97 protein-coding genes, 1 tRNA gene and 9 pseudogenes are annotated in these 115343 nt (G+C 42.4%); 53 read left to right on the top strand and 54 right to left on the bottom strand.

Annotated features, from left to right (window positions below; genetic code table 11):
- Positions 1–259 precede the first annotated feature (259 nt).
- Positions 260–1123, top strand: coding sequence for an alpha/beta fold hydrolase (locus tag PUQ00_RS00530; protein ID WP_300412051.1), 864 nt, complete (start codon positions 260–262; stop codon positions 1121–1123).
- A gap of 281 nt (positions 1124–1404) precedes the next feature.
- Here the strand turns inward: PUQ00_RS00530 and PUQ00_RS00525 are convergent, their stop codons facing one another.
- The 5 genes from PUQ00_RS00525 to PUQ00_RS00505 all read right to left on the bottom strand — a co-directional run bounded on the left by PUQ00_RS00525 (position 1405) and on the right by PUQ00_RS00505 (position 6811).
- Positions 1405–2997 (bottom strand): MFS transporter, encoded by a 1593-nt coding sequence (locus PUQ00_RS00525; RefSeq protein WP_300412049.1) that lies wholly within the window; start codon positions 2995–2997, stop codon positions 1405–1407.
- A gap of 19 nt (positions 2998–3016) precedes the next feature.
- Positions 3017–4333, bottom strand: a complete 1317-nt coding sequence (locus PUQ00_RS00520) for a Gfo/Idh/MocA family oxidoreductase (protein WP_300412047.1) — start codon at positions 4331–4333, stop codon at positions 3017–3019.
- 509 nt (positions 4334–4842) lie between these two features.
- Complete coding sequence (locus tag PUQ00_RS00515) at positions 4843–5544, bottom strand: DUF4142 domain-containing protein (protein ID WP_300412043.1); 702 nt, start codon at positions 5542–5544, stop codon at positions 4843–4845.
- A complete protein-coding gene (locus tag PUQ00_RS00510; RefSeq protein ID WP_300412041.1) occupies positions 5459–5698 on the bottom strand; it encodes a hypothetical protein in 240 nt (79 codons plus the stop codon). The genes PUQ00_RS00515 and PUQ00_RS00510 overlap by 86 nt, the downstream gene beginning before the upstream one ends.
- A 42-nt stretch (positions 5699–5740) precedes the next feature.
- Positions 5741–6811 carry an aldo/keto reductase gene (locus PUQ00_RS00505; protein WP_300412038.1) on the bottom strand — a complete coding sequence of 357 codons (1071 nt, stop codon included), beginning with the start codon at positions 6809–6811 and terminating at the stop codon, positions 5741–5743.
- A 131-nt stretch (positions 6812–6942) separates the two neighbouring features.
- Here PUQ00_RS00505 and PUQ00_RS00500 point away from each other — a divergent pair, with 131 nt between their 5' ends.
- Entirely contained in the window at positions 6943–7176 is a 234-nt protein-coding gene (locus PUQ00_RS00500) for a hypothetical protein (protein ID WP_300412036.1), read from the top strand.
- A 608-nt stretch (positions 7177–7784) separates the two neighbouring features.
- Here the strand turns inward: PUQ00_RS00500 and PUQ00_RS00495 are convergent.
- Positions 7785–8162, bottom strand: coding sequence for a DUF6632 domain-containing protein (locus tag PUQ00_RS00495; RefSeq protein ID WP_300412034.1), 378 nt, complete (start codon positions 8160–8162; stop codon positions 7785–7787).
- 228 nt (positions 8163–8390) lie between these two features.
- Between PUQ00_RS00495 and PUQ00_RS00490 the strand changes: the two genes are divergently transcribed.
- Positions 8391–8564, top strand: coding sequence for a hypothetical protein (locus PUQ00_RS00490; RefSeq protein WP_300412031.1), 174 nt, complete (start codon positions 8391–8393; stop codon positions 8562–8564).
- A gap of 84 nt (positions 8565–8648) precedes the next feature.
- On the opposite strand, the gene PUQ00_RS00485 is transcribed toward PUQ00_RS00490, so the two are convergent.
- A complete protein-coding gene (locus tag PUQ00_RS00485; protein WP_300412029.1) occupies positions 8649–9578 on the bottom strand; it encodes a cation diffusion facilitator family transporter in 930 nt (309 codons plus the stop codon).
- A gap of 265 nt (positions 9579–9843) precedes the next feature.
- On the opposite strand from PUQ00_RS00485, the gene PUQ00_RS00480 reads away from it, so the two are divergent.
- On the top strand, positions 9844–10599 hold the full coding sequence (locus tag PUQ00_RS00480; RefSeq protein ID WP_300412026.1) for an SDR family oxidoreductase: 756 nt from the start codon (positions 9844–9846) through the stop codon (positions 10597–10599).
- A 22-nt stretch (positions 10600–10621) separates the two neighbouring features.
- Here PUQ00_RS00480 and PUQ00_RS00475 read toward each other — a convergent pair whose 3' ends face one another.
- From PUQ00_RS00475 to PUQ00_RS32680, 7 genes and pseudogenes are all read right to left on the bottom strand, one after another.
- Positions 10622–12835 carry a xanthine dehydrogenase family protein molybdopterin-binding subunit gene (locus tag PUQ00_RS00475; RefSeq protein ID WP_300412025.1) on the bottom strand — a complete coding sequence of 738 codons (2214 nt, stop codon included), beginning with the start codon at positions 12833–12835 and terminating at the stop codon, positions 10622–10624.
- Positions 12832–13815 carry a xanthine dehydrogenase family protein subunit M gene (locus tag PUQ00_RS00470; RefSeq protein WP_300412022.1) on the bottom strand — a complete coding sequence of 328 codons (984 nt, stop codon included), beginning with the start codon at positions 13813–13815 and terminating at the stop codon, positions 12832–12834. The genes PUQ00_RS00475 and PUQ00_RS00470 overlap by 4 nt, the downstream gene beginning before the upstream one ends.
- Positions 13802–14425 carry a 2Fe-2S iron-sulfur cluster-binding protein gene (locus PUQ00_RS00465; protein ID WP_300412020.1) on the bottom strand — a complete coding sequence of 208 codons (624 nt, stop codon included), beginning with the start codon at positions 14423–14425 and terminating at the stop codon, positions 13802–13804. Before PUQ00_RS00465 ends, PUQ00_RS00470 begins: the two co-directional genes overlap by 14 nt.
- A gap of 480 nt (positions 14426–14905) precedes the next feature.
- Positions 14906–15157 (bottom strand): hypothetical protein, encoded by a 252-nt coding sequence (locus tag PUQ00_RS00460; RefSeq protein ID WP_300412018.1) that lies wholly within the window; start codon positions 15155–15157, stop codon positions 14906–14908.
- A gap of 5 nt (positions 15158–15162) precedes the next feature.
- Positions 15163–15390: a DNA-binding protein gene (locus PUQ00_RS00455; protein WP_300412016.1), complete on the bottom strand. Its 228-nt coding sequence runs from the start codon at positions 15388–15390 to the stop codon at positions 15163–15165.
- Between the two features lie 86 nt (positions 15391–15476).
- Entirely contained in the window at positions 15477–16496 is a 1020-nt protein-coding gene (locus tag PUQ00_RS00450; protein ID WP_300412014.1) for a tRNA-dihydrouridine synthase family protein, read from the bottom strand.
- 293 nt (positions 16497–16789) lie between these two features.
- Positions 16790–16966, bottom strand: a pseudogene (locus tag PUQ00_RS32680) (PIN domain nuclease); the annotation flags it as partial.
- A 145-nt stretch (positions 16967–17111) separates the two neighbouring features.
- Here PUQ00_RS32680 and PUQ00_RS00445 point away from each other — a divergent pair.
- From PUQ00_RS00445 to PUQ00_RS00435, 3 genes and pseudogenes are all read left to right on the top strand, one after another.
- Entirely contained in the window at positions 17112–17429 is a 318-nt protein-coding gene (locus tag PUQ00_RS00445) for a hypothetical protein (protein ID WP_300412012.1), read from the top strand.
- Positions 17369–17794, top strand: a pseudogene (locus PUQ00_RS00440) (Uma2 family endonuclease); the annotation flags it as partial. The gene PUQ00_RS00445 and the pseudogene PUQ00_RS00440, both read left to right, overlap by 61 nt.
- A 159-nt stretch (positions 17795–17953) precedes the next feature.
- Positions 17954–18496, top strand: a complete 543-nt coding sequence (locus PUQ00_RS00435; protein WP_300412009.1) for a hypothetical protein — start codon at positions 17954–17956, stop codon at positions 18494–18496.
- 645 nt (positions 18497–19141) lie between these two features.
- Here PUQ00_RS00435 and PUQ00_RS00430 read toward each other — a convergent pair.
- Together PUQ00_RS00430 and PUQ00_RS00425 are read right to left on the bottom strand one after the other, a co-directional pair.
- Positions 19142–20347 (bottom strand): glutathione S-transferase family protein, encoded by a 1206-nt coding sequence (locus PUQ00_RS00430; protein ID WP_300412007.1) that lies wholly within the window; start codon positions 20345–20347, stop codon positions 19142–19144.
- A gap of 216 nt (positions 20348–20563) precedes the next feature.
- Positions 20564–21391: an IS982 family transposase gene (locus PUQ00_RS00425; RefSeq protein ID WP_300412005.1), complete on the bottom strand. Its 828-nt coding sequence runs from the start codon at positions 21389–21391 to the stop codon at positions 20564–20566.
- A gap of 531 nt (positions 21392–21922) precedes the next feature.
- Here PUQ00_RS00425 and PUQ00_RS00420 point away from each other — a divergent pair.
- The 3 genes from PUQ00_RS00420 (at position 21923) to PUQ00_RS00410 (ending at position 24356) form a co-directional block, all read left to right on the top strand.
- The gene (locus tag PUQ00_RS00420; RefSeq protein ID WP_300412003.1) at positions 21923–22105 is read left to right on the top strand and encodes a hypothetical protein; all 183 of its coding nucleotides are present in this window, start codon (positions 21923–21925) and stop codon (positions 22103–22105) included.
- 408 nt (positions 22106–22513) lie between these two features.
- A complete protein-coding gene (locus PUQ00_RS00415; RefSeq protein WP_300412000.1) occupies positions 22514–24025 on the top strand; it encodes an ATP-binding protein in 1512 nt (503 codons plus the stop codon).
- Between the two features lie 67 nt (positions 24026–24092).
- Positions 24093–24356, top strand: a complete 264-nt coding sequence (locus PUQ00_RS00410) for a hypothetical protein (protein ID WP_300411997.1) — start codon at positions 24093–24095, stop codon at positions 24354–24356.
- A gap of 143 nt (positions 24357–24499) precedes the next feature.
- On the opposite strand, the gene hetF is transcribed toward PUQ00_RS00410, so the two are convergent.
- On the bottom strand, positions 24500–27025 hold the full coding sequence (hetF, locus tag PUQ00_RS00405; protein WP_300411995.1) for a cell division protein HetF: 2526 nt from the start codon (positions 27023–27025) through the stop codon (positions 24500–24502).
- A gap of 2246 nt (positions 27026–29271) precedes the next feature.
- On the opposite strand from hetF, the gene leuS reads away from it, so the two are divergent.
- From leuS to PUQ00_RS00390, 3 genes and pseudogenes are all read left to right on the top strand, one after another.
- On the top strand, positions 29272–31917 hold the full coding sequence (leuS, locus tag PUQ00_RS00400; protein ID WP_300411993.1) for a leucine--tRNA ligase: 2646 nt from the start codon (positions 29272–29274) through the stop codon (positions 31915–31917).
- A 433-nt stretch (positions 31918–32350) separates the two neighbouring features.
- Positions 32351–32620 carry a DUF433 domain-containing protein gene (locus tag PUQ00_RS00395; RefSeq protein ID WP_300412159.1) on the top strand — a complete coding sequence of 90 codons (270 nt, stop codon included), beginning with the start codon at positions 32351–32353 and terminating at the stop codon, positions 32618–32620.
- A gap of 3 nt (positions 32621–32623) precedes the next feature.
- A pseudogene (locus PUQ00_RS00390) lies at positions 32624–32965 on the top strand (DUF5615 family PIN-like protein).
- On the opposite strand, the gene PUQ00_RS32675 reads toward PUQ00_RS00390, so the two are convergent.
- A complete protein-coding gene (locus PUQ00_RS32675) occupies positions 32958–33098 on the bottom strand; it encodes a hypothetical protein (protein ID WP_366145942.1) in 141 nt (46 codons plus the stop codon). The pseudogene PUQ00_RS00390 and the gene PUQ00_RS32675 overlap by 8 nt on opposite strands.
- Before the next feature lie 1199 nt (positions 33099–34297).
- On the opposite strand from PUQ00_RS32675, the gene PUQ00_RS00380 reads away from it, so the two are divergent.
- On the top strand, positions 34298–35452 hold the full coding sequence (locus tag PUQ00_RS00380; protein WP_300411988.1) for an alanine--glyoxylate aminotransferase family protein: 1155 nt from the start codon (positions 34298–34300) through the stop codon (positions 35450–35452).
- A gap of 626 nt (positions 35453–36078) precedes the next feature.
- Here PUQ00_RS00380 and PUQ00_RS00375 read toward each other — a convergent pair.
- The 7 genes from PUQ00_RS00375 to PUQ00_RS00345 form a co-directional block, all read right to left on the bottom strand.
- Positions 36079–36276 carry a zinc ribbon domain-containing protein gene (locus PUQ00_RS00375; protein ID WP_300411985.1) on the bottom strand — a complete coding sequence of 66 codons (198 nt, stop codon included), beginning with the start codon at positions 36274–36276 and terminating at the stop codon, positions 36079–36081.
- Between the two features lie 224 nt (positions 36277–36500).
- Complete coding sequence (locus tag PUQ00_RS00370; RefSeq protein ID WP_300411982.1) at positions 36501–36728, bottom strand: DUF2949 domain-containing protein; 228 nt, start codon at positions 36726–36728, stop codon at positions 36501–36503.
- Between the two features lie 510 nt (positions 36729–37238).
- Positions 37239–37730, bottom strand: a complete 492-nt coding sequence (locus PUQ00_RS00365) for a DUF192 domain-containing protein (RefSeq protein ID WP_300411979.1) — start codon at positions 37728–37730, stop codon at positions 37239–37241.
- Positions 37731–37958: 228 nt separating this feature from the next.
- Complete coding sequence (nblR, locus tag PUQ00_RS00360) at positions 37959–38645, bottom strand: response regulator transcription factor NblR (RefSeq protein WP_300411976.1); 687 nt, start codon at positions 38643–38645, stop codon at positions 37959–37961.
- 334 nt (positions 38646–38979) lie between these two features.
- A complete protein-coding gene (locus tag PUQ00_RS00355) occupies positions 38980–39897 on the bottom strand; it encodes an NAD(+) kinase (protein ID WP_300411973.1) in 918 nt (305 codons plus the stop codon).
- An 826-nt stretch (positions 39898–40723) separates the two neighbouring features.
- Positions 40724–41722, bottom strand: a complete 999-nt coding sequence (locus PUQ00_RS00350) for an SDR family oxidoreductase (RefSeq protein WP_300411970.1) — start codon at positions 41720–41722, stop codon at positions 40724–40726.
- A gap of 211 nt (positions 41723–41933) precedes the next feature.
- Positions 41934–42038: a PetM family cytochrome b6-f complex subunit 7 gene (locus tag PUQ00_RS00345; protein ID WP_292752220.1), complete on the bottom strand. Its 105-nt coding sequence runs from the start codon at positions 42036–42038 to the stop codon at positions 41934–41936.
- Positions 42039–42244: 206 nt separating this feature from the next.
- Here PUQ00_RS00345 and pdxA point away from each other — a divergent pair, with 206 nt between their 5' ends.
- Complete coding sequence (pdxA, locus tag PUQ00_RS00340) at positions 42245–43339, top strand: 4-hydroxythreonine-4-phosphate dehydrogenase PdxA (RefSeq protein WP_300411966.1); 1095 nt, start codon at positions 42245–42247, stop codon at positions 43337–43339.
- An 82-nt stretch (positions 43340–43421) separates the two neighbouring features.
- Here pdxA and PUQ00_RS00335 read toward each other — a convergent pair whose 3' ends face one another.
- Positions 43422–43790, bottom strand: coding sequence for an aspartyl protease (locus PUQ00_RS00335; RefSeq protein WP_300411963.1), 369 nt, complete (start codon positions 43788–43790; stop codon positions 43422–43424).
- Positions 43787–44104, bottom strand: coding sequence for a hypothetical protein (locus tag PUQ00_RS00330; RefSeq protein ID WP_300411960.1), 318 nt, complete (start codon positions 44102–44104; stop codon positions 43787–43789). Before PUQ00_RS00330 ends, PUQ00_RS00335 begins: the two co-directional genes overlap by 4 nt.
- A 477-nt stretch (positions 44105–44581) precedes the next feature.
- On the opposite strand from PUQ00_RS00330, the gene PUQ00_RS00325 reads away from it, so the two are divergent.
- A complete protein-coding gene (locus tag PUQ00_RS00325; RefSeq protein ID WP_300411957.1) occupies positions 44582–44893 on the top strand; it encodes a hypothetical protein in 312 nt (103 codons plus the stop codon).
- Between the two features lie 9 nt (positions 44894–44902).
- Here PUQ00_RS00325 and PUQ00_RS00320 read toward each other — a convergent pair whose 3' ends face one another.
- Positions 44903–45889 (bottom strand): protein rep, encoded by a 987-nt coding sequence (locus PUQ00_RS00320; protein ID WP_300411955.1) that lies wholly within the window; start codon positions 45887–45889, stop codon positions 44903–44905.
- A gap of 178 nt (positions 45890–46067) precedes the next feature.
- Positions 46068–46787 (bottom strand): response regulator transcription factor, encoded by a 720-nt coding sequence (locus PUQ00_RS00315; protein ID WP_300412157.1) that lies wholly within the window; start codon positions 46785–46787, stop codon positions 46068–46070.
- A 547-nt stretch (positions 46788–47334) separates the two neighbouring features.
- Here PUQ00_RS00315 and PUQ00_RS00310 point away from each other — a divergent pair.
- The 3 genes and pseudogenes from PUQ00_RS00310 to PUQ00_RS00300 all read left to right on the top strand — a co-directional run.
- Entirely contained in the window at positions 47335–47655 is a 321-nt protein-coding gene (locus tag PUQ00_RS00310; RefSeq protein WP_300411953.1) for a hypothetical protein, read from the top strand.
- A 21-nt stretch (positions 47656–47676) separates the two neighbouring features.
- Entirely contained in the window at positions 47677–49677 is a 2001-nt protein-coding gene (locus PUQ00_RS00305) for an NACHT domain-containing NTPase (protein WP_300411950.1), read from the top strand.
- A gap of 310 nt (positions 49678–49987) precedes the next feature.
- Positions 49988–50434, top strand: a pseudogene (locus PUQ00_RS00300) (rhodanese-like domain-containing protein); the annotation flags it as partial.
- A 560-nt stretch (positions 50435–50994) separates the two neighbouring features.
- Here PUQ00_RS00300 and PUQ00_RS00295 read toward each other — a convergent pair.
- The 3 genes from PUQ00_RS00295 to PUQ00_RS00285 form a co-directional block, all read right to left on the bottom strand.
- Entirely contained in the window at positions 50995–51624 is a 630-nt protein-coding gene (locus PUQ00_RS00295; protein ID WP_300411947.1) for a ribonuclease H-like domain-containing protein, read from the bottom strand.
- A gap of 88 nt (positions 51625–51712) precedes the next feature.
- Complete coding sequence (locus PUQ00_RS00290; protein ID WP_300411944.1) at positions 51713–52261, bottom strand: CAP domain-containing protein; 549 nt, start codon at positions 52259–52261, stop codon at positions 51713–51715.
- A 794-nt stretch (positions 52262–53055) separates the two neighbouring features.
- Positions 53056–53583, bottom strand: a complete 528-nt coding sequence (locus PUQ00_RS00285) for a CAP domain-containing protein (protein WP_300411942.1) — start codon at positions 53581–53583, stop codon at positions 53056–53058.
- A 462-nt stretch (positions 53584–54045) separates the two neighbouring features.
- Here PUQ00_RS00285 and PUQ00_RS00280 point away from each other — a divergent pair, with 462 nt between their 5' ends.
- Positions 54046–54168 carry a hypothetical protein gene (locus PUQ00_RS00280; RefSeq protein ID WP_300411939.1) on the top strand — a complete coding sequence of 41 codons (123 nt, stop codon included), beginning with the start codon at positions 54046–54048 and terminating at the stop codon, positions 54166–54168.
- A 705-nt stretch (positions 54169–54873) separates the two neighbouring features.
- On the opposite strand, the pseudogene PUQ00_RS00275 reads toward PUQ00_RS00280, so the two are convergent.
- Positions 54874–55071, bottom strand: a pseudogene (locus PUQ00_RS00275) (hypothetical protein); the annotation flags it as partial.
- Between the two features lie 109 nt (positions 55072–55180).
- On the opposite strand from PUQ00_RS00275, the gene PUQ00_RS00270 reads away from it, so the two are divergent.
- From PUQ00_RS00270 to PUQ00_RS00260, 3 genes are all read left to right on the top strand, one after another.
- Positions 55181–55318 (top strand): hypothetical protein, encoded by a 138-nt coding sequence (locus tag PUQ00_RS00270; RefSeq protein WP_300411936.1) that lies wholly within the window; start codon positions 55181–55183, stop codon positions 55316–55318.
- Positions 55319–55341: 23 nt separating this feature from the next.
- On the top strand, positions 55342–55689 hold the full coding sequence (locus PUQ00_RS00265) for a translation initiation factor (RefSeq protein WP_300411933.1): 348 nt from the start codon (positions 55342–55344) through the stop codon (positions 55687–55689).
- 141 nt (positions 55690–55830) lie between these two features.
- On the top strand, positions 55831–55989 hold the full coding sequence (locus tag PUQ00_RS00260) for a YqaE/Pmp3 family membrane protein (RefSeq protein ID WP_292830075.1): 159 nt from the start codon (positions 55831–55833) through the stop codon (positions 55987–55989).
- Positions 55990–56533: 544 nt separating this feature from the next.
- Here PUQ00_RS00260 and PUQ00_RS00255 read toward each other — a convergent pair.
- The 4 genes from PUQ00_RS00255 to lpdA all read right to left on the bottom strand — a co-directional run bounded on the left by PUQ00_RS00255 (position 56534) and on the right by lpdA (position 60831).
- Positions 56534–57202, bottom strand: a complete 669-nt coding sequence (locus PUQ00_RS00255; protein ID WP_300411927.1) for a carbonic anhydrase — start codon at positions 57200–57202, stop codon at positions 56534–56536.
- A 720-nt stretch (positions 57203–57922) separates the two neighbouring features.
- On the bottom strand, positions 57923–58174 hold the full coding sequence (locus tag PUQ00_RS00250; protein WP_300412155.1) for a DUF5340 domain-containing protein: 252 nt from the start codon (positions 58172–58174) through the stop codon (positions 57923–57925).
- Between the two features lie 223 nt (positions 58175–58397).
- The gene (gene trpC, locus PUQ00_RS00245; protein ID WP_300411925.1) at positions 58398–59288 is read right to left on the bottom strand and encodes an indole-3-glycerol phosphate synthase TrpC; all 891 of its coding nucleotides are present in this window, start codon (positions 59286–59288) and stop codon (positions 58398–58400) included.
- Positions 59289–59406: 118 nt separating this feature from the next.
- Positions 59407–60831: a dihydrolipoyl dehydrogenase gene (lpdA, locus tag PUQ00_RS00240; RefSeq protein ID WP_300411923.1), complete on the bottom strand. Its 1425-nt coding sequence runs from the start codon at positions 60829–60831 to the stop codon at positions 59407–59409.
- 335 nt (positions 60832–61166) lie between these two features.
- Between lpdA and PUQ00_RS00235 the strand changes: the two genes are divergently transcribed.
- Positions 61167–62945 (top strand): SWIM zinc finger family protein, encoded by a 1779-nt coding sequence (locus PUQ00_RS00235; RefSeq protein WP_300411920.1) that lies wholly within the window; start codon positions 61167–61169, stop codon positions 62943–62945.
- Between the two features lie 153 nt (positions 62946–63098).
- On the opposite strand, the gene PUQ00_RS00230 is transcribed toward PUQ00_RS00235, so the two are convergent.
- On the bottom strand, positions 63099–63272 hold the full coding sequence (locus PUQ00_RS00230) for a hypothetical protein (RefSeq protein ID WP_300411918.1): 174 nt from the start codon (positions 63270–63272) through the stop codon (positions 63099–63101).
- Between the two features lie 125 nt (positions 63273–63397).
- Here PUQ00_RS00230 and PUQ00_RS00225 point away from each other — a divergent pair, with 125 nt between their 5' ends.
- The 6 genes from PUQ00_RS00225 (at position 63398) to PUQ00_RS00200 (ending at position 72596) form a co-directional block, all read left to right on the top strand.
- Positions 63398–65185, top strand: a complete 1788-nt coding sequence (locus tag PUQ00_RS00225) for a ShlB/FhaC/HecB family hemolysin secretion/activation protein (RefSeq protein ID WP_300411915.1) — start codon at positions 63398–63400, stop codon at positions 65183–65185.
- 637 nt (positions 65186–65822) lie between these two features.
- On the top strand, positions 65823–68459 hold the full coding sequence (locus tag PUQ00_RS00220; protein ID WP_300411912.1) for an EAL domain-containing protein: 2637 nt from the start codon (positions 65823–65825) through the stop codon (positions 68457–68459).
- 73 nt (positions 68460–68532) lie between these two features.
- On the top strand, positions 68533–69453 hold the full coding sequence (locus PUQ00_RS00215; RefSeq protein ID WP_300411909.1) for a histone deacetylase: 921 nt from the start codon (positions 68533–68535) through the stop codon (positions 69451–69453).
- 172 nt (positions 69454–69625) lie between these two features.
- Complete coding sequence (locus tag PUQ00_RS00210) at positions 69626–70345, top strand: hypothetical protein (RefSeq protein ID WP_300411906.1); 720 nt, start codon at positions 69626–69628, stop codon at positions 70343–70345.
- A 198-nt stretch (positions 70346–70543) separates the two neighbouring features.
- The gene (locus tag PUQ00_RS00205; RefSeq protein WP_300411903.1) at positions 70544–71311 is read left to right on the top strand and encodes a DUF1350 family protein; all 768 of its coding nucleotides are present in this window, start codon (positions 70544–70546) and stop codon (positions 71309–71311) included.
- 148 nt (positions 71312–71459) lie between these two features.
- Positions 71460–72596, top strand: coding sequence for a SpoIIE family protein phosphatase (locus tag PUQ00_RS00200; RefSeq protein ID WP_300411900.1), 1137 nt, complete (start codon positions 71460–71462; stop codon positions 72594–72596).
- On the opposite strand, the gene PUQ00_RS00195 is transcribed toward PUQ00_RS00200, so the two are convergent.
- The 3 genes from PUQ00_RS00195 to PUQ00_RS00185 form a co-directional block, all read right to left on the bottom strand.
- A complete protein-coding gene (locus PUQ00_RS00195) occupies positions 72597–72923 on the bottom strand; it encodes an STAS domain-containing protein (RefSeq protein ID WP_300411898.1) in 327 nt (108 codons plus the stop codon).
- A gap of 561 nt (positions 72924–73484) precedes the next feature.
- Entirely contained in the window at positions 73485–74792 is a 1308-nt protein-coding gene (locus PUQ00_RS00190) for a glutamate-5-semialdehyde dehydrogenase (protein WP_300411896.1), read from the bottom strand.
- A gap of 574 nt (positions 74793–75366) precedes the next feature.
- Entirely contained in the window at positions 75367–75744 is a 378-nt protein-coding gene (locus PUQ00_RS00185; RefSeq protein ID WP_300411893.1) for a hypothetical protein, read from the bottom strand.
- Between the two features lie 270 nt (positions 75745–76014).
- Between PUQ00_RS00185 and PUQ00_RS00180 the strand changes: the two genes are divergently transcribed.
- Positions 76015–76203, top strand: coding sequence for a hypothetical protein (locus PUQ00_RS00180; RefSeq protein ID WP_300411890.1), 189 nt, complete (start codon positions 76015–76017; stop codon positions 76201–76203).
- A gap of 901 nt (positions 76204–77104) precedes the next feature.
- Here PUQ00_RS00180 and PUQ00_RS00175 read toward each other — a convergent pair.
- The 4 genes from PUQ00_RS00175 to PUQ00_RS00160 all read right to left on the bottom strand — a co-directional run bounded on the left by PUQ00_RS00175 (position 77105) and on the right by PUQ00_RS00160 (position 79996).
- Positions 77105–77177: transfer RNA gene (locus tag PUQ00_RS00175), tRNA-Phe, on the bottom strand.
- A gap of 74 nt (positions 77178–77251) precedes the next feature.
- On the bottom strand, positions 77252–78121 hold the full coding sequence (locus PUQ00_RS00170) for a metal ABC transporter permease (protein ID WP_300411887.1): 870 nt from the start codon (positions 78119–78121) through the stop codon (positions 77252–77254).
- A gap of 12 nt (positions 78122–78133) precedes the next feature.
- A complete protein-coding gene (locus PUQ00_RS00165; protein WP_300411884.1) occupies positions 78134–78910 on the bottom strand; it encodes a metal ABC transporter ATP-binding protein in 777 nt (258 codons plus the stop codon).
- A gap of 78 nt (positions 78911–78988) precedes the next feature.
- Complete coding sequence (locus PUQ00_RS00160; RefSeq protein ID WP_300412153.1) at positions 78989–79996, bottom strand: metal ABC transporter substrate-binding protein; 1008 nt, start codon at positions 79994–79996, stop codon at positions 78989–78991.
- A gap of 321 nt (positions 79997–80317) precedes the next feature.
- On the opposite strand from PUQ00_RS00160, the gene PUQ00_RS00155 reads away from it, so the two are divergent.
- On the top strand, positions 80318–81937 hold the full coding sequence (locus PUQ00_RS00155; RefSeq protein ID WP_300411881.1) for an iron uptake porin: 1620 nt from the start codon (positions 80318–80320) through the stop codon (positions 81935–81937).
- Between the two features lie 712 nt (positions 81938–82649).
- Here the strand turns inward: PUQ00_RS00155 and PUQ00_RS00150 are convergent.
- Positions 82650–82865: a hypothetical protein gene (locus tag PUQ00_RS00150; protein WP_300411878.1), complete on the bottom strand. Its 216-nt coding sequence runs from the start codon at positions 82863–82865 to the stop codon at positions 82650–82652.
- Positions 82866–83655: 790 nt separating this feature from the next.
- Between PUQ00_RS00150 and topA the strand changes: the two genes are divergently transcribed.
- The 12 genes and pseudogenes from topA to PUQ00_RS00090 form a co-directional block, all read left to right on the top strand.
- Complete coding sequence (gene topA, locus PUQ00_RS00145; RefSeq protein ID WP_300411875.1) at positions 83656–86307, top strand: type I DNA topoisomerase; 2652 nt, start codon at positions 83656–83658, stop codon at positions 86305–86307.
- Between the two features lie 258 nt (positions 86308–86565).
- A complete protein-coding gene (locus PUQ00_RS00140) occupies positions 86566–86706 on the top strand; it encodes a hypothetical protein (protein ID WP_300411872.1) in 141 nt (46 codons plus the stop codon).
- 22 nt (positions 86707–86728) lie between these two features.
- The gene (gene aroQ, locus PUQ00_RS00135) at positions 86729–87178 is read left to right on the top strand and encodes a type II 3-dehydroquinate dehydratase (RefSeq protein ID WP_300412151.1); all 450 of its coding nucleotides are present in this window, start codon (positions 86729–86731) and stop codon (positions 87176–87178) included.
- Positions 87179–87329: 151 nt separating this feature from the next.
- Complete coding sequence (locus PUQ00_RS00130) at positions 87330–88274, top strand: ADP-ribosylglycohydrolase family protein (protein WP_300411869.1); 945 nt, start codon at positions 87330–87332, stop codon at positions 88272–88274.
- A gap of 744 nt (positions 88275–89018) precedes the next feature.
- Positions 89019–91793, top strand: a complete 2775-nt coding sequence (locus PUQ00_RS00125) for an HDIG domain-containing metalloprotein (protein ID WP_300412148.1) — start codon at positions 89019–89021, stop codon at positions 91791–91793.
- Positions 91794–91897: 104 nt separating this feature from the next.
- Positions 91898–92320 (top strand): putative toxin-antitoxin system toxin component, PIN family, encoded by a 423-nt coding sequence (locus tag PUQ00_RS00120; RefSeq protein ID WP_300411867.1) that lies wholly within the window; start codon positions 91898–91900, stop codon positions 92318–92320.
- 6 nt (positions 92321–92326) lie between these two features.
- Entirely contained in the window at positions 92327–92545 is a 219-nt protein-coding gene (locus tag PUQ00_RS00115; RefSeq protein WP_300411865.1) for a toxin-antitoxin system HicB family antitoxin, read from the top strand.
- A 117-nt stretch (positions 92546–92662) separates the two neighbouring features.
- Positions 92663–92992, top strand: a complete 330-nt coding sequence (locus PUQ00_RS00110; protein ID WP_300411862.1) for a hypothetical protein — start codon at positions 92663–92665, stop codon at positions 92990–92992.
- Between the two features lie 76 nt (positions 92993–93068).
- Complete coding sequence (locus tag PUQ00_RS00105) at positions 93069–94418, top strand: cytochrome P450 (protein ID WP_300411859.1); 1350 nt, start codon at positions 93069–93071, stop codon at positions 94416–94418.
- 134 nt (positions 94419–94552) lie between these two features.
- Positions 94553–95623 (top strand): cold shock domain-containing protein, encoded by a 1071-nt coding sequence (locus PUQ00_RS00100; RefSeq protein ID WP_300411856.1) that lies wholly within the window; start codon positions 94553–94555, stop codon positions 95621–95623.
- Between the two features lie 121 nt (positions 95624–95744).
- Positions 95745–96320: a Uma2 family endonuclease gene (locus tag PUQ00_RS00095; RefSeq protein ID WP_300411853.1), complete on the top strand. Its 576-nt coding sequence runs from the start codon at positions 95745–95747 to the stop codon at positions 96318–96320.
- Between the two features lie 97 nt (positions 96321–96417).
- Positions 96418–96675, top strand: a pseudogene (locus PUQ00_RS00090) (flagellar assembly protein H); the annotation flags it as partial.
- A gap of 71 nt (positions 96676–96746) precedes the next feature.
- On the opposite strand, the gene PUQ00_RS00085 reads toward PUQ00_RS00090, so the two are convergent.
- The 3 genes from PUQ00_RS00085 to PUQ00_RS00075 form a co-directional block, all read right to left on the bottom strand.
- Positions 96747–97982, bottom strand: a complete 1236-nt coding sequence (locus tag PUQ00_RS00085) for a DUF445 domain-containing protein (RefSeq protein ID WP_300411850.1) — start codon at positions 97980–97982, stop codon at positions 96747–96749.
- A gap of 121 nt (positions 97983–98103) precedes the next feature.
- A complete protein-coding gene (gene ubiE / locus PUQ00_RS00080) occupies positions 98104–98799 on the bottom strand; it encodes a bifunctional demethylmenaquinone methyltransferase/2-methoxy-6-polyprenyl-1,4-benzoquinol methylase UbiE (RefSeq protein ID WP_300412145.1) in 696 nt (231 codons plus the stop codon).
- Between the two features lie 83 nt (positions 98800–98882).
- On the bottom strand, positions 98883–99839 hold the full coding sequence (locus PUQ00_RS00075) for a response regulator (RefSeq protein WP_300411849.1): 957 nt from the start codon (positions 99837–99839) through the stop codon (positions 98883–98885).
- Positions 99840–100468: 629 nt separating this feature from the next.
- Here PUQ00_RS00075 and PUQ00_RS00070 point away from each other — a divergent pair.
- From PUQ00_RS00070 to PUQ00_RS00060, 3 genes are all read left to right on the top strand, one after another.
- Complete coding sequence (locus tag PUQ00_RS00070) at positions 100469–101557, top strand: RuBisCO accumulation factor 1 (RefSeq protein WP_300411848.1); 1089 nt, start codon at positions 100469–100471, stop codon at positions 101555–101557.
- 492 nt (positions 101558–102049) lie between these two features.
- On the top strand, positions 102050–102823 hold the full coding sequence (gene aqpZ, locus PUQ00_RS00065; protein ID WP_300411847.1) for an aquaporin Z: 774 nt from the start codon (positions 102050–102052) through the stop codon (positions 102821–102823).
- Positions 102824–103114: 291 nt separating this feature from the next.
- The gene (locus tag PUQ00_RS00060) at positions 103115–104152 is read left to right on the top strand and encodes a hypothetical protein (protein ID WP_300411846.1); all 1038 of its coding nucleotides are present in this window, start codon (positions 103115–103117) and stop codon (positions 104150–104152) included.
- Between the two features lie 108 nt (positions 104153–104260).
- Here the strand turns inward: PUQ00_RS00060 and PUQ00_RS00055 are convergent, their stop codons facing one another.
- The gene (locus PUQ00_RS00055; RefSeq protein WP_300411845.1) at positions 104261–104581 is read right to left on the bottom strand and encodes a hypothetical protein; all 321 of its coding nucleotides are present in this window, start codon (positions 104579–104581) and stop codon (positions 104261–104263) included.
- A gap of 129 nt (positions 104582–104710) precedes the next feature.
- Positions 104711–104938: an FAD-dependent monooxygenase gene (locus PUQ00_RS00050; protein ID WP_300411844.1), complete on the bottom strand. Its 228-nt coding sequence runs from the start codon at positions 104936–104938 to the stop codon at positions 104711–104713.
- Between the two features lie 123 nt (positions 104939–105061).
- On the opposite strand from PUQ00_RS00050, the gene PUQ00_RS00045 reads away from it, so the two are divergent.
- Both PUQ00_RS00045 and PUQ00_RS00040 read left to right on the top strand, forming a co-directional pair.
- Entirely contained in the window at positions 105062–107521 is a 2460-nt protein-coding gene (locus PUQ00_RS00045; protein WP_300411843.1) for an ATP-dependent helicase, read from the top strand.
- 510 nt (positions 107522–108031) lie between these two features.
- Positions 108032–109111, top strand: coding sequence for a serine/threonine-protein kinase (locus PUQ00_RS00040; protein WP_300411841.1), 1080 nt, complete (start codon positions 108032–108034; stop codon positions 109109–109111).
- 89 nt (positions 109112–109200) lie between these two features.
- Here the strand turns inward: PUQ00_RS00040 and PUQ00_RS00035 are convergent.
- From PUQ00_RS00035 to PUQ00_RS00025, 3 genes and pseudogenes are all read right to left on the bottom strand, one after another.
- A pseudogene (locus PUQ00_RS00035) lies at positions 109201–109380 on the bottom strand (GNAT family protein); the annotation flags it as partial.
- Positions 109381–109592: 212 nt separating this feature from the next.
- Positions 109593–110315: a DUF1345 domain-containing protein gene (locus tag PUQ00_RS00030; protein ID WP_300411839.1), complete on the bottom strand. Its 723-nt coding sequence runs from the start codon at positions 110313–110315 to the stop codon at positions 109593–109595.
- A gap of 21 nt (positions 110316–110336) precedes the next feature.
- On the bottom strand, positions 110337–110726 hold the full coding sequence (locus PUQ00_RS00025; protein ID WP_300411837.1) for a DUF1499 domain-containing protein: 390 nt from the start codon (positions 110724–110726) through the stop codon (positions 110337–110339).
- Between the two features lie 192 nt (positions 110727–110918).
- Here PUQ00_RS00025 and PUQ00_RS00020 point away from each other — a divergent pair.
- The 4 genes and pseudogenes from PUQ00_RS00020 to PUQ00_RS00005 all read left to right on the top strand — a co-directional run.
- Positions 110919–111875 (top strand): annotated as a pseudogene (locus tag PUQ00_RS00020) (alanine--glyoxylate aminotransferase family protein); the annotation flags it as partial.
- Positions 111876–112011: 136 nt separating this feature from the next.
- Positions 112012–112209, top strand: a pseudogene (locus tag PUQ00_RS00015) (alanine--glyoxylate aminotransferase family protein); the annotation flags it as partial.
- An 830-nt stretch (positions 112210–113039) separates the two neighbouring features.
- Positions 113040–113480 carry a hypothetical protein gene (locus tag PUQ00_RS00010; protein ID WP_300411831.1) on the top strand — a complete coding sequence of 147 codons (441 nt, stop codon included), beginning with the start codon at positions 113040–113042 and terminating at the stop codon, positions 113478–113480.
- A gap of 72 nt (positions 113481–113552) precedes the next feature.
- Positions 113553–115343, top strand: a 1791-nt coding sequence (locus tag PUQ00_RS00005; protein WP_300411828.1) for an NACHT domain-containing protein, incomplete at its 3' end; no start/stop codon positions are given.

Below are 115343 nucleotides of genomic sequence, written 5' to 3'. Positions count from 1 at the left end.
AAATAGCGCTGAAATCATGCCCCACAGGATAGTTGTCAACTTGAGTCATTTATCTATCATTAGAATTAGCACGGAATACTGATTTTCCGGAACTGACAGTGAATACTCTCAACCAGCCGCAAGATTACAGAATTTTATGTTATCTTTTGTGCCGCAGGAAATGAAAGACCCTGCTCCTTACCATCTATTGACAAGCATCGTTGCTTCTCGCCCAATTGCATGGGTGTCTTTGCCGTAAAGATTTAAGTTTTTTCTTCAAATGAATTCATACACTGAAACAGAATTCCTGGTTGGTGATATTCCGTACCAAATGTTCATTCAATGTTACCGGCCAAGGAAAGACCGAAATTCAGTTCCTATTGTGCTTTTACACGGCGCTTTTCATACAGGTACTTGCTTTGTCAAAACACCCGATAATCGCCAAGGTTGGGCAGTATATCTGACAGAACAAGGCTGGGAAACCTACATTGTTGACTGGCCAGGGCATGGTCGATCAGGCTGTGTCCCAGATTTTCCTACGATGCCATATGAACGGGTAATTGATGCTACTGTGGCGCTACTTCAACAAATTGGCCCGGCTATCATTCTTACTCACAGTATGTCTGGTGTCGTTGGTTGGCAGATAGCACAAACCCATCTCAAACTTGTTAAAGCTATTGTAGGCATTGCACCAGGGCCACCAGCCAATCTATTACCAGTGATCACAAAAGACTCTGATGAGGCTTTTCTGGAAGACCGTCCACGTATTCAGTCGCGTGAAGAAACTAAAAAATACTTCACTAACTCAGATAATTTTCCGCAAGAGGTATTTGAGAATTACTTTTGTAGTTTAGTCGCTGAGAGTGCGCGAATTAGCAACCAGCGCCGAAATGTTGAAGGACAAGGGCTTTATATTTACCACCCTCAGGTACTATTTGATATTCCCATCTTAGTGATTACAGGCGATCAAGACCCGCGCCATTCTCGTGAGGTAGATGCAGAAACTGCAAAATACTTCCGGGGTGATTTTATTTGGCTTCCTGAAGTTGGACTTCCTGGTCATGGTCATATGCAAATGCTTGAACACGGTAACTTAGCTATTGCTGAGGTGTTTATCAATTGGCTGCATAGCAAAGGTCTATAGCGCTTGCCGACTTGGTGAGGTACGTTTTTAAATCTGCTTAGTACAGCTTTGCGTAAAATCGTCGCGAATTGAGGGTTGAAATTTCAACGCAAAGGGGAGGCAGCGCGTTGCGGTGAATCCAGCGCTGTAGGCGGGTTTCCCGCCGTAGGCGACTGGTGAACCCGAAGGGGGGTTCCAAGAGTTGTAGCGACTGCCGTCGCGCAGAGGGAAGCGCAGAGGCACGCAGAGAATTCGCTATGAATTAATGAAATGTTGTACTTAGTTTCCTAGAGAGGTCTTTTCTAAGTTCGTGCTTCTTGGGATTGGTGAGCATAAATCATGTAAGAAATAACTGGGGGTTCATCGCCTTGATGAAAGGCAAAAACCCTTTCGCGAATCTCTCGATCTGCCACTGTAAACCGTTCATACTGACGTAAATGATCCACCCAAGACTCGACGATAAACGTCTCTAAGTAGCGATTCGGCTGACCTGTATCATGAAAGATGCCCCAGCGAATCGCCCCATCTCGTAACCGCACCACTCGCAGGGCATTAATTGCTGCAATGAATTCCTCTGCTTGCTCTGGGTCAATACAATATTCAAGTGTGACTAAAACCGGGCCTTCTTCTGGTTGCAATTCAATTACTACTAGAGGTTCCGCTCGTCGTAATGCTGGAGCTAAATCAAGTTTTCCTGAGAGCAAACGGTAACGCCGCGCTGTGAACGTTCCCAGCACTAAGCCAATGGCAGCAACAAATAAGGCACTCGGTGTTCCCCAATGTTCTGCTGCTACACCCCAAACAATACTGCCAATTGCTGAACCTCCTTGAAATACCATTTGATAAGTTCCCAGCGCCCGCGCCTGCACCCAAGCCGGAACAGCAAGCTGCACTGTGATATTCAAGCTGGATGTCATAGTTGTCCAGGCAATCCCAGCGGCCACCAAAGCCAGCAACACCAAAGGTACATTGTGAATGAATGCCAGAATTAATGTGGCGATCGCAAATACCAGAGTTCCTGCAATCACAACTCCATCAATTGTAAGATGTTGCCGCACTTGTGGCATCAAAATCGCCCCGACAATCGCCCCCAATCCAAAGCAACCGAGTAGTAAACCATACCCACCGGCTCCCTGTCGCAAATCCTGCTGTGCCACCAAAGGCAGCAACGCTAACAAAGCACTGGTGCAACTGGTTAAAACAGCCGCTCGAATTAACACGGCTTGGAGAGCGGGAGAAAAGCGGACATAGCGAATACCAGCCCGCATAGAACCTAATACTCGCTCTGCGGGCAGGGCGCTTTGGTAAAGCGGTTTGCGCTGCCAACGGTAAAGGATGAAAATCACTGCAACAAACGAGAGGGCATTAATCAAAAAGACGACTCCGGCATTTGCCGCTACCAAAATCAAGCCAGCGATCGCTGGGCCAACTGCTCGGGCAATGTTAAACCCAGCACTATTTAATGCAATGGCAGCCATGAGTTGCGATCGCGGTACTAGTTCTGGTACAATTGCTTGCCAAGCTGGGCCATTCATTGCCGCTCCTAAGTTAAGCAAAAACGTCAGCGCTAGCAGTGACCACGGTGTAATCGTACCTGCAAAAATCAATCCACTCAAGATCAGTGCAGCAACCAGCATCCAGACTTGCCAAAATAGCAGTAATCGACGGCGATCAAAAATATCTGCGGTTGCTCCGGCTGGTAGTCCTAATAGCAGCACTGGCAAAGTTGCGGCTGTTTGCATGAGTGCCACTAACAGGGGAGAGGTAGTCAGAGAAGTCATTAGCCAAGCTCCCGCCGTGTCCTCCATCCAACCTCCAATGTTGGACACAATTGAGGCAATCCAGCGATCGCGAAACAAAGAGTTACGGAGCGGACTCCAAGCAGAGGTTGTCATGACTGCGGTATGCACGTATTTACTTCAGCATTCTGGGAGCGGGGCCACGAGTGACATCCAATCCTGACACACGAGGTAGAGTGATCGTCTTGCCTGTTTGTGCGGCTTCGTAAATCAAGGTTATCAGTTTTTGGTCTTGCAAACCTTCTTCACCAGGGGTATGGGGTTGCTTATTCTGAATCACACAATCCGCCATGTGATCAATTTCTAAGGCGAACTGGTTCTTCTGGCTCATCCGCACTTCGCTGACGTTTTCTGCCATACTGTTGGTCGGCGATTTACGCGAAATCATCATCCGCAAACCGTTGTAAGCGAACGCCGGATCGAGTTGTCCCCAAGCATCAGAGCCAAAGACGCGAAACCGACGCGCTTCGTGAAAGCCGTAACTGGTGGAGCAAATCGCTAGTATCCCACTGGGAAACCGCAGCTGGAAGGTGACACTTTCTTCTACTTCTTTGAAGCGCGGATCACCAGGAGTGCTGAAAGTTTGGGCGCTAATTGCGATCGGTTCCTCTCCTGTCAAATAGCGAGTTGCATTCAAGCAATAAACTCCCACATCCGGTAAAGAGCCACCTCCAGCTAAAGCACGTTTTAATCGCCACTGGTTTAAGTCACCGCCTTGATTTTGACCGTTGTCTGCCTGAATTACCTTGATGGCTCCCAATTCTTTGCTGCGGATCATCTGAATCATGGCGCGATGGTGTGGCTCATATTGGCAGCGATAAGCAATCATCAACTTGCGATTCGCGTTCTTGCACGCGTCGATCATCTGCTGACAATCTTCCACTGTGGTTGCCATCGGCTTCTCACACAAAATATGTTTACCTGCTTTAGCACCACGCACCGTATATTCCCGGTGCATACTGTTAGGCAGTACGATATAAATCACATCAACGTCTGGATTGTTGCGGAGATTGTCGTAATTCTGATAGTTGTAAACGTTCTGCGGTTTGATGCCATACTGCTGTGCAACTTGATTAGCTTTGGCAGCATCGCCACTAACTAATGCAGTTGGCTTTGCTAGTTTAGATTCTGCAAACGCAGGCATGATTTCTTCTAGTGAAAGTCTGCCAAGTCCAACGATCGCAAACCCCAAGCGTCGCTCTGGGGGTAATGCAGTTGGCGGCCCTCCTGTCTCAACTTCGGTTGATGCCGAGATCGGCGGAAACTCAATCTGAGGCGGCAAGGGCCCACCGCGTGGCGTTGCTTGCTGAGTTGGCTCTTGGGCAGCAACCTCTTCGCCTATACTACCAATTGCGGTGGCTGAAATGGCTCCTAACCCAGCAGTAGTCAGAATATGACGACGAGAAAATCTTCTTTTAAACAATTCAGACATCCTGGTTCTTTAATGATGAAATTTTGGACTTAGTACTGCTTTGCGTAAATATGGTGGCGAATTGAGGGTTGAAATTTAAACGCATAGGGGCGGCGCGATCCGCAGGGTAGGGGCGCAGAGGCACGCAGAAAATTTGCTACTAATTAAATTTGGTAATACCCTGCAATGCCAATACATCGGCTGACAATGCCAATGCGTTTCCCTGCAATTAAAAACGCTACGCTTTTACGCAAAACTATATTTAGGCAACTCGAAGAAATAAATTATCCAATTCCTTCATACAAGGCAAATATTAAATTTTTCTCGCCAACTTCCCCAGATGCACGGCAGTACAACTTTGAGGATTTCCTCAAACTTGTACTGCCGACGCTCAATTATTCGCTAACGTTAATATCGTATTGCCTCCTCAACTTCAAGAGCGGATGGGAATATTTTTTTATCGTTGACGCAAAGCGGTGAAGCACTAGAAGGATGCAAAGAAAAGGAAGAAATACTTGACTTATATTGCTTTACGGGGTGCTAATTGGAGTTGGCGTGGTAGTTGGAGTTGGAGTTGCGGTGCTAGTTGGAGTTGGCGTGCTAGTTGAACTTCCACGATTAACAATTTCACGAACCTGTTGCAGGTGTTCTTGGAGGGTTGGTAGCGTTTGAGCCGCAAATGCTTTCAGATCTGGATCTTGTCCTTGTTGAGCTTCAGTCTCAAATAAGGAGACAGTTTTTTGATGATCTTGAACCATCTGATTCAGATATTGGCGATCAAAGTTACGACCAGAAAGTTTGGATAAGCGTTGCTTGACTTGCTGATTTTTGCTGCCGATACTAGTTGGCAACGTGACACCTTTTTGAGTGGCTAACTGTTTGAGTTGATTATTCACCGGGGTATGATCTTGAACCATATGCAGTGCAAACTGTTTTACCACCTTGCTAACTCCGCGTTTTGATGCCAGTTGTCCGAGTTGGACTTCTGCTAAACCACCTTGAGCGGCTTCAGTTATGAACTGTCTGTCTGAAGAACTGAGCCTATTTTGCCCTGATGCAGTTGGTGAAACAGTTGGTGACGCAGTTGGTGAGGGATTCTCAGTCCTTTGCACAGGCAGAGCAGCTGGAGTTTCAGATGTATTCTGGTCACGCGGAGTAGTTGGTGTGCAACCAGTCGCCAAAGATAAAGCGATCGCCACTATACCAGTAGAAAATATTTTGAAGTTGGACATAATCAATGTTTTCCTTGGATAAAGCTATTTTTTGCAACGTAGAATCAAAAACAAGTGCGATCGCACGGTTGAGTACAACCCCTAATGCTAAAGATGACGAGTTGAAATTAGGAATTACAAACAAAATTCCCGCAGCTCCGCTCGTTGTAGACATCGCTGTTTGCGTAATAAAAACGGTTAAGAATAGTATTAATGTTTACCCTAACCAAGCTGGATTCATTGCTGTACTATCATTTTGGGTTGTGGTCTTATATCGTTCGTACTGCCCTTTAGCCGCGGCCTCACGAGTACGCGCTAACAGTGCTGCAACTTGTGCCTGATCCATTGGTTTAAAGGTGCGGACTGCTTCAAACGCCTGGTCTAAAATTCTCATGCTGTCGATGCCCGTAATTACAACTGAGGTTGGCAAATTCATCGCGTAGTGTAGGCATTCGATCGCACTGACTGTGTTGCTTCTAAGAATGTAAGACTCCCCGATGGTTTTCATTGCTAGCACACCAATGTTGTTTTTCACTAGCACAGGTAAAACCTGATGTTCAAAACTTCTAAAATGGGCATCCATTACATTTAAGGGCATCTGCACAGTGTCGAAGCGGAAACCATTTTGTGTGGCACTTTCCAGCATCTGAAGGTGAATCTGAGGATTCTTGTGTCCTGTAAAACCGATATAGCGAATTTTGCCCGCTTTCTGCGCCTCGACAACTGCCTCCATTGAGCCGCCAGGAGCAAAGACTCGATCGGGATCTTCAAAGCGCAGTATTTCATGATGCTGCAATAAATCAATGTGATCAACTTGCAAATCTTTGAGCGATTCATCAATCTGCATCTTGGCAGCGCCTTTGGTGCGACCGTCGATTTTCGTCATGAGGAAGACCTTTTGACGATAACCATCTTTAAGAGCATTTCCCATCCAACGGTGACTACGGCCGTCGTGATAATCCCAAGAGTTATCCATAAAATTGATGCCGCGATCAATGGCACTACGGATCAGTTTGATACTTTCTTGCTCCTCTTGAATTTTTCCAATGTGATACCCTCCTAAACCAATCACAGATACTTGTTCTTTGGTGCGTCCGAGATTCCGATACAACATTTCGCCGCGTCGAGTTAAAGTGGGTGAACTTTGGGCTAACAGTTGAGTATTTTCATCAACTGGTTCTGTTTGGGCTAAAAGCGGCTGCAAAAATCCTTCCGAAACTACAATTCCTGCCGCTACTAATCCCGAAGCAGAAGCAGTTTTTAATAAGCTGCGTCTACTGATTTCCATAATTGTCTCCTACAAGCAACAACAGGAATGAGCCGTATAGTAGCACGGTAATCTTGCACAGGGACTCTAACTAAGGAGTGTTATTAAAACATACACCGTAAGAAGCATTCACAATACAAGCCGATGTATTTATGATGCAAGTTGATGTATTCACAATGGAAGTTGACGCATTCACAATGCAAGTCAATGCATTCACAATGCAAGTCGATGCATTCACAATGCAAGTCAATGCATTCACAATGCAAGTCAATGCATTCACAATGCAACTCAATGCATTCCCAATGCAAGTCGATGCATTCCCAATGCAAGTCGATGCATTCACAATGCAAGTCAATGCATTCACAATGCAAGTCGATGTATTGTAAAAACTTACCTTTTGTTTAAGCTTGCTTGATTTAAAACTTTATCAATAAAGGTAGGAGTTAAAGGGTAGGAGAAAAACTGCCTCTAAAGCAATACAGTTCAGTTAAGCAATTTTTTCCTTCTCCTTCTTCTCTCAGTGCCGCGCCAGTTGCTACAAGTCTCTTAACCCGCCCAATGCACTGGCTTCTCTGCGCCTCTGCGGTTCGTTTAAAATCTCTGGCTGGAAATGCAGATCCTGGTGGCTCTGCCGCAAATTACGGAGGCGCAGCCTCAATGAGGGGCATTCCCAGTCGGAGACTCTTAAGGAGATAATCTGCTAAAAGCTGGTTCTAGGCTGGTTTTCACCTTAAGTTGCCACCAATGCCTAACACCCCACCCCCAACTCCTAAGAACAAGCGAGGAGGGGAGACAAAGCAAAGCAACGCCAGCCCTTGCGATCGCCTTTACTTGCCCTTCGTATTTCTGTACCAAGTTGTCTTACAGCAACAATTAGAGCGAATCGATGCCGCTTCATACTCGCGCTTCAGCAACACTATAACTGTTATTAGATTGATCGGGGAATTGCTTATCTCTGTCAATTGCGGGAGATGTATAGACATTCCATGCCCGTTCATGTACTTGACACCACTTTGCGCGGCAGTAAAAAGCCAAGGACAATTGCTACCAAGAACAATGCTGGAACATCACCAAACAGGTGTCCATGTTCAACAGGATCAATTACTGCATATACCGCCATGATTAGCCCGTGGACTACACTTGACCAGACGGTGAACCAGATTAAACTAAGGTGAGCTTCTGGTTGCCTTGAAGCCAATAGCAAAAAGACACCAAGCGTCCCATAAACACCAATGATCATCTGTTCGTATTCGTGCTGACCTGGTTGCCATAACCAGCCTGATGCCCAGACCTGAGTTAGCGGATAGATAAGTAGAAAAGCTATTCCAATAAGAACCAGAGCGATTTGTAAGTACCGATCGCGCCCATCCATTGCTTTAACCTCCGCTATTTTCTAGTACGGTCTCTACTAACAAAACTGTATAATTTTTTGATTGTATTCCCACTAGTGACACTTCAGCTTTAGAGTGTTATAAATTTTAATGCTTATCATGGTTTAAAACTGATTCAACTATGAATGCAAGCCGATGGATTCACAATGCAAGCCGATGCATTCACAATGCAAGTCGATGCACTCACAATGTAAGTCGATGCACTCACAATGCAAGTCGATGCACTCACAATGCTTACCTTTTGTTTAAGCTTGCCCAATTTAAAACTTTATCTTACTGATAGCTTTTTGGTTGTAATGGTGTCCTTTCCGCAAAAAGCTAGTTGCGATCACCAGTTAATCAACTTGATTGAGTTTGAAAATTGGCGATCGCTAATCGTGTGATTAAGCTTTCATCGTTTCGACGTTGCAATTTATGAGAGATGCGATCGCGCAATTCCTTAAAGCTCAACAGCAGGAATTAATCTCTTATCTCATATCTTGCATTTGCTGATTGCTTGGACGCTCCAACTCTAAATCTTCCCAAGAAACTGGATCTTCTACAGGTTCCAGGTGAGTTGTAACGTGGGTTAAAGGCAGCACCCGAAGAATAGCAAGTTCAATTGCCTCGCACAAATCATGCCCTTGTTGCACTGTCCAAGATCCAGGCACAAGAACATGAAAGGAAACAAAGCGCCGGGTTCCAGCAGTACGGGTTCGCAAGGCATGGAACTGGATGTCCTGATGTTTGTACTCGTTAAGGATACTCTCGATTGCCTCAATTTCTTTTTTAGGCAAAGCTGCATCCAGTAATGCGCTACTGGTTTCCCGCAGCAGACGAAATCCTGTCCAAGTAATATTTGTTGCTACTATCAGTGCGACAATTGGATCAAGCACGAGAGCGCCTGTTAGCTTGACGAGGAAGATTCCAACTACCACACCACCCGAAGTCACCACATCGGTAAACAGGTGGTGAGCATCAGCCCTGAGTGTAATGGAACGCAACCGTCGCCCTGCCCGTAGCAAGATAAAGGCAACAATGCCGTTGATTGCGGTTGCAAATAGGGAGAGTACCAACCCCAATCCAAGCTGTGTTAATGGTTCTGGATGCAACAACCGTCCCCAAGCTTCAACAGCAATGCTGATGGCGGCTATTACAATCAACGCACCTTCTGCACCACTGGAGAAGTATTCGGCTTTAGAATGCCCAAAAGCGTGTTCGGCATCGGCTGGTTTATCAGCATAGGTCAATGCCCATAGAGCGACCAATGCAGCTAGGAGATTTACAATTGACTCAATAGCATCTGAAAGCAAACCTACTGACCCGGTTAGCAGGTAAGCGCCAAACTTGAGAGCAATAGTGACGATTGCCGCTGCAATCGACAAGAAAGCGTAGGAGCGGGCTGATCGACTACTCATCTCGGTCACGGACGTAACTACAGTGATTCCGAGCTAAGAGTACCAAATTCTACTTTAATCGTCATCAACCCTGAGACTTCTACTGATTGGTAAAATAAACTACAGGATATCATTGCCCCGTATTGACACAAATAACCTTTTACTGAATAGTAGAACCAGCATTAGGGTGAGAACAAAACGATTTGAGGCGACAGATGATAGTATCCAGATCTGACAATTTATTATCTGTTATTATCTGCTCGGACAAGAAAGTTAGAGGACTATCATGAAGATTACAGGAAACACAATTCTGATTACTGGCGGCGGATCGGGTATTGGTCGCGGAATCGCTGAGGCCTTCCACAAGAAAGGAAACCAGGTTATCATTGCCGGTCGGCGACAACAAGTTTTGGATGAGGTGACGGCTGCCAATCCCGGTATAAAATCCATTCTGCTTGATATAAATGACCGAGACGGCATACATTCGTTTGGTAAGCAAGTGGCTCAAGACTACCCAGGGCTAAATGTTGTGATCAACAATGCCGGGATCATGAAAGCGGAAGATATCAAATCACTGCCTGATTACCTGGATGATGCCGAGGAGATTGTGACAACCAACGTGCTTGGTCCCATTCGCCTCACGGCGGTCTTGCTGCCACTGCTGCAAAGTCAGCCGCACGCGGCCGTCCTGACAGTTTCGTCCGGGCTAGCCTTCGTACCGCTTGCAAACGCGCCAACTTATTGCGCGACCAAGGCCGCGATCCATTCCTACTCGGTATCGCTGCGCCAGCAACTCAAAGGCACGACAACGGAGGTGATCGAGATCATTCCGCCCTATGTTCAGACCCATCTTACGGGCGAGCAGCAAGCGAATGATCCCCATGCCATGCCTCTCGCCGAGTTCATCACCGAGGTGATGAACATACTTTCCAACCAGCCAACAATAGAAGAGGTTGTGGTGGAGCGCTGTAAGCCTCTACGCTTCGCCGCCGAGAATGGGAACATTAGCACAATCTTCCAAGAACTTAACGCTAGTTTTTAAAAACGGGCGATCCCAAATCTATCTACAGTAGCTTGTCTAATGTAATTGGCAAATCACGAACGCGCTTACCTGTGGCATGATAAACAGCGTTAGCGATCGCCGCCGCACTTCCAGTAATCCCAATTTCACCGATTCCTTTGACACCAAGCGGGTTGATATGTGGATCGTGTTCATCAACGAACAGCACCTCAATATCAGGAACGTCTGCATTCACTGGTACGTGATACTCACCTAAATCATGGTTGACAACGCGCCCCCAATGAGGGTCTGTTACTGTGTGTTCCATTAACGCCATGCCAATACCATAGATAATCCCACCGATCAGTTGACTGTTGGCTGTTTTCGCATTGAGTATGCGTCCCACGCCAAAAGTTCCCACCCAACGCGTTACTCGCACTTCACCCAAGTCAGGTTCAACGCGGACTTCCGCAAACTGCGCTCCAAATGCGTGCATTGAGAACTTCTTTTGTTCCTCTCCAGGCTTGGCATCTGCACGCGCTTCGATCATTTTCATTCCATGCCGTGCCAATATTGCCTCATAAGTTTCCGCTGCTGACGATTTATTTTTTAAGAAAAAGCTGCCATTTTGGGCAATCACATCCTCAGCGTTTGAACTATAAAGCGGCGATTTTTGATCGGCAAGTGCTAATTGCAAAAGCTGACTGCGAGCTTGATTTCCCGCTAAATGCACCGCCGAACTGACACTGGCTGCGGTTTGCGAACCACCGGAAACGGGGGTTTCTGGCATCTTCGTATCGCCTAGTTCAAACCGGACTTTGTTAAGTGGGAGACCGAGTGCTTCAGCTGCGACTTGAGTCATCACAGTATAAGTTCCCGTACCAATATCTTGCGAACCGCTCCGCACCACGGCTGTACCGTCTGCCATAATTTGAGCGATCGCAGCTGCTGGGGAACGGTTGGTAGGATAAGTAGCTGTCGCCATACCCCAACCGATCAAATAGTTACCGTCTCGCATTGAACGGGGCTGAGGATTGCGCTTCTGCCAGCCAAACTTTTCTGCCCCTAATTTGTAGCATTGGATAAGTGACTTGCTCGACCAGGGCAGTCCTTTGCTGGGATCGACATCAGCATGGTTACGCAGACGCAGTTCCACCGGATCGATATTGAGCGCATAAGCCAGTTCGTCCATTGCCGATTCTAAGGCAAACGACCCAGAAGCTTCGCCTGGTGCCCGCATAAAGGTTGGTGTTCCTTGATCGAGTTGAACCAGACGGTGGCTAGTTTCGATATTCGGGCAAGCGTAGAGCATCCGGGCGCTTTTACCAACAGGTTCGATAAATTCATCGAATGTTGAAGTTTGGGAAGTCCCAGCGTGTCGGAGAGCGGTCAATTTGCCTTCGCGGGTTGCACCGAGAGAAACCTGTTGAATTGTCTCTGGTCGGAAGCCGACAGGCCCATACATTTGTATCCGTCCCAGAACTAATTTGACTGGGCGATTAACTTGCCGGGCTGCGATCGCCGCTAGAGGCACATGCGACCAAACCGAACCTTTGCAACCGAAGCCACCGCCCACAAAGTAAGACATAATGCGGACTTTCTTTGGCTCAATTCCTAATACCGCCGCAACTTTTTGTTGAGCCGAAAAGATTCCCTGAGTTGCGTCATACAGCAGCAGTTCATCGCCTTGCCAAACTGCTGTTGTGGCATGAGGCTCCATTGGATTGTGATTTTCGATCGGTGTGGTATAGGTTTGCTCGATACGGACAGCCGCAGTCGCTAGTCCCTGGTTGACATTGCCGTGCGCTAAATCGGGCGGCTCCTCTTTAGGAATTTTACCTTTAGGCAAGTATGCCTTAGCAAGGTTGTTCCGCATGTTGATGGTCGGTTTCTCTTCGTCATAGCGAACTTGCACCAGAGAAGCAGCGTACATAGCTCGTTCAAATGTATCGGCAACTACAACACCAATGTGCTGACCGCTATATAGGATAGTGTTATCTTGCAGCACTTGCAACTTATGACCGTTGCCCTTTTCGCCAGATGCCTTGGGTGCGTTGAGGTGGGTAATTACTGCTAATACACCTGGTACTTGTTCCGCCGCCTTTGTATCGATTTGGGCGATTTTACCTTTGGCGATCGTGCTTTGAATTGTGACTCCATAAGTCATTTTTGCGATCGGAAACTCTGCCGAATAACGTGCGCCACCCGTTACCTTGAGATGTCCATCGACTCTGTTTAGCGGTTTGCCGACAACTGTATTTGTATCGCCTGTGTTCATGCCATCCCTCCCACTGTTGCCAGCGCCTTCACAATTGTGCGTTTAGTCAGTTCGACCTTAAACCCGTTGTATTTTTGAGGTTTAGCTCCGGCGATCGCAACTGACGCTGCTGCTTGAAATGTTGCCTGGTTTGCGGGCTTGTTCAAAAGTGCTTTTTCAGCTTCGTAAGCACGCCAGGGCTTTGTTCCTACCCCACCGAGGGCAATGCGTGCCGAACGAATAATCCCATTTTGAATATCTAATGCTGCCGCAACCGATGCCATTGCAAAAGCATAAGAGGCGCGATCGCGGACTTTTAAATAGTGCGATCGCTTGGCAAAGGTTGAAGCAGGTAAATCAACCCCAATTATTAACTCTCCGTGTTGTAAAACTGTCTCCCGTTCTGGTGTATCGCCAGGTACGAGATGAAAATCGACGAGGGGAATACTGCGCTCTCCATTCGGCCCGCGTGTTTGCACAACTGCATCGAGTGCGATCATTGCCACAGCCATATCAGAGGGATGGGTAGCAATACAGCGATCGCTTGCGCCCAGAATCGCGTGAATGCGGTTGTAGCCCTCGATTGCCGGACAACCTGAACCGGGAACGCGCTTATTGCAGGGGAAAGCTGTGTCGCGGAAGTAGTAACAACGGGTACGTTGCAGCAAATTTCCGCCTACTGTTGCCATGTTTCGCAGTTGCGGTGATGCCCCAGATAGCAACGCCTCCGATAGCACAGGGTAACGCTCCCGAATTATCGCATCATAGGCAACATCGCTATTACGTGCCATTGCCCCAATCCGTACACCGTTACCTTGGATTTCTATCTTGGTTAGCGGTAGTGGGTTAATGTCAACCAACTCTGTTGGGGTCTGTACATTCAGCTTCATCAAATCAATTAAGCTTGTACCCCCTGCCAAGTAAGCAGCTTGCACCTCTGGGGCAACCAACGCCACGGCATTCTCTGCTTGTCCTGTTTTCTTATAGCTAAACGGCTGCATCTTTTTTCCCCTCTAAGACATCGCGGACAGCAGCCACGATATTTGGATAAGCGCCACAACGGCAGATATTGCCGCTCATCAGTTCACGAATGTCGGCATCCGACTTAGCGTGTCCCTCGTTCACCAAACCCACCGCCGAACAAATCTGTCCCGGTGTGCAATAGCCGCACTGAAACGCATCGTGGGCAACAAATGCGGCTTGCATTGGGTGCAGATTATTTCCTTGCTCCAGCCCTTCAATAGTTGCGATCGCTGCCTCAGTGTGCATAACTGCAAATGTCAGGCATGAATTAATCCTCTGCCCATCAACCAGCACCGTGCAAGCACCACACTGACCGTGATCACAACCTTTTTTAGTACCAATTAGCCCGATATATTCCCGAAGTGCATCAAGTAAAGTAACACCCGGTTCAATCTGCAAACTATGTGCTGTTCCGTTCACTTGCAGCGTCACCTTCATAGTCTCAGATGTGGAAGTTGCCAGCATTGGAGTAGTTTTTTTGACTTGAGTTTGTGCTACACCTTTCCCTACATAATTAGCGATCGTAGCCGCTACTGTGCTGACGACCATCAATTGACCCAACCTGCGGCGTCTTAGGACAAACTTCATCTGTTTACTCCATTCTGTTTTTGTTGGTAATAATATTGCGTAATTCTCTTGACATCTATTCTTTATAAAAAACCGCTTTTTCTTATAAGCATTTTTTTCAAAACGACATTGTTAATAGAATACAATTTCATCTTGTTATAATGTCTCTATCAGAAGATTTATACCATAAGTATCATCTATAGCAATCCTAAATCATTCGTGAAAAGTTAGAACCCCGACTTCTTTAAGAAGTCGGGGTTCTAGACAGGATTTTTACAAATCAGATAGGATTGCTATATACAGCAGATTTCAAGTTGGTGAAGTACACAACGATTATCTCTTAGTGGTCTTTTTATTCGACTAACTATAGTAATAGTATTTGATTTTTGAAATTATCTACGTAGGCGGGGAGTGGGGAGTAGGGAGTAGGGAATTAGGAATTAGGCTTTTCGAGTTGTAGCGAGCTTTTTCAGAAATCAAATATTAATCCTATATGATAAGTTACCGATGAATCTGAGTAAATAAGGAATAACCACTGACAACAAAAATAAAAAGGATAGCGGCAGGAAAAATTACTACATCTCTGACAATAAATAAAATCCAATCTTTTCTTAGTTCTTGTTTAAACTTTAATTCTCGTAGTTTTCGCTCAACTTCTACGTCTTCTTGTGACTGCAAGTTTCCAGTTGACAGAATTAGTGGATTGTCGCCTTTGCTGGCAATTATTTTTGATAAATCTGTTATATCTGTCATGCTGTTTAGATGCCAATAATTTCAGTTTCAAGATTTTGATTATCATCTGCAAGCCAGATATGCTTGCCTTTTTGTTTGGCTTCTACAGCTACTTCCATCAATGCAAGTGCCTTTAACAGCACCTCAGCATTATCTCCATTAATATGTTGCGCCAGATTATTTAGTGTTTCATAAAGTTCTGGTGATAAATCTAAATTTATTTGAATACGTTGATTTTTCTCTTGTGTAGTCATTTATATTTTGTCTAATACTTTTTAAGGTAAAATCCAATTTTACAACTATGGAAAACCAGCAAAGAACTAGCGAAATAGCAACCAGGTTACACACCTGAGTAGGGTGCTAAGGCTAAAGTTTTCGTCAGATCAGCAAGGAAAACGCGATCGCAGAGGTTTAACAGTTCTACCTCGGTCTGCGTCTGTCGCATCAGCCGCAGGAAATCACCTTCAGCGTCAACACTCAGGGCAATGTAGTTGAGGAACATTTTGAGATAGCCTACACGCGATCGCACCGGCATAGTTGCCGCTGTGGGGGTTTGCCATAAACGATCAATATAGTTGCGTACCTCTACTAAAGGAACGGGCGTGATCGGCTCGAAGCGCAAAGCCTGGCGAATTTGATTAAAAAGCCAAGGATTTCCGATCGCCCAGCGTCCCACCATCACACCCGCCGCGCCCGTTTGAGAAAGCACTTTAAGGGCAGTTGTTGCAGAATGGATATTTCCATTGGCAAGCACTGGACAATCAACCCGTTTCACCGCTTTTGCGATCAAATCATATTTCACAGCCCCGTGGTACATATCTTTCACCGTGCGACCATGCAAACTCAGCAAATCAATGCTGTGGCGATTGATTATATCTAAAATTTCGTAAAAGGTATCTGTATTTTCAAAGCCTACGCGCATCTTGACGGTCAAAGGGCGATCGTTCACAGCAGAACGCAGTTCTCCCAAAATCCGATCCACTTTTTCTAGTGAGAGCAGCAATCCACCCCCAACATTTTTGCGATAGATTCTAGGTGCTGGACAGCCCATGTTCAAGTCAACTCCAGCGATATTATAGTTGCAGAGTTCCTTTGCTGTTCTTACTAAGTCTGGAATGCTTTCGCCAATCATTTGAGCAAAAACGGGGCGACCCGTGTCGTTTTCGGTGATTGCTGCCAGAATGTTACGATTGAGCCGTGAGGTATCATTCACGCGGAAATACTCGGTGAAGAAGTAGTCAGGGCTGCCGTAGTGGGCAATGACTTTCATAAACCAGAGGTTTGTCACATCCTGCATGGGCGCAAGAGCCATGAGAGGTAGGTTTGGATGGAGCGATTGGGGGAGCGATATCCGGGACATAGAGATTTCCGCGATCGACAAAGCATCACTCTATCAAAAAAAGTCATATTTAATGCTTTTTTGCAATCAGGTTAAGCGTTGTTAGAGACTTGCAAAAAATAAATTATCCCTATAGTTATTTCTATTTTAACGTGAGTTCAACAAGTTTTATTTGACCTCTCAAGAGCAGCCCCTCTCCGATGCGGAGAGGGGAGCAAAAAGCTGAATTTTTCATTGCTCCTCCCTTTCCGTTTCGGAGAGGGAGGCTGTCCGGGAGAGGTTCATCGAACTCACGTTATTTTACATAATATTTTTTAAGGTGAAATCCAGTTCTCCAACTGTAAATTAGAAATGCGGCTGTAGTGACGAGTATTGTTTGTTACTAAAATGTAATTTTCTGCAACTGCAACACTAGCAATTAGTAAATCAAATTCAGCAATTGTTTGTCCTCTTCTACGGAGTTCTGCCTTTAATTCACCATACTTTCTGAGAGCAGGATCAGTTAAGCCCTGTAATTATATCTGGGCTTTTCTAAACTTCAATCTATTATTTATAGCCTTACAAGTTCAGTGTTTGTTTACCTAAATAATGCTGATTTATATTTTCCTCTGCTTAAAGTGACAAAAGATGGTTAACATGAGTTTGACAGGCTTTTCCGCGATGAATCTTTTAGCGGGACTATCAACTAACTACTGGATACTGATGCTGGCACGTATCGGTTTAGCACTAATGGCAGGACTCTTTATGCTAGCAGCCGTTACATTTGCTAGTGTCCTCGTCGGATTAGCCTGGCAGGGTCGTGCAGTTGCCCTGGTGACAGGCGGCGTAACCACAGCGATCGCCGCGCCTTTAGGGACATGGATTGGCACTCAGGCTGGTTGGCGAGTTCTCTTATCCCTAAAGAATGCGTCATCAAGTCAGTTAACACTGATTCAGATTATGAACCAGACGTAATCGTTCTTGATAGACAAGCTGTTAGGAATGAACCACGCTGGAAAAAAGAATCTATCATTACGCAGGGTAATTCCGTCAAGTTGGTTGTAGAAGTTTTTTCAACCAACTGGAGTGATAATTATGCCTTAAAACTAGAAGATTACGAGTCTTTAGGCATTTCTGAATATTGGATTGTAGACTATCTAGGTTTAGGTGGTAGGCGCTTTATTGGCAATCCTAAACAACCAACTATCTAGATTTACCAACTAATCGAAGGTGAGTATCAAGTTAAGCAATTTAGGGAAAATGACCGCATTCAGTCGCTAGCTTTCCCAAAGTTGAATTTGACTGCTGAACAGATTTTTCGGACTGGAGAATTTTCTTAACTTACCATACACCGGCAATCTTCTGCGTAGGCGTAGCCCGCCGCAGGCATCGCTACTTATTCCCCACTAACTTTCTGGCATAGATTATACTGGCAAAAAATCACCAAAATATTTCAATCCAGTTCCGATTAAAGTCTTTCATCCACTAAGAAAAAATTTATGCGAAATTGGCCATCTTGGATTCCTACTCCCCGGTTTTGGGTAAATGCGATCGCGCTCATTTTGTTAATGATTGGTTTCCAGTATGCGATCGTCTATTTTTGGAATATTATTTCCACCCTGATTAACTTCCTACCCCAGCCTATTTCTGTCAAGTTCTTGTACTTATTAAGTTTACTAATCCAACTTTTGCCCATCGTGGTAGTCGCATTGGTTCACCATTGGCTGCATCGATTTTTAGATAGCTTCTTTCCTGAGAGCCAACTAGCACAAACAGAGCCAACAACAGGAGTTTTTCCTAGTTTAATCAGTTGGTGGGAAGGATTGTATGGCTGGTTGGTGAATATTCTCTCGCTAATCATCGCATTTGGTATTATAATGCTTTTCTTGCCATCTCCTGATTTATTCAATTTGTTCAGTTTATTTAAGATTCAAGCGCAGCCTCTGCTGATAGTCCAAACCATAATTCGAGTCATTATTGCTGCCTATCTTTATCAATTTGAGTATTTAGTGCATCAGCGTTTGATAGCAGCAGGTAGATAGTATAGCAATCCTATTTGATTAGTGAAAATCGTCAGCCTCAGATCCCCGACTTCTTTAAGAAGTCGGGGATCTTGTTGTTTGCGAATGATTTAGGATTGCTATAGACTTTTACGGAACGCTAAACGTAGTTCGCTTAAGAGCAGGGGTACGCCTCCGTTTATATGCCCGTAAACTCCCCGAATTCTATTCGCTTCACTCGTCCACTAGGAAAAAAGACTTCATTGACGAGTCTTAAAGACTTATTAACACAGTTCGTAGCCCCATTCACGAATATTCAAGACTGATTAACGGAGTTCGTAACTTCATTAATCAGTTTCAAATACTTATCAACGAGATACAAACACTTAAACTAGACTGGTGGTAGCAAGTAAAATATTCGGGATAAAGCATTTCAAAGTGAATCGGTGTCAGTCACCATTAACAATTCAAAATTCACGCATTCAAAATTCAAACATTTTAGACATTTTCAGACGGGGATTTAAACACCGCCTGAAACTGATCGGAGGCGGAGTGGCTCCGACTCCCCGCTACGCATAGACGTAGGGGTCTTAAACCCTTTAATTTACTATAATATAGATGATTTCCACATTAGTGACACTCTTAACTGTTAGAGGAGCGCGATCTGCCAGGATGGGTGCCTAAATTCTACTTGATGACAAAGTTAGACGGGTCTTGATCTCGTCGATGCTTAGTGGGAATGGGGTCTGGCTGCCCATCACCCGCAAGGGCTGCGGTTTTCTCTAAGGATTCCCTCAATCGCTTGGCTGCGTAGATGGACATGTCTCGGGGTACATTAATGCGATCGCGCAAATATCGGAGAGCAACATCAGATCCCGATGGGGGTAGACAATCTTCATCGGTCATCATGTGTGTTAAAGCACAACGTAGGGCTTGGTCAAACAATTTATCATCTAAGGGGTTGACTCGGATAATATTGATGCGGTGTTCGATAGTTCGTTGAAGAGCTTCCATACGGGAGTTTTCAGGTTCTGGATAAGTAACATCTGGTAGCCCAAACCAGGAACCATTATCCACCCGCGCTTTATTGAGAAGCATCTGGGTTTCGCCGTTTTCCCAACAGCCCCCCATCTGGGGCGGCAAATCATGTACGTGGGTGTGAAAGTCGCTCTGGGTACCGCAGTAGGTTGGTCGGCTTTCCATTGCCGCAAACCATGCCCTCAAGCGAGAGTTTTCTTCCCGCAGGGAGTAGCCCTTGTAGTAGTAAAGGCTTGCATTCATCCGTTCAACATAGGGCGTAAAAATGACATCGACGATGCCGAAGCTATCTAGAAAGTAAGGCCCTGGGGTGCGACCCAGAGCCGACTCGACCATAGCCACCACTCCGATAAATTGTTCTCGGTTGCGTTGTTCTTGTTGAGAAGAACCTGCTCTAGAGCACAGCCAAGCGCACCAGGCTCTAAATAAAAGTCGTTCTAATTGACGTAGAGGAAGCACCATGCGGTCTTCCATCCCTTGGCTCAATGGATCAAAAACCTTTTCTAAGGCGATCAAAATGTCATCGCTTTCCTTAATAATCCATCCATCTAGCTCGATCGCGGGGAGCATTCCTGATGGTACCTTACGCTTGTACCAACTTTCTTTCTCCCCATAGCAGAACATTGTCACTTTTTCGATGCGATAGGGGATCTGTTTTTCCTCTAGCCATAACCAAACTTTTTGACAGTAAGGACACCAGGCGTGGTTATCGCGGTACAGCGTTACCCGCACATCAGATTCGGGCTGACCAAACAAGCGCAACCTGGCTTTAGCGTTGGTGAGACCATTAACGGTATCTATTTGATAGTCCGTGAGGGTTTCTAGTTCTTGCCAGCTTAAGGGTGCGGTAGTCATAGGGTGAGTTGCGTAAGGCAATACTTAGGACAATTCTATACTCTACAACATTTTCAATTACACCAAGGCTTAATTTAATCAGTAGGTTCCCCCATTTGGAAAATATATTAACCTAAGTTGCGAGTTACCAAATACAAATTTACTACTGAATGCAACCACCACTTTGACTCAATCAAAAGTATAAGTGTCGAATCAGCTTAAAGTATTAAATTTAGCTCATTTGATGAATGCTTGTTGGAGGGTAAATGCAAAAATAAATGCTTCAACCTTCAGTAAAAACCCTTCATATGTCACTGCATGAATTGATTTTGGGAATACACAAGTGATGCTACTAAACACTGTTTCAATATAATGTCTAGTATGTTGTTTAATATACTTATTCCACGGTTCATCTTGACGCTTGGAATTTTTTTTACGCATCACTTTCAAGAATATTTGACTGGTTTGTTCGAGATCGTCTTCAACAGTGTAATCAGTGTATGCCGAATCACCATATACTTCGCTACCTGACGGTAGATTTAACGGTAAGGCGTTTAATGCACGCACATCAGAAGCGCTACCCGGTAGAAATACAAATTCTACTGGAATTCCGCTCTTAGTGGTTAATAGCTGGACTCTAACCCCATAGAAATAACGTTTTTTAGAGGCAATATAACCCCTGTATTCCTTTGACTTAATTAATCTAACATTGAAAATCCGAATATTATCACACATTGGTATAGGAAATGAGTCTAAAAGATATTCAGTACAATCACTAGTCTCTTTTAGGATCATTCCTAGTTGATGAAATAAATCGTTGATCAGCATTGAGACATTATGTAATCGCCGATTAAAACGTGATTTTTCTAACATATCTGGGATCAAATTATGGTCTTTCATATAGCTACAAGCCTTGCTATGATTCCCATAAAAGAATATCGCTGCAATTATTGCCGTTGTGATAATTTCTGCGTCGCTCACCTGACGCCGACAATCTTCATCATGTCCCAGCGCTTTTAACAAGTCGTCGATGATAGCATAGATGGTAATTATTTCATTAAGCATATTCCCCTCCTACTTTTCTCTCTGGAGGGGATTTTATTGCTTAAATTACCCCATGCGATCGCTCAACAACATAACTAGCAACTTGGGTTATTAGACAAATCGCAGCCTGAAAGGTTAGTCTGCAAAGGCATTCCCGAATCAGAGAGGCAGTTATGAAATAGTTAAACAATACAACTTCAGAGTGAGTTGATGATTTACTAGCGATCGTCCATTGGTTGTCACTTTCTTCAGATCCAGTTTCTGCTCAACCAAGAATTCCCAACGCCGGATGGCAATCGTCAGAGTTTAAGCTTTGGTAATGATAAATTATATTTAAAATCCTGTAAAAATTATTAGCGCTCGTGTAGTGTTACACAGCATAGTAGATTGCTTTGATATCTTGCAGCATTCTCAATTAGTAGCTGCGATCGCCTGAAACTCGAAGTTCTAGGAACCAATAGCCAAAGCCACTCAAGTAGACTAAAACCTAAGTCTGGAAAGAATTTAGCCCTCTTAAGAGGATTTTCGCTATTAGCCATAGGTTTCTAACCTGTGGCGGTTGGGCAACAGTTAATTGACCTTTGGGTGCAAAGACAGCAGCAGTCCAGTGCAAATATTACCTTGTTGTGTTCCCTTGAAGATGGGGGATTTCTGCCACAGGCACATCGTTGGGCGGGAGATTATTGGGCGATACCTTTGGCACACTTCTCTTTCAGAGACGCTCCGCGAATGTAAATGCTACCGGAAATGTGGGGTGTGGATATTGGGTTATTGGCTAACCCAATGTCCACAAATAGATCACAAAATGGGTCTAGTAGTTGGCTCTGGTGAACTTGGCTCTTTTAAGGGCAAGGGGTAATGGGACTCATATTTTTAGCCCTTTCCCCTTTAACATGAACCCCTTTTTCCAGTCGTTACCCAACAATGCAAGGGTTGGCAGGCTACTAGGCTTGCACCTATACAATTAAATAAGGGTATCGCTCAGTCCGATACCATGACTACTACTGATATACGCACTCAAATATCTTACAGCCGTAGTCTTACTGAGTCAATTACACTGCAATTTTCCAACAGAATTTTAATTTTGAAACAAAATAAGGGAACTCTAAGTAAAAGTTGATTATTGTTGCGTCTAGTATCATTATGGCTTCTCAGAATCAAGGCTCAGATTCTCAGAGAATTATTGCGATCACCGTTGAAAAAATCCGTCAATCTCTTGACTTAGAATATATTTTTCAGACAACCACTCAAGAAATTAGGCAATTGTTCAACTCTGACCGTGTAATTTTATATCGTTTCAATCCAGATTGGAGTGGAAAAGTTGTCTCTGAATCCTTAGCACAAGGGTGGTTGCCTCTAATTCAGCAGCAAGCGCATCAACCACAATTACGAGAAAATATCAGTGAATGTAGCTTGAAAAATTTATCTATTCCTCCAATTGCAGATACTTATTTACAAGATACACAGGGAGGGCGCTTTTCTCAAAATGAAACTTATCGTGTTTGTGACGATGTTTACAGTGCTGGCTTTAGTAAGTGCTACCTGAAAATTTTAGAGCAATGCCAGGCAAGAGCTTACGTGATTACTGCTATTTATCAAAGTCAACAACTTTGGGGACTGCTAGCAGTTTACCAAAACGATGCACCTCGAAAATGGCAAACAGATCAAGTATATATATTTAGCCAAATTGCTTCTCAGCTAGGTGTAGCATTACAGCAAGCAGAATTACTCAAACAAACTCAAAGTCAGAAAGATGAACTCGCCACAACTCTCAAAGAGTTACAGCTGGCTCAAGCTCAGTTAATTCAAAATGAGAAAATGGTCAGTTTGGGGCAATTAGTAGGTGGAATTGCCCATGAAATTAACAACCCAGTTAGCTTTATTTACGGCAATCTAAAATCGGTTGATGAATACACCCAAAATTTATTTTCACTATTAGATATTTACCAAAGACATTATCCCCAATCAGTCAAGGCAATTGAGGAGTTTACAAATCTCATTGAACTAGATTTTTTAAGGTCAGACTTTCCCAAATTATTCAAATCGATGCTCATGGGGGCAGAGCGGATTCGAGATATTGTTCTTTCCCTGCGGACTTTCTCACGCTTAGACGAAGCTTCAATGAAAGCAGTTGATATTAATGAGGGAATTGATAGTACGATAATGATCATTCAAAGCCGCCTCAACCCTACTAACCAGCGCCTGCAAATTGAAGTGATCAAAGAATACGGTAGCCTCCCCTTAGTTGAATGCTATCCTGGGCAGTTAAACCAAGTATTTCTGAATATTTTAGTGAATGCGCTTGATGCTTTAGAAGATTCAGCCCTTAGAGGTCGATGGACAACAAAAAAAATCAATATAATAGATAATCCCCGAATTTATATTCGCACCCAATTACTGGAACCAGATCAAGTCACTATTAGCATTGCCGACAATGGACTAGGGATACCAGAAGATACTTTAAAGCAAATATTTAATCCCTTTTTCACAACCAAGCCTGTTGGACAAGGTACAGGGATGGGACTGGCTATTAGTTACCAAATTATCACACAAAAACATGGTGGTTCTTTAGAATGCATTTCCCAACCAGGAGTTGGTGCTGAGTTTATTATTCGTATTCCCCTGATTCAACTTGTGTCAAATTTAATAAATTAAAAGGTACACCAATGTTTAAATTTTAATCTTTATGGCTTTGGTTTTTGTTTAAACACCCAAAAGACAGTTGAGCAACCGTAATGTAGCTGCTATGTTCTATTTATTTGTAGTTGTATTTTGTCTAATTGCATTTTTTGGTGGTTCGCTACCATTTCATTATCTAGCTTTAACAATTATTGGCATAGCAATATTTATCGTTTTAATAGGCGTTCTGCAACTTTGCCAAGATAACTGCCTATCTGAAAAATCTTTTGTAGATTTAACAAAAATGGTACTGGAACAGTTGCCTTTAATTGGCAATATTATTAAGCAGTTTCAAGGCAATAAATAAAAGGCGAATGGAATTCGCGGCTATACAAACAAAGTCCGCCTCCGGGGACTAAGGAAAAATTGTGGGATTGAAACCCACCTCCGTGGGTTTTGCCTGTGTAGACGCGGTTTCTAACCGCCCTTTTCACTTGCAACGAATTACGATTACTGTTCTTCACCTTTTTCCTGAAGGAGCGATCGCCAATCTGCGATCGCCTTCTCCGTCCACAGCCAATTTTTAGCTAATTTATCTACCTGGAAATTTACTGAATCAGACTTCAGAACCAATTGCCGCAACTTGATCGCTTCATTCAGATATTGTGTCTGCTTACCACTAGATTGACTAAGTGCAGATTTATACAGTCCCAGAGCTAACCCAGCATAGGAAGTTAAAGCATCTTTAGGTACTGTAGATGTTGAGTCTGTCTTCTGTTCTTTGAGAGCTAAATTCAAAGCCTTGAACCAAGAATCATTGGCTCGATTTAGATTGCCTTCTGTGTAGTAGGCAAATCCCAAAGCATTATTATACAAAAGCGATTCTGGTTTAGCTTTTGCAGCAGTTTCCCAGTAACGGCGGGCATCATCGACGCTATAGTTATTGTCTCCAGTTTGGATAGATTGCCAAGCTAATCGTCCCTTGTAAAAGTTCACAGATGGCTGATCAGCTTGTTTATTGGGAATCAGTTTCAGGGCAGTATCAGCCGCAGCCAGTGCGCCACGATTAAGTAGTTCTTCTACAGCTAACAACCCACCTTGCAAGTCGCCCTGGCTCAATTTTTCCGTAGCGGTGGCGGCGACAATTCCAGTTTGTGCTGTCTGTAAATCGATATTTTGCTGCTTTTGAATGGGTAGAGACTGACTGGGAATTACTGGGATATTAGGCAGAGTTACTTGGTGTCGATTTTGCCACCACCAATTTAAACCGATCGCAGCTGCTAATGCACTAATTCCCACAATGCCAACAATTGGCCATAATTTGCGGTGACGGGTACGATTTCTTGCTGGGGCTGGTTGCGATGCCTGCGGCGGGCTACGCCTATGCGAAAAATCAGAATTTTGCCAATTTCCTGCAAAGTTCCCAGCAACTTGAGGTGGTGGTGCTGGGGCTTCTCCCCACAAATCTGCTTGTTCTTGCAAAGAAGTTATTTCCTCTGAAACCTGCCTTTGCTGAAGACTATTTTCGTGAATTTGTTGATCCAGTTCAGTTGGAGCTTTTTGGTTATCTAGCTGACGAAACAAATCCGAAACTATAGCAGAATCTTCTTCATAACTTGGGTCATCATACTCAATTTCATCAACGAGATCGCCCCAAGTATCTTCACCTAGCCAGTCCAACCCAGAAGAGTCAGGTGTCAAACCAGAAGGAATCATTTCCTCCATTCCTAAAGGCATCTCGGAATCATCTGCCATACTAGAGTACATCGTAGAAGTTGCCCCTAAAGGCGAACTATACTGATTCAGCAACTCTGCACTTTCGGATAAGTCAGTTTCCTGGCTCAAGAAACCGTCAAATTCTCGCTGGAGATATAAAATCGGTAATGCCCAGTACATCTGATGAGAACCATAGGCAGAAATTAATCCTTGGCGCACCCGACTTACGCACAAATCTACTGGATATCCCTGACTCAAGTTACGGTAAAACAATTGTGTGAGTGTCAGCGCCACTTCATCAGGAATCCGTTCTGACATAGCCAAAACGCTGCTAATTCCGCGCTTCACCAGACTTTCTGCCAGGTTTCGTTCGCCAGTATCTCCAGAGGCATCAGACGCAGCTGTGTACGCCCCCAAGCAGGAGTTAAACACTGCCATTTGGATGTTATTGTTGACGAGCAAACCTGCCAGATCGTCCCCAGTTAAGATTTCCGTTAAGCCAGTTCTGCGACTAGCAAGATAAATTTCTCCGCCATTAGAGCCGAAGTTACTATGACCAGAGTAGTGTAGAACGTGGTATCTACCTTGTTCTAGAGCTTGCGTCAGTTCTTCCCGTCCTGGTTGGTCTAAGACAGTGAGTTCAATTTCTGGGAAACGATTGCTACCTTCAGCAAGTCGTGGTACACGGTGAAGTTCTGCTTGCAGTTTGATCGCTTCCTGTTTCAGTAAGTCAAGACGGACTTGATCGGAGGGAGAAGCAATTACCATCAATACTTTCACACCACCTTCTTCTCGTGGTGTGGGCATATTTGGCGTAGGCGTAGCCCCCCGCAGGGATCGCAAAGGGGAAGCCCCCAAAATTCCACTTTGGAAGCGAGAAAAAGCGATATAAGGCCCAGTAGCCAGAGGGCGATCGCCTGCGTGCATCACTTCCCAAGGCAGACGAGCTAATCTAATATCTTTTAGCCCCAACCGTAAGCGTAGTACTTGTTGGTGGTTTTGGGCAATACCTTGGGCAGTAATCCAACTATCTCTGAGAGTGCCTTGAAACAGGGCGTTATAAAATAGTTGACCTAACGCCACCAAATTTACAGAGTTTCTGGCGATATCGCTTTCATTCCCGCCAGAGGCGAATATATCTCCCTGCAACACCGACTTCAACGGATCATTCATCAAATGCCCAGCAGCGATCAACCAATCAGCTACAGGCCAAGTCACCAATTCTTCTGCCAACGGTACTCCCGGCGCAACTTGTTCCGTCCGCACCAAGTAGTCATTTTGCCCTACAGGAGTTACCGAAATGTGGAATTCCTGAGTCACAGTTTCTCCTGTCCGCCTCCTAAATCTGGTTTGAAACGCGAAAGTTTCAAGTCGATTTTTCGCTCCCTCTGATAACTTAGATGCATCCCACCCCTGAATGTTTCTGATTCTAGTTGTTTTGCTTTTTCTGCCTTTACAACTTTATCCGGATCGGATTACTTAAGACTAGAACACTTAATTGGTAGATGCACCTTGATCTTCAACTCCCCTAGTTGGCTAACACCCACTGGGGGTTTTTTTCAATTTTGGCAAACAACAGCAACTTCTGACGCAGATATTCTCGTACCAGAAAATAGTGCTTAACCCTAGAATACTTGATTTTTACAAGCCGCACACTCGTGACTTGTAGTCATCCCAGGTTCAATAATTGATGGATGTACCTTGATCTTTAACTCCCCTAATTCAGTTAATATCCGCTCTTGTTTTTTTGACACACGACAAGAATTAATTTTTTAATAAATTTATCCGGAGCATGGTGGTTAAACCTAGAACATTTAATTGGTAGATGCACCCTGATAACTAGCTCCCCTGGTTGGCTAAAACCCACTGGGGGTTTTTTTATTACTCAATAAGTACAAAACTTAGGCACTGAAAACCTGAAATCTATATCTGAATAAGTCCACGCCAGTTGCTTCTCCTGTTCAAACACGCTCTTGCTAGCAAGCTTTAAGAGTCGGGGGACAAGTCGGGGAATCCTTTCAGTAGTTCCTACCCTGCGCCTTCCTATGTTGCTACCGCTACGCTAACAGTAAGGCACTGGCTCCCCTCAAAAAGGGAACTCTAAGAGCGAACTTTTTCAGGGGTTTGGGGGATCTCTTCTGCATAAGTCCTAAAGCAGTAATCATATCTGACACACCCATTTTTTAAGGCAACGCACCGGTCATTTGATTGGTAAGTCTGTCCTGATAACTAACCCCTCTGAGGTTTTTCTCTGATAAAGAATAACAACTTCAACCTTTGCTACTTTATCCGGTAGCTACCCATTTGCCTTAGAAAAGATTATTAGTAGATGCACCCTGATAACTCACTCCCCTGGTTGGCTAACGCTCACTGGGGTTTTTTATTTAAAAAAATAACTGACGGTTGTACAAATTTATCCGGAGTATGGTGTTCAACCTGAGAACATTTAATTGGTAGATGCACCCTGATAACTAGCTCCCCTGGTTGGCTAACACCCACTGGGGGTTTTTTTATGCGTAGACGCGTAGCGGTGAGTGGGTCGTAGTCTTCTCCCCTTGGGAGATGCTAAGAGCGATGGTGGTTCCCGTGGTTAGCGCAAGCGGTAGCGATAAATGAGCGTCACCCCCAAACCTCAAGGGCTTATCGTTAGACATCGCCCACATAACTGGAATGCACCACTACTATTCTTGCGACTGTTGGTAGACCTTGAGTATCCTCCTGTTGCCAGGATAGAGCATAACCTGCTCAGTCAATCCCTGAATCCCTTTCTTTTTATTCTGAGCTAGAGATGCGACTCAAAATGATTGTTATGATATTTAATCACATTCTTAATTTTTTTTCTATATTTTGACCTTTAACTCTTTGTGTACCAGCAATCCTGCTGTCAACCTCAGATCAGAGCTTCCTCGCTGACTACATCATATTTCTCGTTCGCAGGTTTAGCATATTGGTGACAAGTTAAGATTACAAACTATTTTTTGTCAATAAGCAATAGTACTTAAAAAATTATCAAAAATCGGGGTTAGAAACACAATTTTTAAGTCAGCGATGCCTACGTATCATATTTAAAAGCATTGTTTACCCTTGTTCTCAAAACTCAGTAAGAAGCTAAATTTAATTACTGTTGACAAAACTAACTTCGCCTGAAATTGCCACGAATACTTGACAAAAGACTCACAGGCTTAACTTTTCACTAATGTTACCGATATGACCAACAGAACCTGCTTAACTTACACAAGGTTAAGATGCACCTTGAAATAGCGATCAGACTGGTAAACCAGTAAATCAGTTTCCGACCCGAATACAAACTGTTCCTGGCATCCTAAGCCTGAGAACTTTTTTTATGTCTATTTTCATGGGGAGTATATAGTCAAAGTTCTTAGACTAATACTCTAAGAACTTTCGGGATATAAGATAGAGAGAAATAGAAAATAAACAGACATAGTAAATTTATTTTATAAATCAAATTAGAAAATTACTAGACAGATAATTCCCTCAAAATAGTAGTTTAAATGTACTAATAAGTGTAAATACTAGAAATTTAGTAGCAGTAAAGTGTAACAGGCATGAAAGCATTGGAAATAGGTCATTCTGTTGATTCTCGATATAACCCAGCAGCAATTGAGGAAAAATGGCAAAAAACATGGGTAGAACTTGGCTTAGATAAGATACCGACAGCTAGTAACAAGCCAAAATTTTACGCTTTATCCATGTTTCCTTATCCATCGGGCAGCCTACACATGGGTCACGTCCGTAATTATACGATTACAGATGTGATTGCCCGCCTCAAGCGAATGCAAGGGTATCGGGTAATACACCCAATGGGTTGGGATGCCTTTGGCTTGCCAGCAGAAAATGCCGCCATTGACCGTGGTGTACCGCCAGCAAAGTGGACTTATCAAAATATTGCCCAGATGCGGCAGCAATTGCAGCGTCTTGGTTTATCCATCGATTGGGAATGCGAACTTGCTACCTGTTCACCTGATTATTACAAATGGACACAATGGATTTTCTTGCAGTTTTTGCAAGCGGGGTTAGCTTACCAAAAAGAAGCAGCTGTAAACTGGGACCCCATTGACCAAACTGTACTGGCAAATGAGCAAGTTGATAACGAAGGACGTTCTTGGCGCAGTGGGGCAATAGTTGAGCGTAAATTATTGCGGCAGTGGTTTTTCAAGATTACCGACTACGCAGAAGAATTGCTCAATGACTTGCATAAGTTGACAGGTTGGCCGGAACGCGTCAAGTTGATGCAGGCAAACTGGATTGGTAAATCTACAGGCGCTTACTTAGAATTTCCCATTATTGGGATAGATGAAAAAATCGGTGTCTATACCACACGCCCAGATACCGTTTATGGTGTTAGCTACCTAGTCTTAGCACCAGAACATCCCTTAACAAACCGCGTCACCACAAAAGAACAACAAGCAGCAGTAGAAACCTTTATTAAAGAAGTTTCCAATCAAAGTGAGTTGGAACGTACCTCTGAAGACAAACCTAAGCGGGGTATCTCCACAGGTGGGGTGGCAATTAACCCGTTTACACGGGAAGAAGTGCCTATTTGGATTGCTGACTATGTACTGTATGAGTATGGTACTGGGGCAGTGATGGGTGTACCAGCACACGATATCCGGGATTTTAAGTTTGCCAAAAATTACGATTTGCCAGTTGATTTTGTGATTGCTTCCCCAGATGATGTTGCAGATTTTGACTTAACTCCAACATCAGAGATAGATGAAGTTACACAAATCATCCAAATTGAATATAACCAGGCATATACTGAACCAGGAATTTTAATTAATTCTGGGGTTTTTACTGGTATGGCTTCCACAGATGCTAAACAAGCAATAATTGAATATGCCGAACAACAAGGTTTTGGTAAAGTGCGCGTGCAATATCGCTTGCGGGATTGGTTAATTTCGCGGCAGCGTTACTGGGGCGCACCGATACCTGTAATTCACTGTCCCAACTGTGGGATAGTGCCTGTGCCTGACAAAGATTTGCCAGTACAGTTGCCGGAAGAGGTGGAATTTACTGGACGTGGCGGTTCACCCTTGACTCAGTTGGAAAGCTGGGTAAATGTGCCTTGTCCAACTTGCAGTACTCCGGCGAAGCGGGAAACCGACACGATGGATACTTTTATTGATTCCTCCTGGTATTTCTTGCGCTTCCCTGACGCTAAGAATGAACAACAGGTTTTCGATTCCAGTAAAATCAATGACTGGATGCCAGTTAATCAGTACGTAGGTGGGATTGAACACGCGATTTTGCATTTGTTGTATTCGCGCTTCTTTACTAAGGTGTTGCGGGACAGAGGATTATTGAACTTTGACGAACCCTTCCAACGCCTGTTAACTCAAGGTATGGTACAGGGTTTAACTTACCTAAATCCCAACAAGGGCGGGAAAGATAAATGGATTCCTTCTAATTTGGTAAATCCAGCCGATCCCCGTGACCCCGATACAGGTGAACCATTGCAACGTCTCTACGCCACTATGTCTAAATCAAAGGGCAACGGTGTAGCACCAGAAGATGTAATTTCCAAATACGGTGTAGATACAGCGCGGATGTTTATCTTGTTCAAAGCGCCGCCAGAAAAAGACCTGGAATGGGATGAAGCCGATGTGGAAGGACAATTCCGCTTTTTAAATCGGGTTTGGCGTTTGGTGACAGATTATGTAAAGGCTGGGGTATCCCGTAAGAAAGCCCAATCTGATTTAACTAAGGCAGAAAAGGAGTTGCGGCGGGCGATTCACACGGCTATTCAAGCGGTGACAGAAGATGTGGAAGATGAATATCAATTCAACACAGCTATTTCCGAATTGATGAAGTTGAGTAATGCCCTAACTGATGCCGACGGGAAAAATTCACCAATTTATGCAGAAGGTATTCGGGCTTTGGTGGTGTTACTAGCACCCTTTGCACCACACATTGCTGATGAATTATGGCATTTATTGGCTGAAAGTGATTCAGTTCACACTCAAACTTGGCCATCATTTGACCCTGCTGCTTTGGTAGCTGATGAAATTCCTTTGGTAATTCAGATCAATGGTAAAACTCGCGGCGCGATTCAAGTGCCAGCGCAATCAGATGCAGCAGCACAGGAGAAGTATGCCCGTGAATCAGAAATTGCCCAGCGTTACATCGAAGGGAAAGAGATTAAAAAGGTAATTGTGGTGCTTGGAAAGCTGGTGAATTTTGTAGTCAGCTAAGTACAGGTTTGCGTAAAATCGTGGCGAATTGAGGGTTGAAATTTAAACGCAAAGTGGAGGCAGCGCGTTGCGGTGAATCCAGCGCTGTAGGCGGGTTTCCCGCCGTAGGCGACTGGTGAACCCGAAGGGGGGTTCCCCCCGTTGTAGCGACTGCCGTGGCGCAGAGGGAAGCGCGGAGGGACGCGGAGAATTTGCTATGAATTAATGAAATGTTGTACTTAGTAATCGATAAAATTGTAAATGTAGCTGACAAAACATCAGAGGATTTACATTCGTGACACTCAAAGAGTTAGAACAACAACTTGTTGCCCTCAGTCCTGGTGAAAAATTGCAGGCTATACAGTTATAGCAGCTGCCATAATGGTTAGGACAAGTCTGTTATAGATAGCTGTGACAGCCGTTCTCTTAAAGATTTGCGAATGTCCTAAGCTATCTGTCCACTGCTATACTTGCTCAAAGTCTCGGCAACAATTGGCAAGGAATTGAGAAAACTCCTAGAGTGTGTGGTGGAGAGGCTCGCATCGCTAAAACTCGTATTCCCATATGGGTACTTGTGGAAGCTCGCCGTCTTGGATATAGTGATGCTGACCTTTTGACAAGCTATCCAACCATTACAGCTACAGATTTAGTTAATGCTTGGGTATATGCAGAAGCTCATCGCAATGAAATCAAATTGGCAATTGAGCGTAATCAGGTAGCCTAGTCGATGGCACGGTTTTACGCAGATGAGCAGTTTCCGTTTCCAGTTGTGGAATTATTACGCGCTTTGGGGCATGATGTTTTGACAGTTCAAGAAGTAGGAAATGCAGACTAAGGTATACCTGATCAGGAAGTGCTAGCATTTGCCATAAGTCAAGAACGCTCGATATTAACTATCAACAGAGATGATTTTATCCGTTTGCATCGTCGTGATTCTAACCACTTCGGTATTATTGTTTGCACGAACAATCGTAATTGGGAACAGTTTGCAGGACGGATAGATGAGGCTGTAACAGCAGAAGAACCGTTGCAAGGAAAACTAATTCGTGTGGTATGTCCAGTCACTTAAAAAGGTTTTGATGGAAAGCGCAAACTTGAAATATTAAGATGCGATCGCCTACATGAATATCTCTTCCCTCGGCGATAGTGATAATATATTTGCCAATTTTGCCAACCAATATGTATCTTATCCTGACTGTCACGCGCACGTAGCGATCGCCGCAGGGTTTCTATGTCCCTATTAGTTTCTTCACCATTGGCAATACGTTTTATTTATACACGAGAAAGCGCTTGAGAATTTTGCTCACTCAAGCGCTTTCCCGTAAAAGCTTATACCAACTCACTCGTTTGATGCAACATTTGAAATCTGCAACACTCCCTGAGGAGGGGCATTGCGGGGATAACTTGTGACAAACATGTAGTGAAATGGTATCACTCCTTGCACTAATTAAGAATATCTCTTTTGCAAGAATACCGGGGATCTGGTGAGTGACAGTTTATGAACTGAACACTAGTTAAAAACGACTCATCATGAATGGTAACTAACAAGACTAAGCAAGATTGTAGCATTTTTGTAAGTATAGTATAAAAACTTATAGTTTCTTAGCGTAAGTGTAGCCCGCCGTAGGCATCGCCTACGTCTAAGTGTAGTTTGATAATATGCAGCAATTAGTAGCATAAATATCTTAACTTCGGTGGCAAATGCACCTAAAAGCATCAGTAGAAAATCGCCATCGAGGAAGGCAGAGAAGTCTTGGATAGTAGCATCAAAGCGATTCTGACTGAAATAAATGATTACCGACTCCATAGATGGAGGTATTCTTTAAAGAATGTCAACCTAAGAACAAATCCTCGACCCAAACAGATTGAAAAGTTTGGGCTGGGTATCTTCTATCTCTTAGTAAACGGTGACATCTAAGTCTTCCGCAGAGTGTAGGAGATTACTTCCTTCGTTGAAGCAAAACGCAGCTTTTTCACCGACGATTCCAGCGATATTGAAAACGATTTCGCGTGTTTCTACAAAAACAACGGAAGCAGATTATCGGTAAGATTTAAGAACTGATCATGTTTCTCATCTATACCAGTGCCTAAAATTGTGAGACGCTTCACCCTTGGGTAAAATAGCCACTCCCCTACGAGCAGACAGCTTAACCTGGCCATCTAGGTGTGTGATAAGATTGCCTAGAACAGAGGTTGAATCTGAGTTGGAATCTCGTATAAATTGCAAAGGTCAAGCTGACCGATGATTAACTCCCACGATACTTTTCCTATAGATTTGGAAAATATACAACAAGGTTGGTGACAAACTGAGTGGAATTTGTAGATGAATATTTAGGATTTTCTACCAGACTTAACCAACTTCCCACAATTTTGACTTTTATTTGACTTGTAGGATACACACATGAACGATAAGCTGATGCTGATGATTCCAGGCCCAACGCCGGTGCCAGAAGCTGCCTTACTGGCATTAGCCAAGCATCCGATTGGACACCGTACCAGTGAATTTAGCAACATATTGGCAGAGGTGACGGAAAACCTCAAGTGGCTGCACCAAACTCAAAGTGATGTGCTGACGCTGAATGTCAGTGGTACGGGTGCTGTAGAAGCTGCAATAATTAATTTCCTCTCTCCAGGCGATCGCATTTTAGTTGGTTCTAATGGTAAATTTGGCGAACGCTGGGTAGAAGTTGGTCAAGCCTACGGTTTGAATGTAGAAGAAGTTAAGGTGGAATGGGGAAAACCCTTAGATACCCGAGTATTTGCCGAAAAACTCCAAGCAGATACCCAAAAGCAAATCAAAGCCGTAATCATTACCCACAGCGAAACTTCAACGGGTGTGTTGAATGATCTAGAAACCATCAACCGCCACGTTAAAGAACACGGTGAAGCTTTAATTATCGTTGATGCGGTGACTAGCTTGGGTGCGTTCAATCTACCCGTGGATGCTTGGGGTTTGGATATCGTCGCCTCCGGTTCCCAAAAAGGTTATATGATTCCACCGGGATTGGGTTTTGTCTCTGTCAGCCCCAAGGCTTGGGAAGCTTACAAAACTGCAAAGCTACCAAAATATTATTTGGACTTAGGCAAATATCGCAAAGCCACAGCCAAAAATACAACTCCATTTACTCCACCGGTGAACTTGATTGTAGCGCTACACACTACGTTGCGAATCATGAAAGAAGAAGGCTTGGAGTCAATATTTGCTCGACACGAACGGCTGAAGAATGCTACCCGTGCCGCCATTAAAGGGTTAAATTTACCCCTATTTGCAGCAGATAGTTCCGCCAGTCCGGCGATTACGGCTGTAGCACCACACGGAATTGAACCGGATAAGATTCGGTCATTTATGAAAAAACGCTTTGATATTGCCCTAGCAGGCGGTCAAGACCATTTGAGTAATAAAATTTTCCGTATTGGTCACTTGGGTTTTGTGAGCGATCGCGATATCCTCAGTTGTATAGCATCTTTGGAAGTTACACTTTCAGAACTGGGCTACGAAGACTTCACCCCTGGAGCTGGTATAGCAGCAGCAGTTAGAGTGTTTAGTCACTCCTGAGTACCGAGTGCTGAGTACTTTTATTCATACTCAGCACTAAATTAAAAGAGACTAACTAACGCTCTTCCATCACTCTGGGAAAAGAAAAATAAGGGTTAATTTTTAAACTTTAGATGGGGCAAGGGTTTGAGGGTTTATTTTTTAACAGAATGGCTGAAATCAAGATTTTTGGTGAAAGTCTTATCCTGTAACGATTCTAGATTATTCTCTTACAAGAGTGATGGAAGAGCGTTAGATAGCTATAAGCAAGTATATTTAAGAGATTGATTTTCTAAAAGCAATTACTTTTGAGCGGAGCAAAGCCTGATATTTTCTTGACTTTACTAGGACTAAGTGTTGGCAAATGGTTAAGCTGTATGAAGATGCACTAAACCATATTTAAGTACAAGAAAGAAAACGAACCGCAAAGGACGCAAAGGACAGAAAGAAAGAAAGAAAGAAAGAAAGAAAGAAAGAAAGAAAGAAAGAAAGAAAGAAGTTAAAAGGGTTTAGCGCAGCCTCACAAAGAAATGGTATTACAAACACAATAATAAAATGCAAAACTTCATCCTGTATCTAGCTTCCCTCTTCTTTATAAAGAGAGGGATTGAGGGTGAGGTAAGCCAGGGACATAAATTGTATGTTATTTAATTCTTATTCCTTTCGATGTGTCCCATCCTAGCGATGCCAAGATTCAGAATATTTATTGCTGCATTTGGATATCTTTGCAACTCGCATCCACAATTACATTTATCTGTGTGTGTTGATAGAGATTTTTTACCGATTACACCGCAGTCACTACATTTTGGCGACGTATATTCTGCTGGAATAGCAAATAGCTTCACTTCCAAATTTACCAGTAGAATATTCTAACCAACGGCTAAAACTAGACCCAGCTACATCATTTATTAATGGACTTGGCTAGATAGTGACTCTTTACCATGCCTTTGATGTTTAAGATTAAAAGTGACTAAGCTGTTAAGCTTGCATACGTTAACTAGTACGATTGGGTTTCCTCTCAACGAGACACCGCCAGAACATTTTGAATTTTGAATTTTGAATTGCTTACCTATGCTGTCTCCAGCCAATCATAAATTTGTTCTAACTGCTCTAGAGTAATCAACCCATACTGCCAAAGAATCATTGCCAATGGGCCTGGATCTTGCTCCCGATGCCGAAGCGCCACCGCCAGTGATGCTGTGGAAATTGCTAAATCTTCTTGCAAAAAATGAATCATTCGAGAATATTTTGATGGTGACATTTGTATCTCACCTCCTTGTGTAGAATGTATTGTCATATATTAAGTTCACTATTGCTCGGTAGCCAGTAGCCAGTATTTTATCTGTCACTGTGCCGTTATCGGCTATACACCCCAGCACAGTTTTTTTAATTTACCTTCAACAGAGGCTGCTCATAGAAGGTCTGAGAAATAGAAATTTTCGTACAAATCATCTGCTCGATTCTCAAGCAGTATTTTTACTTAGTTAAATTGGCTCCATCTGGTTTACTTTTGTGCTTTATTTAATTACACATGTAGTAATCAAGATTCCATAGCCTATACTCTCTTATTGGCGACTATTTACACTTGCGCCCAAGGGAATATTTTTGCAACCAAACCTTAAGACCGCGATTTCAGGTTGGAGACAGTAGAATTTTAGATTATTACCACAGTTTTTAAATGGTAGCGTTACAGATGACTTTTTTCCACAATACGTGACATTTTTTACAAAAAAAATATACATTTCGATAGTATAGGCTTTGAACAGAGCAATCATCCAAATCTTTATCTCCGCAAAGTACTGAAGTCTCAAAATTGAATTTTGACAATATCGCCCACTTTCAATTTCAATTCGGCAGCTCTTCCAGAGCGAAGTTCAATCACCTTATCGATTGGTGTATTGGGGCCATAGGTAGGACAAGGCTCACTTGCACAAGGACGTGCAGCAGCCTGAATATATTTAACTACGCCGTTACGTAGAAATACCATATCCAACGCCACAGGTACATTCTTCATCCAGAAACTGACTGATTGTGCTGAAGGGAACCCAAATAGCATTCCTCGGTCATCTGGCAAAGCTGGTCGATACATCAACCCCATCGCTTGCTGTTCTGGGGTCTGTGCCACTTCTAACTGAATCGTTGTGCCATTAGGAACAGTGGCTTTAGCAGAAATTGGTAGTGTTTGACCTAAATTATCTGCTGCTGGAGTTTGAGTGGAAGGTTTAGCTGTTGTTGGCACAGAACAGCCCATAAGGAAAATACTCAGCAACATCGAGAGCAAACTTAACCGACGAGTCATATAGTTTTTTGATTTTGTAATTTAGATTTCAATTTTACAGTGTTATAAGCAGAAACTGGTTAGGTAGGAGGCATCTGCCCTCAAGCATTCCCAGTCTGAGACTTTTAACGAAGTAACGAGGTACATATTACTAGTACAGTGCGGTAGAAATTCAGCTACCATCTGAATTAATTAGACAAGTTGCTTTGAGCAACTTGTTAAAGGTAAGCAAACTAACGCCACAGTGTACTAGGATTCTCTTAAAACATAGCCGACACCGCGCACTGTCTGAATGAGGCGCTTTTGACCTTCATCTTCGATTTTTAACCGCAAGTAACGGATGTACACTTCAATTACATTCGACTCACCCAGAAAGTCGTAACCCCAAACATTTTCCAGAATTTGTTCGCGAGTTAATACCTCACGGGGATGTTCCATTAAGAATTTTAATAGTTCAAATTCTTTCATTGTCAAGTCAATTGTGCGTCCGTTGTGTATGGCACGGCGAGTTGCTATGTCTAAAATTAAATCCCCAAAGCGTAACTGCTCCGTGGTATCCACATCGGGTTTTAAGTAGAGGCGAATCAACTTCAAAAAGTCTTCTGAGCGGTAAGGCTTGAGGATGTAATCATCCGCTCCAGCTTCTAGACAAGCTACACGATCATCGACTGTATCCCTTGCCATTAAAATTAACACAGGCGATCGCATACCAGTGTTTCTTAGATTTTTGCACAATGACAGCCCTGATTCTCCTGCTAGCATCCGGTCTAAAACAATTAAAGCAGGTTGGCGATCGCGACAGTGTTGCAAACCACTGGTCGCATCATGAGCCAAAATTGATTCATAGCCGGCTTCTTGCAAATCGCAAGAAAGCTGATTTGCTAGGCTCTCATCGGTTTCAATCACCAGAACACAGGGACTTTGAGCAACTGTCATAACAATTTGGGATATTGGATTTGGGATTGTAAAGATATTCAAGAGAAAATCTTTACATCAGTTAAAAGTGCAATTACGAGTTCTTAGTGATGGAACAATGCTGATTTGACACGCTGCTAAGGATCTTTTAGCACGTTCAGGTATCAGCCATCGAATTCTCCGATGCAATCTTAATAACTAACTCCAAATACCATCCTACGGCAGTAATTCTGGAAGGAATCAGTAACTTGGGGAGTGGGGAGTGGGGAATGGGGAGTAGGGAGTGGGGAAGGTGGGGCCCCCTCTGGGGATAAGGGGTAATGGGGAGTGGGGGAAAATGACAAATGACAAATAACTACGGCAATTCTACCGAAGTTGGTTTAGCGATATGTGGCAGACCCCAACCTAATTTTTCTCGTAAAATTCGGAAAAACTCAGGCGGTTGTAGGCGAATAAATCGGACACTATATTGCGATCGCTCCATGTATACTCTATCTTCTGGTAATATATAGCACCCGCCATTGCCATCTACCACCATCACCAGACGAGGGATATTTACTGGGTAGATGTTGACCGATTCAGTATCTGGAAATACCAATGCTCTAGAAGCTAAGGAATGGGGACAAATGGGTACTAGCTGTAAAGCAGGTACGCCAGGAGTCACCACTGGGCCACCAGCACTCAATGAGTAAGCTGTAGAACCAGTAGGCGTAGAAACAATTACACCATCCGCCGCAATATCTACTGGCGCATGACGCCCTATGGCAATTTCAAAATGGCACATAGAGGTCAAAGGTTCCCGGTGCAGCACCATTTCATTCAAGCAGAGGGCTTCCCATAACACTGAATCTCCCCGAAATACTTTGACGGTGAGCATAGCTCGTTCTTCAATGTCATACTCACCCGCCATCGCCTGTTCTAGTGCTTGGGGCAATTGATTCAGGAAAGTTTCTGTCAAAAATCCCATGTGGCCGGTATTCACTGTGAGCAGTGGAATACCACAGGGGGCAACCTGACGAGACGCTGCTAAAACAGTGCCGTCTCCCCCTAACACCACTGCAAACTCCATATCTGAGTCAAAACCAGGGGGCGTCAGACCGTCAATGGGGGTGTGGCACACAGGACTCTCAGGGGTAGAGTAGCCCAGTATTCCACCAATACTCGATGTGATACATACATTCCAACCGGCTGCGGTTAGCTTGTCTTTCAACTCGATAGCGACACGACCCGCTATCGGTTTAATGTCATTGTAGATAATGCCTGCTTTCGGCACACTCAAATATCCAAGTTTAGGCGATGCTCTGTATTATTTGACATTCTCCGCTCTAAATATACGGAGATTCTTATTTCAACGACAGCCTTAAAATTGTCTATCCTTGCGGCAATATTTAAACCTGATACCCGTTCAATAGAACAAAGTACTGAGTCTAATTTAAACAACCCCAGGTGGCTCTATCTCCCTAAGCGTTAGAGAATCGTTTCTCTAGTTTCCGTATGCCGTACGGTACTTTGTCCAATCAATAAATAGTCTTGTTTTCTGGTATGGGTGCGCGTTAGCTACCCTAGCTATGTTTATCGTGGTTTTCGCCGCCCACTATCCATTATTATTTCCTAGCCAGTCGTTTTGGGGTTGGTTATCCATTTCTGCTAGCGGTTATTCTACCTATGGCGTAATCCTATTATACCCTCAAGTGTTCACAGAATATTGGCGGTAGTTAAAACCACCTGAGTGGTCACTGAGCTTGCTTGCCCTGAGCCTGCGCCGTACTCCTACGGGGAAGCAAGCTACGCGCAGCGTCTCGTAGAGAAGGGTCGAAGTTGTCGTTTTTCATCGCCTACCTAAAGGAAAGAATATAAGCTGTTACACATTTAACTTGCATAATTAGGGCGGGCAGGATGCCCATCCCACAAGAGTTATATAAATTTTAGATATGTAAACTAGATGTGGTTTAGCTTAGTACTACGTACCTATTCTTTAGAGGCGCTCATTGTTCCCAGTATTTCTTGTAATCCTTACACATTTTTGGTCATGTAGTCATTAATCTAGAGTCAAATGTCCAGAGTCTAGAGTTTAACGACTAATGTCTGTTTTGTAATGACTATTGACTATTGACTTTTGAAGACTGTTTAAAAGGAGTTTTTTTAGGTTTCTGCTTCTTGCTTTTATTTTTCTCGTAGTCTAACTCTTTGAGCTTCTTCATTATTCGGCTGAAGTACTCTTGTAGATAGCTTTCTAGGGTTGTGGTTTGTTGCTGATCTAAACCAAAGACTGTGTAAACTTCATCCATTGAAGCATTTAACTGTTTACCACTAGCCAATACTTCTGTAAACGCTAGCCTGTCCGCTACATTCCATCCCCACTGAAAGAACCGCATTAAGCCCCGCACAGCACGCAGCAAGTTTATTGGCATCCGCGTTACTCTGGCGTCTTTTCCAGATAAGCGTTCGCACAGGTTGATAATTTCCTCTGCACTCCAAGCACGAGTACCGACTACAGGAAAAGCTTGGTTTTCCGTTTCTGGTACACTCAATGCTCGGATAGCAAACTTCGCAACGTCCTGAGTGTCCATATAGGCGATGGGAGAAGAATTGCCTGTTACCCAAACTGGCTGTGCTTCCAGAATGGGAATCCCGTACTGACCGATTAACCCTTGCATAAACCCAGCTAGCCGCAAGATGGTGTAATTCAAGCCCGACTCAGCCAAAAAAAGTTCTGTACACCGCTTAATTTCCATTAGCGGCACTTCTGGGTATTTATCAGCATCTAAAATCGAAAAGAAGATAAAACGCTCTACGCCTGCTGCTTTTGCTGCTTGAATCAATGCTACTTTGCCATCCCAGTCCACTTGTTTGATACTGAGTGAATCTGTTGGGCGAGATGTTGACGCATCAATAACTTGGGTTACACCTTCTAATCCTTGGGCTAGGCTTTCGGGGTAACGCAAATTTCCTGGTACGAGTTCTGCACCCCATTCTTTGAGAAAAGCTGCTTTTTTACTGCTCCGTACAAGACAGCGTACTTTATACCCTTCATCGATAGCACGACGAGCCACTTGTCTTCCTAAGGTGCCAGTGGCACCGACGATTAATAATGTCATGAGGGTTGTAATAAATTTTAATGTTTTATGAAAATAATGTTATCAGAATAACCTATGCAAACAAAAGTTTACATCTTTTCTCAGAAAATAAATTTATTTGGAGAGAATTATGAGAAAATTGCTGTCCGGTTAACGGACAAGCTTTTTTCCCATTTCGATCAAAAAGGGAGTGGAGAGAATAATAACTCCTAACTCCTAACTCCTAACTCAATTATTCTTCTGTGCCCTGAATTTTCAGTAACAACGCGCCTAAAGCCCAGCCCACGAAGATTAAACCGAAGGATAATAGAGCTGCATTCAAAATTTCGCCGCCCATTGGTGTGATTCTCCTTATGCAAAGTGATGTGTAAACTAGGCCTACCAGAAGCTTTTCAATAGTTGCTGTAGGATTAGACCTGTGTAAATAATTTTAAACTAGTTTAGCAGGTAATCCCTACTGGTTTGGGGGGCAATCCCTACTGTTGAGAGAAGCGAAGATGGGAAATAGGAAAAATTTGATAATAATAATTATGAAGAAATTTCATGTATCAAAATAATCAAGGTAATTTAGTAAATTTTAGCAAACAGAATCGTCCGCGTTTGGCGCTGACGCTGGGAGATCCGGCAGGGATTGGGCCGGAGGTGATTTTGAAAGCTTTAGCAGATGCGGAAATTAGTAAAAAATATGACGTGACAGTTGTAGGTAACGGGGATTTGCTGGCACAGACTTATCGCAAACTGAATTTAACTGAGAATTTAGCAGCTTTGGCAAATCCAGATGAGTTGTCAGTCATCGATGTGCAGTTAGATGAGAAAATTAAAGCTGAAATTATCCCAGGAATAGGTAATGCGGCGAGTGGTGCAGCTAGTTTTGCGTATATGGAATATGCGATCGCTCAAACACTCGCTGGTAAATTTGATGGTATTGTCACAGGGCCGATCGCTAAATCTGCTTGGAAAGCCGCAGGGTATAATTATCCAGGGCAAACGGAACTTTTGGCACAAAAATCAGGTGTTGAGCGTTTTGGGATGTTATTCGTAGCGCGATCGCCCCATACTAATTGGACACTCCGCACTTTACTTGCTACTACACATATTCCCCTACGTCAAGTAGCCGATACATTGACACCGCAGTTGTTGACACAGAAATTAGATTTGTTGGTGGAGTGTTTGAAGAGGGATTTTGGTATAGATAGAGGGAGAATTGCGATCGCAGGTTTGAATCCCCACAGTGGCGAACAGGGACAACTTGGACATGAAGAACAAGATTGGTTAATTCCCTGGTTGCAGCAAGAGCGGCAAAATCGACCACAATTACAGCTAGATGGGCCAATACCGTCAGATACGATGTGGGTTAAACCTGGTCAAGCTTGGTATGGAAATTCTTTAGTACAAAATCCTGCTGATGCTTATTTAGCACTTTATCACGACCAAGGCTTAATTCCTGTGAAGTTGATGGCGTTTGATCGGGCAGTTAATACTTCTATTGGTCTTCCTTTCGTTCGGACTTCACCAGATCATGGAACAGCGTTTGATATTGCGGGTAAGGGAATTGCTGATGCTACGAGTATGAAAGCAGCGATACATTTAGCGGCTGAGTTGGTTATTCAAAGGTTGGCTAAGAAAAATTATCAATGATTATGTCTAGAAATATAACTTCTCACAAAGTACTAATTAAAAGTCTCTAAGACCCATTACAAGCAGTATTTTCCTCATAATTTCAACTGTTTCCCAGTGTTAACACTCCCGCCGGAAAATCCACCACTAACCGTCGATTTTTCAGCCACTGACGACCGAGTAAAAGTTCTGAAACTCCATCACCTGCGTAAACAGGGATATTAAACTCTTGTCCATCTATTCTGACTTTTCCGGCGTAGATATCAAACTTTGCTTCCCCCTTTGCTAGTTGCATATTTCGTTCACCTAAATACACCCAATCAAATTCCTCTAAATCCTGCTTGTCAATTGCTAGCCAGTCTGAAAATCCTGTATCTAGCATGGCATCAACAGGTAATTCTAAACCATCAGCAGTAATCAACTCTATTTCAAAAAATAGTTGCTCCTGATCACCAAATCGACCTTGGATCATATTGTGCCAGCTATTCCTGTCTCATTAATCCGAAATATAAACACCGGAGCGTTCGGGTATAGCTGACGAGACTTATTTATAGCAGCTAATTCATCTGTATCAGTGAAATAGTCTCCACTCTCAGGTTCAACTGCTAAATACCAGTTGTGGTGAGTTTTGATTAACTCTGGCTGAACTAGGTCAAAAATAACTTTACAGCGTTGGTAAAATGCCTCTTGTTGAGCTTTCCATTGAGCTTTTTTTTCTTCTGACCACTGAATATCAGGGAATATTCTTCCCCGACGAGCTGTGCGAGTAGGCTTTGGATCAGTCATTGTTATTTTTCCCAATCTATTTTAAGACTTTATAACTTTATCATCGAAGCTATTTACTAGCTTCAAGTAAAGGCAATTTATAAATACTAGTCATCTGTTTCCGGGCGACTGGTATTTATTTTTTTTGATTTCTTGCTTAGAGGAAGAATAGGTTGACATCTAAAAGTATATGAAGGAAATAAATAAAGAGTTCTACTCCAATAGTCGTGGAGTGGAATAGACTTTAAATATTTTTTTCTGAACGCTTCGCGCTGAAGAAATAAAGAACAGGCTAACACCTGGAAAGTGTGAATGAAGAAAAAGATAAATAAAGAGTTGTACTCCAATAGTCGTGGTGTCCACATGCCTTTAAATATTTTTTCTTAAACGCTTCGCGCTGAAGGGGGAGTGAACTGACTAATTGTAACTGTATTTCCTATTGAGTCACTTTTTGGCTCATAGAGGTTTCTTTTTTTTGACAACTCATGAGGTTTTAATATGCCAGAATTCTTGATTAATCTTTGTGAAATTCCCGGTGTTCCTGTTGGACGTATCTTTGTTCCTCACTCTTTCACAACTAAGCCTAATTTTCTTCGTTGGTATCAATCTATGGAGATTCGCCGTGTCACTTCTCATGTTAGTGGGAAAGTGATTTGGTTTATTGCTCCTATTTCTGAATATCATCGTCTTGCATCTTTTTATCCACACCATCGCCATGCAGCTTATACTCACTATCTTTTGAACTCTGCTTCTACATTCTTTAAAGGGCTGAAACCACCGCACCTGCTTGATAGTGAGTATCTTGACTAATCTTAGTTATCACTCTATATTAAATCTTTGTAACTGGCGCTCCCATCGGAAATACAAACTTTCCCCATCCACCTCGTCTGTCTCTTCACTTTCATCAATGAGGTATTGGTTTTTCTCCTCTAATTCGCGCATATACTGCCTGAGTATACCCCCAACAGCGATCGCTCTACTTTTATGCAGTTGACGGGTTAACTCTAAAAACCATTCTCTATCATCCACCAAATCTGACTCTTTCACCTGATACTTGAGAATTTCTGGGATAAGTAGTGACGGGTTATGATGCTTTGCGATCGCGCTAGTATGAACAATTGGCTGGTAATCAATCCGTAAACACTGCTGCCACAACGCTACCCATTTGGCATAAGAAAGATAGCCATGACTGAAATACGAAGGCGGCACCATTGCCAAAATATGTAAATGCGGGTGTGCTGAGACTCCATCTCTACCTTTAGTCACTTCTGTAGACTTCACCCAGCCTTTCGCAGGCCATACTTTCAATTCAGTGAATCGCTTAAAAGCCTTATTCATCGAATCCAAGTTTTCCCTGAGTTCCTGAATCTGGCAATTCTTTACAGTCAAGGTGACAAATAGCCAACGGTAGTTGGGGTAATCAGTGACAACCTGTGGGAGAATTTTGTAAGCCCTTGCTTTCCACATGAGCGATCGCCGCCATTGACAAACCGGACAATGACGAACTCGACAGAATCGGGCATCTAATAGCTTTAACTTGAGAATACCTTCCGATTCCTCTGGCATTAATTGAAACTTCAGCAACTCGGAACATATTCTCATCCGCCAAGCATACTGCTGAAAATAATGTTCGTTTGCTTTGGCGTAATAATGCAAGACTTTATCACTATTAGCTCTGTGCTTATCCCAAATTTTACCAACAGGTGAAACTTCGGATAAACTCTGTACATTTTGATTTTGTTGGAACTTATCTTGAGAGGATATATTAAAAGCAATAAAGTTACTGTCTGAGGCTTGAGCAGACACAAAATCACCAAATCAGTTTGTATCAACGTCCCAAATTAACGCAAGTTATACGGTCAAGCCTCAGTAAAAGTATCTAAGTAAGTCAGATGTGATGATAATTCATAATTATTAGCCCATGCCTAAATGCAATTTTTGTCTCCATTAATAAACAATGGTACAACTACTCATTAATTACGAATTACGAATTAGTATTTTCATCGGGCACTTCAAACTTGTAACCATAGCCCCGCACAGTTTTAATAAACTCCGGTATGCTGGTATCGACTTCCATCTTCTTACGCAACTGACCAATATGCACATCAACTACCCGTCCATCTCCTATATAGTCACAACCCCAGATTTTTTGGATTAGCTGTGGGCGACTCCAAGCCTGATTAGGATGACTTGCCAAAAAATGTAAAATATTAAATTCCAGCGCTGTTAAAGTGAGAGGCTTATCGTTAAGTGTTACCTCTCGACCCTCTGGGTTAATTGCTAGCTGCTTGAAGATGATACGTTGTGATGGAGAGGGGTTGATGTAGCGTATGCGTCTCAAAAGAGCTTCTACTCTAACTTCAACTTCTGCAAGACTAAATGGTTTAGTCATGAAATCATCAGCACCTGCGCTTAAGATTTTAATTTTATCAGCCTCGTCAGTCCGGCTAGTTAATATCAGCACTAAAACATTAGTACGACTCTGCATTTCTTGGCAGAGGTTATAACCATTAACATCCGGCAAATTCCAATCCAGAATCACTAAAGCAGGATTGAATTGCTCAAACAATGATAAAGCAGACTTCCCATCTGCTGCCGACTCTATTTGATATTTCCGACTTAAAAAACGATAGACGAGATTTCGGACGCCAAAGTCATCATCAACGATCAGAATTTTGGGAGTAGTAGCAGTAACCATAACCATAACTATAATGTTACCTATTGTAGATTGGACGATTGGCTGTTGTACCAATTTTGCTTTACGTGTTTCTATTGAAAGTGTATTCACACGCGTCTCTGCTGAGTGCGATCGCTATTGTAGTACTTGTACACAATTAATTTTCCATGAAGTTCATCAAAACTTCAGCCATCATAATGCTGATAAAATGTATGAGTCTTGTGTGATTTTTGTATAACTTTGAATTTATATTCTCTGATTTTGAACTTTTATACTTAAGATAAGTGTGATTGAAGACCATCTTCATAACCGCAAATAGTCCAGAGAACATCAAATACCACCGTAATTGCTACAACTTGGTTAGAGCAACGCCCTCCCTGATTAATTAGGTATCTACAAAGGCTCACAAACAAAATCATCAGCCAATCTAGATTTTAAACTCCCACTTACCCAAACTTCCTCTAGTTAACGGGTATATCTTATTGAAGAGAGTCTACGAAAATTTATTTACAGTGGATTTACATATATCTACCATCTTAAGTATATACTATACTACAAGTGTCAGCCTGAGACTATGACAAGCCAAGGACTGAGAGCATCACCAGAAGGTATAAGGGCAGCAAAAACAGCTTTAACAGACAAAACTTGGAGTCAGCATAAATTAGCAACAGCTTTAGGCATTACACGTCAACCAGTTTCCAAATTTTTTGCAGGTGAGTCGGTTTCACGCTCTTGTTTTGTGCAAATTTGCCAACAGCTAGGGTTATCTTGGCAAAAGGTTGCTGGCTTACCTGAAGGTGTGGCATTTGAGGTAACTACTAAGGCGCAATTCCAAGGTGCTGACCTCGATACACTGGTGCGGGAAGTGCGTCAAAAGCGCCAAGATAAAATCTAAGACCAGTGCAATATTTTGCAAATGTTGGATATTGCTCAGACAGTCCAACTGATGGACATTTACACCAATTTTAATGTCTTAGAGGAGATAACCAGCCTGCAATGGCGAGAAGCTTCTGACCTATTGAAAGACTTCAAATCGGAATCGGACTTTACTCAACTTGGAGGACACAAGCGTCAGAGAAGATTACCAGGATTAGAAGCAGTATTACGGCACTCAAAACTGATGATATTGGGTAAACCAGGGTCAGGTAAAACTACATTTTTACAATACCTAGCGATTGAATGTAACAAAGGCGAGCTTCAACGAAATCGCATAATAAGTTTTATTAGGATCAAAGAATTTGCTGAAGATGCCAAAAGTTACAACGAATTCAATCTCTTGAACTACATCAGCCAAGAATTTCTCAGTTGTGGTGTTGAACAGGAATCAACTAAAATTCTGCTGGCTGAGGGCAAACTGCTGATTTTGCTAGATGGATTAGATGAAGTCCCAGCAGAAATGGCAGATAAAGTCACAATAGAAATTCGGAGATTTACCCAAACTTTTTACAAAAATCAGTTTGTTATTAGCTGTCGGATTGCTGCCCAAAAATATAGATTTCAGGGATTTAATGAAGTTGAAGTAGCAGACTTTAACCAAGAGCAAGTAGAAGTTTTTGCCAAAAATTGGTTTGTTGCAGTTGCTCTTAAGTCCAGTGAAGATGGGGAAGCCATAGGAAATTTATTTATTAATCAGCTACATCTGCCAGAAAATCAGCATATCCGAGAATTGGCAATTACTCCACTACTGTTGCATTTGATTTGTTTGGTGTTTCAAGTCAAAGATGAATTTCCTTTAAATCCAGGCAAGTTATATGAGCAAGCACTGAACATTTTGTTGATAAGATGGGATGAAGTCAGAGGAATTAAACGCGATCGCATTCCTCCTAATCTGACTTTTATAAATAAGAAAAAGCTGCTTTTTCAGCTTGCAACTATCACTTTTGAGCAAGAATATTACTTTTTTGAACAAGAAAAAATCCTGCAAGTTATGGGTGACTATCTAGAACCCTTACAAATAGATAATGAAGCAGTGATCAAAGCCATTGAGGTAGAAAATGGGTTATTAGTGGAAAGGGCACAGGGAATTTACTCTTTTTCTCATCTAACGTTTCAAGAGTATTTCACGGCTCGAAAAATTGTTGAAAGTTACCCAAACTATGCTTTGAATAATCTAGTCAGTCACATAACTGAAAAGCGCTGGCATCAGATATTTTTACTAACTGTTAGTATGTTGCCGAATGCTAATGAAATATTACAGTTAATGAAGCAAAAAATTGATTTGCTAGTGGCTGTCGACGAAAGATTACAGTATTTTCTAACCTGGCTGCATCAAAAATCTAGTTCAGTCTCTATCTGTTACAAAGCAGCAGGCGTTCGTGCTTTTTACCTTGTTTGCGTTGAGCGAAGCTCTTGCCATAGGTATAACGCCTTTGTCTATACTTCTGGTTATGACCTTGAATGCGCTCTTGTTGGTAACATCGCTTTTGACCCTGAACTCGTACTTGATGAGTTTCTATTCAGTACCATTGCCTGCATTAATGAGCTTGACTTTGCATTTGAGCATACCCTCAACGATGCCCTTGATCATGCACATGCCCTTGTTATTACCTTTGATAAAGCTGTTGACCTTGTTGTTGATCCTAAATTGAAGCAAGTGCTGCAAAAACTCAAAAAACAACTACCAAAAATAGACAGCAATCCAGAAAAATTTAGGGATTGGTGGCAAGCTAAGGGGAAAGCCTGGGATGAACAATTAAGAGGTATGCTGATTAAGTATCGCAATATTGGTTACAATTGGCAGTTTAACGAACAGCAAAAAGAATTGCTTCAGCAATATTACGATGTCAATAAATTGCTGGTAGATTGCCTCAACAGCGCTACTTGTGTAACTTCAATAGTGCAGCAAGAGATTGAAGAGACATTATTGTTAGCGATCGCAGATATTGAAAAGGTACGTAATTCCTTTACTAATGTCTGAATATTTTTAATTTTTAGACTATTTTCTTATTAATTAGGTAGCAGATTTAATAAATTTAAATTTATTAAATCTGCTTCTGAATAATTAAAGATTAGAAATATAAAAATTAAATATATTTAATTAAATTAATAGAGAAAATGGCTTCCGATAGTCTAAGTTGACTATATTAGCAATGCCTTAAATGGTAGAAAATATTTCACTTAACCAGTCTATCTCAGGAGAGAGTTTGAGGATATTCATCCCAGAGAAAGAGCAATTAAATATGCTTAGTCCGTTAAATTGCTCTTAATATCGTCTTTGAGGAATAATTATGACTAACAATTTAGCTGGTGGCATCATTCCCCCGCAGCCACCAATAGAAGCACAATCTGATGTTCATGTCCTGAAGACTCGTCTAGAATGGGGCGAACCAGCTTTTACAATACTGGATGTGCGCGATCGCCCCACCTTCAACCAAGGTCACATTACGGGAGCAATAACGACCCCAATAGATGAATTGGTAGAGCGTGCAGTATCTTCTTTGCATAAAAGCCGTGATATTTACGTTTACGGTGCTAATGAAGAAGAAACTGCCCAAGCCGCACAACAACTGCGTTCTAATGGATTTGAGCATGTCTCCCAACTTAAAGGTGGTCTTGCCGCATGGAAGGCGATCGGTGGGTCAACAGAAGGCATTGATGAATCAAAAACTCCCGCAGGTGCAGACGACTACAATATCGTAGATCGACTAAAAAATCACCAAGAAAATTTGCAAAAGGGAGGCACTAGCGCAACAGAAGCCATTAAAAAGGGAGCTAGTAACCTCAAAGAGAATATTCAAGAGGGAGCCAGTAACCTCAAAGAAGGCATTCAAGAAGGAGCCAGTAACCTCAAAGAAGGCATTCAAGAGAAAGCCAGTAATGTCAAAGAAGGCATTCAAGAGAAAGCCAGTAATGTCAAAGAAGGCATTCAAGAGGGAGCCAGTAATGTCAAAGAAGGCATTAGTGAATCTAAAACTCCTAGAGACAATGAATGATTGCAATGTTGGCTCTTAGGCAAAAAATAACTTAGAAAATTAGCTAATAAGACCTCTTGCATAAATCAAGAATAAGAACCCCACTCTACCTTTGGCTTACGTCAAAGTCTCTCCTCTTTGCTTGCGGGGAGAGGTTAGGGGTGGGGTATTAGAGAATTTTCCAAGAGGTCTAATCTCGATTTATGATCAGCAGAGAAGTCACAATTAAAAAATGGAGGCGCAGACTCCAAAACTCAGGTCAAAAGACAGAATATTCTGTCTGCTGATGCTTGTGCGCCAGATCAATAACTTTTGCAAGAGGTCTAATGTTCAAATAAATCCTTAAATTGCAACAAATCTAAGGAAACAATTATTGGCAGAAATTCAAAACATTTTTGAGCAATTTCCCAACGTTCTTCTCGTTTAAGCATTTCTATTAGCTTCTGCTGCACACTAAGTAAGTAGCGCACATCATTAGCAGCATAACTTAGTTGAGCTTCAGATAAACTAGCAGCGTTACCCCAATCAGAACTTTGAGAACTTTTATCTAGTTCCACTTGTTCTAACTCTTGCACCACATCTTTGAGTCCGTGGCGATTTGTATAAGTACGGGCTAATTTACTAGCAATTTTGGTGCAAAAAACAGGGACAACCTGAATCCCCAGATTAGCTCGTAAAGTGGCAAGGTCAAAACGAGCAAAGTGAAACACTTTTACGACATTCGCCGCTTCCAAGAGTTTTTTTAAGTTTGGAGCGTCAGCTTGTCCTTTAGCTATGCGGATTACAGTCACTTTCCCTTCGAGGTTGCACAGCTGGATGAGACACAAGCGATCGCGTTGCGGCAATAATCCCATCGTTTCTGTATCAACTGCGATCGCTGTAGATTCTAAATACTGTCCAAGAGCTGCGTCACTGAGGTCGCGATCGCTCACCTGAAAATCTTGTAATGTCATGAATTTTAAAAAAAAATAGCAGTGTCCAGCAGAGAAAAGTCTTGTCAGACACTACATTATTATTGTGCAAAAAAATCACCAAATAAATCTACCTAGTGCGAAAGAAAAGTTGCGTCAGGTAGACTTCGCCTTGATTATTAGTAGCAACACCAATTCCAGTCAGGTTGTAATTTCCTTTAAGATTCTTTAAATGTCCGGGACTGTTGATCCAACCAGTAACAGCTTCCTCCACAGGGTTGCTATATCCCCGGTTGAAAGCAACATTTTCCGCCGCACTGTTGTAGCGAATAGGGATAGCTTTGACTCGCCCTTCAAATCCGTGATGGCTAAATGGGGTTTTACCTTTAGCCATGTTTTGACTATGAATTCTTGCCTGTCGAGTGATATTTGCATTTAGGGTCAACTTTGGCAGTCCTTTAGAAGCCCGATATCGATTAATTTCGTCAAAAACTGATTTTTCTAACTCCGTAGTTTTAAAAGTAGGAGTCGATATTGCAACCTGACTGGAAAAAAGCGACAACAGCTTATTACGGGTGGATGTATTCGTAGAAGGATGATTTGGGATCGGAACAGTCGTTAATCCACTAGCAAGGACAAGCGCACTTAAAGCGATGCCAAAAGCAGTTTGTCGGAACATGGAGAATTGCGTAATGTGTAGAGATATAAGACTTCTACTCTACCTTATTGTTCCGACGATATATACCACGATTCTATTAAGGGTTGATGAATTTTGGCAATCTGGCTATATCTTTGTATAGGAAGTACAAACAATCATTTCCAATTGTCAATACTTCAATAGGTTATATCAATTCTGTATGAAGATGCACATACAAGACGCCCTTGTAGTCCCCCGCCAGATGCTTCTCCTGTTCGGAGACGCTACGCGAACAAGTCGGGAAACCCGCTCAACACACTGCCTCTCCAACTGACTCCTCGATACTTTGGGGGGACTACAGGGGGTAAATATATGCAGCTTCACAAAGAAACGGTATTAGCTTCATGAAAATCACGGTTATTTTGGCTGATAACTTCAGATTTCAAGGAAGGTAAAGTACACAAGTTAAGTCTCAAAGCCACGTATAAAACGTGTTTTACTTCTGTTAGGGGAGCGGGGCGTAGCCCATTCTGATGCCTCGGCAAAGCTTTCCCAAGCTCCGCTCCTGAATTCTGCTGTAATTTCAGATTTTCATGAATTACTAAAAAAACAATGTAGTATTCAATAGACAAATGTCATTGAAACTAGATTATTCAACATCTATAGGAATCGTACTTGAATCTTGTTCACTATACTCAGAAAAAAGTTTTGTATGTCAAACTTCTACGCAGTTTAGTTGTTCAAAAATCAAATAGGAATCCTATAGCGAAAGCTTTGCTAACAAGCTAGCTGAAGTCTGGGGAATTTGAGAAAAAACCTAAATTTTACCAAATCTATCAGCGAAGAAAAATTTGTGTGAAGTAGATTTCGCGTCCATCTTTGGTAGCGACACCAATCCCCGTCTTATCATAGTTACCTCTGATATTGGCTAGATGCCCTGGACTTTTGAGCCAGCCTTGAACAGCTATTTTGGCAGGGTTAGGATATCCTCCGTTGGAAGCGACATTTTCACCAGCTGCTTTGTAGGAAATACCAATTGCATTAACACGTTCTGGGAATCCCGTATGTCCAAAGGGAACTTTACCATTAGCTATGTCCTGACTGTGAATTCTGGCTTGATTATCGATGGCAGAATTACGAATCAGCTTTGGTAGCCCTTGGGAAACTCTGTAGTTATTGATTTGATCGAAAACCGACTGTTCTAGACCAGGAAGACTGAAGCTAGATGCTGCGATATAAATAGTATTACTTGATACATTTGAAGGCTCTGGTGCAAAAGTTGGATTTGTTACAGAAGTAGCGATCGTCCCACTACTGATAACAATGGTGCCTAAAGCAAGTCCGTAGACTGTTGTTTTTATCATTTGCTGAAAGTAAAGTTGCGGACAATGTAACTAAACTCATGTCAATATGACAAATTCATTATAAGTCTATATACTTCTATTTATGACGTTTTATGTTCAAAAACTACTACAAAACGTTTAAATTCACGACCTTACGAGAAAATTGCCCTGTTTATAAAAAATTTAACTTTAATTGTCCGTAATAATTTAAAACAATATCACTTTTGTAAATTAGTGATTATACTTAATTTTTATACAATACATAGGCACGAATTTAGCTCTTTTACTGAACTTATAAGGCAAGAATGAATGCTGCCTATCAAGATTACGCTTAGGCATCACCTGCATCCGATTGTACTTTCAACTCAGATTTTCAATCATGTTTTAAATAGTATTACTTATTAAATACTGATATGTAAGCTTACGTATCATAAATATTATACTATTAGTATGTTGAAGAAGAATGCAGAATTCAGAATCAAGATGTCGCGGACTTCCTCTAAGCAAAGCTATGCCGTTGGCGTTGGCGTTGGCGTTGGCGAAGCCTCTCGTAGAGAAGCCTATCGTAGAGAAGCCTATCGTAGAGAAGCCTCTGGTTCGCGCTAGGGTCTTTGTCCCTTGCGCGTCGACCATAGCAGAAGCAGAAGAGAAGGCTTTACCTCGCGCTATCCCTCAGTCGTAAAGAATAATCCAACTGAATTCTGATTCCTGACTTCTGAATTCTGTTTCGATAAAAATTGGACTCTACCGTTATTAAGCTAAAAATCTTTTAATTTGCATCCTCAAAAAAATGAATCTCTTGTGGGGTGGGCATCTTGCCCACCCTAGTTGTGCAAATTAAATGCGCGACAGCTTACCAGGAGAGACATTCCTGAAAATGTGCATTGTCCTCAAACTTTGCACATTTTCACCTGCCAACTCGTCATGAATCGGCTGCGGTAGCATAGCGTGCTGGAATTGTTAATCCATTAGTGCTTTTTCCCAAAAATTTTATATATGTAGCGGTTCTCTAATCAGGGAATACAGACCACTCGTAGGGGTACAGCATTGCTCATTTGTGTCAACTTAAAGTGAAAGCTCGTCTAAAAAAAGCTTTTAGAGATTGTCTCGAAAAGAAATCTCAGACTTTTAATCCCTAATATCAGGCTCCGCTTCTTGACTTGCGGCAGAACTGCAATCAGGTGCATTTCCAGCCTCTGGCGAAACGAGGTTTTAAAGGAGTTTTGCTTAAGTTGCTACGCATGAGCATTGCTGTGCCCCTACTATGTGTTCCATCCAAACGAGAACTGCGATATTTACGCGTCATTAATCAGCAGTCAAGCGTTCAGCGAAATACAATGGTGTGGCACGTCCTACATAGTCCGGTAATAACTGCTGTAGTTCTGCTTGAAAAGTAGGGTCATTACAGTATTACTGATAAGCTGTTTCTAGTTCAGTAAGAGCAGGCATCAGCGTTTCAGGTACATACTTACCAGCGTATCGGGAACCTGAGCAGTTCAACTTGGAGATAGAGGAGTGGTAGTCACGGGCTGTTTTCGATGACGGGAATAACTTAATTATTATAGAAAGTCTGGGGTATATCTGGGGTATACCTGGGGACTGGGAACTAAATTCTTCGTTGATACTCAATGCCCAATGCCCAATGCCCAATGCCCCATGCCCAATTACTTTGAATCCCTTCCAATGGATTTGTGATGTTAGCCTAGAAATTGATATCCCAGCAGAATGGTTGCGTAGAAGTTTCCACTGCCTTTGAAATTTTTCTTAAACATTCATTTTATGTCTTCTTCCACTCCCAAATCTTCCGATAAAGGCTTTGTCTACCGCGAATTTGGCAGCGACAACTCCGCCGCCACAGAAAGACCAGTTCTAGAACTGCCCCCACAACAACAAAATCTCAAAGTACAAGCTTCCCGCAAAGGACGCAAAGGCAAAACTGTCACAGTGATTAGCGGTTTTCAAGCCAAACCGGAAACCTTGGCAGATTTGGTGAAGCAGTTGAAAAGCCAATGCGGGACAGGTGGGACAATTAAAGACAACGAAATTGAAATTCAGGGCGAACACAAGCAGAAAATTGTCGAGATTTTGACGAAGCTAGGTTATAAAGCCAAAATTAGCGGTGGCTAATCTTGAGTGCGGTTTACCGCATCTTAACCATGACCTTGATTGAGAGAGAAAATGTTATCTTTGAAAAGTCCAAATATGCTTGAACAGTGGTGAATCACTTCGCTAACAAGCTGTTTATTATGAGATTAAGAGGAGGTTCAAATGGATTTAGTTCGTCTTCTGTGTGCGATTTTCTTACCACCTTTGGGAGTTTTTTTGCAAGTTGGTTTTGGTATAGACTTTTGGATTAATATAGTTTTGACGCTTTTTGGTTACATTCCTGGAATTATTCATGCAGTATGGATAATTTATAAGAAATAATTCTTTTTAGGGGTAGGTTGAGTGTCCCAATCTCAACGTTACGGATTCTGAGTAATATTTGCATAGAGGCAATTCATGAATTGCCTCTATGAAAAGAGTTATGAATTGGACATCTGCAACTTCTTAAAGAAGAATTCTCCCAGCCATAATTCATAATTAAAAATAAATTAGGGACTTCCAATTAAAAAAATATCCAACTTTTAAAGTGTGTTACTTTGTTAATCTAATCTGTCACGGTGCGTTAGCCAGAGCCATAACACACCGTTGTATTATTAATAAGCTGTCGCGCATTTAATTTGCACAACTAGGGCGGGCAAGATGCCCACCCCACAAGAGATTCATTTTTTTGAGGATGCAAATTAAAAGATTTTTAGCTTATTTGTAACTCTAATTGGGCAAAAATATAAAATAATTTAGAACTCTGACGTAAAATTTACAATAGTGTGGCGAAAAAACAACTATTTATTTCACTTCAAATAAAAGTTGTAAAGGCACTATTTATCACGCCTCAAATGTATATTTTTGTGTGACGGGAAATACCGAATTAACTCTCATTTTTTAACATGGCATAGAGCCTAAACTCTAGAAGCAAGGGGCAGATGTGCAATTGCCATTGCACAGTTGAAACGTTCAAATCTTTAATCAACCCAGTGCGTATATTTAGTACCCAGCCATGAACCATAGGCGCTTTTCGTTCATAGAGTACCTGACGCATGATGGAAGTTTGGTAAAGATTTTTCACTTGCGCCACAACATTCATTTCCGCCAAACGATTCAGACGTTCTTCTCTTGTTGGTAAGGTATCAATTTCTTCTTGTTTCTCTAAATAGAGTTCCCGAATCGGATTTACCCAGTTATCAAGAATTCCGATGGTTCTCCCTTCTAAAGCCGCTTTAATTCCTCCGCAATCGTAGTGACCACAAACGATAATATGTTCCACCCCAAGATGTAAAATTGCATATTCTAAAACGGCTAAAAAGTTAATATCCGTTAGAGAAACTTGATTGGCAATATTACGATGTACAAATAACTCTCCTGGTTCAGTACGGGTAAAGCTTGTTAATGCCAGACGACTATCAGAACACCCGATGTATAGAAAAGGTGGTGTTTGTCCGTTAGATAATTCTTGAAAGTAAGTTGGGTCTAGAGCCAGTTTCTCGGCAACCCAAGCCTGATTATTTCTGAAGAGTTCATCAATGTTGTTATATTTCATCTTTCGTCAAATTCGAGAGAGAATCTTACCGATATTTTAGCTGATTTACAGTTTCTTCTATATCAATATGAACTTTTTCAAAGCTAAAATTTTATAAAGATGACAATTTTTTTCTCCAGCATTAATAGAATTATTGTATAAATTGTCAAAAGCTAAGTTAAAGGTTGTTTGAAAAGTCGTAAAGTATACTAGCAACCCTCTCCTAACCTCTCCCCGAAAGGTCAAGAGGCTTTAAAATCCCCATTTCCTAATACAGTTGAGTTAAGGTAAATTCTAGTAATAAAATTACCATAGCCGTTGGTTTCGTCAACATAGGTATTTTTTTCATCAGAAATCACCTAAGCATTTCTTCCTTCTCTCTGTATTGCGCCAGTTGCTGCCCTAGCAATAATACTTTTCAAACATCCTCTTAATATTTAGAAAAAAATAACTATGTATAACTTTATGAAACAAGCTAAATAATGTAAAATTTATATCAACTAAAATCTGAGCGTTGAGACTGCCGATTTCAAATCCTCATCTAGGATTTATAGATATTTTTGCAAAGCAGAGAAAGTTCTGTAACCCGAATAATTTGAAGTCACACCCCAAACTGTGCATTTGAGTCAAGCAAATGCGACGGAACTTTTAACTAATAGCCACTTGAATACACTTTCTGATGATAGTAAGCTAACTTAACAAAGACACCAAATTTGAGGTTGAGATATTAAGTTATCAGCTTCAATCGGGGACAACAACTTTGCTATCATGATGATGATTGATTGACCAACGGTGATCAATAGTTACAGAGGAAAACTCGCAAATTTCTTCTAGCCGCTTTTGCTGCACAGCAGCTTTACGAAGAGTAATAATTAGCTGATTCACCTGATGCCGTAAATCTGGATTATCATTTACCGCTAACATGGTTTGTCTTTCTAAAAGTTGAAGTATAAGTTCGTAGTGAATAGGTGAAGGTAGAGGAATTTGCTCCATGAAGTTAAATTTTGATTTCATATTTGAGATTTTCTATTAGTCAGAGTTGGTCTGTTGTCAATAAATTGTTACAGAATAAATAACTAGTTGCTCATGGCTTTGATTTGATTAGCAATGAAGATTTGGCAAAGATATTGATGATATTTAACAGCAAGGTGCTGCGTATCTACGCATAGTGTGCCCGATCGCCCCTGCGCTAAGGGGCGCAGGGAGGGTGTTGCTTTCAGAAATTCCTCGGCAAGATCCAAGCGATCGCTGCGCCAGGATCTGGTTGTTTTACCAAAGATTCTCCAATGAGTACAGCAGATGCACCTGCTGTAAGTACCAAACTCAAATCATCTGGGTTGTGTAGTCCTGACTCGCTAACAACAAGGATGTTTTTCTCCTGCAATTGGCTACCCCTTGCAGCTAAAAGTTGGCAAGTAGTTTGCAGGTCAACAGAGAAATCTTCCAAATTGCGATTATTAATTCCTACTAAGGAGACCCCATCTAAGGCTAACACACGGTCAAGTTCTACCAAACTATGGACTTCAATCAAGGCTGCCATTTTCAGTTTGTTAGCAATTTTCAGGAAGTATTTCAAATCTTGATCGCCCAGGATAGCTGCAATCAAGAGAATTGCATCTGCACCCTGAACCCGCGCCAAGTATATCTGGTAAGCATAAATGATAAACTCTTTGCACAGTAGGGGCAAATCTACGGCAGCCCGAATTTTGGCTAAGTTATCAAAACTACCTTGAAAGAACTTGACATCTGTCAGTACAGAAAGACAACTAGCTTTGGCTTCCTGATAAGAAAGAGCGATCGCTACTGGGTCAAAATCTTCTCGTAAAACGCCTTTACTGGGTGAAGCTTTTTTAACTTCGGCAATCAATGCTGGCTTAGTCTTACCTTGGCGCAAGGCGGCGACGAAATCACGGGTTGGCGGTGCAGTGAGTACCTGCTTGACCAATTCCTGCAAAGGAACTTTTTCCCGCATTTGGTCATATTCTACTTCTTTCTGCCAGACAATTTCCTCTAAGATGTTGTTTGGCGCCCCGTCAGGCACGGCAGCCTGATAACGTAATATGGATACATTAATAGCTGGGTTAGGTGAACGGCGACGAATTTGCATAATTTGTCATTTGTCATTGGTCATTGGTCATTGGTCATTGGTCATTTTTCATTGGTCATTGGTGATTAGTCATTTGTCCTTGTTTATTAGCAAAGGACAAATGACTAACGACAAATGACTAAATCGCTCGTTTATAAGCTTCGTCTAAGACTTCCGAAAGTGTCGGGTGGGCGTGAACTAGATGTGCAAGAGTTTGGACAGATTGACGGTTTGCGATCGCAGCTGACGCTTCATGAATTAAGTCTGAGGCGTGCAGTCCGAAAATATGCACGCCCAAGACTTCTCCGGTGTCTTTGCGATATATCACCTTGGCAATCCCGTCGGCTTCATTTTCTGCCAACGCTTTGGAATTTCCTTTGAAGTAACTCCTACTTGTGGCGATTTCAAATCCTTCGGTTTGTCCCAACTCCTTCGCTCCGGTTTCTGTTAAGCCCACATAGCTGACTTCTGGATGGGTAAACGCCGCGGCTGGGATGCTGCGATAGTCTACTATTCTTTCCCTCCCAACTATATTTTCTACGGCGATGACGCCTTGAGCAGAAGCTGCATGTGCCAACATTATCTTGCCATTGGCGTCACCAATTGCCCACAAATGCGGTACTACTTCACCGGCTGATAATACTGCCATGCGATCGTCAACTGGGATAAAATTCCGCCGATCAACTTCCACACCCACAGACTCTAAACCGAGATTTTTGGTCGCCGGGATGCGTCCCGTAGCGACCAAGCAAGCATCTACTTCGATGACATCTACATCTTCTTTGGTTTTGAAATCTGCTAACTCAATCACCACAGGTGAACCGGGAATGACTTTTTTGGCGTATATCCCCACTTTCGTTTCAATATCGCGGGGAGTAATCAGCACCCGTTCCGCAAGTTTGGCAATATCGCGGTCAAATCCTGGCATTAGCTGATCTAGGGCTTCAATCATGGTGATTTCACAACCCAAAGCTGAGTAAATATCAGAAAATTCTAAGCCGATATAACCACTGCCAATAATCGCCACCCAGTCTGGTAGCGACTCTAACTTGACACCTTGATCGCTGGTAAAGACAGTTTTACCGTCTACTTCAATCCCTGGAGGCACAAAAGGAATTGAACCAGGGGAAAGGATGATGTCTTTGGCTGTGATGGTTTTTTCACCACCGTCTCCGGTAATAGAGACTTTTTGCGCCCCAGCGATTTTTCCCCAACCCCTGATGATATCGACTTTTAGACGTTTAAGGCTGTTGGTTAAATCGTCTTGAATTTTCGATACGAGATTAGTAGCATGATTAGCGATCGCTTGGCGATCGAATTCCACGCTACCAATTTGAATTCCCAGTGACTTGAGGTGGTGGGCATTACGTAACTCCCGCACACGTCCAGATGCTGCCAGCAGCGCTTTAGAAGGAATACAGCCCCGATTAACACAGGTTCCTCCCATATCAGCAGCTTCAATAATCGCTGTTTTCAGACCGCAACTTACGGCGTGTAAGGCTGCCCCATGTCCGCCTACACCAGCGCCGATAATTACTAAATCGTAATCAAATTCTTGACTCACGTTAGTTTCCCCGTGTGCTTCGCCTATTTATTCTCAACTTGACCGACAATCAGTGCAACCCCTTTAACAGTTATCAGTTTTATCCCTTGACTCTAAATCACTCACCATACACTATCAGGACTGTTTACGACTGTTCACTGATTTAAGGTTTGGGTGTTGCTAACTCCAATTATGATTCACTGACTTCTGGGGAAAAGATGGATGTTTTGAGTAATTATAGTCAAAAGCGTATACTTATTTATTTTTATACTGCTTGAATCTCTTTACAGGGCGTTAGCCTAACACCTAAGCTGGATTTAAGATTTATCCAGAGGATTTACACAGGCGATCGCTCGATGTCTATTCCCCAAATTAGTGAATTTACTATCCGCCGTCATGCCAACGCCAAATCTTTCCAGCAGGGCGAGGCATACTATGTAGCTGGTGCTGTCAATGCTGTTACCCAACGCGGTCATCTGCTTCAAGCAGATGTTATGGGCAATCAAACTAGACCTTATCATGTCAACCTGAGTTTCGATCGCAGTGGGTTAATCTCAGTCAACTGCACCTGTGGTTACAACTTTGAGGGTTGGTGTAAACACATTGTCGCGACGATGCTCGTCTGTGCGCGTAACTCCGAAAATATTCAGCAGCGCCCTACCCTAGAACAACTACTCGATCGCTTGGATCATATCCAAACTCAAAGGCTGCTGCAAGATTTGGTAACAGAATACCCACCACTAATCGAGGCGATTAACCGCCATGTTAATTGGATGATCAATCCTGCTGTCCAGGAAACAACCGCAAAACCTCTGCGCCGTAGTAGTATTGATCCGGCTCCCTTTCGGGGACAAGTACGGGAGATTCTCCGGGATGCCGTGCGTTACTTTCAGGAAGGATACGAAGAAGACCCAATTGCCGAGGAATTGCTGAGTGTAGTCCAAACTGCGATAGATTTTAGCGAACAGGGAGAGGGTGAAAATGCGATCGCTATTTTAGAAGCGATTACCTTTACCTGTGTGGAAAATTGGTATGAGGTTGCAGAATACGGCGCTGAAAATGATCAAATTGTCGGGGAATTAAATAATGCTTGGTGTGAAGCAATTCTCAGTGCCGAGCTGACCCCAGAAGAAAAAGTTGATATTCAAATAAATTTGGAAACCTGGCAAGATGAGTGGAATGCTGATTTTGGCCTAGTTATGGAGGCTTTACGTCAAGGTTGGGATTATCCGCCACTGGTGCAAGTTCTCCAAGGTAATATTACCGAAAGGGGAGCTTGGGAAGAAGACGTGCCAGATTATGCAGATGATTTGGCACTAATTCGACTGAAAATTCTCGAACGTCAAGAACGTTACCAAGAATACTTGTATTTAGCAGAAGCGGAAGAACAAACCCAGCAGTATCTCACAATGCTAGGACGTTTAGGCAGAGTGGAAGAAGCAATTGATGCTGCTCAAACCCAGATGAACTCAATGGAAGAAGCCTTTGCTCTAGCGAAAACACTCAGCATTCAGGGAGCATTACAGCAAGCACTAGATATAGCCCAGAGTGGATTAAATTTACCGGGTAATTGTCAGTACGAATTGGGAATTTGGACAAGTGATTTGGCTCTGGAGTGGGGTAATAGTCAAGCTGCTTTATTAGCAATCAAGGCGGCTTTTCAAGTCAAGCCCTGCTTTGTAGACTACCAAAAGATGGCAGAATTGGCTGGGGAAAACTGGGAAAGCCTCAAAACAGACCTACTGAAAATTGTCCGTACTGATAGTGGTTGGGGAACAGAATCAGCCAAGGTGGATATATTTTTATATGAAGGGCTAATTGATGATGCAATTGCGATCGTTAGTGAACTCAATTCTGATTATTCAGAGTTGATTCACCGAGTCATGGATGCTGCTATCCCTCACAATCCTGCTTGGGTGATTGCTAATGCTTGTCGCCGTGCCGAAAAGATTATGGATGCAGGTAAAGCCGAATACTACTACTACGCGGTTGAATGGTTGAAAAAGGTACGCAATGCCTACTTGGAATGTGGGAAGAAAGCAGACTGGTCAAGCTATCGGGAAAACTTGATGCAAACCCACGCTCGGAAACATAAATTGATGGGAATGTTTAAGCAAAGGGGTATGGAGCTGTAGGGTGTGCACTCTACACCATCTTCTAATTATTTGTGCCTACTTGCTTACCTTCGGAAGTAATAAGTGTAACCTGGATCGCGTCATAGATAAAACCCTGATTTATCCAAATAGACATCTCCGAAAAAGAATCTAGAGACGCAAAATTTCGCGTCTCTACAAGGGTTCTAGATAACGCATATTTAATTTCACCAGATGTCTAAATACTTTAGCCCGGATTTCTCTCGCAGCCACAGATAATTTCAACATATCTGCTTGCTTATGTGGCTTGAACACCATTGATACTTTTAAGTCTGCATTGACACTCCCCAAGTTGGACAAATATAACATTTACCTTACTCAGTGCTGAGTAAATTGAGATTTGCCCAAGATATCAACTTTAGCAACAGTAAGATTCACATCTGAAGTAGTCGCCGTATAATCCCACAGTTGCTAACAAAAAATAGTTCCGTGCGATGATTGATAAATATCCTCAGAATCTTATAGTGTCCTGCTTACCTCTGAGTATGCTTCTATCACTCAGCAGCATATTTTCTAGTCCAGAGAAAGCTCAGGCTATTGATACTACAGAATTACCAACTAGTAATCTCATCCTGTCGCAAAAATTCCCACCACCACAAGATGTCCAACCATCTGCACCTTCGCCACTTCCCTCACCTGAACTGCCACAGCCACTCCCCCCACCAGCAGAACTATTTCCTCCCTCTGCCCCAACTCCTACACCTGAGGAACCACTTCCTGCCAACCTTCCCCAAACTATTGTTGTTCAACGGTTTGAAGTTGTTGGTAGCACAGTTTTCAGTCCCGAAGAGTTAGCCCAAGCCACTGCTGAATTTACCAAACGACCGATCTCACTGACCCAAGTGTATCAAGCACGTTCTAAAATCACTGATCTATACGTCAAAAATGGTTACATTACTTCTGGTGCCTATATTCCACCTCAAACAATCCAATCCGGTGTTGTCAAAATTCAGGTGCTCGAAGGTAAATTAGAAGATATCCAGGTAACTGGGACTCGGCGGTTGAATCCGAATTATGTCCGCAGCCGACTAGCAATAGCGACATCACCGCCTCTCAATCGCCAGCGTCTATTAGAGGCACTGCAACTTTTGCAGCTTAATCCTTTGATTCAAAACGTGTCTGCTGAACTCTCGGCAGGATCGCGGACTGGTGTCAGTCTCTTAGAAGTTAAGATCAGTGAGGCAAACACTTTTAAAAGCCAAATAATTCTTGATAATGGGCGATCGCCTAGCGTTGGCAGTTTCCGCCGCCGATTACAATTAAATCAAGCCAACTTACTCGGATTCGGCGATGGTCTGAGCTTAGAATACACTAATACCGATGGTAGCAACTCCTTTGACGCCAGCTATACATTACCACTCAATCCCCACAACGGAACCCTTAGTTTAAACTATGGCACTACGTCAAGTAATGTGATTGAAACTCCTTTCAACATTTTAGATATCCAATCGGCTTCTCGCTATTACGAACTAACATTTCGCCAGCCGATAGTTCAAACTCCTACACAAGAATTTGCCGTGGGGTTGACAGCCTCCCGACGGGAAAGTGAAGCCTCTTATCTTGAAAGAATAGAGCGACAACCTTTCCCCGGTTTAGGTGCTGATGAACAGGGACGCACCAGGGTATCTGCGTTACGATTTTTTCAAGAATGGACGAGTCGTAACAGCCGTGAAGTCATTGCCCTCCGCTCTCAATTCAGTTTGGGCATAGATGCGTTGAATCCCACGATTAATCAAAATCCTCCCGATAGCCGTTTTTTTGCTTGGCAAGGGCAAGCGCAGTGGGCACGCCTTTTAGCTCCTGAAACCTTATTTTTACTTCGTTTAAATACACAACTTGCATCCAGAACACTATTACCTTTAGAGCAATTTGGCTTAGGTGGGCAGGATAGCGTTCGAGGCTACCGTCAAGATTACCTACTGACGGATAATGGCACTTTTGTTTCTGCGGAAGTTCAAGTACCGATTGTGCGCTTACCCCGGATAGATAGCGTGTTACAGGTTGTCCCCTTTGTGGATTTTGGTGTTGGCTGGAATAGTTCTGGTAGAGAGAATCCCAACCCTAATACTCTAGCTGCTATTGGTCTGGGGTTGCGTTGGTCACAGAGCGATCGCTTCATCGTTCGTCTTGACTGGGGCATTCCTTTAGTATCTATTGACTCAAATGAGAGAACATTACAAGAAAACGGTCTGTATTTTAGTTTATTCTATAATCCTTTTTAAAACTTAGAGGTTGATTCTCCTTTTCTTTCCTTTATACGCAGTTCGGAAACGAAGTGGCTGCGACTTCATTCCCGCAGTCGCTAGAACGGAAGAGGAATGCGGTCTTCTAACTACAGCGTCTCCTGTCTTGAGAAGGGCTGTAGGGAGAAGAGGAGCTTCGGGGGGAAAATACGTAAGGCGCTGCTCTGAGTTACCCTGTGGGATCTTGCTACAGTCGCAGTTTAAATAAGAGTCTGAAACTCTCTTCTCATCCAAAAATTTTGAATTTTGAATTGTTAATCTGGGTATCCTAAGAAAGACAAGGTTGGATGATATAGACGAAAGGACAAAGTTTATAACTTATGTATGAGTGGAGAAAACAGCTAGAACTTCTACCGCAAAAACTGATTGAACAATTAGCCATAACTCGTACCTACCTACTTACTGAGTAATTTTTAATTTACTCACGACTCAGAACTGAGTGCGGTTAATCATCAAGAAAAAGGCTAGTTTGCACCCTCAAACCAATTTTGAAATCACAGACGATGACAACTTTGATTGAGCAAATTTCCCCATAAGTGCAGCCTGAAAGTCTGCACTTATGGGAGTAGTATTTTTCAGATTAAGACATAAAATTATAAGAATTTGAGGAACAGCCATGCTAGGAAATGAGCGGGAAAAAATACGCCATCTGTTGGTCATTCAAGACCTGGAAGGGCGGCGAACTGTCCCCTTACAAGAGACTACTTATTCTTTGGGGCGGCATCCCTCAAATACTATTGTCTTGGCTTCCCGATCAGTATCAATGCAACATGGAATTTTATTGCGAGTAACTGTTCCAGAGACTGACCAATACGGCTTCCAGATTATTGATGGCAACTACAAGGGAAAAGCAAGTACTAATGGCTTATTTGTCAATGGGACTAAATGCTTTTCTCATAATCTTAGAAATGGAGATATCATTGCCTTTGGTGGTAATCAAGCTCAAGCTAAATATTATGCTATTTCCAACCTCTCAGAAAAAGCATTTTCTGAATCTTTTAATGTTGAAGACTTATCTGGTTTCTTATCAGAGCAAGCCAGTCCTGCCAATCCTTTTCAAACCCTAGCTGTCGATCCCAGCTTTGAAAGAGCTACTGAATTTGCCCTAGCTCGCCTAGCATCCTTCCCGGAACTTATCCCCAATCCAATTATTGAAATGGATTTCGAGGGAACAGTTACTTATCTCAATCCGGCCGCAACTCTCAAGTTTCCCAAACTCAGGGAAGTTGGGACGCAACACCCGATTTTAACAGGACTCCTGAGTGGAATTAACAATCTAGAAAAAAATTCTTTTGTGCGAGAGGTAGAAGTAGGCGCAGAAGTTTTTGAACAATCCGTTCTCTACCTTCCTGAAAGTGATTTAATTAGAACTTTTATTATTAGGGATATTACAGAGCAAAAACAAGCCACAACTGAACTGCGTCAGCGCGATCGCTTGCTACAAGCAGTTGCGGAAGCCGCCAATTATTTGCTGGGGGAAATTAATTACGAAACTGGTATTCATCGAGCTCTAGCTGTATTGGGCGAAGCGGCCTTGGCAGATCGTGTCTATCTCTTTCAGAACCATCCCCATCCTGTTACAGGGGAAATGGCAGTCAGCCTACGGTTTGAATGGACACACTCATTTATTGAATCTACCCACCTGCATTGGCAGAATCAGCCTTATCAAGCTTCTGGATTAGCCCGTTGGTATACTGTTCTCTCTAGCGGCCAGTCGATTAGCGGACTCACCCATAAATTTCCGATCGCCGAACAACAATTCCTGATTCGAGATGGCATTCAATCCCTTCTTTTAGTACCTCTTTGCTTCGAGAATGAGTTCTGGGGTTATCTTGGCTTGGCAGACTGCACCTTTGAGCGTCATTGGTCTAAGCACGAAGAATCTACCCTTTTGACAATGGCCGCCAGTATTATTGGTACGCAGCAGCGTCAGCAAGTAGAAGAAAAGATTCGCTATCAAGCCCTCCATGACGTGCTGACAGGGTTGCCCAATCGTTTACTATTTAACGAACTACTCGGTAAAACTCTGCCCAACGCCACTCGGAATGGCGAAAGTTTAGCTGTGATCTTCGTCGACCTAGATCGTTTTAAGGTGATTAATGACACTCTGGGGCACACTCTGGGAGACCTTTTGTTACAAAGCGTCGCTCAAAGATTACAAGACTCACTCAGAGGCGGAGACACCATAGCCCGTTGGGGAGGCGATGAATTCACTATCTTACTCCCGCGAATCAATGATATTGAAGAGGTCACGTTGGTGGCGAATAGAATCTTACAAGCCTTAGAGGATGCTTTCCATCTCCAAGGACATGAACTTTATGTGACTGCCAGCCTCGGTATTGCGTTGCTTGATGGCAACAGTCCTGACACCGAAACACTAATCCAGCACGCAGATGCCGCTTTATACTACGCCAAGGACAAAGGGCGGAATAACTACCAATTCTACAGTGTTTCCCTGAGCGCCAAAAATCCGGAACTGCTGACTTTAGAAAAGAGCTTGCGCTATGCGCTAGAACGCCAAGAATTTACAGTATACTACCAACCTCGTGTGAACATTGCCACACAAGAAATTACTGGTATGGAGGCTCTGTTGCGTTGGCAGCACCCAGAGATGGGATTGGTCGCACCCAGTGTCTTCATTCCCCTCGCTGAAGAGAGTGGATTAATTGTCCCCATCGGCGAATGGGTGCTCCGAACAGCCTGTAGCCAAAATAAAACCTGGCAAGATGCAGGATTGCCACCCATCACGATCGCTGTCAATCTTTCTCTGAAGCAGTTCCGCCAATCCAAATTGCTGGAGACTATAGCCGAAGTTTTAGAGCAAACGGGGTTAGAAGCCCGCTTTTTAGAATTAGAAATTACCGAAAGCACAGCCATTGAAAATTTAGATTTTACTAAAACGGTGTTAGAGAATCTACAGCAGATGGGTGTTTACATCTCCATTGATGACTTTGGTACGGGTCATTCCTCGCTCTCGCGCCTACAGCTTTTACCACTCCACAATCTGAAAATAGATAAGTCTTTTATTGAAGATTTGACGCACGATGTCAAAGTTGCTCATATTGTCAAGGCCATAGTTGGCTTGGGACAGAGCTTGGGATTGAAGTTGACAGCCGAAGGGGTAGAAACAGAAGAAGAACTGGCGTTCTTGAGATCTATCAAATGTGACGAGGTACAGGGCTTTTTATTCTACCGGCCAGTTTCTGCAAAGATTGCAACAGAAATCCTCGAAAGTAAACGACCAAAGCTCTAATACAAGGAAAAACTGTTTGTACCAGTGAGGATACAATAGCATTGATTGTCCTGCTGCCAACCTTTTTCGTTCTATGCTGCCAGTCATTTATTCCGACGAATTTTTAGATCACAAAACTGGAAAATACCATCCCGAAACACCAGAACGCTTGAGGGCGATCGCTACTGCCCTAAAAGCAGCTAGATTCGCAGATAAAATTACCTGGCGATCGCCGACACCAGTATCAGAAAAACCATCACTGATGTCTGTGTTAGTTAAAGCGCATAGCCCAGCCTACATCAAAAAACTTTGGCAAATCGCTTCTAGTGGCGGCGGCCCTTTGGATGGAGATACGCCAGTTTCCCCGCGCAGTTATGATGTGGCATTGTTGGCAGTCAGTGCCTGGTTAGATGGAGTTGAGGCTGTCTTGAAGTCAGCTAATCCGGCTTTTGTATTGGCGCGTCCCCCAGGACACCATGCAGAAAGTGATGCGGGGATGGGCTTTTGCCTATTTTCTAATGCCGCGATCGCCGCTTTATTTGCCCTCGAACAACCTGGAATTAACCGCGTCGCCATCCTCGATTGGGATGTGCATCACGGTAATGGTACTCAGGCGATCGTTGAAACCCAAGCATGCATCGCCTACTGTTCCCTCCATCAGTACCCATGCTATCCCGGTACTGGAAGATCGACAGAACGCGGCTTTCATAATAATGTCTTAAATTTACCTGTACCCCCTGGTAGTGATATTGCAGTATATCAGCCACTATTTGAAAGACAGGTCGTACCGTTTTTAGCTAACTTTCAAGCGGATTTACTGATTGTGAGTGCTGGTTACGATGCCAATGCGGCAGATCCTTTAGCAAGTATCAATTTGCAGCCAGAAGACTACGCTTTGTTTACTGATTATTGTCTAGGGGTAACTCGTAAAATTCTCTTTGGCTTAGAAGGTGGTTACGACTTTGATACTCTTTCTCGATCAGTTGTAGCGACGATTGAACGCTGTTTACTTTAATTATTACTAGTGGCTCTAAGCAGCACTTTATAAAGTATCATATTGTACAAAAAACTCCTGACTTCACTAGAAGTATTAACTTGCCTGAAAAAGTTTAGACAAAATGCCAGCATTCCCCAAATTTGATTGCTATATTAGATTAAATAACTATTCTGGCAAGGGTTGAAAAGCTGTGCGGGATGATTTACAAGGCTTGGAAATTAGTCAGGATGAACTACAAAAGCTGACTAATTTGCCTGTCAATGAGGAACTTTTAATCATCACAAGTCCTCTGAAACTATTAGCAAATATATATATACAAAAGCTGAAAAGCTCTGAAGGCGCAACTGTAGTTTTTATTGGATTTTCTACATTTGTTTTTGTCTATATTTTCTTTGATATAATTATTAAATTTTTTGTGGCGTGGATAACAATTCCATCTTGGATATTGTTAATTATCTTAGGTGTTTGGGTTGGGGGGATGACGCAAACTATCTTATATTTAATCTGGAAAACTAGAAATAAAATTGTCAAAAGTAATATGACAAAATGTCTACAAATTCTTTTAAATGAGGTTAAGAGATATAATACTGTTATTAGAGTAATAGATATCAATGACCAAATAGAAGAAGCTGGCAATCCAGAGGTAGTTATAAAGGAAAGAGAGGGTGTGCTCGAAGCGCTTAAACTCACCAAAGCTGATTTAGTTCGCGCTTTGAAGACAGAAAGGATTTTGAGGGAGCATAAAAGCTTTATCCTTAGTAATACAGAATTATTCGTCAACAATTTAGCAACATTAACAGCCATGCAAGTAACTGAACAGGCTACCGAGCATGGAAGGTTGCTCAATGAAGCATTACAAATTGCATTAGATGTGCAACACGAAATGAAAAGATTACAGACTCAGCGTTAAAACCAAGACTCAGGGCAACGTAAAAGAAGTGAATTAGACAAAGCCTAAATGCTCAGGATAAGTCCATAGATGCTGTTGGAGGTTAAGGCAACGTAACCTACTCACTAGATATTCTCAATGGCTTTTTGCATAATCCTTCCCACGGTTGCGATCTCCGGTCTAACATAAAGAATATTCTTAAAGCGATCGCTCATCCGCATGGACTGGAAAGAAGTCAGAGGCAACTGGGTAATCATTCCCCGAAATCCCATAGGTATCATCCATTTTTTAGGAGGTGCATTTGTCGCCACTGCACCGCACATCACTTATCGCTGGTTACTGGAAGAACTCGCAAGTAAAGGTTATGTTGTAATTGCTACGCCTTTCGTGAATACATTGGATCATACTGCGATCGCACAATCCGTGCTGCTAAACTTTGACCGCACTCTCGAACGCTTACATGACTCTGGGGCATTACGCAAGCTTTACTTTCCCATCTATGGCGTTGGACACAGTATGGGTTGTAAACTTCACTTGATCATTGGTAGCCTCTTTAAAGTAGAACGCGCAGGCAATATTTTAATATCCTTCAACAACTACGCCGCAAAAGAAGCTATCCCCCTAGTAGAACAGTTCAATTCTAGTTTGAAAATCGAGTTTACACCCTCACCGTTGGAAACTAACAAGCTTATCCAAGATCGTTACAATATCCGGCGGAATTTATTAATAAAATTTAGCAATGACACAATTGATCAATCGGCAGCTTTAACCAAAATCTTACAAGAACGTTTTGATCAGATGGTGACAATACAAACGTTACCAGGAAGTCATACAACACCTCTGGGTCAAGATATTAAATGGCAAACTGGAACATCTTTCACTCCCTTTGATGCATTAGGGCAATGGTTCAAGCAAGAAGCATACCGCGACTTGAACCAGCTAAAAAGTAATATCCTCTTGTGGCTAAATCCTCTAGCAGCGCCATGATGTTTTATGACTGTTAAACAGTCATAAATTCGATGTAAAAAGAGAAATTAGTTAGTATTATATCTCAATATACTACTAACTAATTAGTCGATATCATATTTTTATTTTTTTTCAGCCAACTATTAATCAGTTTTTTATCCAATCTTCCATGTTTCAAATACTAATAATTGATGACGACTATTCAATAAAAACACTCCTGAAAAGGATGTTAGAAAAACAGGGTTATGAGGTAGTTACTGCTAGTAGCGGCGAGGAAGGAATTGAAAAGGCATTGGCTTACAATCCAGCACTAATTATTTGTGATTGGATCATGCCGGGCTTGACTGGACTGGAAGTTTGCCATCGCATTAAAAAAGACCCCAAATTTTTTACCACATTCTTTATTTTATTAACATCCTTAGATTCTGTTGCCGATTGCGTCAAAGGTTTAGATGCTGGTGCTGATGATTTTATTTCCAAACCTATCGATCAGAATGAATTACAGGCACGGGTAAGAGCGGGATTACGCCTACATCAGTTGAGTAGAGATTTACAGGCTCAAAAGTTGCTTTTAGAATCAGAAATGTCAGAAGCCGCAGAATATGTGCGATCGCTGCTGCCTCTTTCCATGACTGAACCCTTTAATATAAATTTCCGATTCATTCCCTCACGGCAACTTGGCGGTGATTGTTTCGATTACTACTGGCTAGATGCTGATTATCTGGCAATTTACTTAATGGATACTGCCGGACATGGACTCAAAGCTACTCTTCCCTCTATTTCAGTACTGAATCTGCTGCGTTCCCGGGCGCTGAAAAGTCTGGATTATTATCAACCTAGTGATGTATTAAAGGCTTTGAATGATACCTTTCAGATGAATTATCAAAATGACAAATACTTTACGATTTGGTACGGAGTTTACAACCGAATCAACCGCCAGTTAATTTATGCTAGTGCAGGTCATCCGCCAGCAGTTTTAGTAACCGGCACATCTCCAAGGAAGTCTGAAGTTAAACTCTTGAAAACCCCCGGTATGCCAGTTGGGATGTTTCCAGAGGCAAAATATGTTGATGAGTTTTGCAATATTGAAAAATTTAGTACCCTTTATATTTTTAGTGATGGCGCTTATGAACTCACTAAATCAGATGGCACACTTTGGAGCTTGGATGCTTTTATTCAGCTACTGGTTAGCTTACAACATCCTGTTGATTGCCAACTTGAGCGCGTATTGAGTTATTTAATCGCTCTGAACTCCAAAGATGCTTTTGATGATGATTTATCTATTTTGCAAATTAACTTTAATTAACTAAGTATTTGAAACTAAAACCTGATTAAATGCGTCTTGGTTGGGGAAGATTTCAAATACTTTATCCATATTAGTCAGTTCAAATAATATCCTGACTTGCTCATTAATTGAGCAGAGAACGAGCTTAGTATCTGCGGCTCGCAAGGTTTTAAAAGCTAATACTAAAGCTCCCAAACCTGAGCTATCCATAAACGTTACATCTTGAAAATCAACTAATACAATTTTCGCACCAGTTACTAAAATATCAGTAATATTTTGTCGGAAGTCTTGTGAAGTTGTGGCATTTAAATTACCGATGAGCTTAATAACTTTTACTTGTTCTCTCATAATACCTCACTTTGATTTGTGTAAATGATATTCTGTTGTCGTTAGTATATCCCAATAATAGATCATTTAAAAAATGCTTACCAGTTGAAGAAGTATTCAGAAGTTAGAATTCAGGAGTCAGAATCAAGACGCTCCCGGATGAGCTAATGCTGTGCTATCAGTGAAGGATTCAGACCCGCACTTCTACCCTTGTCTACGATACGCTGCCCGTAGCTTGCTTCTCCGTAGGGGTACGGCAAGTGTGACAACGCAAGCTCATGTCAGGCAAAAGGTCAGTGACCACCATTGATAGAAAACCACCAAATCGTAGATTTAGTAGGGCTGCAAAAACGCCGTTTATCCATCCACTTTTGCGGTCATAATTCAGCATGAATTGTGACGGCTGACACCCTTTATTGTGTTTTGATAAATTGGTGTATTCATAACAGATTTCAAGGAAGGTGAAGTACACAAGGTAAGTCCGAAAGCGAGGTATAAACCTTTCTTTACTTCTGGATTCTGAATTCTGAATTCTGAATTCTGCTCTATAGCATTACTAAAGTCCATAATTTGGAGGATGTTTTACCCTAAATCTCGATGAGTAAAGGATTTAGCATTAGCTCCGGTGTAAGTAGCTACAATATGACCATCGCCTATCATTTGATATTTGTATGTCACTAATCCTTCTAAACCAACGGGGCCGCGGGGAGGCATTTGTTGTGTACTAACCCCTACTTCTGCACCGAAACCATAACGGAAACCATCAGCAAATCGGGTAGAACAATTATGGAATATATTAGCTGAATTGACAAGTCCAAAGAAAGTTTCAACAGATGCTGAATCTTCAGTAATAATCGCATCAGTATGACGAGAACCATATTCGTTAATATGGGCGATCGCATCTTCTATAGAATCTACAATCTTAATCGACAAAATTAAATCGCTGTATTCAGTTTCCCAGTCTATTTCTGTTGCAGTTGCAATGTTAGGCAAAATTCTTAAGGTACTTTTATCACCTCTTAATTCCACATGGCGTTCTTGCAAAGCATCGGCAACTTTTGGTAAAAATTCTGTAGCAATAGAGGAGTGAACTAACAAAGTTTCAATTGCATTACAAACAGCAGGATATTGCGCTTTGGCATCGACAGTAATCGCAACTGCTTGAGAAATATCAGCCGCTTTATCTATATAAAGATGACAAATACCATCGGCGTGACCTAGTACCGGAATGCGCGTATTTTCCTGCACAAACTTAACAAAGGAATTAGAACCTCTAGGAATAATTAAATCTACATATTTATCTAATTTCAAAAGTTCCAGAGTTTCTGCTCTAGTTGTTAGCAACTGTACCGCATCAGGGTTAACAGCAGTATGAGATAATCCCTGTTTAATTGCCTTAACTATCGCTTCACAAGAACGCACCGCTTCCTTTCCACCTTTGAGGATCACACCATTGCCCGATTTGATTGCTAAGGAAACAATTTGAATCGCCGCCTCTGGACGTGCTTCAAAAATAATCCCCAAAACACCTAAAGGACAAGTGATCCGCTTGAGAGTCAAACCAGTGTCTAGTTCGCGGTGAATTTGTACTTTACCCACTGGATCAGCTAGCTTACCAACATCTTCTACTCCAGCGATCGCATCTCTTAATTTATGTTCATCCAACTCCAAGCGCTTATAAAGTGGTTTGGGAATTCCGACCGCAGTCGCAGCTTTACAATCAGCAATATTTGCTTGTAAAATTTCATCTTTAGCTGATTCTAAAGCTTGAGCGATCGCAACAAGTGCTTGATTTTTTGCCTCAGTGGAGAGAATCGCTAGCTTACTTGCAGCTTGGCGGGTTTGCCCTGCGATCGTAATTAGGGGAGAAGCAATGTCAACAATAGTCATAGCACAAATCTTTACTTTTTCATCATCTTATCAACCTGAGTTGATCATTAGACATCTGTTGAAATTAATTATGCGTTGCCCGAAATCCTTGGTAGGCACAATTCATTAATTTTCAAACTTATGCCTATTGGTTATTGTCTTCCTCCAATCGGGTGAACCATCTGGGTAATCAATAATTAGTCTGATCGGGTGAAGCAAGATTTGGTTCAAAACATTTATTCTGTGATTATCAAACACAGGCACATTAGAGCTATTAATTTTACCCTGCCAAAAACATTCTAAGTATTATCACGCAGATTATTTGAAAATTTTAAATATGATTTATGCGTTCCCTAGACTAGACAGACATAGTAATTTATGTTTCTCTAGTCTTTTACTTAAGTAAATAATTTATACTACTTTCATTTAAATTTTTTACGAAATTGCAGTGACGATCGCTCGATTTATTCAGTATGGGTATCTAAATCTCTCTAGTTTGACGGGAATTAGGAAGCAAAGCTTCTCTCGTAAAAAACAATACCCCAAGAGAGTATAAATACGTTCCTGGGGTATTGCTGTAAGTAGGAAATAACCACTAGTCGCCAAGTAAGGACATTACCTCTTCCAACTTCTGCTTTGCCTTGTACAGGTTGATGAGCTTCTCTTGTTCCCATCTGGCAGGTGACTGCATCTTGCGACCTTCCATTGTGATTTTGATCAGTGCTGCTTGCTCATCCGTGGGTGAGTTCATCTGGTCAAGCGCTTGCCCGATATTCTGGTAAGCCTCGAAGCTTAATTGTCTTAGCCCTCTACCTTCATTCATTTGATGGATTGCGATCGCAGTGAACGCCATTAAGGAGGTAATGTAGCTGACGTTGTATCCTGCGTTCCCCGTTGGCTTGATGCCGTAACGCCGACATAAGTCTCTCAACTCAGCAATGGTTTTGATTTCGAGTTCTGACCTTGTGAACATAAAATAGAATTACCCATTAGACTTATCCGGAAATGAGAACTTTATTTGGCTGAAACCTAGCTCTGGAGAGGGTTTTAGAGGTTCCTGTTTTATATAAGCTAAAAAGCCAGCTATGTAAGGGTTTCAGCTATTTTGAGGTTTATTTGTGGATAAGTCTATTTGTAAAAGTGGTATCGGTGGTGAACTGTTTGCAAGACGCGTGTCACCACCGATTTAAAACTCTATTCTTTTGTTAACGGAACATTCAAGTTATATTTACGTTTCTCAATAATGCCTAATCCTAAAGGTAATCCAGAAAATTTTAAACCAATCAAATCTGATAGAGATAAGCCTTTGGATGGCAAACTTGCTTTCCGCGTCACCAAGGAAATAGAGGAGCAAGTCAAAGCACAAGACAACCCTCCTGAGTTTTGTAGGGATGCCATTCAGAAAGCACTGGATGAGAAGCAAGGGAAGTAATTACCGGGTTTACTCCGTGACTGAAGCAGGAGTGGTGTTAAGCTAAAAATCTTTTAATTTGCATCCTCAAAAAAATGAATTTCTTGTGGGGTGGGCATCTTGCCCGCCCTAGTTGTGCAAATTAAATGCGCGACAGCTTAGTAGACAAGAGCTTGTGGATCTTATGGAGCGATGCGACTCACCAAAGCACTTGCCAGAGGGTCAAGGCAACAGAGAAAGTTTTTCTAACAGGTTAACCTGTCAGAATATCTTTCTCTGCTGGCGTGATATTTTCGACCCTAGATTACCCTGGCTACTGGTTTTTACTAGCGCTTTATACCCTGCCCATAAAAAAACCTAGCAATGATATGCTAGGCGTAAATATTAATCTGTTTTAGTATTCCTCTAGCGATCGCAAATATGTCACTCCAAGCGTCATACGAAATGACATATGATTTCTACACCCTACCCTCACCACCACAGGATGAGTAGATTACGTGCTTGTACCCTCACGATTGCGATCGCAGTGAACTTCCATCCACTACACTAGGCGATGATTCACATATTTGATTTGTCATATAGCGATCAAATCACCTTTACGCCGCTCCATCATGCCAACAGCATAGACTTTACCGGACTTCTATGGCTTTCCATAGCATTCCGAAGAGTATGGTAAAGCATTCTACACTAGCAGGATTTTATAAAATTTCAGTACTACTGTCGATAAATAATGTATTACATTCTACGTGGTATACTGAAGAAAACAACGAAACACAGCCTCCTTACCTATTTTTATTTGTGCTATCAACTGTACGGCTGACAGGCACTATTGCCGCTATTAGTACCATCGCTACTTCTAGGTTGGATGCAAGTTTACTGCGAATGGATGGAGGATGCAAGTGATGTTTTTAGCTGTAAAGTATGCCAGGAACCGGACTTGAACCGGTGACACGAGGATTTTCAGTCCTCTGCTCTACCAACTGAGCTATCCCGGCTGGGGCTTTTGTGAGCCACGATTAATAAACATAGCAAACATCAAAGAATATAGCAAGACCTGGGAGAAAAGTATTTATGCGACCTTCAACCTCAACTTGAACCAGATGAAAACGGCTACAAATAGCAGAAACTGGACAAGAACAATACTCGGGCCAGAAGCAAAGTTGAAAATACCTGACACAATGATGCCAGCAATGCTGCTGATGGAACCAACTATCACCGACATGACTAGAAAGCGGCTAAAGTGGTGACTCATCAGTTTGGCGGTGGAGGCGGGAATAACCAAAAAGGCGTTCACCAGTAAAACGCCGACAGCCTTAATTGCTACAGCAACGGCGAGTGAAAGCAAGACTACAAACACATAGCGGTATAATTGAACGGAAATACCTTGAACTTGCGCTACATCGGGGTTAAGGGTCAATAAAATTTGCTGCCGCAGGGTTGATAGTAAGAATATGCTACCTCCCACAAGTACTAGCAGCGTCAAAATCAAATCTGTGGTATCGATCGCTAGAATATCGCCGAACAGCACCGCCATCAAGTTGCCACGATATCCTTTAATTAGGCTCGTGAGAATTACACCGATCGCTAATGCTCCAGATAACACTATGCTAAGTACGCTATCGCTAGCTAAGTCGGTTTTGTCGATAAAGTAGAGGACAATAACCCCAAAAACCAAGGTAAAGGGTAACAGCATCCAAGTAGGATTTATTTGTAGCAGCACACCTAACGCCACACCTACTAATGCTGCATGACCAACCGCATGGCTGAAAAAGGATAACTGGCGCAAGGTGACAAAACTGCCCAACATACCGCCAAGTATTCCCATTAATACAGCACCTGCGATCGCACGCTGCATAAAGGGGAATTGTAACAAGCTTACCAAGTCATTACTATTGGCGATCGCAAGCCAAGCTATTTGACAATCATTGAAGAAATTCATACGGGTGCGGCATTAATGTTGGTGCTGGTAGCGACTGAAACCTGGGCCATAGGTTGCTAACAGGTTTTGCGGTGAAAGGGCAATTTCCGGCTTCCCAGTACAAACAATGCTTTGATTCAGGCAAAGCACGCGATCGCAATGGCGATTTACCATATCAATATCATGAGAAACTTGTAATATCGTCCAACCCTCTTGCCGCTTTAACTCATTTAGCAAAGCATAGAAATCTGCTGTACCTTGCACATCAACACCAGCAAAGGCTTCATCTAGTACCAAGAGTTTCCGAGGCATTACTAAACAATAAGCCAATAAAACCCGCTTCAGTTGACCACCGCTAAGAGTACCAATCGCTTGATGCTGTAAATGATAAGCATCAGTTCGTCGTAAAGCTTCTGTTACTGCCGTCGATTTTTCCCGGTCTTGTTTCCACAGCTTAGAGAAAAATGAATTCTTTCTTTTCTCTTCATTAGTCCATCCTAGCCCCACTAATTCCTTGACAGAAATCGGAAAGCTGCGGTCAAAGATGAAGTTTTGCGGCATATAGCCCAACAGGTGACGTAAACGCCCCAGCCTTGCAATTGGACGACCCAATATTTCAATCGTACCAGCACTTCGAGGTATCAAATCTAAAACCCCTTTTACCAAAGTACTTTTACCAGCGCCATTGGGGCCGACGATGGCTGTATCTGTTCCTGGCAACAATTCAAAGGAAACATCTCGAACAGCTAGATAGCTGCCTTGATAGACAGTTAATCCTTCTACTTTCAAAATAGCCATGTCATTAGTCATTAGTCATTGGTCATTGGTCATTGGTCATTAGTCATTAGTCATTGATCATTTGCAAAGGACAAGTGACAAATGACAAATTTATTTACACGCCGTTTGCAGAGTTTGTAAGTTAGATTTCATCGCCTGAAAATAATGCTGCGGATCTGTTTCGCCAGTTTCCAGAGAATCCAGAGGACGCAAAGTTAACTTCAAGTCTTTGGAGAGGCTGACCAACAGTTTATTATCTACTCCTGGTTCACTAAATAAGGCTTTAACTTTGTACTTTTTCACTGCATTGACTGCATTTTGCACATCTGTTGGTGAAAGTTGATCTTCGGGAATTTGTACCACAGCAACTTGCTTGAGATTATAACGTTTAGCTAAATATGGAAACGCATCATGAAAAGTAATAAAAGTACAACTAGGAGTTTTCTGCAAAGTCTGCTGAAATTCGCTGTTTAAACTTTCTAATTCTTTAATATAAGCCGCAGCATTCGCTTCATAAGTAGCTTTGTTCACTGGGTCAGCAGCAATTAATCCATCCCGAATATTAGTTACCTGCTGTTTAGCCAAAACTGGATCTAACCAAACGTGCGGATTACCTTGGGTATGTTCGTGGTCTTTCTCCTGTTGCGTCGTTTTCACAACAGGTGAAATTTCATTTAAGGGTTTAATACCTTTACTAGCATCAATTTCAGTTAATTTGGAATTTTGGGCATTTTTGACAGTATTTTCTAGAAATACCTCCAAACCTAACCCATTTTTTACTAACACATTTGTAGTCGCGATCGCTTTGACATTTTCTGGTGTCGCTTGATATTCATGTACCTCCGTACCAGGTGGCACTAGAATTTCAACATCTGCGATATTTCCAGCTACTGCCTTAGTAAACAAATATATCGGCAAAAATGTCGTCACTACTTTAGTTTTTCCCGACTGCGCCCGTGGGGTAGATGCAGCTTCCTGTGCTTGCGGCGACTGTTGGGAAGTTCTTCCCTGATTCGGATTCGATTGACTACAGCCAGTAGCCATTGACAACATTAGCAGAGCAATTATGGGCAGGATGTCGCTTCTTTGCCTACTTGTTCTAAGTCCTCTACAATTCACAATCACGGTGTTTTCTCCTGAAAACGGATGCTTGCTCTGCCTCTGTCACAATTCCTAGCATTTAATACTATAATAATTCTCATTCTCATTCAAGATACATAATATCATTCTGGGTTTCTTGTGTAATGAGTAACAACAAAACTTTTTCAGACGGTACAGCTATCTGCAATTTAGTTTTCCCTGAATAATTAGGATTTATTGATTTTTTTTCTTAAAAAGTTTTCTAACTTCTGATAAGATTACTGAGAAATATTCTTAGAAACCCCACGTTTTTTTTTAACGTGGTTTGGGTGTGAATTGGAAATTAGTGTGAGGAGAAAAATGGAAAAATTCTGTAAATATCTGCTATTTACTCCAGTAGTCTGCGGTGTAATGCTATTTGTGAATACTGCTGCATTTGCAGGTGAAACATCCAGCACGTCTGAAATCAATCAACCGCAAGTTTTAGCTAATCCAGACAAAAAAGCTGAGAACGTAGCGCCAGTTCAGATAACAGGGCAAGTTACCTCTGTGTCTCAATTTTCCGACGTACAACCCACCGACTGGGCATTCCAAGCATTGCAATCCTTAGTTGAGCGCTATGGCTGTATTGCAGGATACCCAAATAGCACTTATCGTGGTAATCGGGCATTAACGCGATATGAGTTTGCTGCTGGTTTGAATGCTTGTCTTGATCGCGTTAACGAACTAATTGCTACAGCCACTGGCGATTTAGTTAACAAACAAGATTTAGCCACATTACAAAAGCTGCGAGAAGACTTTTCAGCCGAACTTACGACACTCCGAGGTCGTGTGGACTCAGTAGAAACACACACTGCTGAATTGGAGGCAAATCGGTTCTCAACCACAACCAAACTGAATGGGGAAGTGGTAATAGCGATCGCCAGTGTCGTAAGTGGAGATACAGTTAATGGTCAAAAAGTCAATCAAAATGCTGTCCTTGCAAACCGGGTGCGTCTCAACCTAGACACCAGTTTCACAGGTGAAGATTTACTCAGAACACGACTTCAAGCAACAAACCTAGACCCCTTCTCTCAGACTGCTACCTTTACACCAGAAGGTGACTTCCGATTTGCTGGTGGTAACAACAATAATCAAGTTGTCATAGACGCGCTGTTGTATCAGTTCCCTCTTGGTAAGAAAACAGGTGTCACCCTGGAAGCAAATGCAGGTGCAATTGATGATTTCACTAACACAGTCAACCCGTACCTAGATGGGGACGGTGGTACTGGTGCCCTTTCCCATTTTGGGACTCGCAATCCAATTTATTATCTAGTCAATGGTACTGGTATAGGAATAAAACACGAGTTCAGTGATAACCTTGAACTAAGCTTGGGGTATTTAGCGAATGATGCTGCTAGCCCTCAGCCAGGGTCTGGACTGTTCAACGGTGCTTATGGTGCAATGGCGCAGTTAACTGTTAAGCCTAGCAACCAAATTACCCTTGGTTTGACCTACATTAACGCCTACAAAAATACTTTTTTTGCCAATGGTAGTGGTGGTAGCAATAACGCTAATGACAACATATTGCAGAATGCTTCTACTAACTCCTACGGTATAGAAGCATCCTTTCAACCTAGCTCAAAATTTGTGATTGGTGGTTGGGCTGGTTTGACCAAAGCTCGCGTCCTTTCAGTTGGTGATGCTGAAATCTGGAACTATGCCGTCACACTGGCTTTCCCGGATCTTGGTAAAAAAGGTAACATTGCAGGCATTGTTGTCGGTATGGAACCTAAAGTTACCAGTGTGAGCAGTTCCCTCAGCAATGCAGGTATCAACAAAGATCCAGACACTTCATATCACATTGAAGGTTTCTATCAATATAAGCTGAGTGACAATATCAGCATCACCCCAGGAGTTATCTGGCTAACAGCGCCAGATCATAACAATGACAACGATGATATCGTCATTGGTACAGTCAGAACCACATTCACTTTCTAATTTTTAAAATCTTGCTTGAAGACGCAAATTAATTCTTTGTGTCTTTCGCTTTTTTAGATGATTCCAAAATAAAAACCCAGCGAAAATGCTGGGTTTTTATTTTAAAACGAGAATGACATTGTTAGTTTTTCAGACGGTGTAAATAGATGATTTTAAACCCAATACAGTTCAGTTAAGCATTTCTTGCTTCTCTTCCTTCTCTTCCTTCTCTTCCTTCTCTTCCTTCTCTTCCTTTGCGACGGCAGTCGCTACAACTCTTAGCCACCCCCTTGCGGAGGTTCCCTCCGTTGGGGGGAGTGGCGTGGGAACCCCCCTTCGGGTTCACCAGTCGCCTACGGCGGGAAACCCGCCTACAGCGCTGGATTCACCGCAACGCGCTGCCTCTCCTTTGCGTCCTTTGCGGTTCGTGAAAAAATTGACTTTGACAAAGAGTTTTAGCCTTAACCCAAGCGTATTGATTTTAAAAGGAGAACGACATTGTTAGTTTTTAAAACAGTGTAAATAGATGATTTTAAACTAACTTTGATTTCAGTTTCACAAATGAACCAGCATTCATAACACCGAACGGTAGCAAGCCCAATGTTGTAGTAGGTTCAGGGACATTAGCTAGTCTGTCGCTTTCTCTTTATCAATCCGCTCAGTTGAAAGCGCGATCGCTCTCCACTTCTGGCGATAAACTGGAATCAAAGCCTCTTGCTCAAGCGTTAAATTTTCAATCAACGACATATCGCCAACCTTGAGGCTCGTATTCCCGCTGAATTTTCACTATCCAATCACCTTGGGGAATAGAAATAGCTTTATGCTCCTCATGGGCAAGCAATGCCGACTCGGAAAACACACGCAAATAGAGTGTGCTATCTTTTTCGTATAATTCTGCGTTCCCCTCAGTAATGCGATGCTTATGCCCCGTAACTTCGCCTTCTGCCAAAGTTAAGTGAGGTATTTTTTATCCTTCAATTTGCTACACAGGTAGTAAGATTACATCACCTTGACGAATTGCTTGCATAGTTTTGCCTCAAGCGGATAGGTACAAACTCTACTTCGCTTTTACTCTTAAGTTTGATTTAATTTTGGCACAAGCTCTTAGGGATTGGGCATTGGACATTGGGCATTGGTTATTTCTCCCTCATCTCCCTCATCCCCGATTGCCCATTACCCCTTATCCCTAGAGCAGGGCTGTTTCGTTCCCTAAAAAGCTTTAAAAATCAAGGGTTATAGCAATTAAAAATTAGTTATTTTGTTACCAGCGTGCCGATAAAATGAACTATCTTACTGATATTTAAGTGCTTAAATGTTCATCTCAGGGTCACTTTTACTTACAATTTTCTCGCTAACCATCTTGACAAATCCTGTTTGAAATGGAATTAAACAGCCCTGCTTATCCCTAGAGGGGGCCCTACCGTCCCAACTCCCCTTGCCCTCATTGACAAAAGATATCGTCGTATTACACTTCTTGCGGGGTATTTTGAAAACTTTACTCGCCAATTATGCGTTAGATAAGTTAAAGATTGAAATAGCTGGAAATTCACATCCAGCGTTCCTCTACCCTATCCTTTAGCAAGGACTGCACCCTAAGTTAAGCGAATTTTCGCCCTAACGGGCAGTTTGTGTGAGGATTAAATCACCAACCTAAGCGTGACCTTTTATCTTGACAATTTGCAAAAATTAACTCAATTTGACTGTTTAGCTTAGTAGCTATTCTTTTTTTTGAAATTTCCATGTCAACTCTCGTCATCGTCGAATCTCCAACCAAAGCTCGTACCATTCGCAACTACTTGCCATCAGGCTATCGGGTAGAGGCGTCTATGGGTCATGTCCGTGACCTACCTCAGTCGGCTAGTGAAATTCCTGCTGCCGTCAAGGGCGAAACATGGGCGCAGCTAGGGGTAAATGTGGACGCCGACTTTGAACCGGTATATGTTGTCCCGAAAGACAAAAAGAAAATTGTCACTCAGCTCAAAGAAGCCCTCAAAGACGTAGATGAACTGATTCTGGCAACGGACGAAGACCGGGAAGGTGAAAGCATTAGTTGGCATTTATACCAATTGCTGAAGCCAAAAGTTCCGACTAAGCGGATGGTGTTTCACGAAATTACTGAAGACGCGATCAAAAAAGCGTTGAAAAACTGCCGCAATATTGATGAGCAGTTGGTTCGCGCCCAAGAAACGCGGCGGATTTTAGATCGGTTGGTGGGTTATACCTTGTCTCCCTTGCTATGGAAAAAAATCGCCTGGGGATTATCTGCTGGGCGAGTCCAATCTGTAGCCGTGCGACTTTTAGTGACTAGGGAACGCCAACGCCGCGCTTTCCATGAAGGTACGTACTGGGATTTGAAAGCCAGTTTGTCAAAGGAAAAAACCCCCTTTGGTGCCCAGTTGGTAACATTGGGAGGAACCAAAATAGCTAACGGCAGCGATTTTGACGCAGCGACCGGACAAATTACCGCAGGTCGCAATGTCTTGTTGCTCAAGGAAGACGAAGCGGTAGCGCTCAAGGAACGCCTAACTGGGAAAACCTGGAGTGTTAACGACATCGAGGAACGCCCAGTGACGCGCAAACCGTCGCCACCGTTCACCACTTCGACGTTGCAACAAGAATCTAACCGGAAGTTACGCCTCTCAGCCCGTGACACGATGCGGGTTGCCCAGAATTTGTACGAGCAGGGGTATATTACCTATATGCGGACAGATTCGGTGCATTTGTCAGATCAGGCGATCGCAGCTGCTCGTAGTTGTGTAGAAAAGCTCTATGGTCAACAATACCTCAGTCCCCAACCTCGGCAATACACCACCAAGTCCAAAGGCGCACAAGAGGCGCACGAAGCAATTCGTCCAGCAGGTAGCAGCTTCCGTACCCCTCAAGAAACTGGTTTGGGCGGTCGGGAACTTGCGATTTACGATTTGATTTGGAAGCGTACTGTCGCTTGTCAAATGGCTGATTCACGCCAAACTCAAATTACCGTGCAATTGCAAGTTGAGGACGCTGGGTTTCGTTCTTCTGGCAAACGGATTGAATTTCCTGGATACTTACGTGCCTACGTTGAAGGCTCAGACGACCCGGAAGCAGCACTGGAAGACCAGGAAGTAATTTTGCCGAATCTGAAAGTGGGAGATCATCCGAATTGTACAGAGCTAGAAGCAGTTGGCCACGAAACCCAACCGCCAGCTAGATACACCGAAGCGACTTTGGTGAAAACCTTAGAAAGCGAAGGTATCGGTCGTCCCAGTACCTATGCCAGCATCATTGGCACGATTATTGACAAGGGTTATGCCCAATTGGTGACTAACGCTCTTATTCCCACCTTCACCGCTTTTGCCGTCACCAACTTGCTGGAAAAACATTTTCCAGACATCGTAGATCCCAGTTTTACCTCGAAAATGGAGCAAACCCTCGATGACATTGCCACAGGTGAAGCGAAATGGCTACCCTACTTGCGGGAATTCTATCTGGGAGAGAAAGGGCTGGAAACCCTAGTCAAAGAACAAGAAAGTCAAATTGATGCCACCAAAGCTAGGACTGTGGAACTAGAGAATCTAGATGCCAGAGTCCGCATTGGGAAATATGGCCCTTACATTGAAGTCGAAAATGGTAACGGAGTTGTCACCGCCTCAATTCCCAAAGACCTGACACCAGCTGACCTCGACCCCAAACAGGTAGAAGTGTTGCTGCGACAAAAAACCACAGGCCCAGATCAGGTAGGTCGGCATCCCGAAACTGGTGAACCGATTTATGTGAAAATTGGTGCATATGGCCCCTATGTCCAATTGGGTGACAAAACCGACGAAAACCCCAAGCCGAAACAAGCCTCCTTACTCAAAGGTGTCACTCCAGAAACCGTTACCCTGGAAATGGCTGTTGGTCTGTTGGCACTACCCCGGACTTTAGGAGTTCATCCAGTAACTGGCGGCAAAATCCAAGCAAGTTTGGGGCGCTTTGGCCCTTATGTGGTTCATGACCAGGGTAAGGAGGGGAAAGACTACCGCTCCCTGAAAGTTGCTGATAATGTATTGACAATTACTCTTGAACGTGCATTGGAATTATTGTCCGAACCAAAAAAGGGACGTAGTTCCACCAACAGCAAGTCCAAGGCAGCCTTACGCGAATTGGGTACACATCCAGACGACGGCGAAACAATCAACATCTACGATGGCCCCTATGGCCCTTACATCAAGCATGTCAAAACTAATGTGAGTATTCCAGAAGGTCAATCGGTAGAAGATGTAACGCTGAGTGCGGCGCTGAACTTGTTGGCAGCTAAAGCATCGGAGGGAAAATCGACTCGCAAAACGAATAAATCAACGAGTTCCAAATCTAAGTCAACTGCTAAGTCATCAACGACTACTGCGAAAAAAAAGGGCGCAGAAAGTTAATTGCAAGTCAAGAGTCCAAAGTCTGATCCTTAACTCTTGACCCTTGATCTCCATCCTTGATAGGATGAAGTTCGGTACGTTGCAAGTGTGATACTCTAAAAAGTAAGGGAGAGCACAACGCCAAGTTTTAGAAGTGGCTTATATCCCAAATGCGGGATTGTGTCTGTGCCCGGTTGGAAGCCAGAGGTGCGAAAATATGCCATTTTCTGCGTACCTGTTAATCAAAAATTGAGGTAGTATCTCAGGAGCGGTCAGTTCATGGACTATATAGAAAAGGTGCTGGAAAAGCTTAAGGAGTTAGCGCGTAGGCTAATTGAGAGCTTATTAGGGCCAGAGGTTGAGCCAGAACCGGAACTGATTCCGATTCCTGTGAACGATCGCTCGCGCCGTCGCCACTAGCCTGAAAGTGCTGAACTCGACGTTGCAACCCTTAAACATTCTGGCACTGCATGGGCCAAACTTAAATTTGCTAGGACAGCGAGAACCAGGAATTTATGGTTCGTTGACACTGGCTGAAATTAACCGCCTGTTAGAAGAAGAAGGATTCAAGTTACAGGCGAAAGTTTTTCCTTTGCAGTCAAATCATGAAGGAATTTTGGTAGATACTATTCATGGGGCATTAGGACAATATCAGGGAATTTTGATTAATGCTGGGGCATACACTCACACAAGTGTGGCATTGCGAGATGCGATCGCTGCTGTTAACTTGCCCACAGTAGAAGTACATCTGAGTAATATCTACCGCCGGGAAGATTTTCGCCATCATTCGTACATCGCCCCAGTCGCGATCGGGCAAATAAGTGGTTTTGGCGTCCAAAGTTACTTGTTGGGCTTACAAGCATTAGTGAATCATTTAAGAGTTAGGAGTTAGGAGAGACGCGATTAATCGCGTCTGTACAAGAGTTAGGAGAGACGCGATTAATCGCGTCTGTACAGGAGTTAGGAATTGGTAGTTGGTACTAAAGTTAAGAATTAGCAATCTTTCATTAACTTCTCACTCCTCACTTTTAACTATATAATTCATGCGTTACTCTCCTATAAGTCGGTTTAAAGGTACTTTGTTTGGAGCATTTCTGGGGGAAAGTTTAGCCTCTGGTGGTGAAATACAGTTTCAGAGTTACTTAGATTTGGGTAGAATGGCGGTTCTGGGTACCCAGAGTTTGATTGCGTTGGGTAGATTAGATTTAGATGATTGGATAGGGCGTCAGCAACAAGAATCTCTTCATTTAGTAACAACTGATGATATATCAATCAAAATAATTATTGCCACACTGCCAGTAGCACTTTTTTTTCACGAAAATCCAATTAAGCTCCGACAAAACTTGCTGCATGTACTAAAAATCTGGGAGGATGACCCAGTAGTACGGGATGGAACACTAGCAGTAGGATATGCGATCGCTCTTGCCCTAACTGAAAAACTCGACCCCTTAACCCTCATACCGCAAATAATTACTTTTATCGGAGAAACACCGACATCAATACCAAAAAATTTATTAAGAGTCCAGAATTTATTAGAGCAAGGGGCTGGATTGTCAAGTGCGGAAGCTGAGTTTGCTAAGGAAGAAAAACTCAGTAACATTATTCCGATGGCATTCTACTGTTTTTTGAGTACCTTGGAAGATTTTCGTCTTGCGGTTTTGCGGGCTACTCGCAATGGCAATTTTAAAGTACAAGATGCGACACCTCTAACCTCACAAGCTACAGCTGCAATTACTGGTGCTTTATCAGGAGCATATAACGGTACAGGTGGAATTCCCGTAACTTGGCAAGTCTTACTCTTGCAGAGGAATTCTTCAGCATGGGGACTAACAAGTTTTTCCCAAATGTTAAAATTGGCTGATGTATTTGGGGCAGTGTGGTCAGGAGTGTATGATCTTTCCTTAAATCCAAGGGAGTTAACAGAGGAGGGATGTGAGGTGGCTCCGCTTTCAGTTTACGCAGCTCCTCGTGTTATTCGGTCGCGTTAATCTATTTTCACCGAACAATGGTGCGAGTGTCAAACGCTGAATACTACACAATCTAGCCAAAAACTAAAAAACTTACTAGTACAGCTTGGCAAAAATCCAGCTACCATCTCAAACCAGACAAGTTGCTCTAAGCAACGGGTTAAAGATAAGTAAGTGGGCAAGAATAAATCAAACTATGTTACGCAATGTAAAATTAATTAAATTACTTCTTAGCAAGGACTTCAGCCCTTAAAATAGGGCTGGAGCCGCTTACCCTTCGGGTGACGCTCTCTACCAGACGCTTCTCTAGGAACGCGAATAGCGTGTCGGAGACAGAGGCTTGGCCAACGTGTAGCTTGCTTAAGAGCAGGAGTAGGCGGACTCGCTCTCCGTGGCGCTATCGCTTTTAGCGTCTCCCCGAATGCCATCGGTGAGAGGCTAGCGTCTGACGTTGGAGCTACTAGACAAGCAAGCTACGCGTAGCTTGCTTGTCTTGAGAAGGGCTGTAGGGAGAAAACCGCGCTAACTCACTACAAACCTTTAATTATTCACGCCCACTTACTTAGGTAAACTGACGCCACAATGTATTAGTCTGATCTACTAGAATTTTTCAGCAAACCCTCCGACTGATTCTGTACCTAGCGATTGTGGCAAATTGGCAACAAAAAAGCCCCCGCCCCCGGAGTTGCAGCAGCCGCAGAGCAAACTTCCCTGATGATTGTCTTTTTTTTGAGCTATCAAAGTTGGCAATTGCAGGCAAAGATAATGAAAATGCAGCAATTTTTGCAGTTCTTGAACCAGCAATTGACTTACTGGCGGCGACAGTACACAGGACTACGCCGTAAGGGAAAGTTAATCAGAAGTCCCAAAGGCAAAAGTCATAGAAGGGAACTTCTAAGGACTATGGTCAAGAATGTAATCCTGTTTTTATCAAAAACTAATGAGAAAAGCAATCGCCGAAAACAAGAAAGAGCGCTTAAGTCAAAGGCAAAATCGGTCAAAACTAAGAGTAGTATTTATGCAGTCGGTTTAGATTGGGCACATGAACAGCGTTACTCAGTAATTTTAGCGATCACTGTAGTCTCCCTCACAGGTGTTATTGGGCATAAATTATACAACCAGACGCAACTCCAAATAGGAAATCCCGCGCCCCAAACGATTAGAGCGCCTTACACAGCTAGCATCGAAGATCAGAAAAAAACAGAAGCCGAGCGCAAAGCCGTCAGTAATCGCTCCTTACAAATGTTGATGGTTGATGTGGGAATCAACAAACAAATCAACGGAAATTTACAACAACTCCTGAATGATGGCAACGAAATTCGCGCTCTTGCTGGAGCTTTTCCTTTTTTTGATCCTGTAATTTTGTCCATCTCTACCCAGCGTTACCTCCGCTCTTGTCCTGACTCGGAATGGCAAGCACTACTAGTAGCTATAGAAAATAGTAAAAATCAGCAGAAAAAAGGAACAAGACAAACCGCCGCCTCCCGTTCATTATCTATAGCTGCACCCAATCAGTCACGCCAGCCGCGCACAACACCAACGCCAGTCCGCTCAATGGGAGGAAAATACGCACGCGACTGGCTCCCCAAATCTGATTCCCAGAGTCCACAGGTAAAGCCACAGAAGACAGAGCCAGTTGATTTCTCTCAAAACACTGACTTTACTCAAGCAGTAGCAGAACTAGAATCTTACCGTGTCACAACTTCTGAGAAAAACTTGTCTTTACTGATTGCCCAAATTTCCCAAGTACGCCCAAGATACACGCAAGCCACTGCCAAACTTTTACAGTTAGAGACTGTTAGCCCAGAAGCAGTATACGAGGAATCGCTCCTTTTGGATTTGTTAGATGAGGAGTGGGAAAAAACAAAAATGGGAATCCATCAGAGTTTAGAGCGGATTCTCACCCAAGGCATCCCACAGGGACTGCCAAAAAATATCTTACAGGATGCGGTGAGTTTACAATTGCAGACCTTTGTACCAGAAAACGCTGAAACTTTGGCCAAAAAACTGTTGTTAGCTGTACTTAAGCCGAATCTGCAAAGAGATGAAGAACAAACCAGACAAAACGCTCAAAAGGCTGCTGCTGGCGTGCCATCCGTGATGGTAAAAATACGGCATGGTGAGGTGATTGTCAAAAAAGGAGAGCAGATTACTGCGTGGAACTTTGAGGTGCTGGAGCATTATCACCTGATTCGCCGGCAGGTGAAATGGCAGGAGTTAGTGAATTTAGGAACCGTTATTGCGATCGCCATTAGCATTTTTGTCTGGGTAGAACGGCATATCGATTACGAATTGCGACAACGCGATCGCCTATTGGTATTATTGCTGACTCTGAGTGTGCCAGGAGTGATCACGATCGGATTGCCTTATACTACCTGGAGCGCCCTTGGTTTATTGTTGGGAAGCTTTTACGGCCCCACTTTGGGGTTGACAGTTGTCGGGCTGCTGTTGCCGATATTAGGCGTTAACTTGGATATGAGCAAGGCTGCGCTTTTAGCTGGTGTCGGGGGAGGAATATTAGGTAGTTATATTGCACAACGATTGCGATCGCGTGAAGAATTGGCATTATTGGGTGTTGCGATCGCCTTAACTCAGGGCAGCATTTATCTGGTTGTTAAAATCTTAATTGGTCAAGCATTTGGTTCAACCTGGTATATCGTTCTCCGAGAAGCCGGATTATTTGCTTTATCCGGCTTAGGCTGGAGTGTTGTTGCCTTGGGCTTGAGTCCTTATCTAGAAAAACTTTTTGATTTAGTCACTCCAATCCGTTTAGCAGAACTGGCGAACCCTAACCGCCCCTTATTAAAACGACTTGCTACTCAAACTCCTGGAACTTTTCAACATACGCTGTTTGTGGCTACCCTTGCCGAAGCTGCTGCCAAAAAACTAGGATGCAATGTTGAGTTAGTCAGGGCTGGAGCATTATATCACGATATTGGCAAAATGCACGACCCTCTTGGTTTTATTGAAAATCAAATGGGGGGGCCGAATAAACACGATACAGAGATTAAAGACCCTTGGAAGAGTGCAGAAATTATCAAAAAGCACGTAACTGAAGGGTTGGTGATGGCGCGTAAACACCTTTTGCCGACAGCGATTCAAGCTTTTATTCCAGAGCATCAGGGAACGATGCTGATTGCATATTTCCATCACCAAGCCCAGCAAATGGCTCAGTCAGATTCAAGTTTAACAGTGGATGACGCAGATTTTCGCTACGATGGCCCAATTCCCCAATCACGGGAAACAGGAATTGTCATGTTAGCAGATTCTTGCGAAGCAGCGCTGCGATCGCTGCAAGCATCGGCTAAACCTTTGCCAGAGAAGCGATCGCTCAAAGATGTCTCGACTGAACAAGCTTTAACAATGTTAAATAATATTCTGCGTGCCAAATGGCAAGACAATCAACTCGTAGATTCAGGACTAACACGAGAAGAAATTTCACAAATTTCCCAGATATTTGTAGATGTTTGGCAGCAATTTCATCACAAACGCATTGCTTATCCTAAGTTGAAGGCTAGTAGTACTGGACGGAACTCGTAATGCGATGTCTACGCCGGGTTACGCCTACCTATATCTGTTGATAATCTTGTTAAGAAGTTTTTTGAGTCGGGGTGCTCTGATAGCATATATGCTATCATTATTGCATGGCGATTAAAATTGTGGTTGATACCAGCATTTTTATTAGTGCGCTTATTAGCTCTAAGAGTTCCAGTAGAGAACTCATTCGACGCTCCTTGATAGGCGAATATCAGCCTTTGATGGGAAACGCTTTATTTTCTGAGTATGAGTCAGTTATTGGGCGAGAAGAAATTATCGCCAAATGCCCTTTAACGAGTGCAGAAATTTCTGCTTTACTTGCATCATTTATGAGTGTGAGTCAATGGATTTATATTTACTACTTATGGCGACTTAATTTAAAAGATGAAGCTGACAACCATTTAATTGAATTAGCCGTTGCTGGTAATGCTCAAATTATTGCCACTCATAATATTAAATATTTCCCAAATGCTGAATTGTTATTTCCTAACTTATCAATTTTAAAACCTGAAGAAATTATTAGGAGTTAAACAAAAATGGCTACTTTAACGATTCGTTTACCAGACGAAAAACACAACAGATTAAAAGAACTTGCTCAAGTTAAAGGCATAAGTGTAAATAAGCTGATTGAAGAACTTTCCACTATAGCTCTAGCAGAATTTGATGCCAATACCAGATTTAAAGCAATGGCTGCAACTGGGAACTCAGAAGAAGGCTTAAGGATACTGGTTAAACTTGATGCGCTGACAGAATAGAAATAAGAGAAGTTTGTAGCGGAATGATATAAGCAGCCAGTTGAGACGATTATGGGTGCGATGTCTACGACGGACTATTCGGCGTCGCTTATTATCAAAAATCCTATTTTGGGAATCTTGCCTAAAACACTTGCTAACACACTCGAATACGCTTTTCCTTCAACAACAGCTTTTTTTGCCAAAACACCTATTGGTGATATTGCTCAAATTCATATTCTGTACCCGGAAACAGAAAAAATCACCAAGACGTTTATTTTGATGTATGCCCAAGTCATCAATCCTTTGATGAAATTTATGTTTAAAAATTCAGTTTTAAAAGCAGCAGCCACAGTCATTGAACAGGATACAGGTGCAGTTGAGAGCTTGTATGCTCGGCAAAAACCAAAAATTAGATTGCCAAATGAAGAGATTATGTTCTACGCAGAAAAACTTTACCGCGATTGGTAATTTGGATTTACAAAGCCTAACTGCGCTTTACAATTAAGTAGACACTGTAGCTAATTACTGCTGGAGATACTCAAATATGCGGCAGCTAAAATCCGCCGAGGAAATGCCTGGTAGCTATGGCTTGCCCATCTTGGGGGAGACATTGGAAATATTTCGGGATTTAGAACTGTATATATGGCGACGATTCCAGCAGCATGGTTCAGTTTTTAAGACAAGCGTCCTGGGACGTAAACGTGCTTATTTAATTGGCCCTGATGCTAATCGGCTAGTGCTGGTGGAACAAGCGGAACATATGTCGTCGCGGATAGGGTGGTATTTCCTAGAACCAACATTTGGCAATAATATTTTATTACAAGATGGGGAAGAACATCGGCTAACTCGTCGCTTGATGTATCCAGCATTTCACGGAAAAGCGATCGCTACATACTTCGACACTATCCAAAATATTGTGCAAGACTTCCTCAAAGATTGGGGACAGGAAACGATTCCTTTAAATTCTAGTTTCCGCCAGCTTACCTTGATAGTTGCGACTCGCCTCTTCTTGGGAAGTCAGAACAAGAGCGAAGTTGAGCAAACCAGTCAATGGTTTACACAATTGCTAGATAGCAGTATGGCGATATTTAAATGGAATGTCCCTTCTACTTTATATGGTCGCGGTCAAAATGCTAGGGGTAAATTAGTGGCTTTCTTGCGTGAAGCGATCGCCCAACGTATCGAGCAGGGTAACTTAGAGGAATCAAAAGATGTTTTAGGATTGCTGCTAGCAGCTGTTGATGAAGACGGCAACAAGTTGAGCGAAACACAGATAATCAACGAGGCATTACTACTGCTGTTTGCTGGACATGAGACGACAGCCTCCTTGCTGAGTTGGGTAATATTTGAATTAGGTAATCACCCAGAGTGGCGAGAGCGACTGCGTGAAGAACAATTAGCAGTTGTGGGAAATAATCCCCTGGGCCTGTCCCATCTCAAACAACTTCCACAGTTAACCAACGTGCTAAAAGAAGCAGAACGGCTCTATCCCCCTGTGTATGCATATAATCGTGGTGTCCTCAAGGATATTGAGTATGGAGGCTATCGCATCCCAGCCGGTTGGTTTGTGACTATTTCGCCGATGCTGACTCACCGTTTACCAGAACTGTACACCGATCCCGATCGCTTCGACCCTGATCGCTTTGCACAACCTCGTGAAGAAGATAAGAAACATCCCTTAGCACTAGTAGGTTTTGGTTATGGTTCGCACAGTTGTTTAGGCATGGAATTTGCCCAGATGGAAATGAAAATTGTGCTTTCTACACTGCTTCGGCATTACGACTGGACAGTAAAACCGGATTATTCTGCGATCGCTCCAGTTCGTCAGCCTTCTAAAGTTAAGGATACTCTAGAAGCATATATTGAGCCTTTGAATAGCAAGCTAAATTCTTAACATGATATAAAGTTCGATTCGGTGGATAAATCAAAAGGTAGGGATAACTGCTACAACTTTCAAGCAGTGTTATACCGTTCAGTTTATAGGGAATCCTATATCTGGAACTGTATAAGACTTGTCAGTAAAGAGGTATGAAAATCACAGGAACAATCAGGGGTCTCAGTATCAAACAAGGAAAAGTATCTTGTGGGTTTATTACTCCTGATACACCAATACCAGGTCATGAAGGCAATATACTTTTTTTTGCAGATAAGCTGATTGGGGTCGCTATTGAAGATTTAGAAAGAGGCAACTTAGTAGAATTCAGTGTTAAAGAATGGAATAGAAAAGATGGGACTGTAGAAAAAATTGCTGATGAAGTATGTCTTTTAAATGAATATACCAGATTAACAGGAGTTATTAACTGGCTAAATCAGCAAGAAGGTAGAGGCTTTATTAGACCTGATATCACCTTAAAAAATCAAGAGAAAGATTTGCTATTTTTTAAGCGAGATTTAGAGGAAATTACAATCGAAAATCTTTTTAAAGGCGATAAAGTAGAATTTATCTTACAAAATATCAATTATCAAGATGGAAGGATTATAAAAGCTGTAAAAAAGATTCGTTTAGTTGTTTCAAGTTTACCTAAACCAACGGAATCTTTAAATAACAAAGCTATTTTTAATATTGATACTTCAAATGTTAAAGATATCAAAGAAAACATTAGTTACTGCTTGGGTAATTGCATGAAGCTTTCAGACTCAGCAGAGTTTGAGGATTATGTATTTATGGTTTTCAGGCTTCTGGGTATCCACAACTTGTATCAATATGACAAAAAAAATCAAGCTGGGAGAGCGGATGGTTTCTTTATAATAGGAAGCCTTGCAGTGATGTATGATTGCACGCTTAGAAAAAATTTTGATGAACACAAAAAAGAGCAGATTGAAAACTATGTAAATAAATTAAAAAATTCTCAGATGACAATTGATGTCAGACTCACAGATGGTGGAGGAAGGAAAAAAACGCTCCAAATTCAAGGTAAAAATCGTCAAGTTTGGATAATTACCCAAGAAAATACTAGAGAATTATATGATGTTGATGGGATTCGTATTAAGGAAATTTCAGTGCAAGATTTAATTAAAATATTTAATAAAAGACTATATTCAGATGCATTTGAAGAAGATGAACTATCTGCACACCTTGCAGTGATTGATAAAACTTGATTTTATCCTTTTATGATACATACTCCAATTTCTATACTGAGCTAGAAGCTCATCTCCATTGATGTCAACCTAGTATATTAACCAAATGCTAGGCTACAGTTACCAAGATTGAAAGGCAACTATGACTGCCCTGATTCTAAACCTCAGCCCCACCATTGAACTAACAGATGAGCAGTTCTTCCAACTGTGTCAAAATAATCGAGATTTGCGACTTGAGCGCACGGCAGAGGGAGAATTAATTATCATGCCACCAACTGGATGGGAAAGCGGAAATCGAAATAGTAGACTGACACAGCGTTTAGGTAATTGGGCTGACGCTGATGGCACAGGTTTGGCTTTTGATTCTTCAACGGGTTTCAAACTCCCCAATGGTGCAAACCGTTCTCCCGATGCATCTTGGGTGAGCCAAGAGCGATTAGAAGCCCTGAATCCAAACCCCGACAGATTTCTACCGATCGCTCCCGATTTTGCGGTAGAATTACGCTCTGCTTCAGACAGCTTAAAGACTGTGCAACAAAAAATGCAGGAGTATATTGACAACGGTGTGCGTTTAGGCTGGCTAATTAACCCCCAGAACCAACAGGTGGAAATTTACCGCCCAGGACAGGATGTTGAGGTTTTGCAATCGCCTAGTAGCTTATCAGGAGAGGATGTATTGCCTGGTTTTTTGCTGGATTTAGCACAGATTTTGAGTTAAGTGATCGCTGTTTCAAAATTCCAATTTTTGCATCATTAAAGATGGCTTTTTAGTAACTACGACCCAGTTTGAAGTTTTGGAGTGGTAAGATTTTTGGATATTTGATAACATCTGCAAATTCCTCGCCGAAAACTTTTCCACCGACTTTGCCACTTGGCTGTTGGGAGAACCCATTTCCCTTACGGAGTTAAGTCCTTCTGAACTCTCGTTAGAACCTATTCGAGCCGATGCACTAATTTTATTGGAATTGCCTGAACTAGTGCTTCACCTAGAGTTTCAGACTTAACCCGATGCTAATATCCCATTTCGCATGATTGACTATCGCTTGCGAGTCTATCGCCGCTTTCCCCAAAAGCTTCACTCGCTTCCGAATATGGGCAATTTGTCACTATAATTTGATAAAAATTTACAGCCAGCAATAAAAAACTAATATTGGCTTAATATTAAAAACACTGTCTGCAATAACCCGATAACAAAACCCAAAACACCGCCTAAAGTCACAATCGCTTGCAATTCATTTTTTACAATTCCCTCGATAGCATCTTCTAAATCAGCCGGTGAAGTTGATTTCACACGGTCAACTATGACTTCATCTATCGACAAAATCGGAATCACCTGCGCCACAATTACTTCTAAATCTTTTTCCAAATACTTATCTAAAATTAGAGCCAATTCTTGACTCATAACTTCTAAAGAAGTACTGACAACAGGTGAAGTACTAAGACGATTGAGCAGCACTCCAGCAATATTTTCCCAATCAACAGAATCAGTTAATCCTTGTAAAAAATCGCTGCCACTGTTTTGCAGGTAATGGCGGACACTTTCGCGGGTAGTCTTTCGTAGTTGGCGCACCGTACCCATTGGCAAGTTTTGTAATGATAAATTTTGCAGTAATTTCCGAATGCGATCGCGCATTTTTAAATCTTGAGTCAATTCCTGCAAGCGAGTATTAGTAGCCTCCTTTTCATCCAAGCAAAAAGTCCGTAACCGTGTGAGAGTATTACGTAAGCCAAACAAATTTGCTACTACCCAATAAGTACCACTGGTTTTTTCGCGGAAGCCTTCATCAATAATTTGAATTGTGCGATCGGTCAAAAAATCAACTATCGCTTGGCGCAGCACATCCGGCGGTAGAACTACTTGCAACAACCAATCAGCAAGCCGCGTGGCTTGTTCTTCACTCAACTGAAATTCCAGCAATATCTGGTCAAAAATTTGATTGATTTGCGCTTCCAAAAAGTCTTCACGTCGCGCTAAAACCTTGAGTAATCGTGGTAACGATTCCCCTAGTAAATCCCGCAAGATTCCCGCCACAATTTTGGCGCTTTTTTGGTTTTTATCTGTTTTGATTTGTTCAATCGCCAGCCGCAACAACCAGAGAATTGCTGCTTGCACGCGTTCTGTTTGCAACAAACGCCGCGCCAGATTTTGCAATTCTTTTGGCGTCAGTAGCGACCCCATGATTGTATCGGAAATGTTCTTAGCCAGACGTTCCTGGTTGCGGGGAATCAATCCAGGGGTGAAGGGTACTCTTCGTCCAGCAATGTAAATTGCTCGGTAAGGACGGAACAACATTTTGATGGCTATATCATTTGTGAAATAGCCAATAATTCCACCCAGTACCGGGGGAGACACATAAAGCCAAAGATGAGACCAGTCCAAGGGAAGAATTAAGAAAGTTAGGAGTTTAGAGTGAGGAGTTAGGAATCAAAAATAATGAATTATGAACGATAAATGAGAATTTATCACTACTCATAATTCATCACTTGTAACTCCTAACTCATCACTCATTTTTCTTGACTACCAGCACTCCCATCATACCGTTCACAATGGGGTAGTGTGTGGCAACAGCAAAACCAACTTGATGAGCTAACTCTATTTGCTCTTTTCCGATGGGAAAGCGGTCTAAGCTGGGACTGATGTAAGCATATTCTTCTTTTAAGCCTAAATAATTGGCAACTGGGACTACGAAACCGTCCAGATACCACTGCTGAAAGGTACGTAGCTGAAAATTACTCGGTCGATGAAAGTCTAAAATTGCAGCTTTAGCACCTGGCTTCAAAACACGGTATAACTCTTGGAGGCTGCGGGGAATATCTTTAACATTTCTTAAACCATAGCCCATTGTTGCGGCATCAAATTGATCATCATCAAAGGGTAAATTTAGCACATCTGCTTCTATCCAGGTGATAGCAGGTTGGGGGTACTGCTTTTGGGAGCGTAATGAAGCAGTTTCTAGCAGATTTGGGGAAAAATCCACTCCGTACACCTGTCCTGTTGCTCCTACACGCCGTGACAAACGTAAGGCTAAATCACCACTCCCGCAACACAAATCAAGTGCAGTATCACCCGATTTAGCTGCACTCCATTTCACTGCCATTTCCTTCCATATTCGATGCTGTCCCAGACTCAACCAGTCGTTCAACTGGTCATAAACTGGAGCAATTCGGTTAAAAATGGACTGAATTTCGTTAGTCATTGGGTATGGGGCATGGGGCATGGGGCATGGGGCATGGGGCATTAGTCATTGGTTTTTGACAAATGACTAATGACTAATGACAATTACACAATGGTTTGATGGTATGCACTACTAGTAAGAGCGATCGCCAGCAGTTGTGCTAATAAATTAACTAGCACTAATTCATCTTCCCGCAAAGTGCAGGATTGTTTCCACTGTAGCGACAATACGCCCAAAAGTTGATTACGGTAGCTAATTGGGATAACTAAATGTGCTTGCACACCCGTATTTTGGTAATGAATAGCATCAACTAGTTTAGTATCTTTAAGTACATTTAAGGAAACTTGCATTTGCCCGGTGGCGATCGCTTCCCTTGTTAGTGGATCTTTAGATAGCCAATTTTCTATTGTACCTGTATCACTGTAAGTTCCTTGAGTTGCAACCAGAGTATTTCCATTTGTAAGTTGTAGGATACATCCTTCTGCGCCAAAAGTCTGACTCACAGCCCTAGCAATTGGAGTGAGAGTTTCCTCTAAGGTAGAAGCTGCTTGAGTTACCTGCACCAAAACACTCAGCAGCGCCATTTGAGCATGAGCACGGCGTAATTCTTCTGTACGTTGCTTGAGCAAGTCGTAGGTTTCTGCTGCTCTTTGCACCACTGCCTTCAGTTCCCCTGGGTCCCAAGGCTTGGTGATATATTTGTAGACTTGCCCGGCATTAATCGCTTCTACCAAGTCTTCAATATCAGTAAATCCGGTGAGAATTATTCTGACCGTATCGGGAAACTGAGGTACAGTCTTACTGAGAAACTCAGTTCCTTTCATTTCTGGCATCCGTTGATCGGAGATAATCACTGCTACCTCGCCTTCTGCTGCCAAAACTTCTAAGGCGTTCACCCCACTATCAGCTTTCAGAACATTAAAGTCCCGTCGAAAGGTACGATAAAGCAGATCGAGATTATCTGGCTCATCGTCAACTACCAGGATTTTCAGCTTTTTTGGTCGTTCGAGAGTCATTACTTGATATTGAAGTTTATCTGTTTCGAGACTGGACTTATCCATAAGATATTTCCTTTAAATATTCACTGTCTTGTTATATTCCATACCAAGTTTAGTTGAGAATAGCTAAAAATTATCAGGGGTTTTCACGTACTTAATTTGCATGTTTAAATACATTTATGATAAGTGCTACAGAGGATATTTGCCTGCTCAAACATCTGAATGAGAAAAAATTGCACTAGAAAAACCAACTAAATCAGCCTAACTATGCCAGTTTTGATCATCGATGAGGTACGTTAACAAATCTCCTTTGGATGCAATGGCCAGTAGGGTCCACATCTGTGCATTGGTGTCAACTTAAGCCCAAACCCCTTTAAAACCTCGTTTCTAGCCTCTGGCTAGAAATGCTCTTCAATTGCGGCAGAGCCGCAAGTCTTGAGGCGGCAGCCCTCCCATTAGGCATTAAGAGTCTCTGACTATTAATGAGACAATCTCTAAAAGCTCTTTCTATACTGGCTTTTACGTTAAGTTAACACCAATGACATCTGTTCGCCCCGGCGATCTCAAAATTCAAGTGGAGATAAGTTTCCACAGATGAACTCAAGGCAGTAGGTCTGGGTAGTTCATAGATTAGAATAGGACTTGCTCATGAGGTTTAATCAACCTCTCAAGTTGAAGCTCGCACTCCGATTATGACTGATCTACCACCCAATGCTCAGAATCCCGAAGAAAATGCTACCAACGATGTGGCACAAGAATTACTGCGAAGGCTGAGGCAAAAACAAGGCAACTGGGTGGAATGGGGAACGGCGATCGCCTCGTTGCTCAAAGCCGGTTACAATCCCCAAGAAATTTTTGAGGCGACTGGGTTTGAGCCAATTCAACAAAATCAGGTGGTTGTTGGTTCTCAAGTTTACAATTCTTTGGAAAAGTTTGGAGCTTCGTCAGCAACGCGATCGCACTATGCCACACGCGGTAGTGATATTTTATACGAACTGCGTTTGCTTACTCAAGAAGAACGCGCCAGCGCCGCCGAACTGATTTTCGTCCAGAAAGTCGATGCCGATGAGGCGCGGGAAGTGGCAAAAGCAATTAAAGAGTTCTCCTATTTCCGCCTTTTGCCAGAAGGGTTTTCTGCCCATCCTGGGGATGCAGTTGCTTACCAAGTTTGGAAACGGGCACGCCAAAATACAGATTTGCAACAGCGATCGCGTCTGATCGCCAAAGGTTTACGCTTTGCTCACACGCCAGAAGCAAGGACAAAAATCGAACAGCTACTGACCGATTTTACTACCGTTCCCCAGCGTCCGGCTCCAATTTTACCTTTTTACCGCCTGGAATCTGAAGAACAATTACCCCGAATCGTTCCCGTAGTAGGCGAGTTGCCATTGTCACGGCAAGACTTGCAAGCTGTGCCCATAGTGACAGAAACTGAACCATTTCGGATGGTAAAGTTTTCTGGAGAGCAAGCTTGGGTACCGTTACCAGGTTGGCAAGTGCTGTTAGCAGCAGAAGATCCAGTGGTAATTATTGCGAATAGCGATCGCTTCCCCATCCAAAACCAAAGCCGAATAGAACCTGTCGTCGTAGTCATAGATCGTGCCCAACGGCAATGGGATGTCTCCAACTACTTTGTCGTTGAAAATGGTGGTGAATTAGATTTTCAGTGGTTTGAAACTGAGCCAGAAATTCCTCTACTAGGACAAATTATTATCATTGTGCGTCCTAAGAAAATTCTGGATGAAGAATTAACTAAGGATTCATGGCAGATTGACGAATAAATTCAATTTTAGACAGGACTAACTCCGTGATTTTATCTGTTAAAACTGTCCAAACAATAGTAGATGGGGCATTGGTTCAATTTTCTGTTTAGCCAATGCCACCAGTTGTTTTAAGTATCTTAACAAGAGCATAAGTTGAACAGTTACGAAGTCACAACCATCACAGAAAAACCCAAATTTTTTCAGATGAAAGTGTCTAAATTTATTGGAATTTTGTCATAAATTTTAATAAGACGCACTGGTTCAACAATCTCAACAGATGTAATATTCGAGCAAAATGCTTAAGAAATTAAGCGTTTTTTTTGTGATTTTAGCTTTTCCGGTATCTTAATATTTTATCACCACAATTATTGAGGAAAAAACAAATTCCTATTTTTTGAATTTAGTTTCATAACGAAACAAACGCAATCGATTTCCTGTTGACAGAAATTACTTAAGGATTGTGCAACATAGCTATTAACCATTTGTAGCTGAACAAGGAGTTTCCCCAAAATGTCTCTCAACAAACGTTGTTTAGCCGAATTTATCGGCACATTCTGGCTTGTTTTAGGTGGCTGTGGTAGTGCTGTTCTAGCCGCAGCCTACACAGCAGATGCCGCAAAAATCAGCGAGAATACTTCTTTTCCATTGGGTATTGGATTAGTAGGTGTATCTTTGGCATTCGGGCTTACTGTCCTCACAGGAGCTTATGCTCTTGGTCATATTTCTGGTGGTCATTTCAACCCAGCTGTTTCCTTTGGACTGTGGGCAGGTAAGCGCTTTCCGGGGTCTGACTTACTACCTTACATCGCGTCTCAAGTAATCGGTGCAGTTGTTGGTGGGGGCATTATCTACCTAATTGCTAGCGGCAAAACTGGATTTTCTCTGACTGGCTCCAACCCATTGGCCACTAATGGCTACGGAACTCACTCCCCAGGTGGTTACACGCTGCTTGCTTGCCTGATTACTGAAGTTGTGATGACTTTCATGTTTCTGCTGATTATTCTGGGTGTGACTGATAGCCGCGCTCCTAAAGGATTTGCACCACTGGCAATTGGTTTTGGGCTTACCTTGATTCACCTGATTAGCATTCCTGTAACCAATACCTCGGTTAATCCTGCTCGTAGTACTGGAGTTGCTATATTTGCAGGCGTAGAACTCTTTTCGCAAGTCTGGCTGTTCTGGATAGCTCCGATCTTGGGGGCTATTTTAGCAGGATGGTTATACGTAGCCGTCTTTAGTGAATCAACTGTGGAGGAACGGCAAAATGTCAAGGAGCGAGTCTAAAAGTCATTTTCAACCGTGCTGTACTAGTAGTTTGTCAAGAAAGAATTGATGGGTAAGCAAGTCCTTACTACGAACTTTTAAAATCAGCCTGACAAAGTACTAGTACAGCACGGCAGAAATAAGCCACCCATTTTAAACGTCTAAAACCCTTACATAAGAGTAATTACGAACTCTGCCAAGCGGTACTAGTCTGCAATTTCTGGTTGTTACAGGAGTTCCTTAAAAGGGGCAATACTTAAATCTGTTTTGTGCTTTTAATCATTAGTGAGAAATTAAGGAGAGATAAATAAGATGGCAATTACTATCGGCAAAGATAGCGTCCAGTCTTCTGTCACCTATACATTGGGTGCCAATTTCAAGAACTTGAAGCTACTCGGAACTAACCCGATCAACGGCACAGGTAACAATCTTAACAATTTGCTCTTTGGTAATAGTGCTAACAACACTCTGAATGGAAAAGCAGGCGATGACACACTAGATGGTAATTTTGGTAATGATATCCTCAATGGTGGCGACGGCAATGATAGTCTCCAAGGCGGGCCTGGCAATGACACACTCAATGGGGGTAATGGAGACGATATCCTGATCGGTGTTTATCCTGGTAGTCTGCTTCCACCTGGATTAGGGGAAACTGATATCTTGATTGGCGGGGCTGGGGCAGATACATTTGTCCTGGGGGACGCTGTAAATGTTTTCTACGACGATAACAACACTACGAATCCTGGTTTTGGGGACTTCGCTACTATTACTGACTTCGATTCTAGCCAAGATCGAATTCAACTCAAAGGAACTCCACAGGACTACCGCCTGCAAGTTGTTGGAGGTAACACACGAATATTCTCAGAGCAACCGGGACAAGCAGATGAGATCATAGGTATTGTGCAGGGGAAAAACAATCTCCAACTTCGTAGTGATGATTTCCTTTTCTATGAACAGGAAGATGCTGGACAAAGTACAAACAACACACTAGGGAACGCTGAAGGGTTAGGCACCTTATCATCAGGCTCAAAAGTTAATATTTCAGGCGAGTTAGCAACAGCTCAATCGGGGAGCAATCCCGATTTTGACTTTTTTACATTTTATTTACCAACTTCAGGAATCATCACTATCAACACAGTGACATCGGGAAAGGCAATTATCGGACTGTTTAAGGATTATGGGACTTTAGTGACCAGTCAAAAATCGTCACCAATTACCGGTTTCCTGAGTGCAGGTTACTACTCCATTTCAGTGAGTAAAGATTCTTTCTTGCCTCAAAATAATGGAACTTTCTTTGGTACCACCTCTGAACCTGATTTTTCCTATACGCTAGGAGTCAGTTTTAAATAAGAACGTTATCAACTTAAAGATTGTACTGACATCAGAAGGCAGATTCAAGGATACTTTTTCTGCTGACTAGGGGGAGACGTTGCCGTGTCTCCCCCAGGACAAACGCATCTAAATTGCGACAAAGTAGTAAATAGAAGTGTATTTAAGGGACTGACAAATAAAAAACATCACAAATCCGAAGGCTTTGCCGGAACCCATAAATTCACAGATGTATCCACGTTTATAGGTGTCAGGTATGTAATTCGTCAGCCCTCGGTACGATGTTATCCCACGATAAATCGATTTTGCTTCACCAAACAGTTGCGATCGCACCTTTGACCTTAGTCCATCGGCTCCAATCAACACATCGTCCTCATCTGCTAAACTACTACTAAAATAGGCACGAACTTTGTTTCCAACTGGCTCGAAACGCTCAAACGCCTGACCCAAAACAGACTGCTCACTCGACAGTTTCCGCCAGAGCAGCGCCTACAAATCAGCACGATGCATGGCTACGGCTGGCACTTCAAAATGATTGGCGCAGAGGTTGATTAATTCTTTGCCCATGTGGGAGAAGAATTAATAATTGGTAATCGGATCACTCTCGCGTAACACCTCGTCCAACACGCCTAACTCCTTTAGGACATGGGTAGCGTTCGGCCAAAGCGCGACTCCTGCCCCAACTTCGCTTAATATTGCCATGCGCTCGTAAACAATGGGTTCAAATCCAGCACGATAAAGAGCAAGCGCGGTTGCAGTGCCACCGATGCCGCCGCCAATCAAAATAATTTTCTTTGCTGTTAGCATTTTCATATAGCTATTAGCTAATTGATTTACAATTAAATATTTGTCACCACAGATAAACACTAATGATTTTTCATATCTGCGGTTTTGGAATTAAATCCCAAATCTAAAATATAAAGTTTTATCATGTCAAATACTAATTTTACTGCTGTACCTTCGGAATCACTCCACTCAGAATTATCTGGGCGATCGTCTGTTCTTCTTTTACGAGAGAAGATTATCGCAATCCGCAACACTCTACGTCCTGGACAGCAACAAATGGCTGACTGGCAATCTGGCCCTCTGGCTATTTCTGCCGTTCCTGGCGCAGGTAAATCCACTGGTATGGCGGCGGCGGCAGCGATCGCGATCGCACGTCAATATGAGCGTTCATCCTTCCGCAGTCACTTGGTAGTTGTGACTTTTACTCGCTCGGCTGCTGCCAATATTAAAGCGAAGATTCGCAAATTCTTACGAGATGATTTATCGCTACCTCAGATGGGCTTTTTTGTCTATACCCTACATGGTCTAGCTTTAAACATTGCCAGCCGCCATTCTGATTTGTCAGGTTTGCAGTTAGAAAATATCACATTAATTACACCAACCCAAAGTCACCGCTTTATCAGAACAGCCGTAGAGCAATGGATTGTAAATAATCCAGGAGTATATTTGCGGTTATTAGAAGGTCATCAATTTGACGGAGAAGAGACAGAAAGGTTGCGTCGCCAATCTGTACTGCGAACAGAAGTATTACCGGAATTGGCTAATACGGTAATTCATGAAGCAAAAAGTTCGGGGATATCGCAAGAATTGTTACGGGAGTGGAGTAAACAAACCACAGATGAATATGCAATTTTAAACGTAGCGGCGGGATTGTATGAGCAATATCAAAACTTAATGCGATCGCGTGATTTCATCGACTATGACGATATGATTTTAGCCGCACTGCGCGTTTTAGAAAATGACAGTGCCCGTCGCATCGAGCAAAACCAAGTATTCGCCGTCTTTGAAGACGAAGCCCAAGATTCTAGCCCCCTTCAGACGCAGCTGTTAGAAATTTTGGCAAGTGATGGGGGAGATGGGGGAGATAATTCTTCAGTCCTAACTCCTAACTCCCCACTCCCCATTACCCCTTATCCCCAGAGGGGGCCCCACCTTCCCCACTCCCCACTCAACTTAGTCAGAGTCGGCGACCCCAACCAGGCGATTAACTCCACCTTCACCCCAGCCGATCCGATTTATTTTCGGCAATTTTGCGAAGAGTGCGATCGCATTAAACGATTGGCAACGATGGATCAAGCTGGACGTAGTACTAGAATTATCATTGAAGCTGCTAACTTTGCCCTCAAATGGATCAATAATCAGTCGTTAGCAGCAGCGAACAACAAACAACAGACTCCTGTCAACCGACAAGTACCATTTCGCTTGCAGACAATTCGCCCTGTTGAAGTTGGTGACCCACAAACTAACGCTAACCCTGCACCAGTTGGACGAGGACTAGAACTTTATACACCGCGTGACATCCATCAGACCGTTGAATTGTTATCTCAAAGGGTGATTGAATTATTTGGCGAAGACCCAACAAAAAATAGTGCCGCGATTTTAGTGCGAGAAAATCGCCAAGGACGATGGTTAGCAGAGGCTCTCACACTTATGTGCAAAGAGCATAATATTATACTTTATGATGTAGGAGAACGCGATCGCCGTTCCCATGTCCCGCAAGAAATTTTAGCATTACTACAATTTTGCGATCGCCCCCACTCCCCCGATTACCTCAAAGCCGCACTAGAAGCATTAGTACAACGCCAATTAATTCCTACCCAAGACCTCAACGCTCTTGCTAGTTTACCAGAAGAGTTTTTGTATCCTGGCCCCCTAGCAGCACCCCAGTCAGAAACTGTCCAAAAAGCCGCTCGCTTATGTCGCAGCTTACTCCGCGCTCGCTTGGAGTTGCCCCTGTACCAACTAATTTCCTTTCTCGCCTTGACCTTAAATTACGATCAGGCAGAATTAGCAACTGCTGACAAACTCGCAGAACGGGTAAACCAGCAGATAGCTGGTAATAGTTCGATGGGGGGAATGCTGTCAGCTTTAAGTGAAATCGTCAGTTCCGAACGGTTTGAACCAGTGGAAACCGAGGATTCGGAAGAACGTTACACTCGTCGCGGTCAACTGACCATTATTACGATGCACAAAGCCAAAGGGCTAGATTGGGACTATGTGTTTCTTCCTTTTCTCCACGAAAACTTGATTCCTGGCAGATTTTGGGTTCCTCCCCAAAGCCAATTTTTAGGGGATTTTACCTTATCAGAAGTAGCCCGCGCCCAAATTCGTGCTGCTCTCCACGGAGAATCTACCATACCAGATGTTACACAAGCATGGGAACAAGCAAAGCACTTGAAAATATCTGAGGAGTACCGTTTGCTCTACGTTGCGATGACACGAGCAAAGCGTCTGGTGTGGATGTCAGCAGCACAGAAAGCCCCCTTTACTTGGAGTAAGCCGGACAATTTACAAGAACAAGCGCCTTGTCCGGTTTTTCCAGCATTAAAGCGCCAGTTCCCTGAATGTGTGATGAATTTAGCGGCAATGACCAAACAAGCGTGATGAAAACTCTTAAGAAATTGAATGGAATCCACAGTTACTAGAGCATCGATTCAGTAATCAAAAACCTAACCCCCACAGCCCCCTTCCCTACAAGCGAAGGGCAGGGTGGTTTCATAGGAAAAAAGAAAAATACATAAGTTTTGATTTCTTGTCTTGTAGCATGGATTTTTACCTCTCTCCAAACCTCTCCCCCACCGGGGGAGAGGCTTTGAAACCTAGTTTTGGTTTTTCTCTCTGCTTGTATGAAACTAGCCTGCTTCCCTACAAGGGAAGGGGGAGCTAATAGGGGTGTTAGAATAATTCATAATTGTTACCCCACAACTTCAGTCGAGGGTTTAAAAAAGCCAAGCTGTTTTTTCTCCCCATCAATGAATTGAGGAGCTTGTACCACTAATTACGAATTACAAATTAATAATTATTCGGTCATAGTTTCTACTGGATGCAGGGCAATCATTTATCATTCTAGCCATCTATGGCAGTAGATGGCTTTCAGGCACAATGAGACGTTTTATGAACAAGAATTTATTTAATGACCGATGGGAAAAAACTCAACCAGAACCAATTGGACAGGGTGGGCAAGGTTCGATATATCTTGTCAAAGATGTGCATGATTCAACAACACCAGAAAAAACTTTTGCTCTCAAAAAATTGACTAACAATAAAAGGCTTTTGAGATTTAAACAGGAAATAGAAACAATTCTGGAATTAAACAAAAAGCAATATTCAGGAATATTTCCTATCTTAGATTATTCTTTCGATAAAGAACCCTATTATTTTGTAACTGAGTATTATGGAAACAATATATTGAGTAAAAATGCCCCGATGGAAGTTATTCCAGCTCTTATAAATTTTATAAAAATATGTGAAACTGTAAGCTATATACATGACAACAATATAGTACACCGTGATTTAAAACCAGATAATATTGTTTTAGATGATAAAGAACAACCCATAATTCTTGACTTTGGTTTATGTTTTAATTTTAATTTAAATTTAAATTCTGATACAGATGATGATTTAAATGATAGTTTTCGGCTAACACAAACTATTGAGCAAATAGGCTCTAGATTTTATATTCCACCAGAGCTAGAGAATGGACGCACAGATAAAATCAGCAAACAATCTGATTCTTATACTTTGGGTAAAATATTATATTTTTTATTGACTGGTAAAACTTTTTCTAGAGAAAACTACGATAATTTGGCAACTCTATTAAATAATTCTCAACTTGACTACATAACAGGGAGAATATTATCTAAAACTGTAATAGAGAATGTTGAAAGCCGATTAACTTCTGCCAACATAAGAGAAGAAGCAATAAAAATTAAACGTTTGATTAGTGGAGGTTTTTATCCTAATAAAATTGATTCAATTTGTAGATTTTGCGGCGAAGGAATTTATAAAGCTGTTCAATCTGGACTTTTGAAAACCTCTTTATATCCAGAGAGAGAGCCAAATAATAAATTGGCAAGTTATTATCTACAGATGACAGAGAGAAGTTTATTTGATAGTTCAATCCCTTTTGAAGCTATAGCCTGTAATGTATGTGGTAATATGCAGTTTTTTATAATTAACCAATCAGACCTTTAATATAATTTAATTTTTTTTCAAAAAGTGTCCAGATTTTTAGCTACTCAAAATGCTACTCAATTAATACCTGGAACCATTGTAAATTAGGGCTATAATGGTTTTTTTAGATCTATTGCCATCAGCCAAAAATCTGAATATTCCCCTTCATGCAGTTTATGTGCTGGCAATAGCTTTACTTTCACAAAACCACATTTTTCATATTAGCAAATAGCGCGAGGATTGTCAATGTGCGGGTCGATGACAATTTTATAAGATGGCAGTTCTTCAAATCTTGCATTAGACGAATAGCTATTTCGCCTTTTTGAATCAGCATATTTTTTGGATATATATTTTTTGAGCAACTATTTAAATAATAAATATAGTTTGTTCAAAATATTTATCCTTTAGCATGAGTTGTGAATAAAGGAAGGTAAATAAAATCTCTGCTTCGTGAAAATTAAATTCCTCTTAAACCCATGCTTTTGGCTGAGTCAAACAATTTTTAAATCAGCGATGCAATGAGATTAATACTCATAGCTAAAATGGTGGTATTGAAAAAGAAGGATAATATGCTATGTAACAGAGTCAAGCGCCTCATATCAGGTGATGTCGTCTCTACATCGGAAACTTGACTAGTCATGCCAACTACAAAAGAATAATATAAAAATTCCCAATAGTCTGGACAGTCGTTATGAGGAAAATCTAAACCTCCCGTGATTTCTTCACTATTATTACGATTAATATATTTGTAATAGCTATGTGCATATTGCACTGCAAACATCGTATGCACTAGTAACCACGAACTGACAATGGTTATAATTGAAAGTATGACATGTAGGTTAAGCAGAATTTTTGACAACCCTTTTTTATCAGTTAGTAAAAATACAATGGCTAAAACACTAGCACAAGCAGCAGCGATCACCAGCAAAAATATAGCCAGATGTCCTTCATATTCATTCTCAGCATAACGGCGAATTTTTTGTGGGGTAGCCTTGATCATTTTCCACCACGTCACGGCTAAGAAAAAGTCAACACCGGAGTTCCAAGCGCAGAGAATGCGAGTGGGTAAGTGCAGCCAAGGCGGAAGGATTAATGAAACGAATACAGCGAGCCCGATAGCAATGATTAGTCGGGGTCGGGTGTCAAAGTTTTTAAAGAAATTAAGTCTCACAAATTTTGCGATCGCAGATGTTATCCAGTCCAGTTTAACTAAATGGTAATTCATAATTGAATTACCATTTACGAATTATTTTAACTTGGCTCTAATCGTCTCTATTCGTTGACGATTGACACCCAAATCGCTTTGACCTAAGCGTGAGGCTGAACGCATTTGTATAACATTAGCATTTCGGTCTAGATAGAATTCGACATCATCCACAAATCCTAGTAAAGCACTTTTAAATTCTGCATATAAATAATCTTTACTTTCGGTAATGATTTTGGTTCTTGGTAAGGACTGAATAATCTTTTTGAGATTAGTAATCGCTTCTTCTGGAGTAGATGTAAAAGTCAGTGGTGCAATTTTGTGAGTTGCATCTGCACTCTGACTAGAAACGCAGTTAGGGGAATTAGGGCAGGATGCTAATTTCCCGTTGTTAACACCTAAATTATTTGGTGGTTTGCCAGCAAATACCATAATTATCTCTCCGGGTAAATGAATAAGTATACTCTCACACATTTATTTAAATCACTATAATACTTTGCCGCGTAGACGCTTATAAGGCTTGTCGTCAGACATCGCATCTTCTGGCAAATGACAGATTCACTAAAACATCGGTGATGCGTTCGCTCTATGATCCGGTAAGTATCGTCTAGGCGAACACAGATTATGACGCAAACAATTTCAATCAATGACTCTGGGCGCTTGCAACTCACACCGCTAGAAATCCCATCCCGTTTACTGTTAGGGCCTGGGCCATCAAATGCCCATCCCACAGTTCTCCAAGCGATGAATACCTCACCCGTTGGGCATCTTGACCCAGCTTTTCTCGCACTCATGGATGAAATTCAATCGTTGCTACGCTACGTATGGCAAACAGAAAACCCACTTACCATTGCAGTCAGTGGTACGGGAACAGCCGCAATGGAAGCAACCATCGCCAATGCTGTAGAACCCGGTGATGTGGTTTTAATTGGTGTAGCTGGTTACTTCGGTAATCGCCTTGTGGATATGGCTGGACGTTATGGTGCTGATGTGCGAAGCATTACCAAACCTTGGGGACAAGTTTTTAAGCTGGATGAACTTCAAACTGCTTTAAAAACTCATCGTCCAGCTATTTTAGCTCTAGTTGATGCCGAAACCTCCACCGGCGCACGTCAACCATTGGAAGGAGTCGCTGATTTGTGTCGCGAATTTGGCACTTTGCTGCTGGTGGATACGGTAACAAGTTTGGGTGGTGTCCCCTTGTTTTTGGATGCTTGGGGAGTTGACCTAGCCTATAGTTGTAGCCAAAAAGGGTTGGGTTGCCCGCCTGGTGCTTCGCCCTTTACAATGAATGCGCGTGCAGTTGAGAAATTGCAACGGCGCCAAACAAAGGTGACAAATTGGTATTTAGATATGTTGTTGCTGGGCAAGTATTGGGGCCCTGAACGCACCTATCACCACACAGCACCGATTAATTTATACTATGCATTGCGGGAAGCATTACGTTTGCTTGCAGAAGAAGGGTTAGCAAACTCCTGGCAGCGACATCAAAAAAACGTAGAATATCTCTGGGAAGGGTTGGAAAATTTAGGATTGAGTATGCACGTTGAGCAAGAGTATAGACTGCCAACGCTTACCACTAGACCTATCCACAAATAAACCTCAAAATAGCTGAAACCCTTACATAGCTGACTTTTTAGCTTATATAAAACAGGAACCTCTAAAACCCTCTCCAGAGCTAGGTTTCAGCCAAATAAAGTTCTCATTTCCGGATAAGTCTACTGTTTGCATTCCAACAGGGGTAGATGGTAAAGCGATCGCTCGGCAATTACTTAATGAACATAATATTGAAATTGGCGGTGGTCTTGGCGAACTCGCTGGTAAAGTTTGGCGCGTGGGATTGATGGGCTTTAATAGTCGTAGGGAAAGCGTTGACCAACTTTTAGCAGCACTACGGCAAGTTTTGCCTAAGTAGTTTTGTTCACGTTATGTAGGACTCATATTTGATTTTTGAACAATTAAGCCGCTTAGAAACTTCACTACAAAGCTTTCCTTGGCAGTATACTGAGCAAGATTCAAGTAGGATTCCTATATATCTGTTAAATATTTCTCACTAGCTCACTGCGAGAAAAAACCAACAACCAGCAGAGGCAAGAGTATTAGGATACAAACAATCAAAACGAGGGTTGCCGGATCAATTTTAATGTGGTTCTGGTGTGGATCGCGCATTTGGCACTCTCTCGAACAATTAAGTATATCAACTCAGAGTATGTCACTAACTTTATCGCCTCATCGGCTTATTTCTTCCAAGGTAGTTTAGTCCCCATTTCAGTTAATGCAGAAAAGATGAGATAGAGAATGAGGAACGCAACGCCCGCAAAAAAAGCCAGTAAATCGTTATCCATAAGTGCTATTTGCTAAAACTTGGCTGATCATAGCGAAATCAACTAATCTTTACGTCTGTCCAAGAGAAGGGTGATGCTAGTAACGCTGTTCCTTATCTTGTGGAATGTCAAAAGCTGTTTGGATTAGTTAAAGTAAGGCGTAAGCGCCACCCTTGAGATTGACGCTTACACCTAACAAATTGGTTAGGTTTCAAATATTTTCGTAGGGTGCGTTAGCAAGTGCCTTGGCGACTAGAAGTCGCGGCTATACAGACTTGTATTGAGCGGAGTCAAAATACAAAACCCGCCTGCGTGAGTTAAAACGACTGAGTTATATTCAGTAGTAATCGTCTAGCTTTTGCGTCATACTATTTGTGTCAATTGAAATAATTTTTACATAAACTCAATTTGTAGTGAATTTATGGTAACTGTAACACTAACGGCTGTTGCTACTGCGATCGCAACAACACTTTGGACTAAAGCGCAGGAGGAAATCGGCAAAAACATTGGTCATGCTGTATCGATGGCTCCTGGTAAGTTAATAGAATTACTCCGCCAGAAGAATAAATCGCCATTACTCACCACTGCTGTTGAGGGAAATGAACCGCAGCGTTTAGATTATGGTCAAGCAGTGCTGGAACTGAAAGCAGCAGCAGACACAGACCCAGAAATTGCTCAAGCTGTTGTGGAAGTGGAAGCAGCAGCAAAAGCAGAACCAAAACTCACTCAAAAAATTCAAGAAATCGAAAATACTCTCAAGTCTCAACAGCCAACCATTCAAAATCTGACGCAGCTAGCAGAAAAAATTGGGGTTGTAAATCAAGGACAAATAAATAACCAAATTAATAACTTCAACTTTTGACTACAGTCGTCTCAAGGGGAGGATGGGACAAAGTTAACTCTCGATGACTGGCGCAAAGTCTGCCGTGAATTGTTGGCAGAACGGCGAAAGCTGACTACAAATCCTCTGACATCAACTGAAGGAGTCACCCTGCAAGTTGATGATGTTTACGTGCCACTGGGATTAGTTGAGCGCAAAAAACAATCTAAGCGTCAGGGTGATATTTCTCCAGAAAAGGGGTCAGAACTGTACAAGGAGACAGAAATCACCAAAACATTTGAGCATGATGCTTTTCTAGATGAAGTTCTCAAACAGAAGAATACGGCTAAAAGTCAAGGTAAGCGAATTGCGATTATTGGCGAACCAGGAGCAGGAAAGACAACACTTTTACAGCAGATTGCTGATTGGGTATCTCGTGAGATTGACCAATCGATTGTCATTTGGGTATCTTTAGCAGATTTGCGAGGTCAGGAACTAAAAGCTTATCTGTTCGAGAGTTGGTTAATTCAAATTGCCGAAAAAACAGGTAAAGCTGAACCCACTGAGCAACTGAAGAATGATTTTGTTGCTCTGTTTAATCAAAATAATGTCTGGCTGTTGCTAGATGGGTTAGATGAAATGTCCGCATCTTCAGGTAATCCTCTTACAGAAATTGCATGGCAATTCCGTGAAGCAGGATTAATTTCTCAAGCGCGAATTCTGCTGACTTGTCGGGTTAATCTGTGGGATGGCAACAGTATTGCACTTAATGATTTTGATACCTATCGCAGTTTAGATTTTTCTTATCCACAACAGGTAGAGAAATTTATTCACAAATGGTTCGCTGCTATTCCCGAAACTGGGAAGCGATTATGCGCTGCTTTGAAAGAATCAGGTAAAGAACGGATTCAAGATTTAGTGAAAAATCCTCTGCGGTTGACACTGCTGTGCTTGAATTGGCAATCAGGAGATGGTAAATTACCCAATACTCAAGCGGGACTCTATCAGCAATTTGTTAATGACTTCTACAAGTGGAAAGAACAGGAATTTGCGACAACATCTGACCAGCGTCAGCAACTCAATGTCAAACTAGGGGAATTAGCTAAAAAAGCAATAGACAAGGAAGCAACCCGTTTTCGCTTGCGGGAGGATTTTGTTAGTCAGTTTCTGGGGAATGCTGATGATGAAAAGTCGCTGCTAAAATTGGCACTCAATCGCGGCTGGCTGAACTGTGTAGGGATAGATACAAATAGAAAACCTGTTTACGCTTTCTTTCATGCTTCATTTCAAGAGTACTTTGCTGCTAAAGCAATTGATAACGGGGATTTCTTTCTCAAGCACGTTCCGAAAAATCCCAGTCAAGGAATTTATCGCATCTTTGAACCGCAATGGAAGCAAACAATATTACTTTGGCTAGGGCGAGAAGAAGAAAACCTCAAGCAGCAAAAGCAAAAGTTTATTGATGCTTTAGTAAATTTGAAAGATGGATGTCAAAAAGTTTATGAATATCGCGCCTATTTTTTAGCCGCCGCAGGAATTGCAGAGTTTAGGGATTATTTCAGAGCAGAGGAAATAGTAACACAAATTGTCAAGTGGACAATTGATAGTCCGAGTTCAATCGAAGAGGAAGCTAGGTCGGCATTGCAACAAACAGACCGCACAAAAGCGATCGCCACCTTGGTGCAACTGCTGCAATCAACAACTGTGGATGACTCCACCTGTTGGCAGGCAGCATCAAGGTTAGGGGAAATCGGCACTGGCAATGAAATTGCGATCGCCGCCTTGGTGCAACTGCTGCAATCAACTACTGTGGATGACTCCACCCGTAGGCTGGCAGCATCAAGCTTAGTGGAAATCGGCACTGGCAATGAAATTGCGATCGCCGCCTTGGTGCAACTGCTGCAA

It is taken from the genome of Nostoc sp. S13 (genome assembly GCF_029379315.1).
Taxonomy (GTDB): domain Bacteria; phylum Cyanobacteriota; class Cyanobacteriia; order Cyanobacteriales; family Nostocaceae; genus Nostoc.
Note: the sequence above shows the minus strand (reverse complement) of the source record. Positions and strands in the feature narration are given on the sequence as shown.

Bases quoted from the DNA above. Each gene is read 5' to 3' on its own strand.
- PUQ00_RS00530 (WP_300412051.1), top strand. From the start codon at position 260: ATGAATTCATACACTGAAACAGAATTCCTGGTTGGTGATATTCCGTAC.
- PUQ00_RS00525 (WP_300412049.1), bottom strand. From the start codon at position 2,997: ATGACAACCTCTGCTTGGAGTCCGCTCCGTAACTCTTTGTTTCGCGAT.
- PUQ00_RS00520 (WP_300412047.1), bottom strand. From the start codon at position 4,333: ATGTCTGAATTGTTTAAAAGAAGATTTTCTCGTCGTCATATTCTGACT.
- PUQ00_RS00515 (WP_300412043.1), bottom strand. From the start codon at position 5,544: ATGTCCAACTTCAAAATATTTTCTACTGGTATAGTGGCGATCGCTTTA.
- PUQ00_RS00510 (WP_300412041.1), bottom strand. From the start codon at position 5,698: ATGTCTACAACGAGCGGAGCTGCGGGAATTTTGTTTGTAATTCCTAAT.
- PUQ00_RS00505 (WP_300412038.1), bottom strand. From the start codon at position 6,811: ATGGAAATCAGTAGACGCAGCTTATTAAAAACTGCTTCTGCTTCGGGA.
- PUQ00_RS00500 (WP_300412036.1), top strand. From the start codon at position 6,943: ATGATGCAAGTTGATGTATTCACAATGGAAGTTGACGCATTCACAATG.
- PUQ00_RS00495 (WP_300412034.1), bottom strand. From the start codon at position 8,162: ATGGATGGGCGCGATCGGTACTTACAAATCGCTCTGGTTCTTATTGGA.
- PUQ00_RS00490 (WP_300412031.1), top strand. From the start codon at position 8,391: ATGCAAGTCGATGCACTCACAATGCTTACCTTTTGTTTAAGCTTGCCC.
- PUQ00_RS00485 (WP_300412029.1), bottom strand. From the start codon at position 9,578: ATGAGTAGTCGATCAGCCCGCTCCTACGCTTTCTTGTCGATTGCAGCG.
- PUQ00_RS00480 (WP_300412026.1), top strand. From the start codon at position 9,844: ATGAAGATTACAGGAAACACAATTCTGATTACTGGCGGCGGATCGGGT.
- PUQ00_RS00475 (WP_300412025.1), bottom strand. From the start codon at position 12,835: ATGAACACAGGCGATACAAATACAGTTGTCGGCAAACCGCTAAACAGA.
- PUQ00_RS00470 (WP_300412022.1), bottom strand. From the start codon at position 13,815: ATGCAGCCGTTTAGCTATAAGAAAACAGGACAAGCAGAGAATGCCGTG.
- PUQ00_RS00465 (WP_300412020.1), bottom strand. From the start codon at position 14,425: ATGAAGTTTGTCCTAAGACGCCGCAGGTTGGGTCAATTGATGGTCGTC.
- PUQ00_RS00460 (WP_300412018.1), bottom strand. From the start codon at position 15,157: ATGACAGATATAACAGATTTATCAAAAATAATTGCCAGCAAAGGCGAC.
- PUQ00_RS00455 (WP_300412016.1), bottom strand. From the start codon at position 15,390: ATGACTACACAAGAGAAAAATCAACGTATTCAAATAAATTTAGATTTA.
- PUQ00_RS00450 (WP_300412014.1), bottom strand. From the start codon at position 16,496: ATGTCCCGGATATCGCTCCCCCAATCGCTCCATCCAAACCTACCTCTC.
- PUQ00_RS00445 (WP_300412012.1), top strand. From the start codon at position 17,112: ATGAGTTTGACAGGCTTTTCCGCGATGAATCTTTTAGCGGGACTATCA.
- PUQ00_RS00435 (WP_300412009.1), top strand. From the start codon at position 17,954: ATGCGAAATTGGCCATCTTGGATTCCTACTCCCCGGTTTTGGGTAAAT.
- PUQ00_RS00430 (WP_300412007.1), bottom strand. From the start codon at position 20,347: ATGACTACCGCACCCTTAAGCTGGCAAGAACTAGAAACCCTCACGGAC.
- PUQ00_RS00425 (WP_300412005.1), bottom strand. From the start codon at position 21,391: ATGCTTAATGAAATAATTACCATCTATGCTATCATCGACGACTTGTTA.
- PUQ00_RS00415 (WP_300412000.1), top strand. From the start codon at position 22,514: ATGGCTTCTCAGAATCAAGGCTCAGATTCTCAGAGAATTATTGCGATC.
- leuS (WP_300411993.1), top strand. From the start codon at position 29,272: ATGAAAGCATTGGAAATAGGTCATTCTGTTGATTCTCGATATAACCCA.
- PUQ00_RS00380 (WP_300411988.1), top strand. From the start codon at position 34,298: ATGAACGATAAGCTGATGCTGATGATTCCAGGCCCAACGCCGGTGCCA.
- PUQ00_RS00370 (WP_300411982.1), bottom strand. From the start codon at position 36,728: ATGACAATACATTCTACACAAGGAGGTGAGATACAAATGTCACCATCA.
- PUQ00_RS00365 (WP_300411979.1), bottom strand. From the start codon at position 37,730: ATGACTCGTCGGTTAAGTTTGCTCTCGATGTTGCTGAGTATTTTCCTT.
- nblR (WP_300411976.1), bottom strand. From the start codon at position 38,645: ATGACAGTTGCTCAAAGTCCCTGTGTTCTGGTGATTGAAACCGATGAG.
- PUQ00_RS00350 (WP_300411970.1), bottom strand. From the start codon at position 41,722: ATGACATTATTAATCGTCGGTGCCACTGGCACCTTAGGAAGACAAGTG.
- PUQ00_RS00345 (WP_292752220.1), bottom strand. From the start codon at position 42,038: ATGGGCGGCGAAATTTTGAATGCAGCTCTATTATCCTTCGGTTTAATC.
- pdxA (WP_300411966.1), top strand. From the start codon at position 42,245: ATGTATCAAAATAATCAAGGTAATTTAGTAAATTTTAGCAAACAGAAT.
- PUQ00_RS00335 (WP_300411963.1), bottom strand. From the start codon at position 43,790: ATGATCCAAGGTCGATTTGGTGATCAGGAGCAACTATTTTTTGAAATA.
- PUQ00_RS00330 (WP_300411960.1), bottom strand. From the start codon at position 44,104: ATGACTGATCCAAAGCCTACTCGCACAGCTCGTCGGGGAAGAATATTC.
- PUQ00_RS00325 (WP_300411957.1), top strand. From the start codon at position 44,582: ATGCCAGAATTCTTGATTAATCTTTGTGAAATTCCCGGTGTTCCTGTT.
- PUQ00_RS00315 (WP_300412157.1), bottom strand. From the start codon at position 46,787: ATGGTTATGGTTACTGCTACTACTCCCAAAATTCTGATCGTTGATGAT.
- PUQ00_RS00310 (WP_300411953.1), top strand. From the start codon at position 47,335: ATGACAAGCCAAGGACTGAGAGCATCACCAGAAGGTATAAGGGCAGCA.
- PUQ00_RS00305 (WP_300411950.1), top strand. From the start codon at position 47,677: ATGTTGGATATTGCTCAGACAGTCCAACTGATGGACATTTACACCAAT.
- PUQ00_RS00295 (WP_300411947.1), bottom strand. From the start codon at position 51,624: ATGACATTACAAGATTTTCAGGTGAGCGATCGCGACCTCAGTGACGCA.
- PUQ00_RS00290 (WP_300411944.1), bottom strand. From the start codon at position 52,261: ATGTTCCGACAAACTGCTTTTGGCATCGCTTTAAGTGCGCTTGTCCTT.
- PUQ00_RS00285 (WP_300411942.1), bottom strand. From the start codon at position 53,583: ATGATAAAAACAACAGTCTACGGACTTGCTTTAGGCACCATTGTTATC.
- PUQ00_RS00280 (WP_300411939.1), top strand. From the start codon at position 54,046: ATGTCGCGGACTTCCTCTAAGCAAAGCTATGCCGTTGGCGTTGGCGTT.
- PUQ00_RS00265 (WP_300411933.1), top strand. From the start codon at position 55,342: ATGTCTTCTTCCACTCCCAAATCTTCCGATAAAGGCTTTGTCTACCGC.
- PUQ00_RS00260 (WP_292830075.1), top strand. From the start codon at position 55,831: ATGGATTTAGTTCGTCTTCTGTGTGCGATTTTCTTACCACCTTTGGGA.
- PUQ00_RS00255 (WP_300411927.1), bottom strand. From the start codon at position 57,202: ATGAAATATAACAACATTGATGAACTCTTCAGAAATAATCAGGCTTGG.
- PUQ00_RS00250 (WP_300412155.1), bottom strand. From the start codon at position 58,174: ATGGAGCAAATTCCTCTACCTTCACCTATTCACTACGAACTTATACTT.
- trpC (WP_300411925.1), bottom strand. From the start codon at position 59,288: ATGCAAATTCGTCGCCGTTCACCTAACCCAGCTATTAATGTATCCATA.
- PUQ00_RS00235 (WP_300411920.1), top strand. From the start codon at position 61,167: ATGTCTATTCCCCAAATTAGTGAATTTACTATCCGCCGTCATGCCAAC.
- PUQ00_RS00230 (WP_300411918.1), bottom strand. From the start codon at position 63,272: ATGTTATATTTGTCCAACTTGGGGAGTGTCAATGCAGACTTAAAAGTA.
- PUQ00_RS00225 (WP_300411915.1), top strand. From the start codon at position 63,398: ATGATTGATAAATATCCTCAGAATCTTATAGTGTCCTGCTTACCTCTG.
- PUQ00_RS00220 (WP_300411912.1), top strand. From the start codon at position 65,823: ATGCTAGGAAATGAGCGGGAAAAAATACGCCATCTGTTGGTCATTCAA.
- PUQ00_RS00215 (WP_300411909.1), top strand. From the start codon at position 68,533: ATGCTGCCAGTCATTTATTCCGACGAATTTTTAGATCACAAAACTGGA.
- PUQ00_RS00205 (WP_300411903.1), top strand. From the start codon at position 70,544: ATGGACTGGAAAGAAGTCAGAGGCAACTGGGTAATCATTCCCCGAAAT.
- PUQ00_RS00200 (WP_300411900.1), top strand. From the start codon at position 71,460: ATGTTTCAAATACTAATAATTGATGACGACTATTCAATAAAAACACTC.
- PUQ00_RS00195 (WP_300411898.1), bottom strand. From the start codon at position 72,923: ATGAGAGAACAAGTAAAAGTTATTAAGCTCATCGGTAATTTAAATGCC.
- PUQ00_RS00190 (WP_300411896.1), bottom strand. From the start codon at position 74,792: ATGACTATTGTTGACATTGCTTCTCCCCTAATTACGATCGCAGGGCAA.
- PUQ00_RS00185 (WP_300411893.1), bottom strand. From the start codon at position 75,744: ATGTTCACAAGGTCAGAACTCGAAATCAAAACCATTGCTGAGTTGAGA.
- PUQ00_RS00180 (WP_300411890.1), top strand. From the start codon at position 76,015: ATGCCTAATCCTAAAGGTAATCCAGAAAATTTTAAACCAATCAAATCT.
- PUQ00_RS00170 (WP_300411887.1), bottom strand. From the start codon at position 78,121: ATGAATTTCTTCAATGATTGTCAAATAGCTTGGCTTGCGATCGCCAAT.
- PUQ00_RS00165 (WP_300411884.1), bottom strand. From the start codon at position 78,910: ATGACTAATGACATGGCTATTTTGAAAGTAGAAGGATTAACTGTCTAT.
- PUQ00_RS00155 (WP_300411881.1), top strand. From the start codon at position 80,318: ATGGAAAAATTCTGTAAATATCTGCTATTTACTCCAGTAGTCTGCGGT.
- topA (WP_300411875.1), top strand. From the start codon at position 83,656: ATGTCAACTCTCGTCATCGTCGAATCTCCAACCAAAGCTCGTACCATT.
- PUQ00_RS00140 (WP_300411872.1), top strand. From the start codon at position 86,566: ATGGACTATATAGAAAAGGTGCTGGAAAAGCTTAAGGAGTTAGCGCGT.
- PUQ00_RS00130 (WP_300411869.1), top strand. From the start codon at position 87,330: ATGCGTTACTCTCCTATAAGTCGGTTTAAAGGTACTTTGTTTGGAGCA.
- PUQ00_RS00125 (WP_300412148.1), top strand. From the start codon at position 89,019: ATGAAAATGCAGCAATTTTTGCAGTTCTTGAACCAGCAATTGACTTAC.
- PUQ00_RS00120 (WP_300411867.1), top strand. From the start codon at position 91,898: ATGGCGATTAAAATTGTGGTTGATACCAGCATTTTTATTAGTGCGCTT.
- PUQ00_RS00115 (WP_300411865.1), top strand. From the start codon at position 92,327: ATGGCTACTTTAACGATTCGTTTACCAGACGAAAAACACAACAGATTA.
- PUQ00_RS00105 (WP_300411859.1), top strand. From the start codon at position 93,069: ATGCGGCAGCTAAAATCCGCCGAGGAAATGCCTGGTAGCTATGGCTTG.
- PUQ00_RS00100 (WP_300411856.1), top strand. From the start codon at position 94,553: ATGAAAATCACAGGAACAATCAGGGGTCTCAGTATCAAACAAGGAAAA.
- PUQ00_RS00095 (WP_300411853.1), top strand. From the start codon at position 95,745: ATGACTGCCCTGATTCTAAACCTCAGCCCCACCATTGAACTAACAGAT.
- ubiE (WP_300412145.1), bottom strand. From the start codon at position 98,799: ATGACTAACGAAATTCAGTCCATTTTTAACCGAATTGCTCCAGTTTAT.
- PUQ00_RS00075 (WP_300411849.1), bottom strand. From the start codon at position 99,839: ATGGATAAGTCCAGTCTCGAAACAGATAAACTTCAATATCAAGTAATG.
- PUQ00_RS00070 (WP_300411848.1), top strand. From the start codon at position 100,469: ATGACTGATCTACCACCCAATGCTCAGAATCCCGAAGAAAATGCTACC.
- aqpZ (WP_300411847.1), top strand. From the start codon at position 102,050: ATGTCTCTCAACAAACGTTGTTTAGCCGAATTTATCGGCACATTCTGG.
- PUQ00_RS00060 (WP_300411846.1), top strand. From the start codon at position 103,115: ATGGCAATTACTATCGGCAAAGATAGCGTCCAGTCTTCTGTCACCTAT.
- PUQ00_RS00050 (WP_300411844.1), bottom strand. From the start codon at position 104,938: ATGCTAACAGCAAAGAAAATTATTTTGATTGGCGGCGGCATCGGTGGC.
- PUQ00_RS00045 (WP_300411843.1), top strand. From the start codon at position 105,062: ATGTCAAATACTAATTTTACTGCTGTACCTTCGGAATCACTCCACTCA.
- PUQ00_RS00040 (WP_300411841.1), top strand. From the start codon at position 108,032: ATGAACAAGAATTTATTTAATGACCGATGGGAAAAAACTCAACCAGAA.
- PUQ00_RS00030 (WP_300411839.1), bottom strand. From the start codon at position 110,315: ATGAATTACCATTTAGTTAAACTGGACTGGATAACATCTGCGATCGCA.
- PUQ00_RS00025 (WP_300411837.1), bottom strand. From the start codon at position 110,726: ATGGTATTTGCTGGCAAACCACCAAATAATTTAGGTGTTAACAACGGG.
- PUQ00_RS00010 (WP_300411831.1), top strand. From the start codon at position 113,040: ATGGTAACTGTAACACTAACGGCTGTTGCTACTGCGATCGCAACAACA.